87 protein-coding genes and 4 tRNA genes are annotated in these 81,264 nt (G+C 69.6%); 14 read left to right on the top strand and 77 right to left on the bottom strand.

Annotated elements, in window-relative coordinates:
* Positions 1–125: 125 nt before the first annotated feature.
* The 35 genes from rplQ to ACFC02_RS12580 form a co-directional block, all read right to left on the bottom strand.
* Positions 126–611, bottom strand: a complete 486-nt coding sequence (gene rplQ, locus ACFC02_RS12750; RefSeq protein ID WP_376355784.1) for a 50S ribosomal protein L17 — start codon at positions 609–611, stop codon at positions 126–128.
* Between the two features lie 161 nt (positions 612–772).
* Positions 773–1,795: a DNA-directed RNA polymerase subunit alpha gene (locus tag ACFC02_RS12745; protein ID WP_003966937.1), complete on the bottom strand. Its 1,023-nt coding sequence runs from the start codon at positions 1,793–1,795 to the stop codon at positions 773–775.
* Positions 1,796–1,935: 140 nt separating this feature from the next.
* Positions 1,936–2,340, bottom strand: a complete 405-nt coding sequence (rpsK, locus tag ACFC02_RS12740) for a 30S ribosomal protein S11 (protein ID WP_003956432.1) — start codon at positions 2,338–2,340, stop codon at positions 1,936–1,938.
* 65 nt (positions 2,341–2,405) lie between these two features.
* Positions 2,406–2,786 (bottom strand): 30S ribosomal protein S13, encoded by a 381-nt coding sequence (gene rpsM / locus ACFC02_RS12735; RefSeq protein WP_189703407.1) that lies wholly within the window; start codon positions 2,784–2,786, stop codon positions 2,406–2,408.
* A 201-nt stretch (positions 2,787–2,987) separates the two neighbouring features.
* Positions 2,988–3,101, bottom strand: a complete 114-nt coding sequence (gene rpmJ / locus ACFC02_RS12730) for a 50S ribosomal protein L36 (protein WP_003998809.1) — start codon at positions 3,099–3,101, stop codon at positions 2,988–2,990.
* Between the two features lie 70 nt (positions 3,102–3,171).
* Positions 3,172–3,393, bottom strand: coding sequence for a translation initiation factor IF-1 (infA, locus tag ACFC02_RS12725; protein WP_003948620.1), 222 nt, complete (start codon positions 3,391–3,393; stop codon positions 3,172–3,174).
* A 278-nt stretch (positions 3,394–3,671) separates the two neighbouring features.
* The gene (gene map / locus ACFC02_RS12720; protein ID WP_376355781.1) at positions 3,672–4,508 is read right to left on the bottom strand and encodes a type I methionyl aminopeptidase; all 837 of its coding nucleotides are present in this window, start codon (positions 4,506–4,508) and stop codon (positions 3,672–3,674) included.
* A gap of 118 nt (positions 4,509–4,626) precedes the next feature.
* The gene (locus ACFC02_RS12715; RefSeq protein WP_376355779.1) at positions 4,627–5,289 is read right to left on the bottom strand and encodes an adenylate kinase; all 663 of its coding nucleotides are present in this window, start codon (positions 5,287–5,289) and stop codon (positions 4,627–4,629) included.
* Positions 5,289–6,602, bottom strand: a complete 1,314-nt coding sequence (gene secY, locus ACFC02_RS12710) for a preprotein translocase subunit SecY (protein WP_376355777.1) — start codon at positions 6,600–6,602, stop codon at positions 5,289–5,291. The genes ACFC02_RS12715 and secY overlap by 1 nt, the downstream gene beginning before the upstream one ends.
* 242 nt (positions 6,603–6,844) lie before the next feature.
* Positions 6,845–7,300: a 50S ribosomal protein L15 gene (gene rplO, locus ACFC02_RS12705; protein ID WP_030174562.1), complete on the bottom strand. Its 456-nt coding sequence runs from the start codon at positions 7,298–7,300 to the stop codon at positions 6,845–6,847.
* A 2-nt stretch (positions 7,301–7,302) separates the two neighbouring features.
* The gene (gene rpmD, locus ACFC02_RS12700) at positions 7,303–7,485 is read right to left on the bottom strand and encodes a 50S ribosomal protein L30 (protein WP_009190145.1); all 183 of its coding nucleotides are present in this window, start codon (positions 7,483–7,485) and stop codon (positions 7,303–7,305) included.
* A gap of 2 nt (positions 7,486–7,487) precedes the next feature.
* Complete coding sequence (gene rpsE / locus ACFC02_RS12695) at positions 7,488–8,093, bottom strand: 30S ribosomal protein S5 (RefSeq protein WP_007494753.1); 606 nt, start codon at positions 8,091–8,093, stop codon at positions 7,488–7,490.
* 40 nt (positions 8,094–8,133) lie between these two features.
* Entirely contained in the window at positions 8,134–8,517 is a 384-nt protein-coding gene (gene rplR / locus ACFC02_RS12690) for a 50S ribosomal protein L18 (RefSeq protein WP_360972012.1), read from the bottom strand.
* A 3-nt stretch (positions 8,518–8,520) separates the two neighbouring features.
* Positions 8,521–9,060, bottom strand: a complete 540-nt coding sequence (rplF, locus tag ACFC02_RS12685) for a 50S ribosomal protein L6 (RefSeq protein WP_030930490.1) — start codon at positions 9,058–9,060, stop codon at positions 8,521–8,523.
* Between the two features lie 24 nt (positions 9,061–9,084).
* Positions 9,085–9,483: a 30S ribosomal protein S8 gene (gene rpsH, locus ACFC02_RS12680; RefSeq protein ID WP_026252022.1), complete on the bottom strand. Its 399-nt coding sequence runs from the start codon at positions 9,481–9,483 to the stop codon at positions 9,085–9,087.
* 213 nt (positions 9,484–9,696) lie between these two features.
* The gene (locus ACFC02_RS12675; protein WP_003948630.1) at positions 9,697–9,882 is read right to left on the bottom strand and encodes a type Z 30S ribosomal protein S14; all 186 of its coding nucleotides are present in this window, start codon (positions 9,880–9,882) and stop codon (positions 9,697–9,699) included.
* A 5-nt stretch (positions 9,883–9,887) separates the two neighbouring features.
* Complete coding sequence (rplE, locus tag ACFC02_RS12670; RefSeq protein ID WP_018564813.1) at positions 9,888–10,445, bottom strand: 50S ribosomal protein L5; 558 nt, start codon at positions 10,443–10,445, stop codon at positions 9,888–9,890.
* Positions 10,445–10,768 (bottom strand): 50S ribosomal protein L24, encoded by a 324-nt coding sequence (gene rplX, locus ACFC02_RS12665; protein ID WP_310764877.1) that lies wholly within the window; start codon positions 10,766–10,768, stop codon positions 10,445–10,447. Before rplX ends, rplE begins: the two co-directional genes overlap by 1 nt.
* A gap of 2 nt (positions 10,769–10,770) precedes the next feature.
* The gene (gene rplN / locus ACFC02_RS12660) at positions 10,771–11,139 is read right to left on the bottom strand and encodes a 50S ribosomal protein L14 (protein WP_003998823.1); all 369 of its coding nucleotides are present in this window, start codon (positions 11,137–11,139) and stop codon (positions 10,771–10,773) included.
* 131 nt (positions 11,140–11,270) lie between these two features.
* Positions 11,271–11,558 carry a 30S ribosomal protein S17 gene (gene rpsQ / locus ACFC02_RS12655; RefSeq protein ID WP_037858420.1) on the bottom strand — a complete coding sequence of 96 codons (288 nt, stop codon included), beginning with the start codon at positions 11,556–11,558 and terminating at the stop codon, positions 11,271–11,273.
* A complete protein-coding gene (rpmC, locus tag ACFC02_RS12650) occupies positions 11,555–11,779 on the bottom strand; it encodes a 50S ribosomal protein L29 (RefSeq protein ID WP_018564811.1) in 225 nt (74 codons plus the stop codon). The genes rpsQ and rpmC overlap by 4 nt, the downstream gene beginning before the upstream one ends.
* A complete protein-coding gene (gene rplP / locus ACFC02_RS12645) occupies positions 11,779–12,198 on the bottom strand; it encodes a 50S ribosomal protein L16 (RefSeq protein ID WP_004927269.1) in 420 nt (139 codons plus the stop codon). Before rplP ends, rpmC begins: the two co-directional genes overlap by 1 nt.
* A 5-nt stretch (positions 12,199–12,203) precedes the next feature.
* The gene (gene rpsC / locus ACFC02_RS12640) at positions 12,204–13,034 is read right to left on the bottom strand and encodes a 30S ribosomal protein S3 (protein ID WP_028420771.1); all 831 of its coding nucleotides are present in this window, start codon (positions 13,032–13,034) and stop codon (positions 12,204–12,206) included.
* Positions 13,034–13,381: a 50S ribosomal protein L22 gene (gene rplV, locus ACFC02_RS12635; protein WP_019329637.1), complete on the bottom strand. Its 348-nt coding sequence runs from the start codon at positions 13,379–13,381 to the stop codon at positions 13,034–13,036. The genes rpsC and rplV overlap by 1 nt, the downstream gene beginning before the upstream one ends.
* A 44-nt stretch (positions 13,382–13,425) precedes the next feature.
* Positions 13,426–13,707, bottom strand: coding sequence for a 30S ribosomal protein S19 (gene rpsS, locus ACFC02_RS12630; protein WP_003948639.1), 282 nt, complete (start codon positions 13,705–13,707; stop codon positions 13,426–13,428).
* A 12-nt stretch (positions 13,708–13,719) separates the two neighbouring features.
* Entirely contained in the window at positions 13,720–14,556 is an 837-nt protein-coding gene (rplB, locus tag ACFC02_RS12625) for a 50S ribosomal protein L2 (protein ID WP_018564806.1), read from the bottom strand.
* A gap of 40 nt (positions 14,557–14,596) precedes the next feature.
* Positions 14,597–15,016: a 50S ribosomal protein L23 gene (rplW, locus tag ACFC02_RS12620; RefSeq protein WP_086726225.1), complete on the bottom strand. Its 420-nt coding sequence runs from the start codon at positions 15,014–15,016 to the stop codon at positions 14,597–14,599.
* Positions 15,016–15,675: a 50S ribosomal protein L4 gene (rplD, locus tag ACFC02_RS12615; protein ID WP_360972007.1), complete on the bottom strand. Its 660-nt coding sequence runs from the start codon at positions 15,673–15,675 to the stop codon at positions 15,016–15,018. Before rplD ends, rplW begins: the two co-directional genes overlap by 1 nt.
* Positions 15,676–15,683: 8 nt before the next feature.
* Positions 15,684–16,328 (bottom strand): 50S ribosomal protein L3, encoded by a 645-nt coding sequence (gene rplC, locus ACFC02_RS12610; protein WP_360972005.1) that lies wholly within the window; start codon positions 16,326–16,328, stop codon positions 15,684–15,686.
* Between the two features lie 18 nt (positions 16,329–16,346).
* Positions 16,347–16,655 (bottom strand): 30S ribosomal protein S10, encoded by a 309-nt coding sequence (rpsJ, locus tag ACFC02_RS12605; protein WP_003948644.1) that lies wholly within the window; start codon positions 16,653–16,655, stop codon positions 16,347–16,349.
* Positions 16,656–17,121: 466 nt separating this feature from the next.
* Complete coding sequence (locus tag ACFC02_RS12600; protein WP_376355765.1) at positions 17,122–18,069, bottom strand: hypothetical protein; 948 nt, start codon at positions 18,067–18,069, stop codon at positions 17,122–17,124.
* Positions 18,066–19,895, bottom strand: coding sequence for an alpha/beta hydrolase (locus ACFC02_RS12595; RefSeq protein WP_376355763.1), 1,830 nt, complete (start codon positions 19,893–19,895; stop codon positions 18,066–18,068). The genes ACFC02_RS12600 and ACFC02_RS12595 overlap by 4 nt, the downstream gene beginning before the upstream one ends.
* Before the next feature lie 9 nt (positions 19,896–19,904).
* A complete protein-coding gene (locus tag ACFC02_RS12590; RefSeq protein ID WP_376355761.1) occupies positions 19,905–20,339 on the bottom strand; it encodes a hypothetical protein in 435 nt (144 codons plus the stop codon).
* Positions 20,340–20,585: 246 nt separating this feature from the next.
* A complete protein-coding gene (locus ACFC02_RS12585; RefSeq protein ID WP_376355759.1) occupies positions 20,586–21,143 on the bottom strand; it encodes a MarR family winged helix-turn-helix transcriptional regulator in 558 nt (185 codons plus the stop codon).
* Between the two features lie 138 nt (positions 21,144–21,281).
* A complete protein-coding gene (locus ACFC02_RS12580) occupies positions 21,282–21,434 on the bottom strand; it encodes a hypothetical protein (RefSeq protein ID WP_376355757.1) in 153 nt (50 codons plus the stop codon).
* A 3-nt stretch (positions 21,435–21,437) separates the two neighbouring features.
* On the opposite strand from ACFC02_RS12580, the gene ACFC02_RS12575 reads away from it, so the two are divergent.
* Positions 21,438–22,967: an MFS transporter gene (locus ACFC02_RS12575; RefSeq protein WP_376355755.1), complete on the top strand. Its 1,530-nt coding sequence runs from the start codon at positions 21,438–21,440 to the stop codon at positions 22,965–22,967.
* 123 nt (positions 22,968–23,090) lie between these two features.
* On the opposite strand, the gene gdhA is transcribed toward ACFC02_RS12575, so the two are convergent.
* From gdhA to ACFC02_RS12560, 3 genes are all read right to left on the bottom strand, one after another.
* Positions 23,091–24,449, bottom strand: coding sequence for an NADP-specific glutamate dehydrogenase (gene gdhA, locus ACFC02_RS12570; RefSeq protein WP_376355753.1), 1,359 nt, complete (start codon positions 24,447–24,449; stop codon positions 23,091–23,093).
* 255 nt (positions 24,450–24,704) lie between these two features.
* Positions 24,705–24,914, bottom strand: coding sequence for a DUF397 domain-containing protein (locus ACFC02_RS12565; protein ID WP_376355751.1), 210 nt, complete (start codon positions 24,912–24,914; stop codon positions 24,705–24,707).
* Positions 24,911–25,798 (bottom strand): helix-turn-helix domain-containing protein, encoded by an 888-nt coding sequence (locus ACFC02_RS12560; RefSeq protein ID WP_376355749.1) that lies wholly within the window; start codon positions 25,796–25,798, stop codon positions 24,911–24,913. The genes ACFC02_RS12565 and ACFC02_RS12560 overlap by 4 nt, the downstream gene beginning before the upstream one ends.
* Positions 25,799–25,944: 146 nt before the next feature.
* Between ACFC02_RS12560 and ACFC02_RS12555 the strand changes: the two genes are divergently transcribed.
* The 3 genes from ACFC02_RS12555 (at position 25,945) to ACFC02_RS12545 (ending at position 28,505) form a co-directional block, all read left to right on the top strand.
* On the top strand, positions 25,945–26,433 hold the full coding sequence (locus tag ACFC02_RS12555; RefSeq protein WP_376355786.1) for an ATP-binding protein: 489 nt from the start codon (positions 25,945–25,947) through the stop codon (positions 26,431–26,433).
* A 214-nt stretch (positions 26,434–26,647) separates the two neighbouring features.
* A complete protein-coding gene (locus ACFC02_RS12550; RefSeq protein WP_376355747.1) occupies positions 26,648–27,604 on the top strand; it encodes a helix-turn-helix domain-containing protein in 957 nt (318 codons plus the stop codon).
* Positions 27,605–27,620: 16 nt separating this feature from the next.
* Positions 27,621–28,505: a hypothetical protein gene (locus tag ACFC02_RS12545; RefSeq protein WP_376355745.1), complete on the top strand. Its 885-nt coding sequence runs from the start codon at positions 27,621–27,623 to the stop codon at positions 28,503–28,505.
* A gap of 47 nt (positions 28,506–28,552) precedes the next feature.
* On the opposite strand, the gene ACFC02_RS12540 is transcribed toward ACFC02_RS12545, so the two are convergent.
* A complete protein-coding gene (locus ACFC02_RS12540) occupies positions 28,553–29,104 on the bottom strand; it encodes a hypothetical protein (RefSeq protein WP_376355743.1) in 552 nt (183 codons plus the stop codon).
* Between the two features lie 757 nt (positions 29,105–29,861).
* Between ACFC02_RS12540 and drmC the strand changes: the two genes are divergently transcribed.
* The 3 genes from drmC to ACFC02_RS12525 all read left to right on the top strand — a co-directional run bounded on the left by drmC (position 29,862) and on the right by ACFC02_RS12525 (position 33,427).
* On the top strand, positions 29,862–30,569 hold the full coding sequence (gene drmC / locus ACFC02_RS12535; protein ID WP_376355741.1) for a DISARM system phospholipase D-like protein DrmC: 708 nt from the start codon (positions 29,862–29,864) through the stop codon (positions 30,567–30,569).
* A 339-nt stretch (positions 30,570–30,908) separates the two neighbouring features.
* Entirely contained in the window at positions 30,909–31,877 is a 969-nt protein-coding gene (locus ACFC02_RS12530) for a LysR substrate-binding domain-containing protein (RefSeq protein ID WP_376355739.1), read from the top strand.
* Between the two features lie 176 nt (positions 31,878–32,053).
* Positions 32,054–33,427 (top strand): alpha-lytic protease prodomain-containing protein, encoded by a 1,374-nt coding sequence (locus ACFC02_RS12525; RefSeq protein WP_376355737.1) that lies wholly within the window; start codon positions 32,054–32,056, stop codon positions 33,425–33,427.
* Between the two features lie 125 nt (positions 33,428–33,552).
* Here ACFC02_RS12525 and ACFC02_RS12520 read toward each other — a convergent pair whose 3' ends face one another.
* The 17 genes from ACFC02_RS12520 to ACFC02_RS12440 form a co-directional block, all read right to left on the bottom strand.
* Positions 33,553–34,059, bottom strand: a complete 507-nt coding sequence (locus tag ACFC02_RS12520; protein WP_376355735.1) for a hypothetical protein — start codon at positions 34,057–34,059, stop codon at positions 33,553–33,555.
* Between the two features lie 161 nt (positions 34,060–34,220).
* Entirely contained in the window at positions 34,221–36,041 is a 1,821-nt protein-coding gene (locus ACFC02_RS12515) for an alpha/beta hydrolase (RefSeq protein ID WP_376355733.1), read from the bottom strand.
* 352 nt (positions 36,042–36,393) lie between these two features.
* Positions 36,394–37,587 carry an elongation factor Tu gene (tuf, locus tag ACFC02_RS12510; protein ID WP_360971977.1) on the bottom strand — a complete coding sequence of 398 codons (1,194 nt, stop codon included), beginning with the start codon at positions 37,585–37,587 and terminating at the stop codon, positions 36,394–36,396.
* A 165-nt stretch (positions 37,588–37,752) separates the two neighbouring features.
* A complete protein-coding gene (fusA, locus tag ACFC02_RS12505) occupies positions 37,753–39,879 on the bottom strand; it encodes an elongation factor G (RefSeq protein ID WP_376355730.1) in 2,127 nt (708 codons plus the stop codon).
* A 39-nt stretch (positions 39,880–39,918) separates the two neighbouring features.
* Positions 39,919–40,389, bottom strand: a complete 471-nt coding sequence (gene rpsG, locus ACFC02_RS12500; RefSeq protein ID WP_003992340.1) for a 30S ribosomal protein S7 — start codon at positions 40,387–40,389, stop codon at positions 39,919–39,921.
* Between the two features lie 2 nt (positions 40,390–40,391).
* A complete protein-coding gene (gene rpsL, locus ACFC02_RS12495; protein ID WP_003948652.1) occupies positions 40,392–40,763 on the bottom strand; it encodes a 30S ribosomal protein S12 in 372 nt (123 codons plus the stop codon).
* 617 nt (positions 40,764–41,380) lie between these two features.
* Positions 41,381–45,280, bottom strand: coding sequence for a DNA-directed RNA polymerase subunit beta' (locus tag ACFC02_RS12490; protein WP_376355727.1), 3,900 nt, complete (start codon positions 45,278–45,280; stop codon positions 41,381–41,383).
* 102 nt (positions 45,281–45,382) lie between these two features.
* Entirely contained in the window at positions 45,383–48,868 is a 3,486-nt protein-coding gene (rpoB, locus tag ACFC02_RS12485; RefSeq protein ID WP_376355725.1) for a DNA-directed RNA polymerase subunit beta, read from the bottom strand.
* Between the two features lie 608 nt (positions 48,869–49,476).
* Complete coding sequence (gene rplL / locus ACFC02_RS12480; RefSeq protein ID WP_376355723.1) at positions 49,477–49,863, bottom strand: 50S ribosomal protein L7/L12; 387 nt, start codon at positions 49,861–49,863, stop codon at positions 49,477–49,479.
* A 116-nt stretch (positions 49,864–49,979) separates the two neighbouring features.
* Positions 49,980–50,510 carry a 50S ribosomal protein L10 gene (gene rplJ / locus ACFC02_RS12475; RefSeq protein WP_360971967.1) on the bottom strand — a complete coding sequence of 177 codons (531 nt, stop codon included), beginning with the start codon at positions 50,508–50,510 and terminating at the stop codon, positions 49,980–49,982.
* A gap of 298 nt (positions 50,511–50,808) precedes the next feature.
* Positions 50,809–51,741: a DUF1396 domain-containing protein gene (locus ACFC02_RS12470; protein ID WP_376355720.1), complete on the bottom strand. Its 933-nt coding sequence runs from the start codon at positions 51,739–51,741 to the stop codon at positions 50,809–50,811.
* A gap of 109 nt (positions 51,742–51,850) precedes the next feature.
* The gene (locus ACFC02_RS12465) at positions 51,851–52,780 is read right to left on the bottom strand and encodes a hypothetical protein (protein ID WP_376355718.1); all 930 of its coding nucleotides are present in this window, start codon (positions 52,778–52,780) and stop codon (positions 51,851–51,853) included.
* A gap of 200 nt (positions 52,781–52,980) precedes the next feature.
* Positions 52,981–53,706 carry a 50S ribosomal protein L1 gene (gene rplA, locus ACFC02_RS12460; protein ID WP_376355716.1) on the bottom strand — a complete coding sequence of 242 codons (726 nt, stop codon included), beginning with the start codon at positions 53,704–53,706 and terminating at the stop codon, positions 52,981–52,983.
* A gap of 88 nt (positions 53,707–53,794) precedes the next feature.
* A complete protein-coding gene (rplK, locus tag ACFC02_RS12455) occupies positions 53,795–54,229 on the bottom strand; it encodes a 50S ribosomal protein L11 (RefSeq protein WP_055515278.1) in 435 nt (144 codons plus the stop codon).
* Between the two features lie 168 nt (positions 54,230–54,397).
* Positions 54,398–55,285 (bottom strand): transcription termination/antitermination protein NusG, encoded by an 888-nt coding sequence (gene nusG / locus ACFC02_RS12450; RefSeq protein WP_376355714.1) that lies wholly within the window; start codon positions 55,283–55,285, stop codon positions 54,398–54,400.
* An 81-nt stretch (positions 55,286–55,366) separates the two neighbouring features.
* A complete protein-coding gene (gene secE / locus ACFC02_RS12445) occupies positions 55,367–55,654 on the bottom strand; it encodes a preprotein translocase subunit SecE (protein WP_360971957.1) in 288 nt (95 codons plus the stop codon).
* 107 nt (positions 55,655–55,761) lie between these two features.
* Positions 55,762–55,834: transfer RNA gene (locus ACFC02_RS12440), tRNA-Trp, on the bottom strand.
* Between the two features lie 273 nt (positions 55,835–56,107).
* Between ACFC02_RS12440 and ACFC02_RS12435 the strand changes: the two genes are divergently transcribed.
* Complete coding sequence (locus ACFC02_RS12435) at positions 56,108–57,334, top strand: pyridoxal phosphate-dependent aminotransferase (protein ID WP_376355711.1); 1,227 nt, start codon at positions 56,108–56,110, stop codon at positions 57,332–57,334.
* Positions 57,335–57,463: 129 nt separating this feature from the next.
* A complete protein-coding gene (locus ACFC02_RS12430; RefSeq protein WP_376355709.1) occupies positions 57,464–58,495 on the top strand; it encodes an adenosine deaminase in 1,032 nt (343 codons plus the stop codon).
* A gap of 112 nt (positions 58,496–58,607) precedes the next feature.
* Here ACFC02_RS12430 and ACFC02_RS12425 read toward each other — a convergent pair whose 3' ends face one another.
* From ACFC02_RS12425 to ACFC02_RS12395, 7 genes are all read right to left on the bottom strand, one after another.
* On the bottom strand, positions 58,608–59,351 hold the full coding sequence (locus ACFC02_RS12425; protein WP_376355707.1) for a DsbA family protein: 744 nt from the start codon (positions 59,349–59,351) through the stop codon (positions 58,608–58,610).
* Positions 59,352–59,481: 130 nt separating this feature from the next.
* Positions 59,482–60,537 (bottom strand): UDP-N-acetylmuramate dehydrogenase, encoded by a 1,056-nt coding sequence (locus ACFC02_RS12420; protein WP_376355705.1) that lies wholly within the window; start codon positions 60,535–60,537, stop codon positions 59,482–59,484.
* A gap of 52 nt (positions 60,538–60,589) precedes the next feature.
* A complete protein-coding gene (locus ACFC02_RS12415) occupies positions 60,590–61,018 on the bottom strand; it encodes a MaoC family dehydratase (protein ID WP_376355703.1) in 429 nt (142 codons plus the stop codon).
* Between the two features lie 7 nt (positions 61,019–61,025).
* The gene (locus ACFC02_RS12410; RefSeq protein WP_376355701.1) at positions 61,026–61,478 is read right to left on the bottom strand and encodes a MaoC family dehydratase N-terminal domain-containing protein; all 453 of its coding nucleotides are present in this window, start codon (positions 61,476–61,478) and stop codon (positions 61,026–61,028) included.
* 195 nt (positions 61,479–61,673) lie between these two features.
* Entirely contained in the window at positions 61,674–61,838 is a 165-nt protein-coding gene (rpmG, locus tag ACFC02_RS12405) for a 50S ribosomal protein L33 (RefSeq protein WP_003948671.1), read from the bottom strand.
* Positions 61,839–61,928: 90 nt separating this feature from the next.
* Positions 61,929–62,001 (bottom strand) — tRNA-Met (locus tag ACFC02_RS12400).
* A 46-nt stretch (positions 62,002–62,047) separates the two neighbouring features.
* A tRNA-Thr gene (locus ACFC02_RS12395) sits at positions 62,048–62,120 on the bottom strand.
* Between the two features lie 235 nt (positions 62,121–62,355).
* On the opposite strand from ACFC02_RS12395, the gene ACFC02_RS12390 reads away from it, so the two are divergent.
* Positions 62,356–63,735: an amidohydrolase family protein gene (locus tag ACFC02_RS12390; RefSeq protein WP_376355699.1), complete on the top strand. Its 1,380-nt coding sequence runs from the start codon at positions 62,356–62,358 to the stop codon at positions 63,733–63,735.
* A 345-nt stretch (positions 63,736–64,080) separates the two neighbouring features.
* On the top strand, positions 64,081–64,737 hold the full coding sequence (locus tag ACFC02_RS12385; RefSeq protein ID WP_376355697.1) for an SDR family oxidoreductase: 657 nt from the start codon (positions 64,081–64,083) through the stop codon (positions 64,735–64,737).
* A 7-nt stretch (positions 64,738–64,744) separates the two neighbouring features.
* Here ACFC02_RS12385 and ACFC02_RS12380 read toward each other — a convergent pair whose 3' ends face one another.
* Both ACFC02_RS12380 and ACFC02_RS12375 read right to left on the bottom strand, forming a co-directional pair.
* Complete coding sequence (locus ACFC02_RS12380; RefSeq protein ID WP_360971939.1) at positions 64,745–64,957, bottom strand: hypothetical protein; 213 nt, start codon at positions 64,955–64,957, stop codon at positions 64,745–64,747.
* Positions 64,958–65,142: 185 nt separating this feature from the next.
* A tRNA-Tyr gene (locus tag ACFC02_RS12375) sits at positions 65,143–65,224 on the bottom strand.
* A gap of 237 nt (positions 65,225–65,461) precedes the next feature.
* Between ACFC02_RS12375 and ACFC02_RS12370 the strand changes: the two genes are divergently transcribed.
* Positions 65,462–65,950, top strand: coding sequence for a YajQ family cyclic di-GMP-binding protein (locus ACFC02_RS12370; RefSeq protein WP_360971937.1), 489 nt, complete (start codon positions 65,462–65,464; stop codon positions 65,948–65,950).
* Positions 65,951–66,118: 168 nt separating this feature from the next.
* Here ACFC02_RS12370 and ACFC02_RS12365 read toward each other — a convergent pair whose 3' ends face one another.
* The 12 genes from ACFC02_RS12365 to ACFC02_RS12310 form a co-directional block, all read right to left on the bottom strand.
* Positions 66,119–66,511 carry a YccF domain-containing protein gene (locus ACFC02_RS12365; protein WP_376355694.1) on the bottom strand — a complete coding sequence of 131 codons (393 nt, stop codon included), beginning with the start codon at positions 66,509–66,511 and terminating at the stop codon, positions 66,119–66,121.
* Positions 66,508–67,371, bottom strand: a complete 864-nt coding sequence (gene htpX, locus ACFC02_RS12360) for a zinc metalloprotease HtpX (RefSeq protein ID WP_376355692.1) — start codon at positions 67,369–67,371, stop codon at positions 66,508–66,510. The genes ACFC02_RS12365 and htpX overlap by 4 nt, the downstream gene beginning before the upstream one ends.
* 164 nt (positions 67,372–67,535) lie before the next feature.
* Positions 67,536–69,059 (bottom strand): NADH-quinone oxidoreductase subunit N, encoded by a 1,524-nt coding sequence (locus ACFC02_RS12355; RefSeq protein WP_376355690.1) that lies wholly within the window; start codon positions 69,057–69,059, stop codon positions 67,536–67,538.
* Positions 69,056–70,630: a NuoM family protein gene (locus ACFC02_RS12350; RefSeq protein ID WP_376355688.1), complete on the bottom strand. Its 1,575-nt coding sequence runs from the start codon at positions 70,628–70,630 to the stop codon at positions 69,056–69,058. The genes ACFC02_RS12355 and ACFC02_RS12350 overlap by 4 nt, the downstream gene beginning before the upstream one ends.
* Before the next feature lie 6 nt (positions 70,631–70,636).
* On the bottom strand, positions 70,637–72,631 hold the full coding sequence (locus ACFC02_RS12345; protein WP_376355686.1) for an NADH-quinone oxidoreductase subunit L: 1,995 nt from the start codon (positions 72,629–72,631) through the stop codon (positions 70,637–70,639).
* Positions 72,628–73,056: an NADH-quinone oxidoreductase subunit NuoK gene (gene nuoK / locus ACFC02_RS12340; RefSeq protein ID WP_376355684.1), complete on the bottom strand. Its 429-nt coding sequence runs from the start codon at positions 73,054–73,056 to the stop codon at positions 72,628–72,630. The genes ACFC02_RS12345 and nuoK overlap by 4 nt, the downstream gene beginning before the upstream one ends.
* Entirely contained in the window at positions 73,056–73,658 is a 603-nt protein-coding gene (locus tag ACFC02_RS12335) for an NADH-quinone oxidoreductase subunit J (RefSeq protein ID WP_376355682.1), read from the bottom strand. Before ACFC02_RS12335 ends, nuoK begins: the two co-directional genes overlap by 1 nt.
* Complete coding sequence (locus ACFC02_RS12330; RefSeq protein WP_376355680.1) at positions 73,655–74,266, bottom strand: 4Fe-4S binding protein; 612 nt, start codon at positions 74,264–74,266, stop codon at positions 73,655–73,657. The genes ACFC02_RS12335 and ACFC02_RS12330 overlap by 4 nt, the downstream gene beginning before the upstream one ends.
* A gap of 110 nt (positions 74,267–74,376) precedes the next feature.
* Positions 74,377–75,345 carry an NADH-quinone oxidoreductase subunit H gene (locus ACFC02_RS12325; RefSeq protein ID WP_376355678.1) on the bottom strand — a complete coding sequence of 323 codons (969 nt, stop codon included), beginning with the start codon at positions 75,343–75,345 and terminating at the stop codon, positions 74,377–74,379.
* Entirely contained in the window at positions 75,342–76,871 is a 1,530-nt protein-coding gene (locus ACFC02_RS12320) for an NADH-quinone oxidoreductase subunit C (RefSeq protein WP_376355676.1), read from the bottom strand. The genes ACFC02_RS12325 and ACFC02_RS12320 overlap by 4 nt, the downstream gene beginning before the upstream one ends.
* Positions 76,868–77,518 (bottom strand): NADH-quinone oxidoreductase subunit B, encoded by a 651-nt coding sequence (locus ACFC02_RS12315; protein ID WP_376355674.1) that lies wholly within the window; start codon positions 77,516–77,518, stop codon positions 76,868–76,870. The genes ACFC02_RS12320 and ACFC02_RS12315 overlap by 4 nt, the downstream gene beginning before the upstream one ends.
* Complete coding sequence (locus ACFC02_RS12310; RefSeq protein WP_360971913.1) at positions 77,509–77,928, bottom strand: NADH-quinone oxidoreductase subunit A; 420 nt, start codon at positions 77,926–77,928, stop codon at positions 77,509–77,511. The genes ACFC02_RS12315 and ACFC02_RS12310 overlap by 10 nt, the downstream gene beginning before the upstream one ends.
* A gap of 204 nt (positions 77,929–78,132) precedes the next feature.
* On the opposite strand from ACFC02_RS12310, the gene ACFC02_RS12305 reads away from it, so the two are divergent.
* Both ACFC02_RS12305 and ACFC02_RS12300 read left to right on the top strand, forming a co-directional pair.
* Entirely contained in the window at positions 78,133–79,404 is a 1,272-nt protein-coding gene (locus tag ACFC02_RS12305; RefSeq protein WP_376355672.1) for a sensor histidine kinase, read from the top strand.
* A gap of 234 nt (positions 79,405–79,638) precedes the next feature.
* Positions 79,639–81,006, top strand: coding sequence for a sensor histidine kinase (locus ACFC02_RS12300; protein ID WP_376355671.1), 1,368 nt, complete (start codon positions 79,639–79,641; stop codon positions 81,004–81,006).
* The last annotated feature ends 258 nt before the right edge of the window (positions 81,007–81,264 follow it).

Genomic DNA, 81,264 nt, shown 5'->3' with positions numbered 1-81,264 from the left:
GCCGGCCGCGGGTGGTGTCCCCACACCCCCCGCACCAACCCCCCCCCCCCCCCCGCGCCCCCAACCCCGCCGCCCGCGCCCCCCCCGGGGGGGGGGCCCCCCCGCTTCAGGCGTCAGCCGGAGCCTCAGGCGTCCTTGGACTCCTCGGCCGGAGCCTCGGTGGCCTCGGTCTGCTCGACCTTGGCCTCCTCGGCCTCCTTGACCGCGCGCTTGGTGGCGGCCTCGGCCTCGCCGGTGGCCTGCTGCTGCACCGTCAGCGCCTCGACCAGCTCGATGACGGCCATGGGCGCGTTGTCGCCACGGCGGTTGCCGATCTTGGTGATGCGGGTGTAACCACCGGGACGGTTCTCGTACCGCGGGCCGATCTCGGTGAAGAGCGTGTGGACGACGCTCTTGTCCGTGATGACCTGGAGCACCTGACGGCGGTTGTGAAGGTCGCCCTTCTTCGCCTTGGTGACCAGACGCTCGGCGTACGGACGCAGGCGGCGGGCCTTCGCCTCGGTGGTGGTGATACGGCCGTGCTCGAAGAGGCTCTTCGCGAGGTTCGCGAGGAGCAGCTTCTCGTGCGCGGCGCTGCCGCCCAGACGGGCACCCTTGGTGGGCCTCGGCATGATGTTTCTCCTAGGTGTCTGCCCCGGCCGTATCAGGTACCGGGGTCAGTATCCGAGCAGGCGGTCGCCTGTCGGAGACCCCGCGCCCCGAAGGGGCGCGGGGAACTGCGCGACCAGCCACAGCGGGCCGGCAGTCAGAACGGACCGGTGGGCCCGAGCTCTCAGTACTGCTCGGTCTCCACGAAGCCCGCGTCCGCGTCGTCGTCCGCGCCGAAGGCGTCCGCGGCGGCGGTCGGGTCGAATCCGGGCGGGCTGTCCTTGAGGGCCAGGCCCATACCGGCCAGCTTCGCCTTGACCTCGTCGATCGACTTCGCACCGAAGTTGCGGATGTCGAGCAGATCGGCCTCGGAACGAGCGACCAGCTCACCCACGGAGTGGATGCCCTCGCGCTTGAGGCAGTTGTACGACCGAACGGTGAGCTCCAGCTCCTCGATCGGCAGCGCCAGGTCGGCGGCCAGGGCGGCGTCCGTCGGGGACGGGCCCATGTCGATGCCCTCGGCGTCGATGTTCAGCTCGCGGGCGAGACCGAACAGCTCGACCAGGGTCTTGCCGGCGGAGGCCATGGCGTCACGCGGACGCATCGCCTGCTTGGTCTCGACGTCGACGATCAGCTTGTCGAAGTCGGTGCGCTGCTCGACACGGGTGGCCTCGACCTTGTACGTGACCTTGAGAACCGGCGAGTAGATGGAGTCGACCGGGATACGGCCGATCTCCTGGCCCACCTGCTTGTTCTGCACGGCGGAGACGTAGCCGCGACCGCGCTCGACGGTCAGCTCCATCTCCAGCTTGCCCTTGCCGTTGAGCGTGGCGAGGACGAGGTCGGGGTTGTGGACCTCGACACCGGCCGGGGGCGCGATGTCGGCGGCGGTGACCAGACCCGGGCCCTGCTTGCGCAGGTACATCACGACCGGCTCGTCGTGCTCCGAGGAGACGACCAGCTGCTTGATGTTGAGGATCAGGTCGGTGACGTCCTCCTTGACGCCCGGCACGGTGGTGAACTCGTGCAGGACACCGTCGATGCGGATGCTGGTGACAGCAGCGCCGGGGATCGACGACAGGAGAGTGCGGCGGAGGGAGTTGCCGAGGGTGTAGCCGAAGCCCGGCTCCAGCGGCTCGATCACGAACCGGGAGCGGAACTCGTCGACGACCTCTTCGGTCAACGAGGGTCGCTGAGCGATCAGCATCTGTGGATCAGATCCTTCTTTCGTGGACGCCCGCTATTTGACGTCCGACGGGACCGCACCCGACGGGATGCGGTACTGCAAGGGTACGGGCGGCACGACCCGAAAGAGCCGTACCGCCCGACAAGCCTTGTGAAGCGAGGTCAGACGCGACGACGCTTCGGCGGCCGGCAGCCGTTGTGCGGGGTCGGGGTGACGTCCTGGATGGAGCCGACCTCGAGACCGGTCGCCTGGAGCGAACGGATGGCGGTCTCACGACCGGAACCCGGGCCCTTCACGAACACGTCGACCTTGCGCATGCCGTGCTCCTGGGCGCGGCGGGCAGCCGACTCGGCGGCCATCTGCGCGGCGAACGGCGTGGACTTGCGGGAGCCCTTGAAGCCGACGTGGCCGGCGGAGGCCCAGGAGATCACGTTGCCGGACGGGTCCGTGATCGAGACGATCGTGTTGTTGAACGTGCTCTTGATGTGCGCGTGGCCGTGAGCGACGTTCTTCTTTTCCTTGCGGCGCACCTTCTTGGCAGCGCCCTGACGTCCCTTGGGGGGCATGTCTTCTCCTACGGGAGGTGGTCGGTCCTACAGCGAAGACCGCTGGACGGCGAGTCCGCTGCGGACTACTTCTTGCCCGGCTTCTTCTTGCCGGCGATGGCGCGACGCGGGCCCTTGCGGGTACGGGCGTTCGTGCTGGTGCGCTGACCGCGGACGGGCAGACCGCGGCGGTGCCGCAGACCCTGGTAGCAGCCGATCTCGACCTTGCGGCGGATGTCGGCCTGGATCTCGCGACGGAGGTCACCCTCGGTCTTGATGTTGTTGTCGACGTACTCGCGGATCGCGACGAGCTGCTCCTCGGAGAGGTCGCGAACGCGGGTGTTCGGGTCGATGCCGGTGGCAGCCAGCGTCTGCTGGGAGAGGGTCCGGCCGATGCCGAACACGTAGGTCAGGGCGACCTCCACGCGCTTTTCGCGCGGGATGTCAACACCGGAAACGCGTGCCATTCAATGGCTCCAGTTGATCTTCGGAGGTCTTCCGCAGGACCGGTCCCCAGCCGCCGTACGAGGTACGAACTGGGTCCCCGGCCTCCGAACCGGGGGTGTCGAGCGGACGGACTCGCCGCTCGGGACCTGCGTATGAACATATTCAGCTCGCGTCGCGCGAATCTCTGCGAATCAGGTGCAGAGGGTGCGGTCGGTCGTGCGTCAGCCCTGGCGCTGCTTGTGGCGCGGGTTCTCGCAGATGACCATGACCCGGCCGTGACGGCGGATCACCCTGCACTTGTCGCAGATCTTCTTGACGCTCGGCTTGACCTTCATGGGATGTGAGGTTCTCCGGGTCAGTTGCCGGCGGACCCGCGGCCTGACGGCCACGGGACGTGGGCAAGATCTACTTGTACCGGTAGACGATCCGGCCACGCGTCAGGTCGTACGGAGACAGCTCCACCACGACCCGGTCGTCAGGGAGGATGCGGATGTAGTGCATGCGCATCTTGCCGCTGATGTGTGCCAGGACCTGGTGGCCGTTCTGGAGCTCGACCTTGAACATGGCGTTCGGCAGAGACTCGACGACAGTGCCCTCGATCTCGATGGCACCTTGCTTCTTGGCCACGCTTCGCCCTTCGAATCGACTACCTTGATCGACTCTCACTGCTTCCCTTGCGGGCGCATGCGGACATGCGGGTGCACGAGAGCCGACGAGTCAGTCTACGTCAGCGCACCTGGAAACACGAATCGGGAGAGTCTGCCCCGCTCGGGAGATCTTTACGCAGGCCGGCCCGCGGTCGCCGGACCGGCACGGCCGGGGGCCGCGGAAAGCGGCGCGGGAGCGGGCGGAAGGAGAAGAGAAGGAGAGACGGGCCGGCGCCCCTCGGCGCCAGGCCACCGCCGTCAGGCGAGCGGGTCCGGCGCCGCCGTGATCCCGTACTCCGCCAGCTTCGCCTTGCCACCGTCGGGAGCCGTCAGGACCAGCGGACCCTGCTCGGTGAGGGCGACCGAGTGCTCCCAGTGCGAGGACCACGTGCCGTCCGTCGTGATGACGGTCCACTCGTCCTCCAGCACCCGGGTCTTCGGGGTGCCGAGGGAGACCATGGGCTCGATGGCCAGGCACAGGCCGGGGACCAGCTTGAGGCCCTTGCCGCGGCGGCGGTCGACGTAGTTCAGCAGGTGCGGGTCCATGTGCATCTCGGTGCCGATGCCGTGGCCGCCGTAGTCCTCGATGATGCCGTAGCGGCCGCCGCCCGGCTTGGGCTGGCGGCGGATGTAGGTCTCGACGGCACGGGAGATGTCCACGAGGCGGTTGCCCTGCTTCATCGCCGCGATGCCGGCCCACATCGACTCCTCGGTCACCCGGGACAGCTCGACCAGTTCCGGGGCGTGCCCGGAACCGACGAACGCCGTGTAGGCCGCGTCGCCGTGCCAGCCGTCGACGATCGCGCCGCAGTCGATGGAGATGACGTCGCCGTCCTTGAGGACGACCTCGTCGGAGGGGATGCCGTGGACCACGACCTCGTTGACCGAGGTGCAGATCGTGGCCGGGAAGCCGCCGTAGCCGAGGAAGTTCGGTTTGGCGTCGTGCTCGGCGAGCACCTTGCGGGCCACCTGGTCCAGGTCCTTGGTGCTCGCGCCCGGCACGGCCGCCTCCCGGGTGGCCGCGTGGATCGCGGCGACGACCAGCCCCGCCGCACGCATTGTGGCGATCTGCTCGGGGGTCTTGATCTGCACCATGGGGACGGGGCCTTTCTGGGACCGGGGGCCGACTACTTCAACCATACGGGCGCCGGTGCGCCCACAGCGCAGCCGCGGCCCCTGCCAGGAGGGACCGCGGCTGCGACCGGCGTGGAGACTACTGGGTGACGTCCTCACGCTTCAGCGCCTGAAGGGCGCGACGCGTGATCTCGTCGACCGGGCCGAGCGACGAGATCGTCACGACCAGGCCCTGCTTGCGGTAGTAGTCGATGATCGGCTCGGTCTGCGTGTGGTAGACCTCCAGCCGCTTGCGGACGGTGTCCTCGTGGTCGTCGTCCCGCTGGTACAGCTCGCCGCCGCAGACGTCGCAGACGCCTTCCCGCTTCGGCTTGCTGTACGACACGTGGAAGACGTGGCTGGAGTCGTTGCGGCAGATGCGCCGGCCGGCGATCCGCTTGACGACCTCGTCCTCGGGGACCTCCAGGTCGAGCACCGCGTCGAGCTTGATGCTCTCGGCCTCAAGGGTCTCGTCCAGCGCCTGGGCCTGCGACACGTTGCGCGGGAAGCCGTCCAGCAGGAAGCCGTTCCCGGCGTCCGGCTGCTCCATGCGGTCCTTGGCCATGGCGATGGTGACCTCGTCGGGGACGAGGTTGCCGGCGTCCATGAAGGACTTCGCGAGCTTGCCCAGCTCCGTCTGCCTGCTGATGTTGGCGCGGAACAGGTCGCCCGTGGAGATGTGCGGGATCGACAGCTTCTCGGCCAGGCGCGTGGCCTGCGTACCCTTGCCTGCGCCAGGCGGCCCGACGAGGACGATTCGCATCAGCGGAGGAACCCTTCGTAATTGCGCTGCTGGAGCTGGCTCTCGATCTGCTTCACCGTCTCCAGACCGACACCCACGATGATCAGGATGCTGGTACCGCCGAACGGGAAGTTCTGGCTTGCCCCGAAGCCGACCAACGCCACTGTCGGTACGAGAGCGATCAGACCCAGGTACAGCGAACCCGGCCAGGTGATCCGGTTGAGCACGTACGAAAGGTACTCAGCGGTCGGCCGGCCAGCCCGGATGCCCGGGATGAAGCCACCATACTTCTTCATGTTGTCAGCGACTTCTTCGGGGTTGAAGGAGATCGCCACGTAGAAGAACGCGAAGAACACGATGAGCAAGAAGTACGCGGTGATGTAGATCGGGTGGTCGCCCTTGGTCAGGTTCTGCTGGACCCAGTTCTTCCAGCCCGAGTTGCCGCCGGAGAACTGAGCCACCAGCGCCGGGATGTAGAGCAGCGACGAGGCGAAGATGACGGGGATCACACCCGCCTGGTTCACCTTGAGCGGGATGTACGTCGACGTACCGCCGTAGGAACGGCGGCCGATCATGCGCTTCGCGTACTGCACCGGGATGCGGCGCTGGGCCTGCTCGACGAAGACGACCAGGCCGACCATGATCAGGCCGACCAGCAGCACGGTGCCGAACTCGATCCAGCCGCCGGCCAGCTTGCCCGACTTCTTGATGGACCACAGCGCGGACGGGAACGTCGCGGCGATCGAGATGAACATCAGGATCGACATGCCGTTGCCGATGCCGCGGTCGGTGACCAGCTCGCCGAGCCACATCACGAGCACCGTACCGGCGGTCATGCAGACCACCATGACGACGGTGTTGAAGATCGCCTGGTCGGGGACGATGTTCGAGGCCGCCGTACACCCGGAGAACAGGGCGCCGCTGCGGGCGGTGGCCACCAGGCCGGTGCCCTGCAGGATGGCGAGCGCCACCGTCAGGTAACGGGTGTACTGGGTGATCTTCGCCGTGCCGGACTGGCCCTCCTTCTTGAGGGCCTCCAGACGCGGGATGACCACGGTCAGCAGCTGCAGGATGATGCTCGCCGTGATGTACGGCAGGATCCCGAGGGCGAAGATCGTGATCTGCAGCAGCGCGCCGCCGCTGAACATGTTGACCAGTCCGAAGAGGCCCTGGCTGCCGGAGGCCTCGGTCACGCACGTCTGTACGGCCTTGTAGTTGACACCCGGGATCGGGATGTGGGTACCGACGCGGTACACCACGATGATGCCGAGTGTGAAGAGCAGCTTCTTGCGCAGGTCGGGCGTCCTGAACGCCCGGGCGAAGCCGGTGAGCACGGTGCCTCCTGCGACCCCCGCGCACGTGCGTCAGGGTGACGGTTGTGAGGTTCCAACTGAGAACGACGAATGGACAACGGACGACTGCCGCCCCGAGTGCCCATGATGCGGCATCCGGTGGAAGCGGACAGTGCAGGCCACCTTACCGGCGACACCGCCCCCCTAGGAACGACCAACCGGGGATACCCCATTTGTGGGTATCCCCGGTCGGGACGTTCAGGTCATCGAGACGTCCGAGAGTTTCAGACCAGCTCGGTGACGCTACCGCCGGCGGCGGTGATCTTCTCCTTGGCGGAGCCGGAGACGGCGTCGACCGTCACCTGCAGCGCCACGGAGACCTCGCCCTGGCCGAGGACCTTGACGAGGCTGTTCTTGCGAACGGCACCCTTGGCCACCAGGTCCTCGACCGTGACCTCGCCACCCTGCGGGTAGAGCGCGGCCAGCTTGTCGAGGTTGACGACCTGGTACTCCGTCTTGAACGGGTTCTTGAAGCCCTTCAGCTTCGGGAGGCGCATGTGCAGCGGCATCTGGCCGCCCTCGAAGCGCTCCGGAACCTGGTAGCGGGCCTTGGTGCCCTTGGTACCACGACCGGCCGTCTTACCCTTCGACGCCTCACCACGACCCACACGGGTCTTGGCGGTCTTGGCGCCCGGGGCGGGACGGAGGTTGTGGATCTTGAGCGGGTTCTGCTCCGCCATGATCAGTCGACCTCCTCGACCGTCACGAGGTGGCGGACGGTGTGCACCATGCCGCGGAACTCGGGGCGGTCCTCCTTGACGACCACGTCACCCAGGCGCTTGAGGCCCAGGGAACGCAGGGTGTCACGGTGGTTCTGCTTGCTGCCGATGTAGGACTTCGTCTGCGTGATCTTGAGCTGCGCCATGATTACGCACCCGCCCCGGCACGCGCACGCAGGAGAGCCGCCGGAGCGACGTCCTCCAGGGGCAGACCACGGCGGGCCGCGACCTCCTCCGGACGCTGCAGGCCCTTGAGGGCCGCCACAGTGGCGTGCACGATGTTGATCGCGTTGTCGGAGCCGAGCGACTTCGACAGGATGTCGTGGATACCGGCGCACTCGAGCACGGCACGCACCGGACCACCGGCGATAACACCGGTACCCGGGGACGCGGGCTTGAGCAGCACGACGCCGGCAGCCTTCTCACCCTGGATCGGGTGCGGGATGGTGCCCTGGATGCGGGGGACCTTGAAGAAGTGCTTCTTGGCCTCCTCAACACCCTTGGCGATGGCGGCCGGCACCTCCTTGGCCTTGCCGTATCCGACACCCACGGTGCCGTCACCGTCGCCCACCACGACCAGCGCGGTGAAGCTGAAGCGACGACCACCCTTCACAACCTTGGCGACGCGGTTGATCGCGACGACGCGCTCAACGTACGCGGTCTTCTCGGCGGCAGCTGCGCCGCCGTCACGGCCCTTCCGGTCCCGCCGCTCGCCGCCACCGGCACCGCCACCGCGGCGCTGGGGTCCAGCCATTGGAATTACCTCTCTCTGTTTCCGCTAGCTCGGAACCGGCTCAGAACTTCAGGCCGGCTTCGCGGGCGGCGTCCGCCAGGGCGGCGATGCGCCCGGCGTACTGGTTGCCACCACGGTCGAACACGACAGCCTCGACACCGGCGGCCTTGGCGCGCTCGGCGACCAGGGCGCCGACCTGCTTGGCCTGCGCGGACTTGTCGCCCTCGCCGCCGCGGATCGACGTGTCCAGAGTGGACGCCGATGCCACGGTGTGGCCCTTGAGGTCGTCGATCACCTGCGCCACGATGTGGCGGTTGGAGCGGGTCACGACCAGACGGGGACGCTCCGCCGTACCGGAAAGGTTCTTGCGGATCCGGATGTGACGGCGCTTGATCGCGGCGCGCTTGTAGGCGTCGCCCTTGAGGATCTTCTGCCCGTATGCCATGGCTTACTTACCCGCCTTTCCGACCTTGCGGCGGATGACTTCGCCCTCGTACTTGACGCCCTTGGCCTTGTACGGGTCGGGCTTGCGCAGCTTGCGGATGTTGGCCGCAACCTCGCCGACCTTCTGCTTGTCGATGCCCTCGACCGAGAAGCGGGTGGGGGCCTCCACCTTGAAGGTGATGCCCTCGGGTGCCTCGACGGTGATCGGGTGGCTGTAGCCGAGCGCGAACTCGAGGTTCGAACCCTTGGCCGTCACGCGGTAACCGACACCGCTGATCTCGAGCTTCTTCACGTAACCCTGGGTCACGCCGGTGATCATGTTCGCCACCAGCGTGCGGGACAGGCCGTGCAGGGCCTTGCTCTGACGCTCGTCGTTGGGGCGGGTGACGTTCAGGACGCCGTCCTCACCCTTGGCGATCTCGATCGGCGCCACGACGGTGTGGGTCAGCGAGCCCTTGGGGCCCTTGACCGAGACCGTCTGGCCGTCGATGGTGACGTCCACGCCGGCGGGAACCGTGATGGGGAGCTTGCCAATACGCGACATAGCTGTTTCCTCCGTTCCCTTCCGCTACCAGACGTAGGCGAGGACTTCCCCGCCTACGCCCTTCTTGCCGGCCTGCTTGTCGGTGAGGAGCCCGTGCGACGTGGAGATGATCGCCACGCCGAGGCCGCCGAGCACCTTCGGCAGGTTGGTGGACTTCGCGTAGACCCGGAGACCGGGCTTCGAGATCCGCTTGATGCCCGCGATGGAGCGCTCACGGTTCGGGCCGTACTTCAGCTCGAGGACGAGGTTCTTGCCGACCTCGGCGTCCTCGGTCTTCCAGCCGGTGATGAAGCCCTCCTGCTGGAGGATCTCCGCGATGTGCGACTTGATCTTCGATGCCGGCATCGTCACGGAGTCGTGGTATGCCGAGTTCGCGTTCCGCAGACGCGTAAGCATGTCTGCGATCGGATCAGTCATGGTCATGAATTGGCCTTCGGCCTCTCTCGCCGGGGTTTCCTGGTGCGCCATCCCTCTCCCCGATCCGAGACGGGACGGGTGCGGCGCGGTGGACCTACGGCGTAGTAAGTCGTTTAGGGCGCGGCAGGCGCCCAACCCCACAAGCCTAAGCCATGGGGGGTGGGCATCCTGCCGACCCCAGTTGCTTACCGAGAGTCCTGATTCAACCCAAGTGGGTTGTTACCAGGAGCTCTTGGTCACGCCCGGCAGCTCGCCACGGTGAGCCATCTCACGAAGGCACACGCGGCACAGGCCGAACTTGCGGTACACGGAGTGCGGGCGGCCGCAGCGCTGGCAGCGGGTGTAGCCACGCACACCGAACTTGGGCTTGCGAGCAGCCTTCGCGATGAGAGCCTTCTTCGCCATCTCGCTCACGCCTCCTTGAACGGGAAGCCGAGGTGACGGAGAAGGGCGCGGCCCTCTTCGTCGTTGGTCGCCGTGGTGACCACGGTGATGTCCATACCCCGGACACGGTCGATCTTGTCCTGGTCGATCTCGTGGAACATGACCTGCTCCGTGAGACCGAAGGTGTAGTTGCCACGGCCGTCGAACTGCTTGGGGGACAGACCACGGAAGTCGCGGATGCGCGGCAGCGCGAGCGACAGGGTGCGGTCCAGGAACTCCCACATGCGGTCGCCACGGAGCGTGACGTGGGCACCGATCGGCTGGCCCTCACGCAGCTTGAACTGCGCGATGGACTTGCGGGCCTTGGTGACCGCGGGCTTCTGGCCGGTGATCGTGGTGAGGTCGCGGATGGCGCCCTCGATCAGCTTGGAGTCGCGGGCGGCGTCGCCCACACCCATGTTGACCACGATCTTGACGAGGCCCGGGATCTGCATGACGTTCTCGTACTTGAACTCGTCACGCAGCTTGGGGGCGATCTCGCCGCGGTACTTCTGCTTCAGACGCGGGGCAGTGGTGGTAGCCATCAGATGTCCTCACCCGTCCGCTTGGCAACGCGGATCTTGTTGCCCTCGTCGTCGAAGCGGTAACCGACGCGCGTGACGACCTTGTTGCCGTCCTTCTCCACGACCAGCTGGACGTTGGAGACGTGGATCGGGGCCTCGGTGGTCACGATGCCGCCGGCCTGGGAACCGCTGGCGGTCGGGCCGGCCTTGGTGTGCTTCTTGACCCGGTTGACACCCTCGACCAGGACGCGGTCCTCGCGGGGGTAGGCCGCGATGACCTTGCCCTGCTTGCCCTTGTCCTTACCGGTGATGACCTGGACCAGGTCGCCCTTCTTGATCTTCATGCTCACAGCACCTCCGGCGCGAGGGAGATGATCTTCATGAACTTCTTCTCGCGCAGCTCACGGCCCACGGGGCCGAAGATACGGGTGCCGCGAGGGTCGCCGTCGTTCTTCAGAATGACGGCGGCGTTCTCGTCGAAGCGGATGTACGAGCCGTCCGGACGGCGGCGCTCCTTGACGGTGCGAACGATGACCGCCTTGACGACGTCACCCTTCTTCACGTTGCCACCGGGGATCGCGTCCTTGACGGTGGCGACGATGACGTCACCGATGCCCGCGTAGCGGCGACCGGAGCCACCGAGCACACGGATGCAAAGGATTTCCTTCGCACCAGTGTTGTCGGCGACACGCAGCCGCGACTCCTGCTGGATCACGTCTATCTCCTGTTTGTCTGCCGGTTCCCCGGGGGCCGCTCAGCGAGCGGACCCCCGGAGCCTGGCGGAACTGTCCTGCGAGGGGTGCCCCGCAGGAACTTACTTTTTGGGAATTCCCTTGCGGGAATTACCTACTTGGCCTTCTCGAGGATCTCGACGACGCGCCAGCGCTTCGTCGCGGACAGCGGCCGGGTCTCCATGAGGAGGACGCGGTCGCCGACACCCGCGGCGTTCTGCTCGTCGTGCGCCTTGAGCTTGTTCGTACGGCGGATGACCTTGCCGTACAGCGCGTGCTTGACGCGGTCCTCGACGGCGACGACGACGGTCTTGTCCATCTTGTCGCTGACGACGAGACCCTCACGGGTCTTGCGGAAGCCGCGCGCCTCGGAGTTCTGCTCAGTCACGTTGTTCTCGCTCATGCGTTCTCCACCGTTTCGATGCCCAGCTCACGCTCGCGCATCAGGGTGTAGATCCGCGCGATGTCCTTGCGGACCGCCTTCAGACGGCCGTGGTTTTCGAGCTGGCCCGTCGCCGCCTGGAAACGGAGGTTGAACAGCTCTTCCTTGGCCTCGCGGAGCTTGCCCAGAAGCTCCTCGTTGCCCAGCTCGCGCAGCTCGGACGCCTTGGTACCGGCCGACATCACGCTTCACCTGCCTCGCGCTTGACGATCCGGCACTTCATCGGCAGCTTGTGGGCCGCACGAGTCAGCGCCTCACGGGCGATCTTCTCGTTGGGGTACGACAGCTCGAACATCACCCGACCGGGGTGAACGTTCGCGATCCACCACTCCGGAGAACCCTTACCGGAACCCATGCGGGTCTCGGCGGGCTTCTTCGTGAGCGGGCGGTCCGGGTAGATGTTGATCCAGACCTTGCCGCCACGCTTGATGTGGCGGGTCATCGCGATACGGGCCGCCTCGATCTGGCGGTTGGTCACGTACGCCGGCGTGAGGGCCTGGATGCCGTACTCGCCGAACGCGACCGTCGTACCGCCCTTGGCCTGACCACGGCGCTTCGGGTGGTGCTGCTTGCGGTGCTTGACCCTACGGGGGATCAGCATGTCGGTCAGGCCTCCGTTCCGGTGCTCTCAGCCGGAGCGGCAGCGGCCGGGGCCTCGGCCTTGGGGGCCTCGGCGGCCGGAGCCTGCTGCTGCTGCGGCTTGCGACCGCGCCGCTCGCCACCGCGGCCACCACGGGCCGGGCGGTCGGCACCACCGCGGGCCGGGCGGTTACCCGCACGGGCCGCAGCGTTCTCGGCGCGGACCTCGGCGATGTTCTTCACGTCGCCCTTGTAGATCCAGACCTTCACACCGATGCGGCCGAAGGTCGTCTTGGCCTCGAAGAAGCCGTAGTCCACGTTCGCGCGGAGCGTGTGCAGGGGCACACGGCCCTCGCGGTAGAACTCCGAGCGGGACATCTCGGCGCCACCGAGGCGGCCACCGCACTGGATCTTGATGCCCTTGGCGCCGGCCTTCATCGCCGACTGCATGCTCTTGCGCATGGCACGGCGGAAGGAGACGCGGGAGGAGAGCTGCTCGGCGACGGCCTGGGCAACCAGCTGAGCGTCGGTCTCGGGGTTCTTGACCTCGAGGATGTTCAGCTGGACCTGCTTGCCGGTGAGCTTCTCGAGGTCGCCGCGGATGCGGTCGGCCTCGGCGCCGCGGCGGCCGATGACGATGCCCGGACGAGCGGTGTGGATGTCCACACGCACGCGGTCACGGGTGCGCTCGATCTCGACCTTGGAGATGCCGGCGCGCTCCATGCCGGACGTCATCATCCGACGGATGGCGACGTCTTCCTTGACGTAGTCCTTGTACAGCTTGTCGGCGTACCAACGCGACTTGAAGTCGGTCGTGACACCGAGCCGGAACCCGTGCGGGTTTACCTTCTGGCCCATTACCGGGTTCCTTCCTTGCTGCTGACGACCACGGTGATGTGGCTGGTCCGCTTGCGGATCCGGTAGGCGCGGCCCTGGGCGCGCGGACGGAACCGCTTCAGGGTCGGGCCCTCGTCGACGTAGGCCTCGGAGATGTAGAGGCTGTCGGCGTCGGTGTGGTCGTAGTTGTGCGCGGCGTTGGCGATGGCGCTGTCCAGCACCTTGCCGACCGGCACGCTCGCGGCCTGCGGGGCGAAACGCAGGACCGCCTGAGCCTCCGTGGCGTCCATGCCACGGATGAGGTCCACCACGCGGCGGGCCTTCATGGGCGTGACGCGGATGTACCGCGCCTGGGCCCTGGCTTCCATGGTTGTCCCTTCAGTGTTTGTCATGGTCTTTCACACCCCGCTGACTAGCGGCGCTTCGACTTCCGGTCGTCCTTGACGTGACCCCGGAAGGTGCGCGTCGGCGAGAACTCGCCGAGCTTGTGGCCGACCATGGACTCGGTGACAAACACCGGGATGTGGGTCTTGCCGTTGTGCACCGCGATCGTGTGGCCCAGCATCGCCGGGACGATCATCGAGCGGCGGGACCAGGTCTTGATGACGTTCTTGGTGCCGGCTTCGTTCTGTACGTCCACCTTCTTGATCAGGTGGTCGTCGACGAAAGGCCCCTTCTTCAAGCTACGAGGCATCTCAACCCGTCCTTAGCGCTTCTTGTTCGTCTTGCGGCGGCGGACGATGTACTTGTTGCTCGCCTTCTTGGGAGAACGAGTACGACCTTCCTTCTGACCCCAGGGGCTGACCGGGTGGCGACCACCCGAGGTCTTGCCCTCACCACCACCGTGGGGGTGGTCAACCGGGTTCATCGCCACACCGCGAACGGTCGGGCGGACGCCCAGCCAGCGCTTGCGGCCGGCCTTGCCCCAGTTGATGTTGCTCTGCTCGGCGTTGCCGACCTCGCCGACCGTGGCGCGGCAGCGCTGGTCGACCAGGCGGATCTCACCGGACGGCATGCGGAGGTGGGCCATCGTGCCCTCCTTCGCGAGCAGCTGCACGGAGGCACCGGCGGAGCGGGCGAACTTGGCACCGCCACCGGGACGGAGCTCGATCGCGTGGATCGTGGTACCGACCGGGATGTTGCGGAGGGCCAGGTTGTTGCCCGGCTTGATGTCGGCCCCGGGACCGTTCTCGACGCGGTCGCCCTGCTGCAGGTTGCGCGGCGCGAGGATGTAGCGCTTCTCGCCGTCCGCGTAGTGCAGCAGCGCGATGCGCGCGGTGCGGTTGGGGTCGTACTCGATGTGCGCGACCTTCGCCGGCACGCCGTCCTTGTCGTGACGACGGAAGTCGATCACGCGGTAGGCGCGCTTGTGTCCGCCACCCTGGTGGCGAACGGTCACACGACCGGAATTGTTACGGCCGCCCTTGCTGTGCAGGGGGCGGACCAGCGACTTCTCCGGCGTGGACCGCGTGACCTCGACGAAGTCGGCGACGCTGGCGCCACGACGGCCAGGAGTCGTCGGCTTGTACTTGCGGATACCCATTTCTCAGTCCTCGTCCGATATCGGACGATCCGGACCGCCGTCAGGCGGTCGGACCGCCGAAGATGTCGATACGGTCGCCCTCGGCGAGGGTCACGATCGCGCGCTTGGTGGCGGCACGCTGGCCGAAACCGGTGCGGGTCCGCTTGCGCTTGCCCTGGCGGTTGATCGTGTTGACCCCGGTGACCTTGACCTCGAAGACCGCCTGGACGGCCTCCTTGATCTGCGTCTTGTTGGCACGCGGGTCGACGATGAACGTGTACTTGTTCTCGTCGAGGAGCGCGTAGCTCTTCTCGGAGACGACCGGCTTGACCAGGACGTCACGGGGGTCCGTGTACGACTTGCTCAGCGGGGTCTCGACGGTGTTCTTGCCCTCGGCGGCGTGGCGGCGCGCCTTGGCGACGCGCGCGGCCTTGGCGGCCTTGGCGGCCTTCGAGGCGATGGAGGGGTGACGCGTAGCCATCAGGCCTCGCTCCCTTCGGTGTCGTTGGCCTTGTTCGGGCCGGCGACGAAGGACTCGAAAGCGGCCTTGGTGAAGACCACGTCGTCCGAGACGAGAACGTCGTACGTGTTCAGCTGGCCCGGCTCCAGGATGTGGACCTGGGGCAGGTTGCGGGCGGACAGCCACGCGGCCTCGTCGGCGCGGTCGACGACCAGGAGCAGGTTCTTGCGCTCCGAGATCTTGCCGAACAGCGTCCGAGCGGCCTTGGTGGAGGCGGTCGCACCCTCGACCACGCCGGAGACGACGTGGATGCGGTTGTGGCGGGCCCGGTCGGTGAGGGCGTGGCGCAGGGCCGCGGCCTTCATCTTCTTCGGGGTCCGCTGCGAGTAGTCGCGCGGCACGGGACCGTGCACGACGCCACCACCGGCGAACTGCGGCGCGCGGGTCGAACCCTGACGGGCGCGACCGGTGCCCTTCTGGCGGTACGGCTTCTTGCCACCGCCGCGGACCTCGCCACGGGTCTTGACCTTGTGCGTGCCCTGACGGGCAGCGGCCAGCTGCGCGACGACGACCTGGTGGATCAGCGGGACGCTGACCTTCTCAACGCCGAAGATCTCCGCGGGGAGCTCGACGGTACCGGCCTTCTCGCCCGCCGGCGAAAGGATGTCAACAGTGCTCATCGGTTACCTCAGGCCCCCTTGGCCGCGGTGCGGACCAGGACGAGGCCGCCGTTCGGACCGGGAACCGCGCCCTTGATGAGCAGCAGACCCTTCTCCGCGTCAACGGCGTGGACGGTCAGGTTCTGGGTGGTGACCCGCTCGTTGCCCATGCGACCCGCCATGCGGAGGCCCTTGAACACGCGGCCCGGGGTGGCGCAGCCACCGATGGAACCGGGCGAGCGGTGCTTGCGCTGGGTGCCGTGTCCGGCGCCGAGGCCCTTGAAGTTGTGACGCTTCATGACACCGGCGAAGCCCTTGCCCTTGCTCTTGCCGGTCACGTCGACCTTGACACCGGACTCGAACACCTCAGCGGTGATCTCCTGGCCCAGGGTGTACTCGGCGGCGTCCGCAGTGCGGATCTCGACAAGGTGGCGGCGGGGGGTGACGTCGGCCTTGGCGAAGTGGCCCTTGAGGGGCTTGTTCACCTTGCGCGGGTCGATCTCGCCGAAGGCGATCTGGACCGACTCGTAGCCGTCGACATCGTTCGTACGGACCTGGGTGACGACGTTGGGGCCGGCCTTGACGACGGTGACCGGAACAACACGGTTGTTCTCGTCCCACACCTGCGTCATGCCGAGCTTCTCGCCCAGGATGCCCTTGATCTGCTTAGCCATCTCTCAGATCACCGGGCCTCAGAGCTTGATCTCGATGTCGACACCGGCCGGGAGGTCGAGTCGCATCAGAGAGTCAACGGTCTTGGGAGTCGGGTCGAGGATGTCGATCAGGCGCTTGTGCGTGCGCATCTCGAAGTGCTCGCGCGAGTCCTTGTACTTGTGCGGCGACTTGATGACGCAGTACACGTTCTTCTCAGTGGGCAGCGGCACCGGGCCCGCGACCGACGCACCAGTGCGGGTCACCGTCTCGACGATCTTCTTCGCCGAGGAGTCGATGACCTCGTGGTCGTAGGCCTTGAGCCGGATGCGGATCTTCTGTCCCGCCATGGCTACTTCGTAGTCCTGTCTCTTCTTACGCTCTGGAACCCGGTGGTTCCCTTGGTTTCCCTCGGTCTTCGCCGACCCACGCGGTCGGGCGTGTCGCCCTCCCGCTGACACAGATGTCCCTTGTTCGAACATCCCTGCGGGAATGCGCACGGCCCTGCCGGAACCGCGGACCGGAGATCGAAGACCCACCGGGTGCCTGGCCGGTGCCGCGCCCACGCTTCCCGGAAGATTCCCGTACGTCCGCCCCAGCGCTGCCGTGAGGCAGTTAGGGCGACGAGTACTGTGGGACTCGCTTCCAGTCCTCCCGGCGGGAGGCGCGCAGCATCAACACTCGACCGAGCAACTCGGACAGTCTGCCATACGGGATGGCAGCCTGGCCAATCGAGCCCAAGAGATTACCCCGGGGATCACCTAGGTCAAACCGTGGCGTGCGTCCGCCCGCCGCCGCCCGCCGGACGGACGGCGGTCACGCCGTCCTGGAGGCCGGACGCACCGCAGGAGTGGACACCGCCACGCGCAGGGTCCCGTCGGTCGAGGGAGCGAGCCGGGCCACGGTCCGGTCCGCCGCGTTCCGGGCCAGGAGCGCAGGGGCGCCGGTCGCGGTCGGCAGGGCCCGGACCGTCCAGCCCGTCCCCTCCAGATGGGCCTGCGCCCGTCCCAGAGCCCGCGCCATCGCGTCGTCCGTGAGCGGCTCGGTCGACCACGCGTGGTGGGCGTACGTGTCCCCGCCGTCCTGGTAGGTGCCGATCCCCTCCCCCTCACGCGTGGGCGCGTGCCTGACCCCGAGCACGTCGTAGAGACGGCTGGAGTGGTCGAGGGCGCGGCGCTCGGCCTGCTCGTCGGAGGTGGTATGCCGGAAGGAGGCCGGGTCAGCGGTGCCGGCACTGTCCGCGGCATAACAAGGGGACGTCACGCTGATGGCTGCCAGGCCCTCGCCCTTGGCCCTGTCGACGACCCCCGTGAGCGCGGTCATCCAGAAGTCGTCGGGCACGGTGCGCATGCTGACGGACGGGAAGGGGTCGGACCAGTCACCGTCCGAGTTCTGGAACTTGTAGCCTTTCTTCACCCAGGCGTCCCGGGCCTGACGCACCAGCTTCTTCGCCTCGGTGCCGGGCACACCGGTCAGCTGGTACGAGAGCCTGACCTGCTGGCGCTCGCCGGAGCTGTGGTCGTCGGCGAGGCAGGGACCGACAGGATTCAGTCCGGTGTTCTTGAGGGTCGGCTTGGGTGACATGCCCTCCACGACTTGGTGGATGATTTCTTCGGCACGCTTCATCGCCTGCTGCTCGTCCATGGTGACCTGCTTCGATCCTGTGCTCTCGCCGCCACTTCCCGTCTGCCCCGATCCGCACGCCGCCAGCACGATGGACGCGACAGACATGGCGAGGACCGACATCGCCCGTGACAGCCTCATGAGGTTCCTCCAGCCACGATCTTCGCCATGTTGTTCAGGGAGTCGCCCTCCCAGTACTGCGAGTGCGCAGGCATCAGACCGTCCGTTCCCGGCAGCTTGCCACTGGCGACGTGGAAGGTGTGACCGCCGAACTCATCGGATGTTGGATCATTTCCGTACATGACTGAGTGATCATTGAAAAGGCGCCAGTACGACATCGGGTTCAGGGGGGCCAGCGTCCCGGCCGGCGGTGGGGCGAGGTTCACCAGATCGTTCTTGGCTGTGGCAGCCCACACATGGTCGGCCCCGATATGAAGATCCTTGGCGTGATCGACGCCCGCGCCGGGGCTGCCCACCAGGATCGCCTTGTCCACGGGCAGGTCAGGATGGTCCCGCATGGTCTCACCAGCCACCAGGGTTCCGTAGCTGTGGCCCAGGACCGTGGAGTTCACCGATCCGTGGTGGACGGCGTCGACCCCGGACAGGAAGTTGCTCAGCGGTTCCCTGGCGGCGTCAGCGTACTTGGCGTCGGTCGCATCGCCGAGCAGGCTCTGTGGAGCGTCGTAGCCGAGCCACATGATCGACGCCGTCTTGCGGGTGGGGTCGGCGAGGCTCGCCCGGTCCTGGAGCACCTCGGCGCGGCCGATGTCACCGTCGATGCTGCTCAGCTTGGTGCCTGTGCCGGGGACGTAGGTCACTACGTTGTCGGCGGTGTCCGGGTTGCCGATGGAAACGACGACGCGACCGTTGTTCTTGTCGTCGAAACCCAGCAGGTAGGGGCGCTTGCTGTCGTCGGCGTACGTGTCGAAGCGCGTCTCGATGGCCTCCATGCCGTCGAGCGGGCCCCGAGCGTTCTTCCGTGCCGCCTCCCAGTCCTTCCACTCCTGCGTCTCGACGTTGAGGCCCTTCGGCATGGCCCCGGTGTACGGGTCGATGTAGGGCCCGAGTCGCTCGGGCTCCGGATGCTTCTTCAGCCAGGCGTCGTAATCCAGTTGGGCCTTTGCCCGGGCCTCGCTGAGCACCACGCGGTTGGCCCCGTCCCGCACGTCGGCGGGAAGGCCGTCCATCGCCCCGATCGAGTCCGGATGGACGGACGCGTAGTCGGCCCGCTGTTCGTCGGTGAGCCCTTTCCACCACGCCGCGTTCTCCTTGGGCGTGCCGTGAGCAGGGGGATGCGGGAGCGACTTCAGGTAGTCGTCGGCGCCGCTGAGGACTCCGCTGGTGTCCTTCTTGACGTCCACCCAGTCGTCGGCGGAGACGGTCAGGTCGTCGTCGGCCTTCAGTGCCCGCACCTTGGGTGCCCACTTCGCGTCGGCGTCGGCGGCATCCTGAAGGGCCGTGGCGATACGGTCGGCGATCTCCTGGGCGCGGCCGAAATTGGGGTTGGGGTCGAAGTGGGCGGCCTGCCGATTGACGGCAGCCACCGTCGGGTCCGTCGCCCCGGAGGCGGAACCGCCCTCGGCAAGGTCTCGGCCGTCGGTCCGCGCACCACCCGCCGGATAAGTGACCGAGCCGTCGGAGCCGACCGTGAACTTCTGCGACTCCGCGTCCTCGAGTGCCGCTTGGAGTTTCTTCCTGGCCGCCGCCATCTCGTAGGCGAAGGCGTCCAGGGCGGTGGCGGCGAGGCCGCATTCCACCTGGATGTAGTGGAAGTTCTGGGAGAGCGCTTCGAGTTGCTCGACGGCCGCGGTCGCGGCCTCGCCCTTCAGGGACTGCCTCATGCCCCGGATGATCTCGTCGTCCACCTTGCGCTGGGCCGAGGCAGCCCCGTCGCCCGTACGGCGGTAGCCGTCGGCCGCGTCGGAGAACTCGGACGGCTCGATCGCCCTGAGTGTTGCCAGATCCATGGCCGAGGGTCACTTCCCCTGGCCGCCGACGGGCGCCGTGTCGGCGTAGGCGGCCTTCATGTTGCCGATCTCGGCCTTGATCGCCTCTTCGGTCTTCAGTTCGTCGTTGCCGGCTTTCACCAGTACGTCCGCGAGCTGCTCGCAGCGCTTGCTCACCTTCTTGACGTACTTCTCCCAGGAGTCGTACAGGTCCTTCTGAGCCTGTGCGGTGAGGCAGCCGGACGTCCCGCCCAGACCGTCCTGTCCCTCCGCGAGCTGTCCGAGGGACTTGCCGATGCCTTCTCCCAGCGAGCCGACCCCGTGCCCGGCCCGCGCCCATGCGGGCCGGTCCGAGACCAGCGTGCCGGAACCACCCGGGTCACTCGGCACACTGTTCAGTTCCGTCCGGGACGACCGCTGGTGAGCCGCCGAGTCCTTGGCACGCTCCCATTCGCTCCACGCCATGCGTGGCCCCTCCCCGTTTCCCTGCGGCCACTTCCGGGATACAGCCGGCCATGGCGTTCGCGTGCGCCCCGGCCGCTCCCGGTGATCGGAATCACGGTAGCGCGACCGGCTGACGGCCGTGGCCGGTACGGCGGGCCCCGGCCGCCGGCCTCCCCGGGGCTCGCTCGATGAGGGGCGAGGCCCGAAGCTCCGACGGGCGTTTTCCGGACGGGCACCCCGTGGCGGTACGGCCACGGAGCGGTGTACTCAGTCGGCGTGCCCCGGGGCGGCGGCGGAACGCTCGCCCGCCCGCTCCCCCGCGTCCGTACCGCCCACCTGCCCCCCACACGCCAACCGCCCCATGAGGGCCGTCGTGTCCGCGTCCGTCCGGGCCAGGTGCAGGGTGATCAGGGCCTCGGTCAGGGCCTCGACCGACTGCTCGTCGAGCGGGGCGAGGAAGTCGTGTTCGACGCGTTCGCGGACCTGCTCGGCCGCCTCCAGGGACTCCTGCCCGGCCCGGGTGAGGGTGACGACGTTGCGGCGGCGGTCCTGGTCGCTGCGGCGGCGCTCGACGTAGCCCTTGCCCTCCAGGGCGTCGATGATGCCGACCATCGTCGTGCGGTCGATACCGAGGAGCGCGGCGATCTCCAGCTGGGACGGCTGCTCCCGGGCGGCGGCGATCACTCCCATGACGCCCAGCTCCCGCGGGATGAGGCGGAAGGGGGCGAGTGCCTGGCCCAGCTCGGTCGCGAGGGTGGCGTAGGCGTGCTTCAGCAGATATCCGAGCGGCCGGGCCGGGACATCAGGGGGAGGCACGTCGTTCATGCGGGCAGTGTACAGTGGACTGACCATCAGGATCACTGACGATCTTTCAAGGTGACGATGGCGTGGGGGCGTGCAGCCCCGCGGGGGCGTGGAACAGCTCCCCGGGGCGGGGGAAACGGGGCCTGAGGACCGGACCTTCTACGGGTACCGGCGTTCGCGCAGCGCCGCGACGGACGCGGTGCCCGGCACGGCGAGTGCGGCGACCGCGCCGCCGTGCCCTGCCCGGCCACCGGCCTCCACACGACCGCACACCACCACACGCCTGACCACAGCCAAGGAAGCGACGCCCACGCAATGAGCGACTCCCCTCCGACCGACGTGATACGGACGGCCCCGGCCGCCACCGAGCACATCCCCGCAGACGCCCCGGACCCCCGCCGCTGGTGGGGCCTGGTCATCATCGCCCTGGCCCAGTTGATGGTGGTCCTCGACGCGACCATCGTGAACATCGCGCTGCCGTCCGCGCAGAAGGCCCTCGGCATGTCCGACGGCAACCGGCAGTGGGTCATCACCGCCTACACCCTCGCCTTCGGCGGCCTGCTCCTGCTCGGCGGACGCATCGCCGACCTGGTCGGCCGCAAGCGCACCTTCATCATCGGCCTGGCCGGCTTCGCCGTCGCCTCCGCGATCGGCGGCGCGGCCCAGAGCCCCGGCATGCTCTTCGGCGCCCGCGCCCTCCAGGGCGTCTTCGGCGCCGTACTCGCGCCCTCCGCGCTCTCCCTGATGACGACGACGTTCACCGACCCCAGGGAGCGCGGGAAGGCGTTCGGCATCTACGGCGCGATCGCCGGTGCGGGCGCCGCGATCGGCCTGCTGCTGGGCGGCATCCTCACCTCGTACGCGAACTGGCGCTGGTGCCTGTACGTGAACATCCCGATCGCCGCCGTCGCGGTGATCGGCGCCGTCATCCTGCTGCACGACCGCCCGGGCCACAGCGGGTCCAAGCTGGACATCCCCGGCGTGATCCTCGGCTGCGGCGGCCTGGTCGCCGTCGTCTACGGCTTCTCCGAGGCCGAGCCGCGCGGCTGGGGCGACAGCCTGGTGGTGAGCCTGCTGGCCGGAGGTGTGGTGCTGCTGGTGGCGTTCGTCTTCTGGCAGATGAAGGCCAAGCACCCGCTGCTGCCGCTGCGCGTCGTCGCCGACCGCAACCGTGCGGGCAGCTTCCTGACCATGGGTCTGGCCACCATCGGCATGTTCGGCCTGTTCCTGTTCATGACCTACTACTTCCAGGGCATCCTCGGGTACACCCCGGTCAGGAGCGGTCTGGCATTCCTGCCGATGTCCGCGATGATCATCCTCGGCTCCACGCAGATCTCCGCCCGGCTGCTGCCCCGCACGCCTCCGCGCCTGCTGATGGTGCCCGGCATGCTGCTCGCCGCCTCCGGCCTGCTGGTGCTCACCCAGCTCGGCGTCGACTCCGCGTACGCCACCCACGTCCTGCCCGCCGAGCTGCTGCTCGGACTGGGCATGGGCCTGACCTTCATGCCCGTCTTCTCCACCGCGACGCAGGGGGTCAGGCCGCAGGACGCCGGTGTGACGTCCGCGATGGTCAACACCTCGCAGCAGGTGGGCGGTTCGCTGGGCACGGCGCTGCTCAACACCATCGCCACCTCGGCGACCACCACGTACATCGGCAGCCACCTCACCGACCCCTCGCGCAAGGCGCAGGTGCTGCGCGAGGGCATCGTCCACGGTTACACGCAGGCCATCTGGTGGGGTGTGGCCGCGATGCTGCTCGCCGCGGTGGTCTCCGGCGTCCTCGTGGTCGCCCGCCCGGCCGGCCACGGGCGGGGCGGCGCCCCGGCGGGTGCGGCCGCGCACTGAGTCCGGTCACGGCTGACGCGCACACGCCCCGCTCCGGAAGGTACGTCTTCCGGAGCGGGGCGCGGGCGTACCCGGGGGTGACCCCGTGGCAGGTCGTTCAGATGACGCTCAGGGCGGCTTCCGTCAGATGACGCCCTGGGCGAGCATGGAGTCGGCGACCCGCTCGAACCCGGCGATGTTCGCGCCGGTCACGTAGTCGCCGGGTGCGCCGTAGCGCTCCGCCGTCTCGTGGCAGGTGGTGTGGATGTCGCTCATGATGCGCGCCAGTTCCTCCTCGACCCGGGCCGGCGACCACGCCGTACGGGCGTGGTTCTGCGCCATCTCCAGGGCGCTGACCGCGACCCCGCCCGCGTTGGCGGCCTTGCCGGGCCCGAAGGCGACACCGGCGCGCTGGAGCAGGTGCACGGCCTCGGGCGTGGCCGGCATGTTGGCGCCCTCGGACACGGCCTTCACCCCGTTGCGGACGAGCGTGGCGGCGTCGTTCTCGTCCAGCTCGTTCTGGGTGGCGGACGGCAGCGCGACGTCGGCCGGCACCTCCCACACCCGGCCGCCGGGCACGAACCGCGCGGAGGCCCCCCGGCGCTCGGCGTACTCGCTGATCCGCCCGCGCTCGACCTCCTTGATCTGCTTGAGCAGATCAAGGTCGATCCCCTTCTCGTCGACGACGTACCCGCTGGAGTCCGAGCAGGTCAGCGGGTTCGCGCCGAGGGCGAGCAGCTTCTCGACGGTGTAGATGGCGACGTTCCCGGAGCCGGAGACGACGGCCGCCTGCCCCTCCAGGTCCTCACCGCGCTCGCGCAGCATGGCCTCCGCGAAGAGCACGTTCCCGTACCCGGTGGCCTCGGGCCGGATCGCCGACCCGCCCCAGGTCGGGCCCTTGCCGGTGAGCACCCCGGCCTCCCACCGGTTGGTGATGCGCCGGTACTGGCCGAAGAGGTAGCCGATCTCCCGGCCGCCGACGCCGATGTCCCCGGCGGGCACGTCGGTGTGCTCACCGATGTGCCGGTACAGCTCCGTCATGAACGACTGGCAGAAGCGCATGACCTCCGCATCGCTGCGGCCGTGCGGGTCGAAGTCGCTGCCGCCCTTGCCGCCGCCGATGCCGAGCCCGGTCAGCGCGTTCTTGAAGATCTGCTCGAAGCCGAGGAACTTGATGATGCCGAGGTTGACGGAGGGGTGGAAGCGCAGGCCACCCTTGTACGGGCCGAGCGCGCTGTTGAACTCCACCCGGAAGCCCCGGTTGACGTGCACCCGCCCCTGGTCGTCCTGCCACGGCACCCGGAAGATCACCTGACGCTCCGGCTCGCACAGCCGCTCGACCAGCCCGGGCTCGGCGTACTCCGGGCGCGCCGCCAGCACCGGTGCCAGGGTGTCCAGCACCTCGTGCACGGCCTGGTGGAACTCCGGCTGGGCCGGGTTGCGCCGCTCGATCTCACTGCGGAGGGTGTCGAGCTGGGTCTGGCTGTCCGGTCGGGTCGTCACGGGTGTCCCCTTCTGGCACGGCTGTCACCGGTACGAGACCGGTGGTGAGCATCGATGAGCTTGCTGAGCGCTCGGCGCCGTTGCCGCGCGCAGGACGCTCCAGTGTCACCCCTGGGTGAATGTACTGACCAGTGATCGAACGCCGGTCGTCCACTACTTGAGACACGTGCTCCGGGAACGCGCATCGTTCCCGGGCGGTCCGCCGACGCGCCCCGCTCCCGGTGACTACCGAATGCGGCGCGTGCCGTTGGGAGGTCAGCCTTCCGCGGCGTACGTCACGAAGTCCGTCCACGCACCGGACGTGAGCGCCAGCCGAGGGCCCTCGACGTGCTTGGAGTCACGGACGTGCACGGTACCGGGGGTGAGGGCGAGCTCGACGCAGGAGTTGCCGTCGTTGCCGCCGCTGTAGCTGCTCTTGAACCACGCCAGCTCGGAGGCGTCCCCGGCAGCGGCCTTGCGGATCATGTGTCTCTCCCCAGCAGTTGCTCGATCAGGGCCAGCGACTCCCCTGGTGAGAGCGCCTGAGCCCGGATGGTGCCATACCGCAGCTCAAGGATGCGCAGGTGTTTGGGCTCCGAGGTCGGCCGGCCGTTGAACGCGCCGTCGGAGCGGCCTACCGCCGTACCGTCGGGGAACTTCAGCAACTCGATCCGCCCGTCCAGGCCGGAGTGGGTGTCGCAGCTCAACGGCATCACCTGAAGCACGACGTTGTGCAGCCGCCCCACCTCCAGCAGGCGTTCGAGCTGGTGACGCCAGGCCATTGTGCCCCCGATGGGACGCCGCAGGACCCCTTCTTCCAGGACGAAACTGATAGCAGGAGCCGGGTCCCGTCCGAAGACCGTCTGCCGGGCCAGGCGGGCGGCCACCATGCGTTCCACGTCGTCGGGGGAGTACGGCGGCTGCGCCGCTCCGATCACAGCTCGAGCGTGCTCCGGAGTCTGTAGCAGTCCAGGAATGATGTGGCACTCGTACAAAGCGATCTCGACCGCCCTGGCCTCCATCTTCCCCAGTTCCCGAACCTTCTTCGGGTACCGGACCCTCTTCACGTCCTCCCACATCGCCAAGATGAGCCCACCGGCGTCCAACACCTGGTCAGCCAGGACGAGATAGTCCCGCCGAGGGATCCTCTTGCCGCCCTCGACCTTGTAGACCAGATCCTCCCCGTACCCCACCGCCTTCCCGAACTCCGCGGCCCGCAGCCCCGCCGCCTCGCGCCGCAGCTTCAACTGCCGCCCCACCGTGGCGATGACGGCGACACCCCACTCGTCGTCCGGGTCCACCTCCCAGCCCGGCTCGTCCGCCTCGCCCGTCTCAGCCCTGGCCCGTACCGCCTCGCCGTCCACCGACATACCGCGCCCCTCCGTAGTCCCGCGTCGTACCGCGACGCCCTACCCGGAGCAACGACGCCGACAGCCCGGACAGCACCGGACAAAGAGCCGACAGTCACGGTACGCAGCCGCTCGATCACCCCTCACGGTAAGCGCATCCGGCCACGCTGAGTGATGTGAAACAGGAAATCGCCGCAACCGAGACCCCGGCCGAACCGGCCGACCAGTTCCCCGACTTCACCGTGCTGCTGTCCTCCACCCGGCGCGGAGCCCGCCTGGCCCGGCTGCTCACGGAGGCTCAGCTAAGCCGCTGGGGACTGCCCACGGAGACCGCGAGCCACATCGTGGCCGAGCTGGCGGCCAACGCCGCGACGCACGGCCGCGTCCCCGGACGTGACTTCCGGCTGACGCTCTACGTGATCGGCGGCACGCTCCGTATCGAGGTCACCGACACACGCGGTGACCACCTCCCCGCCCTGCGACAACCCGCCGCTGACGCCGAGTCGGGGCGCGGCCTGCTCCTCGTGGACGCGCTCGCGGACCGCTGGGGCGTCGCCGAGGACCGGTTCCCGCGCAAGACGGTGTGGGCCGAACTGCGCTGCTCACCGCCGGAGCCCGCACCCACGGGTTCCGGCACCGAAGGCCGTAACCACTGAGAGAACTGCGGGGAGAAAGAACCCCACCAAGCCCCACCCCTCCCGCCCGTGGTCCGCACTCACTCGGGCGGGTGAACATCACCGGCTCGGCTGGATTTCGGGTCCCTCGACTGCCCTACTCTCAGCCCCAACAACCGCACACATGCATCGGCCCCCGGCCGGGACTCGCAATCCCGATCGAGGGCCTGGCCACCGAGGAAGTGAGCCCTTCCCGATGGGTACCGAGAACCCTAGCGTGCCCCCGCACGCCCAGTCAGCCGTTGCCGCCGACGAACCCCCCTCCCGGGCGAATCCGCGTACACGCACCCGCCCCGGCAGGCACACCTACGGCGTCACCCACGACAACACCCGCCACACCACCCGCTTCACGGTGATCGGCAACGACCTCGCCCAGCACCCCGAGCTGTCCCTGGTCGCCATCGCGCTGGCGGTGCACATCCAGTCGCTGCCGGCCCACGCCCCCGTGGACATCAAGACCCTCGCCGACCGCTTCCCCGAGGGCCGCACCCGCATCGCCGCCGGCCTGCGCGAACTGGAGGCCCACGGCTACCTGCGCCGCGTCCGCGAACACACCCCCACCGGCCGCATCGTCACCCGCACCATCAGCTGCAACCAGCCACGGGCAGCGGCCACACTCCGCACCCACGCACCGGTACCCGCGCCCACCCCGGCCGCCGCCCCCGACGACCGGACGGCGCCCTGCCCCGAGGAAGCCCCGGCGGAGCACCCCGAGCCCCGCGAGTCCCGCAAGAAACGGCATCCGCTCCCGCCGGTCCCGCAGCCGGCCTACTCCCACCCCGTGCTGCTCCAGCAGGCCACCGAGCTCCTCGCCACCCTGCACCGCGAGGACCCCCGCCTGTTCCTCTCGGCCTGCGACACCGCGCACCTCGCCCCCGGCGTGGCGGCCTGGTTGCAGTACGAGGTGCCGCCCGGCACCGTACGCCGGACCCTGACCAGCGACCTGCCGTCCGGGAGCCTGCGCCGCCCGGCGGCCCTGCTGGCCCACCGCCTCACCGCCCAGCTCCCATCCCCGCCCCCGGTGCGCGCCCCGGCCACCCCACCACTCGCCCGGCACCGCCTGCGCAACTGCGACGGCTGCGACCGCGGCTTCCGCGCACCCGAATCCGAAAACCGCTGCCGCGACTGCCGAACAGCCGCGTCCACACCCTGAACCGAACAGGAACCACATGGTCACCTCGTCCCACGAGGCGATGCACCGCATCTTCCAGGACTATCCGGGCCTCTTCTCCCGCGTCTCCGAAGCACTGCGTATCCCTTTTCCCCAGGCCACGGCGGTCGGCGTGCTACCCAACGACGTCACCGAGACCAAGCCCGTCGACCGCCGCATCGACACCCTGCTGAGAATCGAGACGGAGGACCACGGGCCCTTCGTCCTCGCGATCGAGGCGCAGAAGAAGAAGGACCCGGAGAAACCGGCCAGCTGGGGTTACTACCTCGCCTACCTGCGCAACAAATACCGTCTGCCGCCCCTGCTGCTTGTGGTCTGCCAGGACCGCGCAACCGCCGAATGGGCGACCCGGCCCGAGCCGATCGGATTCTGCTCGTGGCCGTCACTGACCGTCCGGCCCATCGTCGCCGGACCACACAACATGCCCGTGATCACCGACCCGGACGAGGCTCGCGCCGACCTGGCGCTTACCGCCCTGGCCGCCATCACACACGCGGCGGGACCCTACATCGGTGCCATACTGGAAGCCTTGTCCACAGCGCTCCGGGACGTGCCCGAAGACGTCGCAGACCCCATCATCGAATTCACCGCGCAAGGGCTGGGAAATCGCCCGGCCAAGCACCTCTGGAGGAATCTGGTGGCCGTGGACCTCTCCTTCTACAAGTCCTACATCTCCGAAGAAATCCGCGACGAAGGGCGCGAGCAGGGCCGGGCACAAGGCCGGGCCGAAGACATCCTGCTCGTCCTCGAGCAGCGCGGCATCGACGTCTCCGAAGAAGCGCACAGCCGTGTGACGGGCTGCGACGACCCTGACATCCTGCGGACCTGGCTGCTGCGCGCCGTGACCGCGGCCACCGTCGACGAGGTGTTCGGCGCCGAGTAGCGGCCTGCCCGCCCGCCCGGTGCGCCGGGCGGGCGGGCAGCGGTCCGTCACTCCGGCCGGGTGACGAACCCGAGTACCCGCCGCATCCTCAGACCCGTCCCGTGCGGCTCCAGATCACCCGTCACCGCCACCTCCAGCCCGCGCCGCCACGCGTGCGTGGCCTTGTCCACGTCCTCCGGACGCAGATCCACCCGGACGCTCCGCACGCGGGAGACGTCCTCGTGGAGCAGGGAACCGTAGATCGTGGCCTCCCGGTCGCCCTGCCCTCGCAGCCGGGTGACGACACCGTGCAGGACCGCCTCCGGTTCGCGGCCCAGCCGCTCCCGCAGGTCCTTCGCCCCCGCCTCCAGCACCTCCACGTGCCGGGGAGTGAGCTCCACCGGCGGCGAGGCCTGTTCCATCCGGACTTCGGGGGACCATGCGAACGCCAGGGAAAACCCGCGCCGTTCCTCACCCGCGATCTTCACCAGGGCCTCGCAGAGGTTGGCGGACAGGCCCGCCTCCGCATAGGGGGCGAAGTCGGCCAGCGAGTCATGCCGGAGGGTCTGCTCGGCGGCGGCGTAGGCGCAGGTCGCACCCGCGAACAAGGTGCGTGACACCCTGCGGGCGAACGGCTCCTGCCGCCGTGCGCCCGGCGCGTCCGCGAAGGCGTCGTCGTCGAACAGCGAGGGCTAGGACGGCCGGGGCGGGGGCGGCAGAGGCGTGTGCGCCGCGATGACGTAACTGCCCACCCGAGTCTGGTCCAGCCGTACCGCCGCCACGTGGTCCTTCACCGCCTGTGGCTTCTGACCGGGCTGCACCGGCTGCGGAGTCAGCGCGGAGGACGCCGCCGCCGTATGCAGCTCCTTCAGGCCGGTGAGCGCCGAGACGCACGTTCCGGCCCCGACCCCATGAGTGGCATCCTCCTGTACACGGCTGCCCCGGACAGTGAGGGAACGCTGGGTGGACTGGTCTCTCTCGGCCGGAGCGACCGGCTGGGCCCCGCCATCGCCCAGGCACTGGAAGAAGCAAGGCTGTGCAGCTCCGACCCCATGTGCGCTGAGCACGACGCACGTATCCACGCCCGGTTGCACGGCGCCGCCTGCCATGCGTGCTGTTCGCCGCGGAGACCTCCTGTGAACGCGGCAACCACTACCTGGACAGAGCTCTGCTGGTGGAAACACTGGCGGACGACCGCTGCGCGTTCCGGCAGTGAACAGGGGAAGTGACGGCCAGGACTCCGGTGGTCACACGAAGGCCGATGGGGCCCCCACTCGCCAAGCGGGGACCCCGGCGCAACGGGGCGTTCCGGCAGCCCGAGGCATCGGGGCGGCTCCTGACCCCTCTACCGCCCTCTTCCATGGCCTCCCCCACGCCTTGGCGCTGTTGTGCGACCGGTTGCCGGAGGAAGACATCGCAGAGTGGGAACAAGTGCTGGCACGAGCATCAGGTCCGCAAGACCCGCTGCTCAGCCGCTTCGCCGGGACACAGACCGCATCAGGTTTGCCCGACCGGCTGAGAGAGATCATTCAACTCTGGCGCACTGAATGCCCGGACCTGCCCGGCCGGGGGCTTGCTCTGGCCTTCGCCGCGGTTCGTGCGCTGCCACGGCCCGCTCGCGCGCTGCCGGTGGTCAGCGGCCCCCTCGGCCCGCTGGCTCCGGCCCGGCTGACTGCGGGAGTGGTGCTGGAAGTCATCCGTTCGGCGGCGTCCTCACTCCTGATCTCCAGCTTTGCGGCCCACGGCGCGGCCGACATCGTCGGTGAGATACGCGAGGCGGTCATCCGTGGGGTGCGGGTGGACCTGCTGCTGGAGGAGACCACCCACGCTGCGGCAGCGTTTGCCGCTCTGCCGACCGATGTACACGTGTGGCACCGAGCAACTGCGGGTGGTGTGCTCCACGCCAAGCTGGTCGCCGCCGACCGGCACACCGCCTTCGTGGGGAGCGCCAACCTGACCGACCGAGCCCTGACGGACAATATCGAACTGGGCCTTGTCATCCGGGATCCAGCCGTGACAGGACCATTGGTCGACCACTTCCGCTGGCTCATTGCCCCTGGGACGGGTTTGATGCGGCAAGCGTGAGTGCGTCTTCGCCGCCGGTGCCCCTGCTCAGCACTCGCACACGGGACAGGCTCGCGCCTGGCGGCTTCACGCGCCATCTGAGCCAGCGGCATGCATCACCGTCCCATTCCACAGCCTGCCGCCCTCCCGCACGCCCGGTCCGTCCCGCCCCACGCCCGTTTCCGGCACCGCGGCGAGGCGCCCGAGCCTCGTAGGGACCTGCCGCTGACGCGCGCAGAGATGGCACGCATCCCCTCCCACGCGGGCCGGAGCAGCGGCTCACCCATGTGCGCCGCCGGTGCTTCCAGTGGTCCGGACCAACCCCTTGCCCCTGTGCCGCCCGCGCAGCAAGCTCCCTCCATGGAGCTGGAGTTGCGGCATCTCAAGACGGTCCGGGCGATAGCCGAAGCGGGAAGTCTCACCAGGGCGGCAACGGTCCTGGGACTCGCTCAGCCCGCGCTGAGCGCCCAGCTCAGGCGCATCGAACGGGCCCTCGGTGGGGAGCTGTTCGAACGCGGGCGGCACGGCGTACGGGCCACCGCGCTGGGCGAGCTGGTACTGGAGCGCGCACGGATCGTGCTGCCCGCCGTGACCGAACTCCAGCAGGAGGCCGTCCGGTTCGCCCGTGCCCAAAGCGGCCGGGAGGCCGAGCGGCTGCGGCTGGGCGGCACCCACGGACCGTTGCTGGGCGCCCTGGTGGACCTGCTGGCCGCGACCGTGCCCGACGTCCACGTGTCGACGCAGGCCTCCTGGTCGGAGCGCGAACTCGCCGCCCTGCTCGCCGACGGCCGCCTCGACTACGCCGTCACCGGCGCCTGCGGCAACGCCGCGCCACCCGGCACCGAACACCTGACGTGGGAGGAGTTCGCCGTCGACCCGGTCTTCGTCATGCTCGCCGACGACCACCCCCTCGCCCGCACCATGGAGGTCGAACTGGCCAAACTGGCGGACGAGGAGTGGGCCTGCGTGCCCGGCGACGGGTGCTTCGCCGACTGCTTCACGGCGGCCTGCGCCCGCGCGGGGTTCGCACCCGGGCGGATGTACGAGACGGACATCGCCTCCTGTGTGCACCTGGTCCAGGTGGGCCGGGCGGTGGGCCTGTGCCGGGCCACCTTCCCGACCACCCCCGGCATCACCACCAGGCCGCTGGCCGGCACACCGCTGCAGTGGCGGCACCTGCTGGGCTGGCACCCGGCGACCCAGCGCGCCGACACCGCGGGCACCGTCCTGGCCCAGGCCCGCCGCGCGCACGCCGCCGTGGCCGCCCGCAGCGACAGCTACGCCGACTGGCTCGCCGGCGGCGGCAGACCGAGCGGGACGCTGCCGTGACCGGCACGCCGTACGCACGGCACCGCACAAGCACCGAGAAGGGCTCCCGGGCGCGCCCAAAGCCCGGACGGGCCCGTTCCATAACACCGGGCAAGGGGGTCAACCGACGTCTTACGCCGTCCGGCCGCCCCTCCCTACGGTTTCGGCACCCCCCACCGAGACCGAGGAGATCCCCCATGCTCCACAGACAGACGAGAGCCGCCTGCGCGGCGGCGGTGGCCACGGGCGCGCTGGTCCTGACCGGGCTCAGCGGACAGGCCGGCGCCGAGGCGGCCGCCCCCACCGCGCAGGCGAGGGCCTCGGCGCCGTCGGCCGCGCGGGCCCTGCACACCGCCGACGCCTCCGCCGCCGTCCTGCACGCCATGCAGCGCGACCTGGGCATCGACCGGCAGCAGGCGGAGCACCGGCTGGCGAACGAGGCCGAGGCCGGTGCCACCGCGGGCCGGCTGCGGGCCTCGCTCGGCGCCGACTTCGCGGGCGCCTGGGTGCACGGCGCGGACTCCGGCAGGCTGAGCGTGGCCACGACCGACGCCGCCGACACCGCGGCGATCAGGGCGCGGGGCGCCGAGCCCGTCGTCGTCCGCCACTCCCTCGCCGCGCTGGAAGCGGCCAAGACCCGCCTGGACCGGGCCGCCGCGCACCGGGACACCACCGACACACCCGTGTGGTACGTCGACGTACGCACGAACACGCTGGTCGTCCAGGCCGTACGGCCCGACGCGGCGCGCGGGCTGCTGTCGGCCGCCGGCGTGGACCGATCGCTCGCCAAGGTGGTGAAGTCGGCCGAACGGCCCCGTCCGCTGTACGACCTGCGGGGCGGCGACGCGTACTACATCAACGGCAACACCCGGTGTTCGATCGGCTTCCCGGTCACCCGTGGCACCCAGCAGGGCTTCGCCTCGGCCGGCCACTGCGGACAGGCCGGCTCCACCACCACCGGCGCCAACCAGGTGGCGCAGGGCACCTTCCAGGCCTCGATCTTCCCCGGCAACGACATGTCGTGGGTGGCCACTAACTCCAGTTGGACCGCGACCCCCTACGTCAACCAGAACGGCCAGAACCTCCAGGTCACCGGGTCCACCGTGGCGACGGTCGGCTCCTCGGTGTGCCGCTCGGGCTCGACGACCGGGTGGCACTGCGGCACCGTCCAGCAGCTGAACACGAGCGTGACGTACCAGGAGGGCACCGTCTCCGGTGTCACCCGCACGTCGGTGTGCGCCGAACCGGGTGACTCCGGCGGCTCCTTCATCTCCGGCAGCCAGGCGCAGGGGGTCACCTCGGGTGGGTCGGGCGACTGCACGAGTGGCGGGACGACCTACTTCCAACCGATCAACCCGATCCTGTCGAACTACGGCCTCACCCTGAAGACCACCGGCGACGACCCGGGCCCCGGCCCCGGCAACCCGGGCGGCACGTGGGCGGCCGGCACCGTCTACCAGCCCGGCGACACGGTCACCTACGGCGGCGCCACCTACCGCTGCCTCCAGGGCCACCAGGCCCAGCCCGGCTGGGAGCCCCCGAACGTCCCGGCCCTGTGGGCACGGGCCTGAGCCCGCCCCCGGCTCCCCTGCCCCACTGACAACCACGGCCACTGTCCGCCCGGGGGGCGGAAGCGGGCCCGAGGCCCCCACCCAGGGCGCCCCGGGCCCGCTCCCTCGTACGGGGCCCGGCACGATCAGGAGTGCTCGACCGTCTCGCCCTCAGGCACCTGGTAGCAGCCCGAGGTCACTTCGATACCGATGCTCGGGGTGACACGTTTGCTGTACGCCACGATCCAGACGCTCACCTTCCGGGAGTCGTTGTCAGCGACGAGGTTGAGGTTCTTGTTCGCGCTGGTGTCCCGGTACGACCGCTTGAGCACCCACCCGCCCGTACTCAGCTTCTTCTCCAGGTTCCTCATGGCTACGTCGTTGTCGGCGCCGGACTTCGGCTTGAAGTTCCACGGGTGGTAGACCTGGAAGTACCTACGGGGCTCCTTGCCCGGACAGGCCTTGACCCCCGGACCCGGCTGGGATGCACTTCCGGGAACGCCGACGAAGTCATAGATCTGGCTGGAGACGGCCTTCACCGAAGCAACTGCCTCATCGGTCGTGGCGGTGCCCGCGTCCGGAACGCCGGAGCCGGTTCCCTCCGACCCACCGGCGGCGGAGCTGGGGGCTGCTGCGGCGTTGTCATCCGTCATGTCACATCCACTGAGGAAAAAGCAGGCCAGTACGAAAGCGAGAGAGACGCCGCCCTGGCGACGCCGACGGGGACTGGAATACGGAGCGCGGAGCATGCAGGTCCTAGGGTGTCGTTCAGCAGGTCGGTGCCGATTCGATGTGCGTCTCTGCGATCGGGGTGTCAACGGGGGGCTGTGACGTCGCCGTACTCGCCGACCACGACCAGCGCCTGGTTCTTCAGGGCCGTCGTGTCTGCGTTCCAGTACTCGCTGTGGCCCTCCGATCCTTCGGTTCTTGTCGGGCCGCTGCCCTCGGTATGCGTGTTCATCTGGTGCGCGCCGAAGACGTCGTCGCTGGGGATGATGAACGTGCCACCGCCGAACTTCCACTGGCTGCCCCCGTGACCCCAGCGGCCGATGTCGGGGACGACGTCTCCGTCCGCTTCCTCGTTCCACACGTGGCCCGTGGGTACATCCATCTCGTCGGCCGAACCGACCTTGACTCCAGGGCTTCCCGCAAAGATCACGTCGTCTGCGCTGAGGTCGCCGGTCTGGGCCGCCGCCCCGACGAGGGTGGTGCCGTAGGAGTGACCGATGGCCGTGCGATGCGGATCTCCAGGGCCCGTGTGTGACACGTCGAGGCTGTCCATGAACTGCCGGTAAGCGGGCGCTCCGTCGTAAGCGTAATGTTCGAACGGGGCATCCTTGACGACGTCCTGCGGGGCGTCGTAACCGAGCCAGCTGATGGTCGACACGGACGCGTCCGGCGTGGCCTTCTGCGTCTGCCGCCACAACTGGGTCATCCGGTCGATGTCACCGCCGACCTTCCCGAGGTTCGAGGTCGTACCCGGTACGTACACCGCCTGATGCTGAGCAGTGTCCGGGTTACCGGTGGCCACGACGGCCCGGCCGTTGCCCTCGGGGCTGAAGCCGAGCAGGTACGCCTCGGGCAGTCCGCCTTCACCGGTCTGGTCGAACCGGGTTCGGATGGCATACATGCCTTCGAGCGACGAGTCCAGGTGCCGGTACTCGTCGCCGTACTTCTTGTCCCACTCCGTCCATTCGTCGGTGTGCACCTTCGACGCATACCCGCCCGCGCTGATCCACGTCCACTCGTTGACAGGTGGCTTCGGCATGGCATCGATCCGAAGCTGGTAATCGGCTTGCGTCTCGTCGAGCACCGTCCGATTCGCCCCGTCCCGCACCTTCGCCGGCAGCCCGTCCATCGAACCGATCGAGTCGGGGTGGACGGCCAGGTAGTCGGCGCGTTGGTCGTCGGTGAGGGCATGCCACCAGGCCGCGTTCTCTTTGGGGGTGCCGTGGCTGGGCGGGTGTGGGAGGGATTTCAGGTAGTCGCCGGCGCCCTTGAGTACGCCCTCGGTGTCCCTCCCGGCGTCCGCCCAGTCGTGCGCGGACACGGTGAGGTCGTCGTCGGCCTCCAGCGCGCGCAGCTTCGGCGCCCACTTCTCGTCGGCCTCGGTGGCCTCCCGGAGGGCGGTGGCGATGCGGTCGGCGATGTCCTGGGCGCGCCGGTAGTCGGGGTTCGGGTCGAAGGTGCCCGCCTGGCGGTTGATGGCAGCCACCGTGGCGTCCGTCGTGCCGACGGCCGAGCCGCCCTCGGGCGGCGCACCGTCGGTCTTGTCGCCGCCCGCCGGATAGGTCACCGAGCCGTCGGAGCCCACCGTGAAATCGGCCGCCCGCGCGTCCTCCAGCGCCGACACCAGCTTTTTCCTGGCCGTGTCCATCTCGTATGCGAAGGCGTCGAGCGCCGTGGCGACGAGCCCACACTCGACCTGGATGTAGTGGAAGTTCTGGGACAGCGCCTGGAGCTGCCCCTCCGCCGCGGTTGCGGCTTCGCCCTTCAGTGACTGCCGCATGCCCCGGGTGATCTGGTCGTCGATACGCTCCCTGGCTGACGAAGCCATGTCACTCGTGTTGCGGTATCCGTCGGCTGCGTCGGCGTACTCGGCCGGCTTGAGTGCCTTGAGCGTGGCGAGATCCATGACCGCGGGTCACTTCCCCCGGCCGCCGACGGCGGGCGTGTCCGCGTAGGCCGCCTTCAACCCGGCGATGTCGGCCGTGACCGCCTCGGCCTTGACCTGCTCCCATTCACTCCACGCCATGCGTGGCCCCCTCCCCGTGACTCTTCTCGTCGCCACCGTCGGAGCGTCGTGCCCACTTGCGGTGGTGATCGAGTACACCGTAGCGGGACCCGGTAGGGCGTCCACCACCCCCGATCGGATGGAGCCCCGCCGCCCCGGAGGAACGGACAAGCAAAAGGGCCCGTACGACCGAAGTCGTACGGGCCCTTCTGGTGCTCAGCTCACGTCAGTGCGCTGGTGCCACGGACCTGGGTCACTTGTTGATCTTGGTGACCTGGCCGGCGCCCACGGTGCGGCCACCCTCACGGATGGCGAACTTCAGGCCCTCTTCCATGGCGACGGGCTGGATGAGCTCCACCGTCATCTCGGTGTTGTCACCCGGCATGACCATCTCGGTGCCCTCGGGGAGGGTCACCACGCCGGTCACGTCCGTCGTACGGAAGTAGAACTGCGGGCGGTAGTTGTTGAAGAACGGCGTGTGGCGGCCGCCCTCGTCCTTGGACAGGATGTACGCCTGCGCCTCGAACTCGGTGTGCGGGGTGACCGAACCCGGCTTGATGATGACCTGGCCGCGCTCGACGTCCTCGCGCTTGATGCCACGGAGGAGCAGACCGACGTTCTCACCGGCCTGGCCCTCGTCGAGCAGCTTGCGGAACATCTCGATGCCGGTGACCGTGGTGGTGGTCTTCTCGGTCTTGATGCCGATGATGTCGACGGTCTCGTTGACCTTCAGGACACCACGCTCGATACGGCCGGTGACGACCGTACCGCGACCGGTGATCGTGAAGACGTCCTCGATCGGCATGAGGAACGGCTTGTCGACGTCGCGCTCCGGCTCCGGGATCGCGCTGTCGACGGCGGCCATGAGCTCCAGGACCGACTCGCCCCACTTGGCGTCGCCCTCGAGCGCCTTGAGCGCCGAGACCTTGACGACCGGAACCTCGTCGCCCGGGAACTCGTACTCGGAGAGGAGCTCACGCACCTCGAGCTCGACGAGCTCCAGGATCTCCTCGTCGTCCACCATGTCGGCCTTGTTCAGGGCGACGACGATGTACGGAACGCCGACCTGGCGGGCCAGGAGCACGTGCTCCTTGGTCTGCGGCATCGGGCCGTCGGTGGCGGCGACCACGAGGATCGCGCCGTCCATCTGCGCGGCACCGGTGATCATGTTCTTGATGTAGTCCGCGTGACCCGGGCAGTCGACGTGGGCGTAGTGACGCGCCTCCGTCTGGTACTCGACGTGCGCGATGGAGATGGTGATACCGCGCTGACGCTCCTCAGGAGCCTTGTCGATCTGGTCGAAGGCCGAGGCCTCGTTCAGGTCCGGGTACTTGTCGTGCAGCACCTTGGTAATGGCGGCCGTGAGGGTCGTCTTACCGTGGTCGATGTGACCGATGGTGCCGATGTTGACGTGCGGCTTAGTCCGCTCGAACTTCGCCTTCGCCACTGGGTTCCTCCTGTGGAGTGGTTCTGTACGCCTTACTTCATCGGCGCCAGGTGATCTTTGCTGGATGGCCCGGATCCCGGGGGCATTCCTCCCGCTTCGCTGCGGAAGAGGCGGAATGCCCCACGAGGCTCCGGAGTCAAGCCTACGGGCTGGAACTCTGGAGAGTTACTCGCCCTTGGCCTTCGCGATGATCTCCTCGGCGACGTTCCGGGGAACCTCGGCGTAGGAGTCGAACTGCATCGAGTAGCTCGCGCGACCCGACGTCTTGCTGCGGAGGTCTCCGACGTAGCCGAACATCTCCGAGAGGGGCACGAGGCCCTTCACGACACGGGCACCGGCCCGCTCCTCCATGGCCTGGATCTGGCCACGGCGGGAGTTGATGTCGCCGATGACCTCACCCATGTAGTCCTCGGGCGTGGTGACCTCGACGGCCATCATCGGCTCGAGCAGCACGGGGCTGGCCTTGCGCGCGGCCTCCTTGAAGGCCTGCGAACCGGCGATCTTGAACGCCAGCTCGGAGGAGTCGACCTCGTGGTAGCCACCGTCGATGAGGATGACGCGCACGCCCGTCATCTCGTAGCCCGCGAGGATGCCGAACTGCATGGCTTCCTGCGCACCGGCGTCGACCGAGGGGATGTACTCCTTCGGGATGCGGCCACCGGTGACCTTGTTGACGAACTCGTACGAGGTGTCGCCGCCCTCGATGGGCTCGATCGCGATCTGCACCTTGGCGAACTGACCGGTACCACCGGTCTGCTTCTTGTGGGTGTAGTCCACGCGCTCGACGGCCTTGCGGATCGTCTCGCGGTAGGCGACCTGCGGCTTGCCGACGTTGGCCTCGACCTTGAACTCGCGCTTCATGCGGTCGACGAGGACCTCGAGGTGAAGCTCGCCCATACCGCCGATGACGGTCTGGCCGGTCTCCTCGTTGGTGTGCACCTGGAAGGAGGGGTCCTCCTCCGCGAGACGCTGGATGGCGACACCCAGCTTCTCCTGGTCACCCTTGGACTTGGGCTCGATCGCGACCTCGATGACCGGCGCCGGGAAGTCCATGGACTCCAGGATGACCGGGTTCTTCTCGTCCGCGAGCGTCTCACCGGTGGTGGTCTGCTTCAGGCCCATGACGGCGACGATGTCGCCGGCGCCCACCGACTCGATCTCCTCACGCTTGTTGGCGTGCATGCGGTAGATCTTGCCGATGCGCTCCTTGCGGCCCTTGACGGAGTTCAGCACGGCGGTGCCGGACTCCAGACGGCCGGAGTACACGCGGACGAAGGTGAGCTTGCCGAGGTGCGGGTCGCTCATGATCTTGAACGCCAGCGCGGCCAGCGGCTCGTCCTCCGACGGCTTGCGCTTGACGACGACCTCGGGGTCCTTGACGTCGTGGCCCTCGATGGCCTCGACGTCGAGCGGGGTCGGCAGGTAGCGCACGACCGCGTCGAGCAGGGGCTGGACGCCCTTGTTCTTGAACGCGGTGCCGCAGAAGACCGGGGTGACCGTGGTCTCGCTGGACTTGCCGGACGCGATGGTGATGCGACGGATCGCGGCGTACAGCTGCTCCTCGGTGGGCTCCTGGCCCTCCAGGTACAGCTCCATCAGCTCTTCGTCGTTCTCGGCGACGGCCTCGACCAGCTTGCCGCGCCACTCGGCGGCGGCCTCGGTGTGCGTGTCCGGGATGTCGACGACGTCGTACATCTCGCCCTTGGCCGCCTCGGCGGACCACACGAGCGCCTTCATGCGGACCAGGTCCACGACGCCCTTGAAGTCGGCCTCGGCACCGATCGGCAGCTGCATGACCAGCGGCTGCGCACCCAGGCGGTCGCTGATCATGTCGACGCAGCGGTGGAACTCGGCACCGGTGCGGTCCAGCTTGTTCACGAAGCAGATGCGCGGCACGCCGTAACGGTCGGCCTGACGCCACACCGTCTCGGACTGCGGCTCGACACCGGCGACACCGTCGAACACCGTCACGGCACCGTCGAGCACACGCAGGGAGCGCTCCACCTCGACGGTGAAGTCGACGTGACCCGGGGTGTCGATGATGTTGATGGTGTAGTCGTTGTCCTCGAGCGGCCAGTGGCAGGTGGTCGCAGCAGACGTGATCGTGATGCCACGCTCCTGCTCCTGCTCCATCCAGTCCATGGTGGCAGCGCCGTCGTGGACCTCACCGATCTTGTACGAAACGCCGGTGTAGAACAGGATCCGCTCGGTGGTGGTCGTCTTGCCCGCGTCGATGTGGGCCATGATCCCGATGTTGCGGACCTTGGCCAGGTCAAGTGAAGTGGTAGCCATAAGGCTTCAGTCTTCTCTCGGTCTCGATGTGGGTAGCGACTACCAGCGGTAGTGCGCGAAGGCCTTGTTGGACTCGGCCATCTTGTGCGTGTCCTCGCGCTTCTTCACAGCGGCACCGAGGCCGTTGGAGGCGTCGAGGAGCTCGTTGAGCAGACGCTCGGTCATGGTCTTCTCGCGACGGGCGCGGGAGTAACCGACCAGCCAGCGCAGCGCGAGCGTGTTGGCGCGACCGGGCTTGACCTCGATCGGGACCTGGTACGTCGCACCACCGACACGGCGGGACTTGACCTCGAGGGTCGGCTTGATGTTCTCCAGCGCGCGCTTCAGCGTGATGATCGGGTCGTTGCCCGTCTTCTCACGCAGACCCTCCATGGCGCCGTAGACGATGCGCTCGGCGGTGGAGCGCTTGCCGTTGAGCAGCACCTTGTTGATCAGCGACGTGACCAGAGGAGAACCGTAGACCGGGTCGATGATGACCGGGCGCTTCGGGGCGGGGCCCTTACGAGGCATTCTTACTTCTCCTTCTTGGCGCCGTAACGGCTGCGGGCCTGCTTGCGGTTCTTGACACCCTGGGTGTCGAGCGAACCGCGGATGATCTTGTAGCGAACACCCGGCAGGTCCTTCACACGGCCGCCGCGCACGAGCACGATGGAGTGCTCCTGCAGGTTGTGTCCCTCACCCGGAATGTAAGCGGTGACCTCGATGCCGCTGGTCAGACGCACACGCGCGACCTTACGCAGGGCCGAGTTCGGCTTCTTCGGGGTGGTCGTGAACACACGCGTGCAGACGCCACGGCGCTGGGGCGAACCCTCGAGTGCCGGCGTCTTGTTCTTCTCGACCTTGTCCTGCCGGCCCTTACGGACCAGCTGCTGGATCGTAGGCACTACTTCTCCGGTTTCTGTGTGCCGATGGGTACAGCTAACCTGGAACGTCGCCGACCCACGCGGTCGGGTGTGTCGAATCCGGCGGATCTCCGCCGCGAGGCGGAAACAAGCGCAGATTGCGGTGGCCTATGACGGCTCCCTGGCGGTTGAAGGCACGCACGAGAGCCAGGGCACACCCCAGGCACAAGGTCTGAGCGTACCTATCGCATTCGCTGCGGTCAAAACAAATGGGCGGGACGGCCACCCGCGCCCGTTCCGTACCACTTTCAGCCACTTCCCGCATGCGGTGCGTCACGGGCCCGGCGCGCCGTTCCCCGCCGCGCCGGGGCGGGCGGCACCGGAGCCGCCGGCGTCGGCAGCCGGCCCCGGCAGCCGGGGGCCCGCTGCTGGTCCGCTGCTGGTCCGGCAGGACCTTCACGGCCTTCAGCACGTCCGCGGCGCCCCGGCCGGATGGCTGGAAGCCGCAGCGGCCTGCGCGGGGCGGCGCGGTCCGACAGGCGCCATAGCGGCCCGCACCAGACCCTCGCAGAGCATCCCTCGGCTCCCACCGCCCCCACACGCGCCGAAGGGCGGCCACCCCGTCGGGGTGACCGCCCTTCGGTCATGCGATCGCTCGCTTACTGGTTGTACGGACCGTAGTCGTAGTCCTCCAGCGGAACGGCCTGGCCGGAGCCCGTGCCGAACGGCGAGTAGTCGATGTCGTCGTAGCCGACGGCCGAGTACATCGCGGCCTTGGCCTCCTCGGTCGGCTCGACCCGGATGTTGCGGTAGCGGGACAGACCCGTACCGGCCGGGATGAGCTTACCGATGATGACGTTCTCCTTGAGGCCGATGAGGCTGTCGGACTTGGCGTTGATCGCCGCGTCCGTCAGGACTCGGGTCGTCTCCTGGAAGGAGGCGGCCGACAGCCAGGATTCCGTCGCCAGCGAGGCCTTGGTGATACCCATGAGCTGCGGACGACCGGAGGCCGGGTGACCGCCCTCCTGGACCACACGACGGTTCTCGTGCTCGAACTTCGAGCGCTCGACCAGCTCGCCGGGCAGCAGCTCGGCGTCGCCGGACTCGATGATCGTCACGCGGCGGAGCATCTGCCGGATGATGATCTCGATGTGCTTGTCGTGGATCGACACACCCTGCGAGTTGTAGACCTTCTGGACCTCGCCGACCAGGTGGACCTGGACGGCACGCTGACCCAGAATGCGCAGCACGTCGTGCGGGTTGGTGGCACCCACGGTGAGCTTCTGGCCCACCTCGACGTGGTCGCCCTCGCCGACCAGCAGACGGGCGCGCTTCGAGATCGGGTACGCCGTCTCGTCGCTGCCGTCGTCCGGCGTGACGACGATCTTCTTGGTCTTCTCGGTCTCCTCGATCCGGATGCGGCCGGAGGCCTCGGAGATCGGGGCGACACCCTTCGGGGTACGGGCCTCGAAGAGCTCGACGACACGGGGCAGACCCTGGGTGATGTCGTCACCGGCCACACCACCGGTGTGGAAGGTACGCATCGTCAGCTGGGTACCGGGCTCACCGATGGACTGGGCGGCGATGATGCCGACCGCCTCACCGATGTCGACCAGCTTGCCGGTGGCGAGCGAACGGCCGTAGCACATCGCGCAGGTGCCGACGGCGGACTCGCAGGTCAGGACCGAGCGGGTCTTGACCTCCTCGACGCCGTGCTTGACCAGCTCGTCGATGAGCACGTCACCGAGGTCGGTACCGGCCGGGGCCAGCACCTTGCCGTCGACGACGATGTCCTCGGCGAGGCAGCGCGCGTACACGGACGTCTCGACGTCCTCGGCCTTGCGCAGCACGCCGTCGGCGCCGCGCTCCGCGATGTGCAGCTTGAGGCCGCGCTCGGTGCCGCAGTCCTCCTCGCGGATGATGACGTCCTGCGAGACGTCCACCAGACGACGGGTGAGGTAACCCGAGTCGGCGGTACGCAGGGCGGTGTCCGCCAGACCCTTACGGGCACCGTGCGTGGAGATGAAGTACTCCAGCACGGACAGGCCCTCACGGAACGACGCCTTGATCGGACGCGGGATCGTCTCGTTCTTCGCGTTCGACACCAGACCACGCATACCGGCGATCTGACGCATCTGCATCATGTTGCCTCGTGCACCCGAGTTCACCATCATGAAGATCGGGTTGGTCTTCGGGAAGTTGTCGTTCATCGCCTCGGCGACCTCGTTGGTCGCCTGGGTCCAGATCTGGATGAGCTCCTGCGTGCGCTCTTCCTTGGTGATCAGACCGCGCTCGTACTGCTTCTGGACCTTCTCGTCCTTGGCCTCGTAGCCGGCGACGATCTCCTTCTTCGCGTCGGGGACGACGACGTCGGAGATGGCGACGGTGACGCCGGAGCGGGTGGCCCAGAAGAAGCCGGACGCCTTCAGGTTGTCGAGCGTCGCCGCCACGATGACCTTCGGGTACCGCTCGGCGAGGTCGTTGACGATCTCGGAGAGCTGCTTCTTGCCGACCTCGTAGTCGACGAACGGGTAGTCCTCGGGCAGCAGCTCGTTGAAGAGCGCGCGGCCCAGCGTCGTCTGGAGGCGGAAGGTGTCACCCTGCTGCCACTCCGGCTCGCCCTCCTCGCGCGCCGGCGGGGTCCAGCCGCGCGGCGGGATGGTGCCCACCGGGAAGCGGATGTCCACCTTCGACTGCAGCGACAGCTCGCCGGCGTCGAACGCCATGATCGCCTCGGCCGCGGAGCCGAAGGACCGGCCCTCGCCCTTGACGTTGCGCATCTCGCCGTCGGTGGTGAGGAAGAACAGACCGAGGACCATGTCCTGGGTCGGCATCGTCACCGGACGGCCGTCGGCGGGCTTGAGGATGTTGTTCGAGGACAGCATCAGGATGCGGGCCTCGGCCTGCGCCTCCGCGGACAGCGGCAGGTGCACGGCCATCTGGTCACCGTCGAAGTCCGCGTTGAACGCGGTGCACACGAGCGGGTGGATCTGGATGGCCTTGCCCTCGACCAGCTGCGGCTCGAAGGCCTGGATGCCGAGGCGGTGCAGCGTGGGCGCACGGTTCAGCAGCACCGGGTGCTCGGCGATGACCTCTTCGAGGACGTCGTACACGACCGTGCGGCCGCGCTCGACCATGCGCTTGGCGCTCTTGATGTTCTGCGCGTGGTTCAGGTCGACCAGGCGCTTCATCACGAACGGCTTGAACAGCTCCAGCGCCATGGCCTTCGGCAGACCGCACTGGTGCAGCTTGAGCTGCGGGCCGACGACGATGACGGAACGCGCCGAGTAGTCGACTCGCTTGCCGAGCAGGTTCTGACGGAAGCGGCCCTGCTTGCCCTTGAGCATGTCGGACAGCGACTTCAGCGGACGGTTGCCGGGGCCCGTGACCGGGCGGCCGCGGCGGCCGTTGTCGAAGAGCGCGTCGACGGCCTCCTGGAGCATGCGCTTCTCGTTGTTCACGATGATCTCGGGCGCGCCGAGGTCGAGAAGCCGCTTCAGGCGGTTGTTGCGGTTGATGACACGGCGGTACAGGTCGTTCAGGTCGGAGGTCGCGAAGCGGCCACCGTCCAGCTGCACCATCGGACGCAGGTCCGGCGGGATGACCGGGACGCAGTCCAGGACCATGCCCTTGGGGCTGTTGGAGGTCTGCAGGAACGCGGAGACGACCTTCAGCCGCTTCAGGGCGCGGGTCTTCTTCTGGCCCTTGCCGGTGCGGATGATCTCGCGGAGCTTCTCGGCCTCCTCGTCGAGGTCGAAGGACTCCAGGCGCTTCTGCAGCGCCGCGGCACCCATCGAACCGTCGAAGTAGGTGCCGAAGCGGTCGCGCAGCTCGCGGTAGAGCAGCTCGTCGCCCTCCAGGTCCTGGACCTTGAGGTTCTTGAACCGGGTCCACACCTCGTCGAGACGGTCGATCTCGCGCTGCGCGCGGTCGCGCAGCTGCTTCATCTCACGCTCGGCACCCTCGCGCACCTTGCGGCGCACGTCGGCCTTGGCGCCCTCGGCCTCCAGCTCGGCCAGGTCGGTCTCGAGCTTCTTGGCGCGGGCCTCCAGGTCGGCGTCGCGGCGGTTCTCGACCTGCTGGCGCTCGACGGAGACGTGGGCCTCCAGCGAGGGCAGGTCGCGGGTGCGGCGCTCCTCGTCGACGTACGTGATCATGTACGCCGCGAAGTAGATGACCTTCTCCAGGTCCTTCGGGGCGAGGTCGAGCAGGTAGCCCAGGCGCGACGGGACGCCCTTGAAGTACCAGATGTGGGTGACGGGGGCGGCCAGCTCGATGTGGCCCATCCGCTCACGGCGCACCTTGGCACGCGTGACCTCGACGCCACAGCGCTCGCAGATGATGCCCTTGAAGCGGACGCGCTTGTACTTGCCGCAGTAGCACTCCCAGTCCCGGGTGGGGCCGAAGATCTTCTCGCAGAAGAGCCCGTCCTTTTCCGGCTTGAGGGTGCGGTAGTTGATGGTCTCGGGCTTCTTGACCTCGCCGTGGCTCCACTGACGGATGTCGTCAGCGGTGGCCAGACCGATCCGGAGCTCATCGAAGAAGTTGACGTCGAGCACTATGCGTCAATCCCTCTCAGGGTTGTAAGTCTGTGGTCTGAAACGGGGGCCTGGGGGTCGGCAGGGGCCTCACTCATCGGCGAGGCCCCTGCCGGACTCCCGTCAGACCTCTTCGACGCTGCTCGGCTCGCGCCGGGACAGGTCGATGCCGAGCTCCTCCGCGGCGCGGAAGACATCCTCGTCGGTGTCACGCATCTCGATGGACATGCCGTCCGAGGACAGCACCTCCACGTTGAGGCACAGGGACTGCATCTCCTTGATGAGCACCTTGAAGGACTCGGGGATGCCGGGCTCAGGGATGTTCTCGCCCTTGACGATGGCCTCGTAGACCTTCACGCGGCCGGTGACGTCGTCGGACTTGATGGTCAGCAGCTCCTGGAGGGCGTACGCGGCGCCGTAAGCCTCCAGCGCCCACACCTCCATCTCACCGAAGCGCTGGCCACCGAACTGGGCCTTACCACCCAGCGGCTGCTGGGTGATCATCGAGTACGGACCGGTCGAGCGGGCGTGCAGCTTGTCGTCGACCAGGTGGTGCAGCTTCAGGATGTACATGTAGCCGACCGAGATCGGGTCCGGGAACGGCTCACCGCTGCGGCCGTCGAACAGCCGCGCCTTGCCGGTCGGGAGCACCATGCGCTCGCCGTCCCGGTTCGGGATGGTGTGCTGCAGCAGACCCGCCAGCTCGTCCTCGCGGGCACCGTCGAAGACGGGGGTCGCGACGTTGGTGCCGGGGTCGACCTGGTCGGCGCCGATCACCTGGAGGCGCTGCGCCCACTCCTCCGCGAGGCCGGAGACGTCCCAGCCGCGGCTGGCGAGCCAGCCGAGGTGGATCTCCAGGACCTGTCCCGGGTTCATTCGGGACGGGACACCCAGCGGGTTGAGGATGATGTCGACCGGGGTGCCGTCCTCCAGGAACGGCATGTCCTCGATCGGGTTGATCTTGGAGATGACGCCCTTGTTGCCGTGGCGGCCGGCGAGCTTGTCACCGTCGGTGATCTTGCGCTTCTGCGCGACGTACACGCGCACCAGCTGGTTCACACCGGGGGGAAGCTCGTCGCCCTCCTCGCGGTCGAAGACGCGCACACCGATGACCTTGCCGGTCTCGCCGTGCGGCACCTTCAGCGAGGTGTCGCGGACCTCACGGGCCTTCTCGCCGAAGATCGCGCGCAGCAGGCGCTCCTCGGGGGTCAGCTCGGTCTCGCCCTTGGGCGTGACCTTGCCGACCAGGATGTCGCCGGCGATGACCTCGGCGCCGATGCGGATGATGCCGCGCTCGTCGAGGTCGGCGAGGACCTCCTCGGAGACGTTCGGGATGTCCCGGGTGATCTCCTCGGGGCCGAGCTTGGTGTCACGGGCGTCGACCTCGTGCTCCTCGATGTGGATCGAGGAGAGGACGTCGTCCTGCACGAGGCGCTGCGACAGGATGATCGCGTCCTCGTAGTTGTGACCCTCCCACGGCATGAACGCGACCAGCAGGTTCTTGCCGAGCGCCATCTCGCCGTTCTCGGTGGCCGGACCGTCGGCGAGGACCTGGCCCTCGATGACGCGGTCACCCTCGTTGACGATGACCTTCTGGTTGACCGAGGTGCCCTGGTTGGAGCGGGCGAACTTGTGCAGGCGGTACGTGATGTACGTGCCGTCGTCGTTGGCGGTGGTGATGTAGTCGGCGGAGACCTCCTGGACCACACCCGCCTTCTCGGCCTTGACCACGTCGCCGGCGTCGACCGCGGAGCGGTACTCCATGCCGGTGCCGACGAGCGGGGCCTCGCTCTTGATGAGCGGAACGGCCTGGCGCATCATGTTCGCGCCCATGAGGGCACGGTTGGCGTCGTCGTGCTCCAGGAACGGGATCATGGCGGTCGCGACCGACACCATCTGGCGCGGCGAGACGTCCATGTAGTCGACGTCCTCGGGGCTGACGTAGTCGACCTCGCCGCCGCGGCGGCGCACCAGGACGCGCGCCTCGGCGAACCGCAGGTCGTCGCCGAGCGTGGCGTTGGCCTGCGCGATGACGAAGCGGTCCTCCTCGTCGGCGGTCAGGTAGTCGACCTCGTCGGTGACCTGGCCGTCGACGACCTTGCGGTACGGGGTCTCGACGAAACCGAACGCGTTGACCCGGCCGTAGGAGGCGAGCGAGCCGATCAGACCGATGTTCGGGCCTTCGGGCGTCTCGATCGGGCACATGCGGCCGTAGTGCGACGGGTGCACGTCACGGACCTCGAAGCCGGCCCGCTCACGGGAGAGACCACCGGGGCCGAGCGCCGACAGGCGGCGCTTGTGGGTGAGCCCCGACAGCGGGTTGTTCTGGTCCATGAACTGCGACAGCTGGCTGGTGCCGAAGAACTCCTTGATGGAGGCGACGACCGGCCGGATGTTGATCAGGGTCTGCGGCGTGATCGCCTCGACGTCCTGGGTCGTCATGCGCTCGCGCACGACGCGCTCCATACGGGCGAGACCCGTACGGACCTGGTTCTGGATCAGCTCGCCGACGCTGCGCAGACGGCGGTTGCCGAAGTGGTCGATGTCGTCGGTCTCGACGACGATCGTGCCGCCGTTGTCCCCGGCGGTCTCGGTCTCACCGGCGTGCAGCTTCACCAGGTACTTGATCGTCGAGATGATGTCCTCGACGGTCAGGATGCCCGCGTCCAGCGGAGCGTCCGCACCCAGCTTCTTGTTGACCTTGTAGCGGCCGACCTTGGCGAGGTCGTAGCGCTTGGGGTTGAAGTAGAGGTTCTCGAGCAGCGTCTGCGCGGCCTCGCGCGTGGGGGGCTCGCCCGGACGCAGCTTGCGGTAGATGTCGAGGAGCGCGTCGTCCTGGCCCTGGGTGTGGTCCTTCTCCAGGGTGGCGCGCATCGACTCGTACTCGCCGAACTCCTCGAGGATCTGCTCGTTGGTCCAGCCGAGCGCCTTCAGCAGTACGGTGACCGACTGCTTGCGCTTGCGGTCGATGCGGACACCGACCATGTCGCGCTTGTCGATCTCCATCTCCAGCCAGGCACCCCGGGACGGGATGATCTTGGCGGAGAAGATGTCCTTGTCGGACGTCTTGTCGATGCTCGAGTCGAAGTAGACGCCGGGCGAGCGGACCAGCTGCGAGACGACGACACGCTCGGTGCCGTTGATGACGAAGGTGCCCTTGTTCGTCATGAGCGGGAAGTCGCCCATGAAGACCGTCTGGGACTTGATCTCGCCGGTCTCGTTGTTGGTGAACTCGGCCGTGACGAAGAGCGGGGCGGCGTACGTGAAGTCGCGCTCCTTGCACTCGTCGATGCTGTTCTTCGGGGGCTCGAAGCGGTGGTCGCGGAACGTCAGCGACATCGACCCGGAGAAGTCCTCGATCGGGGAGATCTCCTCGAAGATCTCCTCCAGACCGGACTTGGTGGGGACGTCCTGACCGGACTCCAGAGCCGCCTCGACGCGAGCCTTCCACGCGTCGTTGCCGAGCAGCCAGTCGAAGCTCTCGGTTTGCAGCGCGAGAAGGTTCGGAACCTCGAGGGGCTCCTTGATCTTTGCAAAGGAGATGCGCAGCGGGGCGGTGCTGGCAGCATTGTTCGTATTCGCGGTCGAGGCATTGCGCGAGGCGGCCAAGAGGGGGTCCTTCCGAGGGCTCGGACTCACTACGCGCGTACCGGCCCCTCTTCCGCGCACCGGGACAGACGGTTCTGAAATGACCAAGAGGCCAGGTCAGGTGCGGTCCGGTCGTCGATGCTCGGGCGAGGGCATGCCCCTGGTGACGGGCAGGGGACAGCTAACAGGCAGCGCAAAGGGTCAGTGTAGCCACTTGGCCCACTGATGTCCAGTGCCGGTTTTCCGGAACCCTCGTCGTCGTCACCGCCTACGGCCTGCCACCCTCAACGCACGTTGATACTGCCCTCTTCGCCGTCGATCCATGCCTCGGATTCGGATCGTTGTGACGACGCGTCCTGAGAATTGCGCGCTGCGTGCGGTTCGTCAAGGCCCCCTATACCCGAACCGGATGCTGCCATCGTCACTCGCGGCCAGTCTCCGGGGGCCTCTCGAGGCCGAACGAAGATCACCATACCCCTCCCCGTCACGGGTGCAAGGCCGCCACAGCCACCCCCCGGGAACGCCGAAGAGCGACCACCCGGATGGATGATCGCTCTTCGGTGCGTTCGCGTTACAGCCCTGTCAGGCCGCGTTCAGCGCGCAGGAGAGTCCGCAGGGGACTCGTCGGGTCACTTGACCTCGACGGAGGCGCCGGCGCCCTCGAGGGACTCCTTGGCCTTGTCCGCGGCCTCCTTGTTGACCTTCTCCAGGACGGGCTTCGGCGCACCGTCGACCAGGTCCTTGGCCTCCTTCAGGCCGAGGGAGGTCAGCTCGCGCACGACCTTGATGACCTGGATCTTCTTGTCGCCGGCACCGGTGAGGATGACGTCGAACTCGTCCTTCTCCTCGACGGCCTCGGCGGCGCCACCAGCGGCACCACCGGCGACGACGACCGGCGCGGCGGCGGCGGCGGTGACGTCGAACTTCTCCTCGAAGGCCTTCACGAACTCGGAGAGCTCGATGAGGGTCATCTCCTCGAACTGGGCGAGGAGGTCTTCCTGGGTGAGCTTCGCCATGATGGGCGATCCTTCCACTGATTCGGCAGGTGCCGGATGTACTGGGTGTGGCGGGCGTACGTCGGCCCGCTGCGACCCGTGCCGCCTAGACGGCCAGGGTCAGAAAGCGAGCCGAGTTACTCGGCACCGCCCTGCTCGTCCCGCTTGGCACGAAGAGCGTCCACGGTGCGGACGAGCTTCGAGGGAAGCGCCTGGAAGAGCGAAGCAGCCTGGGACTGCTTGCCCTTGAAGGCACCCGCCAGCTTGGAGAGCAGAACCTCGCGGGACTCGAGGTCCGCAAGCTTCTTGATCTCGTCGGCGGACAGCGCCTTGCCGTCAAGGACACCGCCCTTGATGACGAGATTCGGGTTGTCCTTGGCGAAGTCACGGAGACCCTTCGCCGACTCCACCGGGTCACCGGTGACGAAGGCGACAGCCGTCGGACCGTTGAACAGGTCGTCCAGCGTGGTGATCCCGGCCTCGTTGGCCGCAATCTTGGTCAGCGTGTTCTTCACCACGGCGTACTGGGCGTTCTCACCGAGCGAACGGCGCAGCGTCTTGAGCTGCGCCACGGTGAGACCGCGGTACTCGGTCAGCACGGCAGCGCTGGAGTTGCGGAACTGCTCCGTCAACTCCGCCACTGCGGCAGCCTTGTCGGGCCTCGCCATAGAGCCTCGGCCTCCTTCCGGGTGATTCTGACCGCGCGGACCCGAAGGAGGACTGGGGAAAACGAAACGCCCCGGCGCAGGCGCTCGGGGCGGACTCGACCGGCCGCACGCATACCTCGGGCATGCGCACTCCGGGAGTACTTCCACAGTCACCTGCGCGGGTCGTCCGCAGTTTCAGCGGATCCTTCGGCCACCGCGCCCTCATGAGAGCGCACGGCAACGACCAGCGGTCTTTGGCTTCCGTAGGAGAGTACGGGAACGGGCCGCCGCGGAGCAAATCCGCCCCGGCGGCGCACGCTCAGCCCTGGCCGCCGCCCTTCATCATCTCGGCCAGGTCGGCGACCTGGCCGGCCGGCGGCGCGGTGACCTTCACGGGCTTGTTCGTGTCCAGGAAGGTGATGGTCATGTCCAGCGGGCCCTTGGTGGCGTCGCCGCGCATGCGGAACTGCTTGGTGTGGTCCTGGCCGTCGATCCAGGCGTCCATGGTGACCTTGTCGACGCCCATCTGCTTGTACTGCGCGAGGCTCTTCTCCCGGGTCTTGGCGGCCTCCGGGCTCTCGCCCTTCTGGGGCTTGCCGAGATCGGAGAGGGCGACGGTGCCCGCGTAGTGCGTGGTGGCGACGCCGTCCACGGACTCGGAGCCGACCTTGTGCAGGTCCTTGGCCCCGGTGAGGAAGGTGGACTCGGTCGCCGGATTCTGGTCGGCCTGGGCGGCGCCGCTGCCCAGCTGGTCCATCTGCTTGCCCGCACCCGTCGAGGACAGGTCGAACTTCAGCCAGCTCTTGCCGCCCATCTCCTTGGCCGCCTCGGCGCCGCCGTTGAGGTACATGACCTTGTCGACGAGACGGATCTCCACGGAGCCGGCGGAGGCCTGGTCGGGCAGCGTCATCTTCATGTCCATGGCCACCGTGGGCTTCATCTGCATCTGCGCCTCCGCCTTGACGCGGCCCTGCTCGGGGACCTGGCCGGTCATGCGGTAGTGCAGGGAGGTGATCGCCTGCGAGTTCTCGGCCGCCTTGGCGACGGCCGCCGCGGGCGTGAGCCGGGGCGACTCGGCGGCGGACCCGCCCTTCCCCGTGTCCTTCGCGCCGTCCTTCGAGTCCCCTCCCGAACAGCCCACCGCGCCCGCGGCGAGGAGCAGTGCGGCCACGGAGGCCGTCAGGGCCCTGCGGCCCGTGAGGGCGCGCGCGGGCGTGCGGGGCGCGGCGGGCGTACGTACAGAGGTGTCCATGGTTCCCCCCAGGGAGCAGACGGTTCTCACACAGCTGGGACGTGAGCCTATCCGAGCCGTGTTCTGGTCGTCTTGGGTGTTTCTTGACCCGGATCGGGCGTTTCCTGACTCAGGACCTGCCGGCGCCGGCGCCCTGGGACGCCATCAGCTCCTTGAAGTCCGCCGTGTCGCTCTTCGGCGGCGCGGCGACCGAGACCTTCACCCCGTAGTCGCGGTAGGTGGCGGTGCTGGTCATGGCGCCGTTCGTCGTGTCGGCCGTCTCGACCTTCTTGACCAGCAGGTTCTGGTCGTTGACCCAGAGGTCGACGGTGTCCGTGGTGATGCCGGACCTGCTCAGCTGCCGCTTCATGTCGGCGAGCTGGGCGGCGGTGAGGCTGTGGCTGCTGCGGGCGGCGATGTCCGCCACGTTCACGGTGCCGTGGTAGTGCGTGGTGTGCTCGCCCGCGATCCGCTCCTCGCCGGCCTTCCTCACGTCGCCGGAGGCCAGGAGCAGTTTCACGGACTGGTTCGGCGTGTTGTTCTGCATCTGGTCCTTGAGGTACGCGCCGGAGCCGCCGCCGAGCTTGGCGAGGTCCTCGTAGCCGTACCGCAGCCAGTGCTTGCCACCGCTCGCCTGCTCGGCGAACTTCTCGCCCATCCGGGCGTAGTAGGCGTCGGGCAGGTAGCGGGCCTGCATCGACGTGGTCCCCGTGGCGCGCATCGTGTCGGCCACGGTGCCGCCGGTGTAGGTGAGCGTGAGCGCACCGGACAGGCCGTGGGCCCAGGTGAGGGTGCCGCTCCCCTTCATCGACATCAGCGTGCCCATGCTGACCGTCATGTCGACACGGGCGGAGTCCGCCTTGTCGGTGGAGGCGGCGGCGGTGCGCAGGGCCGTCAGCGGGCTGACGTGCGTGACGCCGCCCTGTCCTGCCCGCGAGGCCGCCTTCCCGTCCTTGCCCGAAGCCCCCGAGCCGCTTCCCGAGCCGCAGGCGGCCACACCCGCCAGCGCGGCCGTCACCGCGATCGCGAGCGTCGTACGGCGCACGGTCGTGCTCTTCATTCGTCCCCACCCCTATGCGGTTGCTGTGCCCGGCACGCTAGCGCAGGCCACCGACAGCCGTCCGGACGGGCGGACGGTTCGGGCCGCGCGGACCGGACCGGTCACCGGGCCCGGACCAGTGCGGGGGCCCGGTGAAAGGGACGAGCCCCGCACCTTTGAAGGTTGCGGGGCTCGTCGCCGACCTGTGCGAGCCGAAGGGCTCAGACCGCGGCCGGGTCCTCCTCGACGAGGAGGTTGCGGGTGCGGTTCGGGTCCAGCTGGATGCCGGGGCCCATCGTGGTGCTGAGGGCGGCCTTCTTGATGTAGCGGCCCTTGGCGGCGGACGGCTTCAGACGGAGGATCTCCTCCAGCGCGGCGCCGTAGTTCTCCACCAGCTTGTCGTCCTCGAAGGACGTCTTGCCGATGATGAAGTGCAGGTTCGAGTGCTTGTCGACGCGGAACTCGATCTTGCCGCCCTTGATCTCGGTCACAGCCTTGGCGGTGTCCGGGGTCACGGTGCCGGTCTTCGGGTTCGGCATCAGACCACGCGGGCCGAGGACGCGGCCGAGGCGGCCGACCTTGCCCATGAGGTCCGGGGTGGCGACGACGGCGTCGAAGTCCAGACGGCCCTTCGCCACCTCGTCGATCAGCTCGTCGGCGCCGACGATGTCGGCGCCCGCGGCACGCGCGGCCTCGGCACGGTCACCGGTCGCGAAGACCAGGACCCGGGCGGTCTTGCCGGTGCCGTGCGGGAGGTTCACGGTGCCACGGACCATCTGGTCGGCCTTGCGCGGGTCGACACCCAGGCGGAAGGCGACCTCGACGGTGCCGTCGAACTTGGTCGTGGAGGTCTCCTTGGCGAGACGGACGGCCTCGAGCGGGGCGTACAGCTTCTCCCGGTCGACCTTGGCGTCCGCAGCGCGGAGAGCCTTGCTGCGCTTGCTCACAACTGCTCCTGTGGGTTCTGAAAGGAGTCGTGGTACGGGCCGAGCAGGCCCTGCCACGGTTCTACGAGGATGTGACGGAGGCTGGGGTTCAGCCCTCGACCGTGATGCCCATGGAGCGGGCGGTGCCGGCGATGATCTTCGACGCGGCGTCCAGGTCGTTGGCGTTGAGGTCGGGCAGCTTGGTCTGGGCGATCTCGCGGACCTGCGCCTCAGTGATCTTGGCGACCTTGGTCTTGTGCGGCTCGCCGGAGCCCTTCTCCACGCCCGCGGCCTTGAGGATCATCTTGGCGGCCGGCGGGGTCTTGGTGATGAAGGTGAAGGAGCGGTCCTCGTAGACCGTGATCTCCACCGGGATGACCCAGCCGCGCTGCGACTCGGTCGCGGCGTTGTAGGCCTTGCAGAACTCCATGATGTTGACGCCGTGCTGGCCCAGCGCCGGGCCGACCGGCGGGGCCGGGTTCGCCGCACCGGCGTTGATCTGGAGCTTGATGAGCCCCGTGACCTTCTTCTTCTTGGGAGGCATAGCTCTCCGGGTCCTTTCGGTTCGGGTCCTGCCCGCGCTCGGGGACCACCCGGACGCAGGCATACCGCACAACGATAACGGGTATAGATGCGCGGCTGAAAACCGAGCAGGTCAGGCGGTCGCCGAGCGCTCGCCTGACCTGCACGGAAGCAGTTCGCCCAGAAAGAACTAGTTCTTCTGGATCTGGTCGAAGCTCAGCTCGACCGGGGTCTCGCGACCGAAGATCTCGACCAGACCCTTGACCTTCTTCGAGTCCGGGTTGATCTCGTTGATCGTCGCCTGGAGCGTCGCGAAGGGGCCGTCGGTGACGGTGACCGAGTCGCCGACCTCGAAGTCCAGCACCTGGACCTCGACCTTGCGCTGCGGGGCCGGCTTGCCCTCGGCCTCGGCGGCCTCGCGGGCGGCCTTCTCCTCGGCCTCCGGGGCGAGCATCTTCACGATCTCGTCCAGGGACAGCGGGTAGGGGTCGTAGGCGTTGCCGACGAAGCCGGTGACGCCCGGGGTGTTGCGGACGACGCCCCAGGACTCGTTCGTCAGGTCCATGCGGACGAGCACGTAACCGGGCAGCTTGTTCTGCCGGACGGTCTTGCGCTCGCCGTTCTTGATCTGGACGATCTCTTCCTCGGGGACCTCGGCCTGGTAGATGAAGTCCTCGACGTTCAGCGAGACGGCGCGCTGCTCCAGGTTGGCCTTCACGCGCTTCTCGTAGCCCGCGTAGGTGTGGATCACGTACCACTCGCCGGGGAGCGTGCGCAGTTCTTCGCGCAGCTTGGTGACCGGGTCGACGTCGGGCTCTTCCTCGACGGGCTCGGTCCCGGCTGCCTCGACGTCCTCACCCTCGGCGGCCTCGTCCTCGGACTCCTCCGACTCCTCGGAGTCTTCGGCGGCCTCGCCGTCCTCGTCCTCGACGTGGACGGCGGCCTCCTCGGCCGGCTCGCCCGCGGCGGCGTCGGCAGCCTCGGCCTCGTCCGCCTCGTCCGCACCCTCGACGATGTCGAGCTCGTCATCCACGGACTCGGTCGGCTCGATGGCGTCGTTCAGGTTCGGGTCAGACACGGTGGCTGCTTCTTCCTGGATACATAGGGGTGGAACATGCGAAAAGGGGCGCCGGTAACCACGGCGCCCTTCGCTCTTGGCTCAGCCGAAGACGTACTTGGCCGCGTGGTTGAGCCCATAGTCAATCACGGTCACCAGGCCGATCATCACGGCCACGAAGACAATCACCACGGTGGTGTACGTCGTCAGCTGGTTGCGTGAGGGCCAGACGACCTTGCGGAGCTCGGCGACGATCTGCCGGTAGAAGAGGGCAAGGCGCTTCAGCGGGCCCTTCTTGGCACGCTTGCCGCCCTTGCGCGGCTTCTTCTGGGACTCCGCCACCTCGTCCTGGGCATCAGGCGTGTCGATGGAGCCCACGGCGTCCGTCATGCGTCCTCACCTGATTCCGGGTCGTGGCCGTGCCGCGCCCGGTCGAGCCGCACGGCGGTGCATTGCTGTACGTACATGCGCACACATCCTGGCGAAGGTGTGTGTAGCAGGGCCGGAGGGACTTGAACCCCCAACCGCTGGTTTTGGAGACCAGTGCTCTACCAATTGAGCTACGACCCTTTGTGTGTCCCCCAACGTACCGCATCCGCCCGTAGGCCCGGTGTGCACCAGGTGCGGCGGCGGCTTGCTGAAGGCCAACGAGGTGAGAGTGTACGTGCTCCGGCGCCGGTCGTCGAACGGAAAGTGCTCCTGGGCGCCCGTCGGAGCGAATCCCGCCGGAAGATCACCTGGCCGGGGACCGGATCCGTACGGATGTCCAGCGGGTGCGCCGTCCCTGCTCACTCCGTGAAACCCGTGTGCCCGCCTTCTGCGGGGTCTGGAACGATGGGCGGTATGAGCGCTGCAACCCCTCCGACCGAGCGCCGGGTCTCCGCGCGTATCGGCGCGATCTCCGAGTCCGCCACCCTCGCCGTGGACGCCAAGGCCAAGGCCCTCAAGGCCGCCGGGCGTCCGGTGATCGGCTTCGGCGCCGGTGAGCCCGACTTCCCGACCCCGGACTACATCGTCGAGGCCGCCGTCGAGGCCTGCAAGAACCCGAAGTACCACCGGTACACGCCGGCCGGCGGTCTGCCCGAGCTGAAGGCCGCGATCGCCGCGAAGACGCTGCGCGACTCCGGCTGGGAGCCGGACGTCTCGCAGATCCTGGTCACCAACGGCGGCAAGCAGGCCATCTACGAGGCCTTCGCCGCGATCCTCGACCCGGGCGACGAGGTCATCGTGCCGGCGCCGTACTGGACGACGTACCCGGAGTCGATCCGGCTGGCCGGCGGTGTCCCCGTCGAGGTCGTCGCCGACGAGACCACCGGCTACCGCGTCACGGTCGAGCAGCTGGAGGCCGCCCGCACCGAGAAGACCAAGGTCGTCCTCTTCGTCTCGCCGTCCAACCCGACCGGCGCGGTGTACTCCGAGGCCGAGACCGAGGCGATCGGCCGCTGGGCAGTGGAGCACGGCCTGTGGGTGCTCACCGACGAGATCTACGAGCACCTGGTCTACGGCGACGCCGTCTCCGTCTCCCTGCCGGCGCTCCTGCCCGAGCTGCGCGACAAGTGCGTCGTCGTCAACGGTGTGGCGAAGACGTACGCCATGACCGGCTGGCGCGTGGGCTGGGTCATCGGCCCCAAGGACGTGGTCAAGGCCGCGACGAACCTCCAGTCGCACGCCACGTCCAACGTGTCGAACGTCGCGCAGGTGGCCGCCCTCGCCGCGGTCTCCGGCGGCCTGGAGGCCGTGGCGACGATGCGCGAGGCCTTCGACCGGCGCCGCAGGACCATCGTGCGGATGCTCAACGAGATCGACGGCGTGCTCTGCCCGGAGCCGGAGGGCGCGTTCTACGCCTACCCCTCGGTGAAGGCGCTGCTCGGCAAGGAGATCCGCGGCAGGCGCTCGCAGAACTCCGTCGAGCTGGCCGCGCTCATCCTGGAGGAGGCCGAGGTCGCGGTCGTACCCGGCGAGGCCTTCGGCACCCCCGGCTACCTGCGGCTGTCCTACGCCCTCGGTGACGAGGACCTGGTGGAGGGCGTGAGCCGGATGCAGAAGCTGCTGGCGGAGGCGCGGGACTGACGTCCGCTTCCGCGACGGGACGGCCGGCTCCGGTTCTCCGGGGCCGGCCGTCCCGTTCGTCTGTGCGAGCAAGCCCACGAACGGGGAAACGGCTTCCGGTTCCCGGGACGGGTGCGGCAGGATCGTCCAATGGAGCGTGTACGTGATGTCTCTCAGCTGCCGAAGGCCCATCTGCACCTGCACTTCACCGGCTCGATGCGGCCGGCCACCCTGCTGGAACTGGCCGACAAGTACGGCGTACGGCTGCCCGACGCGCTGACGGACGCCCTGTTCAGCGGGGAGCCGCCGAGGCTGCGGGCGACGGACGAGCGGGGCTGGTTCCGCTTCCAGCGGCTGTACGACGCGGCGCGTTCCTGCCTGCGTGAGCCCGAGGACATCCAGCGGCTGGTGCGCGAGGCCGCCGAGGAGGACGTCAGGGACGGCTCGGGCTGGCTGGAGATCCAGGTCGACCCGACCTCGTACGCCCCGCGGCTGGGCGGACTGATCCCGGCGCTGGAGATCATCCTGGACGCGGTGGACGCGGCCTCGCGCGAGACGGGCCTGGGGATGCGGGTCCTGGTGGCGGCCAACCGCATGAAGCACCCCCTGGACGCCCGCACACTGGCCCGGCTGGCCGTGCGCTACCGCGACCGGGGCGTGGTCGGCTTCGGCCTGTCCAACGACGAGCGCCGGGGCATGGCGCGGGACTTCGACCGGGCGTTCGCGATCGCGCGGGAGGGCGGCCTGTTCGCGGCCCCGCACGGCGGCGAGCTGGCGGGCCCGTCCTCCGTCCGTGACTGCCTGGACGACCTGCACGCCCACCGGGTGGGCCACGGGGTGCGGGCGGCCGACGACCCGCGGCTGCTGCGGCGCCTCGCCGAGCGGGGGGTGACCTGCGAGGTCTGCCCGGCCTCCAACGTGGCGCTCGGGGTGTACGAGAAGGCGGGCGACGTCCCGCTGCGGACGCTGTACGACGCCGGTGTCCCGATGGCCCTCGGCGCCGACGACCCGCTGCTCTTCGGGTCCCGCCTGGCCGCCCAGTACGACATCGCCCGCCGCCACCACGCCTTCACCGACGCCGAACTGGCCGAACTGGCCCGCCAGTCCATTCGCGGCTCGGCCGCTCCGGAGGACGTCCGGGCCAAGCTGCTGTCGGGGGTGGACGACTGGCTGGCCACCTGAGGCGGGCTGCGGGCGCGGTGGGCGCGGTGGGCGCGGTGGGGAAGAGCGGCGGGAGACGGGTCAGGACGACGAGTCGGGATTGCGAGTCGGGACTGCGAGTCGGGACTGCGAGTCAGGACTGCGACAGGGCGCCGATCACCATGGGCAGCGATGACTTGTCGAAGAGTGCGCCGCTCATCGACTGGGGGACCGTCTTGCCGTTGACCTTGACGGTGGGCGTGCCGGTCGCCCCGGAGGTGTCGAAGGCACGCTCGGAGGCGGTCACGAAGCCGCGGTAGGTCATCCCCTTGACCGCCGCGTCGAACTTCTGGCCGCGCAGGCCCTTCACGCGGGAGGCCATGTCCAGCAGGAACGCGTCGGTGTAGCCGTCGACGCTCTCCTCGGGCTGGTGGGCGAAGAGGAGGTCGTGGAACTCGGCGAACCTCCCCGCGTCCAGGGCGGCCCGCAGGGCGTTCGCGGCCTTCTTGGAGCCCTGGCCGCCCCGGCCGTCGAGGAAGGAGGCGAGGGTGTACTCCGCCCGGACCTCGCCGGAGCGGACCATGTCGCGCAGGGCCTCGCCGCCGCCCTCGGTCTCGAACTTCTTGCAGACGGGGCAGCGCATGTCCTCGTAGACGTGGACGACGGTCTTCGCCTGCGGGGACCCGATGCGGACGGTGGTGCCGTCGGGCGCGAGCGACTCGGTGACCGCCGCCGTCCCGGTGGCCGCGGCGCCGGGCTTCCCGTCGCCGCCGTTCCCGCCGGCGCCCTCGGCGTCGTCGGCCCCCTTGTCGCACCCCGTGGCGAGCGCGCCCACCAGTACGGCCGTGACCGCGATCGCGATGCCCCGGCTGCCTCGCAGGCCTCGTACGCCCCGCATGGTTCTTCCCCTCTCCCTGTCGGACGGGAACCGACCCTATGCGATCTCTGTGCGGGCCTTGGCCATCGCAACCGTGCAGCAGGGGGTGGGAGGGGCCGGCTGAGCCGGTGCGGCTGCCGGGCCCGTGCTGCTAGAGGCTCACGCCCACCGTCACCGGCTCGTTCACCAGCGTGATGCCGAAGGCCTCGCGGACTCCGTCCACCACCTCGCGGGCCAGGGCCAGCAGGTCCTCCGTGGTCGCGCCGCCGCGGTTGGTGAGGGCGAGCGTGTGCTTGCCGGAGATGCGGGCCGGACCGGTGCCGTAGCCCTTGGTGAAGCCGGACTTGTCGATCAGCCAGGCCGCGGAGGTCTTGGTGCGGCCCTCCCCCGCCGGGTAGGCGGGCGGTTCGGCGCCGTCGCCCAGCCGCTCCCGCACCCGCGCGCGGAACGCGTCGAACTCGGCGTCCGTGAGGATCGGGTTGGTGAAGAAGGACCCGGCCGACCAGGTGTCGTGGTCCTCGGGGTCCAGCACCATGCCCTTCCCGGCGCGCAGCTTGAGCACGGTGTCGCGGGCGGTGGCCAGCGGTACGCGGTCACCGGCGGACACGCCCAGGGCGCGGGCCGTCTCCGCGTACCTGAGGGGCGCCGACAGCCCGCCCGCGTCCTCCAGTGCGAAGCGGACCCGCAGGACGACGTACCGGCCGGGGTGGTTCTTGAAGCGGCTGTGCCGGTAGGAGAAGGCGCACTCGTCGTTGGTCAGGGTCACCGTCTCACCGGCCGTGCGGTCGTAGGCGACGACCTCGGTGATGGTGGCGGAGACCTCCTGGCCGTACGCCCCGACGTTCTGGATGGGGGTGGCGCCCGCGGAGCCCGGGATGCCGGAGAGGCACTCGATGCCCGCGAGTCCGGCCTCGACGGTGCGGGCGACGGCGTCGCTCCACACCTCGCCGGCGGCCAGCTCCAGCGTCGTGCCGGCGAGGTCGAAGCCGCGCGTGGCGATGTGCAGGGCGGTGCCGTCGAAGCCCTTGTCACCGATGACCAGGTTGGAGCCGCCGCCGATGACCAGCAGCGGTGTGCCGGCGGCGTCGGCCTCGCGGACGGCGTCGATCACCCCCGCGTCGGTGGTCGCGGTGATCAGCCGGGTCGCGGGACCGCCCAGCCGGAAGGTGGTCAGCGGGGCGAGGGGCGCGTCGTGGAGTTCCTGCACGCGCCCAAGACTACGGGGCCCCACCGACAGCGCCGCCCCGCGACCGCGGGCGTCAGGCCAGTCGTACGACCGCCTGGGACCTGCCGAGGACCTTCTGGCCGCCGCACGTCGCGGTCAGGTCGATCCGCACGGTGCGGTCGTCGAGTTTGGCGCCGACCTTGCCGACGACCTCGATCAGGGCGCCCTTGTCGTCGTTCGGGACGACGACGGGCTTGGTGAAGCGGACGCCGTACGACACGACGGCACCGGGGTCGCCGACCCAGTCGGTGACGACGCGGACCGCTTCGGCCATGGTGAACATGCCGTGCGCGATGACGTCCGGCAGTCCGACCTCCTTGGCGAACTTCTCGTTCCAGTGGATCGGGTTGAAGTCCCCGGAGGCACCCGCGTACTGGACCAGGGTGGTGCGGGTCACGGGGAAGGCGCGGCCCGGCAGTTCGGTGCCGGTCTCGACGTCGTCGTAGGAGATCTTCGCCGTCATCGGTTCCTCACGCCTCCTCGGCCGCACGGGCCACCAGCTTCATCCAGGCGGTCACCACGTGCTCGCCCGTCGCGTCGTGCACCTCGCCGCGGATGTCCAGGATGTCGCTTCCGGCCATGGTCTTGACCGCCTCGATGGTCGAGGTGACGGTCAGGCGGTCGCCGGCGCGCACGGGCCGCGTGTAGGCGAACTTCTGGTCGCCGTGCACCACGCGGGTGTAGTCGAGGCCGAGCCGCGGGTCCTGGACGACCTCGCCGGCGGCCTGGTAGGTGATCACGAACACGAAGGTCGGGGGGGCGATCACGTCGGGGTGGCCGAGCGCCCGGGCGGCCTCCGGGTCCGTGTACGCCGGGTTGGCGTCGCCCACCGCCCGAGCGAACTCACGGATCTTCTCCCGGCCCACCTCGTAGGGGGCGGTGGGCGGATAGGAACGGCCCACGAAGGACGGGTCGAGCGCCATGGGCTCGGTACCTCCTGGTGTCAGCTGCGGTCGTGCGGATGGAACCGGTGAGACAAGGGGAGCCGGCGGAACAGCGGGAGCCGGTGGAACAGGGAAAACCGGTGGAACAGGGAAAACTGGTGAACCGGGGCAAGCCGGTGAAACAACGTGAGGCCGCCCCCATGGTGCGGGGGCGGCCTCACGTATGAGCCTGATTTATCGCGTTTCGCGGTGCGCGGTGTGCGCGTTGCAACGCGGGCAGTGCTTCTTCATCTCAAGACGATCCGGGTTGTTACGCCGGTTCTTCTTGGTGATGTAGTTCCGCTCCTTGCACTCCACGCAGGCCAGCGTGATCTTCGGGCGGACGTCGGTGGCAGCCACGTGAGTGCTCCTAAGACGAACGGATGGACTAATTCAACGCAAGAAAGAGTAGCCGATCGAAGGACCGACCCCGCAATCGGCTACTGTCAGTAGCGGTGACCGGACTTGAACCGGTGACACAGCGATTATGAGCCGCTTGCTCTACCGACTGAGCTACACCGCTTTGATGAGATCAGCTCCCGTCTCGCGACGGGAACCTCTCACACCAGAGCCCCAAAACGGAATCGAACCGTTGACCTTCTCCTTACCATGGAGACGCTCTGCCGACTGAGCTATTGGGGCGAGCGATGAAGACATTACACGGTCCGCCGCCGTTCGCCCAAATCCGTTCCGCGGGCGCCGCCGCCGCGCCCCGCGACCTCTCGGCGGTGCGGCCACACCGGTACGACTATTGCGCTCCTCCCGCTTCCCGGCGGGCCGTCACCCTAGGCTCGACGCACTCTGCGTGATCTTGCGCGCACCCGTGCCCGCACCGCGCGTCCCCTGTCCCCCGTTCACCTGTCGTACCTGGAGTGCGATGCCCCCCGGTCAGCCGCAGCCGCCCCATTCGTCCTCCTCGCCGGGACCCTCCGGACAGCCGGACCCGGACACCCTGTTGCTGTGCGGGGCGCGGCTCACCGACGGCCGGACCGTGGACGTACGGCTGTCCGGCGGACGCATCGAGGCGGTGGGCACGGCCGGCAGCCTCGGCCCGGCCGCCGGCCCGTCCCACCCCGCCGGGCCCGCCCGTGCAGGTGGGGCGCGGGAAGGGGAAGACGACGCGGACGGCCGGCGCGGCGGCGGAACGCGGGACGGCCGGGTACGAGAAGGCAGGGCCGGGGAGGGCGGGGCGCGGGTCGACCTCAGCGGGTACCTGCTCCTGCCGGCCCCGGCCGAGCCCCACGCCCACGCGGACACGGCTCTGACCGCCGACGCCGACGGACCGGTCTCCTACGACCCCGAGGACGTCCAGCGCCGGGCCACCGAGGCGGCGCTGCTCCAGCTCGGGCACGGGGCGACGGCCCTGCGCGCGCACGTGCGCGTGGGCGACGTGCAGGGCCTGGGCGCCCTGACGGCGGTGCTGCGGGCCCGGCGGGCGCTGCGCGGGCTCGCCGAGCTGACGACGGTGGCGGTGCCGCGCGTGCTGACGGGCATGGCCGGCGCGGACGGCCTGGCGGTGCTGCGGGACGCGGTGAAGATGGGCGCGTGCGTCGTCGGCGGCTGTCCGGACGTGGACCCCGATCCGACCGGGTACGTGGAGGCCGTCCTGGAGGTGGCCTCCGAGCACGGCTGCCCCGTCGACCTGCACACCGACGGCACCGACCCGGCCCGCCTCGCCCGGATCGCGGTGATGGCGGGCGGGCTGCGCCCCGGGGTGACGCTGAGTCCCTGCGGCGGCCTGGCCCGGCTGCCCGCCGAGGCGGCGGCCCGCACCGCGGACCAACTGGCCGCGGCGGGCGTGACGGTGGTGTGCCTGCCGCAGGGTGGCTGCGCGGGCGCCGAGGGCCCCGGGACGGCTCCGGTACGGCTGCTGCGGGCGGCCGGGGTGCGGGTGGCCGCGGGCAGCGGTGCCCTGCGGGACGTGTCGAACCCGGTCGGCCGCGGGGACCCGCTGGAGGCGGCCTATCTGCTGGCCTCCCGGTACGGACTGCGCCCCGAGGAGGCCTACGAGATGGTGAGCGCCTCGGCCCGCGCGGTGCTCGGCCTGCCCGAGGTACGGGTGGAGGCCGGTTTCCCGGCGGAACTCCTCGCGGTGCGCGGCGACCGGCTCGCGGGGGCGCTGTCGCTGGCGTACAGCCGCATCGTGGTGCACCGGGGGCGCGTGGTGGCGCGTACCAGCGCGGTACGGGAGTTCTGCGACTCGGCGGCGTCGGTGGAGCTGGGGCTGCCGCGGCAGGGGCGGGGGGAGCTGTCGTGAGGGGCGGGGGCCCCGGGGGCCGGGAGGGGGCCGCGGGCGTGCGTGGGAGGCGCCTTCGCAGCCGGGCCGAGGGGTGACGTGCGCGCCGAGACGTAGCCATGCGCGCGCTGGGGTGGGGTTCATCTGCGCGCTGAGGTGGTGCGCTGGGGTGGGGTTCATGCACGTACTGAGGTGGGGTTCCTTCGTGCGCCGGAGGAGGTGTCACGCACGCACCGGGGCGGGGGTCGCGGGGGGCCGGGACGGAGGCCGCGAGCGTGCCGGGGCGGGGGCATCCGTGCGCCGCGCGGGGCCGGCGGGGCCGAAGTCGTGCGGCGGATGCGGCCGTCCGGGCGTACGGTCGGAGACATGCGCATTGTCATCGCTGGTGGTCATGGTCAGATCGCGCTGCGGCTGGAGCGGATTCTCGCCGCGCGCGGGGACGAGGTGGCGGGTATCGTCCGCCGCGCCGAGCAGGCCGACGACCTGCGGGCAGCCGGCGCCGAACCCGTCGTGCTGGACCTGGAGTCGGCCTCGGCCGAGGAGGTTGCGGAGCGGTTGAGGGGAGCGGACGCCGCGGTGTTCGCGGCGGGCGCGGGTCCGGGCAGCGGCGCGGCCCGCAAGGACACGGTGGACAAGGGTGCGGCGGTACTGTTCGCCGACGCGGCGGTGCGGGCAGGCGTACGGCGTCATGTGGTCGTGTCCTCGATGGGTGCGGACGCGCGCCACGAGGGTGACGAGGTCTTCGACGTCTACCTGCGTGCCAAGGGCGAGGCCGACGACCACGTCCGCGCCCAGGACGGCCTCGACTGGACGATCCTGCGCCCCGGTTCGCTGACGGACGAGCCCGGCACGGGCCAGGTTCGGCTGGAGGCGCACACCGGTCGGGGGTCGGTGTCACGCGACGACGTCGCCACCGTCCTGGCCGAGCTGGTCGACACGCCGGCCACGGCCGGACTGACCCTGGAACTGGTCGGCGGGTCGACACCGGTGTCGGTCGCGGTGAAGTCGGTCGCGGGCAACTGAGTGCCGCTCAGAACAGACTGAGCTGGCCGGGGAACTCGGGGACGGTGTACCCGTCCAAGGACGGTTGTGCCGCCCCGAGTTGCACGGGGCGGCGCGAGCCGGGACAGGACGTCAGCTCCCCGGTGTCACGTGCTCCGGGCGGGTCGTGCCGCGCGATGCGCCCGGCGACGACAGCGATCTCACGACGGCACACGGGGCAGGCTCTACGGCGCGAGGACATGGGCCCAGTGTGCACCGGGGCACCGACAGCGACCGGTCAGCCGAGAGGCGGACGCCCCCGCGGCGGGCAGGGTGAGTCACGTCACCCGGAGGCAGTACGGGAGCGCGCCCCGCGCCACGGGCCTCCAACGAAGAGACCCCCTCCCACCTGCCGTGAAGGCAAGTCGGAGGGGGTCTTCCCCAGTGTGGCGGCGCCAGGATTCGAACCTGGGAAGGCTGAGCCGGCAGATTTACAGTCTGCTCCCTTTGGCCGCTCGGGCACACCGCCGGGGTTTGCTGCGGTTCGAACTGCCTTTCGGCGGTGCTCTCCGGCAACGACGTAAACAATACCCGATGCACAGGGGTGCTTCGCCACCCGATTGATCGGCGTCGCGGGGGCGGGAGGTGACTAGGCTGGGGCGGATGCGGACCCGGACCCCACGGCCGGGCCCGGCGGTGTCCCCCACACCCGCCGGCACGCAGCGAAACGCACTCCGACACACCCCGATACAAGGAGCCACAGGACATGGCCGACTCCAGTTTCGACATCGTCTCGAAGGTCGAGCGGCAGGAGGTCGACAACGCCCTCAACCAGGCCGCCAAGGAGATCTCGCAGCGCTACGACTTCAAGGGCGTGGGCGCTTCGATCTCGTGGTCCGGAGAGAAGATCCTCATGGAGGCCGACTCCGAGGAGCGGGTGAAGGCGGTCCTCGACGTCTTCCAGTCCAAGCTGATCAAGCGCGGCATCTCGCTGAAGGCCCTGGACGCGGGCGAGCCGCAGCTGTCCGGCAAGGAGTACAAGCTCTTCGCGTCCATCGAGGAGGGCATCTCCCAGGAGAACGCGAAGAAGGTGGCCAAGCTCATCCGTGACGAGGGCCCCAAGGGCGTCAAGGCCCAGGTCCAGGGCGATGAGCTGCGGGTCAGCTCCAAGAGCCGGGACGACCTGCAGGCCGTGATCGCGCTGCTCAAGGGCCAGGACTTCGACTTCGCACTGCAGTTCGTCAACTACCGGTAGGCCCGGCGGACGAGCCGACGGAGCGGAAGCGAGGGTGGGCACCGGGAGCGGCGCCCGCCCTTCGCTCGTGTCGTACGCCTGTTCGCCGTGTCACAGGGAAGGACGCCGCGTCCGCTCGTTGCGGTTTGCGCCGGCCGCCCGGGTCCGCAGGCCGTGACGCTCGTCGTCTCAGCGTGTCGCGAAGGGCTCGTCCGTGCGGACGATCTCGCGGCCCAGCGGGAGCAGCGAGACCGGGATGAGCTTGAAGTTGGCGATGCCGAACGGGACGCCGATGATCGTGACGCAGAGCATGACGCCCGTCACGATGTGGGCGAGCGCCAGCCACCAGCCGGCCAGGACGAGCCACAGCACGTTGCCGATGCAGGACGGGGCGCCCGCGTCGCGGCGCTCGACCGTGGTGTACCCGAAGGGCCACAGGGCGTAGACGCCGATGCGGAACGCCGCTATGCCGAACGGGATGCCGATCACGGTGATGCACAGGAGCACGCCGGCGAAGAGATACCCGAGGAACAGCCAGAAGCCGCTCAGGACCAGCCAGATGACGTTCAGGATTGTCTTCACTGTTGGCGACCTGCCATCTGCTCGAGTCGGGCGATGCGCTCCGCCATGGGCGGGTGTGTCGAGAACATCTTCGACAGTCCCTGGCCCGGACGGAAGGGGTTCGCGATCATCATGTGGCTCGCGGTCTCGAGCCGGGGCTCCGGGGGCAGCGGGAGCTGCTGGGTGCCCGCCTCCAGCTTGCGCAGGGCGCCGGCGAGGGCGAGCGGGTCGCCGGTGAGGCGGGCGCCGGACGCGTCGGCCTCGTACTCGCGGGAGCGGCTGATGGCGAGCTGGATGAGGCTGGCCGCGAGCGGGCCGAGGATCATGATCAGGAGCATGCCGAAGATGCCGGGGCCCTCGTCGTCGTCGGAGCGGCCGACCGGGATCAGCCAGGCGAAGTTGACCAGGAACATGATCACGGAGGCGAGGGCTCCGGCGACGGAGGAGATCAGGATGTCGCGGTTGTAGACGTGGCTCAGCTCGTGGCCGATGACCCCGCGCAGTTCACGCTCGTCCAGGATGCGCAGGATGCCTTCCGTGCAGCACACGGCGGCGTTGCGCGGGTTGCGGCCGGTCGCGAAGGCGTTGGGCGCCTCCGTCGGGGAGATGTACAGGCGGGGCATCGGCTGCCGGGCCTGGGTGGAGAGGTCGCGGACCATGCGGTACAGGGCCGGGGCCTCGAACTCGCTGACCGGGCGCGCACGCATGGCGCGCAGGGCCATCTTGTCGCTGTTCCAGTACGCGTACGCGTTGGTGCCGATGGCGATGAGGACCGCGACGACGAGGCCGGTGCGGCCGAAGAAACTGCCGATGACGATGATGAGTGCGGACAGTCCCCCGAGGAGTACTGCGGTCCTGAGCCCGTTGTGCCGGCGGTGCACGGTACGCCCTCCAAGTGGTGCGGCAGGGGAACCCTTCGCTTGCTTCTGTTCGGTCCACCGGTGTCGTGGTGTCACATCCAGTGGACCCTTCCGTACTGGTCAACGCCAGGCGAACGCCCTGGGTTCCCCGGCGCGTGCGGACAGGGGCGGGCCGTCCGGGTGACTCAGAACAGACCGCCGCTCGCGAACCGCAGCACCAGCTGGGGCGCCCCGGACAGGGCGATGCCGATGAGGCCGGTCAGGGTGATCGCGGCGGTGAGGGGCGCCGGGGCGCGGTGGCGTGCGGTCGCGCCTTCGGGGGCGCGGAACAGCAGGGCCGCCCACTGGAGGTAGTAGTACAGGGCGATGACGACGTTGACGGCCATGACGACGGCGAGCCAGCCGAGTCCGGCGTCGACGGCCGCGGCGAAGACCGTGACCTTCGCGAAGAGTCCGATGATCCCCGGCGGCAGCCCGGCGAGGCACAGCAGGAAGAAGGCCAGGAGCAGGGCAGTCACCGGGTTGGTGGCGTACAGGCCGCGATAGTCGGTGAGGCGGTTGCGGGTCCGGGTGCGGCCCACGAGCGCGGCCACGGCGAACGCGCCGAGGTTCACGGCGGCGTACATGAGGGCGTACGCGACGGTGGACCCGATCGCCTTCTGCGCGTCCTTGGCGTGACCGGCCGCGGCGATCGGCACCAGGAGGTAGCCCGCCTGGCCGACGGAGGACCAGGCGAGCAGGCGTACCGCGCCGTACGCGCGCGTGGCCTGCTGGCGCAGGGCGCCGACGTTGCCGACGGTCATGGTGAGCGCGGCCAGCACGGCGAGGGCCGGGCCCCAGACGTCGGCGTAGGAGGGGAACGCGACGACGGCGGCGAGGATCAGGCCGGTGAAGCCGACGGCCTTGCCGACGACGGACAGGTAGGCGGCGATCGGCAGCGGGGCGCCCACGTAGGTGTCGGGGACCCAGAAGTGGAACGGGGCGGCGGCCAGTTTGAAGGCGAAGCCGATCAGGGTGAGGACGACGCCGGTCTGGGCGAGGGTGTGGAACTGCGCGTCGACGTGCGGGAGGCGGTCGGCCACCTGGGTGAGGTAGAGGGTGCCGGTGGTGGCGTAGACGAAGCTGACGCCGAGGAGGCTGACGGCGGTGGCGGTGACCGACGACAGGAAGAACTTCAGGGCCGCGTCGGAGGACTTCCGGTCGCCGTGCCTGAGGCCGACGAGCGCGAAGGCGGGCAGGGAGGCGACCTCCAGGGCGACGATCAGGGTGGCCAGGTCGCGGGAGGCGGGCAGGAGGGCGGCTCCGGCGGCGGAGGACAGCAGCAGGAACCAGTACTCCCCTTCGGGGAGCCCTCCGCGCGCGTCCTCGAGCGCGGTGACGGACAGCAGTGCCGCGAGCAGCGCTCCGCCCAGCACGAGGAACTGGATGACGAGTGCGAAGTGGTCGGCGGTGTAGCTGCAGACACCGGCGCCTCCCGGCCGGCAGAAGGTGCTGCGGTCGCCGTCCAGGAGGGGCAGCAGGAGCAGCGCGGAGGCGGCGAGGCCCGTGACCGACACCCAGCCGAGGACGGGTTTGCGCGCGGCGGGCACGAAGAGGTCTGCGACGAGCACGACGAGGGCGGTCACCGCGGTGAGGGTGGGGGGCGCGATGGCGAGCCAGTCGACGGACTGGACGGCGGAGGCGGCCAGCGGCTGGACCAGGGCGCTCATCGGGTGCCTCCTGCGAGGAGCTGCTGCACGGCCGGGTCGGTGAGGCCGAGCAGGGCTTTCGGCCAGAGCCCGGCGAGGACGGTGAGGGCGACGAGCGGCGTCCAGGCCGCGAACTCGAACCCGTGTACGTCGGCGAGCTTCGGGGTCTCCTGTGGCAGGGCCCCCATGCACACGCGGCGCACCACGACGAGCATGTACGCGGCCGTCAGCAGGGTGCCGAACGCGCCGATCGCCATGAAGGTGAGGAAGGCGGGGCGGCTCAGTCCGGCGGCGGGGTCGAAGGAGCCGAACAGGGCGAGCATCTCGCCCCAGAACCCGGCCAGGCCCGGCAGGCCGAGCGAGGCGACCGCGCCGAAGGCGATCAGTCCGCCCAGGCGCGGTGCCCTGCCGTAGAGGGCGGCTCCGGCGCTCTCGGCGAGGGTGTCGAGGTCGGTGGTGCCGGTGCGGTCCTTGATGCCGCCGACCAGGAAGAACAGCAGGCCGGTGATGAGCCCGTGGGCGATGTTGGCGAACAGCGCGCCGTTCACGCCGGTCGGGGTCATCGTGGCGATGCCGAGCAGGACGAAGCCCATGTGGCCGACGGAGGAGTAGGCGATGAGGCGTTTCAGGTCGCCCTTCGCGCCCTGCTTGGCCAGGGCCAGGCAGGCCAGGGACCCGTAGATGATCCCGGCGACGGCGAACGCGGCGAGGTAGGGCGCGAAGGTGTGGAAGCCGTGCGGTGCGACCGGCAGCAGGATCCGGACGAACCCGTACGTACCCATCTTCAGCAGGACGCCCGCCAGCAGGACCGAGCCCGCGGTCGGGGCGGCGGTGTGGGCGTCCGGGAGCCAGCTGTGCAGCGGCCACATCGGGGTCTTGACCGCGAGTCCGAGCCCGATCGCCAATACGGCGATGACCTGCACGGACGCGGTCAGTGACCGGCCGTTGTCAGTGGCGAGTGCCACCATGTCGAACGTGCCCGCCTTGATCCCGATCAGGAGCAGGCCGAGCAGCATGACGACGGAACCGAGGAGGGTGTAGAGGATGAACCGCCAGGCGGCGGCCCGGCGGCCCTCGCCGCCCCAGCGGGCGATGAGGAAGTACATCGGGACGAGCACCGTCTCGAAGGCGAGGAAGAAGAGCACGAGGTCGAGCACGGCGAAGGTCGCGAGCGTGCCGGACTCGAGCAGGAGCAGCAGCGCGACGAAGGCCTTGGGGGCCGGGCCCGCGGGCGGCTTGAAGTAGCTGTGGAGCGCGCAGAGGAAGGTCAGCAGCGCGGTCAGGACCAGCAGGGGGAGGGAGATGCCGTCGATGCCGAGGTGGATGCGCACGTGGAGTGCGGGGATCCAGCTGATGTCGGTCGTGGCCTGCATCTTCGACGGGTGGGCGTGGTCGAAGCCGAGCGCGAGGACGATCGCGGCGGCCAGGACGACGCCGGTGACGGTCACGCCGTGCCGGAGCACGGCCTGCTCGGGTGACTTCCCCTTCAGCCCCGGCGGGGCGGGCAGGAGGGCGGCGAGCGCTCCCAGGAGCGGGCCGGCGACGACGAACGCCAGAAGAAACTGCATCACGGACTCGCTGATACCGATCACGCCTGCTCACGCTCCCGTGGCGACGAGGACGACGGCGACCGCCAGGACGACGGTGCCGGCGAGCAGCGCGCTCACATAGGTCTGCACATTGCCGGTCTGGGCACGTCGTACGACGGCCCCGAGCAGCCGCGGTGCGGCCCCGGCACCGCGTACGTAGGTCTCGACGACCTCGCGGTCGAGGAACCGGACGAGGCTCGCCCCGGCCGCCACCGGGCGGACGAACAGGGTCCGGTACACGGCGTCCAGGTGGAAGCCGGTGGCCGCGTGGCGGTGCAGCGGGCCGAGGAGCAGCCGGGCGGGGTCGGCCGGGTCGGCGGCGTAGGCGATGTCGCCGTACGCGGGCCGGTGGGTGGCGATGGCCTCCGCCTCGACGAGTCCGGCGTCGGCCTCGGGGTGGGCAGCTACGGCACCGAGCGGGGTGCGGGCGAGGAGGGCGGTGGTGTGCCGCCACGCGCCGTATACGACGACGACTCCGACCAGTGCCAGGCCGGTGCCGAGGACGGAGGTGGTCAGGGTCGGGGCCAGGGAGGCGTCGGCGAACCAGTCGGGCAGCACGCGGAAGGCGAGGCCGCCGAAGGCGAGGGAGGGCACGGCGAGCACCCAGAGCACGGCGTTCATGGCCAGGGGCTGCCTGCCGTGGCCGGGGGCCCCGGCGCCGCGTCCGCGGAAGGCCAGCAGCCACAGCCGCATGGCGTAAGCGCCGGTCAGCAGGGCGGTGAGGAGGCCGGCGACGAGGACGATCCAGCCGGCCGCGCCGGGCGCGTGGTCGGTGTGGCCGGTGGCGACGTGCTCGGCGGCGGCGAGGACGGACTCCTTGGAGAAGAAGCCGCTGAAGGGCGGGATCGCGGCGAGCGCGAGGAGCGCCACGGTCATCGTCCAGAAGGCGTCCGGGACGCGGTCGCGCAGGTCGCCCATGCGGGACATGGCGGCCAGCGAGTTGGTGCCGGCGGCGTGGATGACCGCGCCGGCGGCGAGGAACAGCAGCGCCTTGAAGGCGCCGTGGGACAGGAGGTGGAAGACGGCGGCTCCGGGGGCGCCGACGGCGAGGGCGCCGGTCATGTAGCCGAGCTGGCCGATCGTCGAGTAGGCGAGGACGCGTTTGATGTCGTCCTGGGCGAGCGCGGCGAGCGCCGAACCGGCCATGGTGACGGCGGCCATGACGGCGAGCACGGTCATCGCGGCCGTGGAGGCCTGGAAGACGGGGAGGAGACGGGCGACGAAGTAGACACCGGCGGCGACCATCGTCGCGGCGTGGATCAGCGCGGAGACGGGTGTCGGGCCGGCCATCGCGTCGGGGAGCCAGGTGTGCAGCGGGAACTGCGCCGACTTGCCCGCCACGCCCGCCAGGAGCAGCAGGGCGATCAGGGTCGGGTGGTGCAGGCCGCCGCTGGTGACGGCGTCGAGGATGCGGGTGATCCGGAAGGAGCCGGTGTCACCGGCGAGCGCGAACAGTCCGATGAGGAAGGGGACGTCACCCAGCTTCGTCACCAGGAAGGCCTTGAGGGAGGCGGCGCGTGCCTCGGGCGTCTCCCAGTAGTGGCCGACCAGGAAGTAGGAGCAGATACCCATGACCTCCCAGCCGACCAGCAGCACGATCAGGTCGCCGGAGTAGACGACGAGCAGCATCGCGGAGGTGAACAGGGAGACGAGCGCGGCGTAAGAGGGGTAGCGCGGGTCGTCGCGCAGGTAGCCCGTGGAGTAGATCTGCACGCAGGTGGCGACGGTGGCGACCAGGACGGCGACGAGCGCGGCGTAGCCGTCGATGTGCAGGGCGAGTTCTACGGGGACCGAGCCGGTGGGCGTCAGTTCGGTGGCGGCGTCGACGGCCCGGCCGCCGCCTTGGTCGGCCGCGACCAGCGCCGCGAGGACGAGGGAGGCGAGGGTCGGCAGGACCGCGAGCGGGCGGACGAAGCCTGGGGCGGTGCGCCCGAGTAGCAGTCCGGCCACGGCGGCCAGGAACGGGAGGAGGGGGACGAGGACGGCGAGGGTGGTCGTGGTCACGCGGTGGCCTCGGTCTTCCCGGCGGCCGGCGCGGTCGCGGCGTCGCCGTCGGTGCCGTCGTCGTCGGTGCCGTCGCCTGTGCCGTCGCCGTCGGTGCCGTCGTCGGGGCCCTCGGCGGAGTCGCGGAGCCGGTCGATGTCCGAGCTGCCGCGGTTGCGGTACACGGCGAGGACGATCGCCAGGCCGATGCCGATCTCGGCGGCGGCGATGGCGATGGTGAACAGGGTGAGTGCCTGCCCGGAGTGCAGGGTCTCGGCGGCGGCCTTGCTGAGCCAGACGTCGAAGGCGACCAGGTCGAGGTTGACGGCGTTGAGCATCAGCTCGACCGACATCAGGACCAGGATCGCGTTGCGGCGGGCGAGGACGCCGTAGAGGCCGGTGCAGAAGAGAAGGGCGGAGAGTACGGCCGGGTAGACGAGGTGCATCAGCGGGTGCCCTCCTTCGCGGCCCGTTCGTCCCGCGCCCGCGGGGGCAGGGAGGCGGTCGCGTGCGCCTTCGCCCTGCGGGAGAGGACGATCGCGCCGACCAGGGCGGCCAGGAGCAGCACGGAGAGGGCCTCGAAGGGCAGGACCCAGTTCTGGAAGAGGCTCTGGCCGGTGGCCTTCGTCGTACCGGCGGCGGCGCCGTCCAGGTCGATCCAGGTGGTGCGGAAGGCGTCGACGACCACCCAGACCAGGGCGGCCGCGGCGGCGACGGCCACGGCGAGGGCCGCCGGGCGGTTGCCGGAGTCGGCGTCCGGGGAGCGGCCGATGGGGGCCTTGGTGAGCATCAGCCCGAACAGCAGGAGGACCACGACGGAACCGACGTAGATGAGGACCTGCACCCAGGCGATGAACTCGGCGGTGAGCAGGAGGTACTCGACGGCGAGGCCGCCGAGGGTCACCACCAGCCACAGGGCGGCGTGCACGAGTTGCCGGGTGGTGACGGTGACGAGTGCGGCGCCGAAGGTGGCGAGGCCGACGAGGAGGAAGGCGACCTCGACCCCGGTCGGGGAGAGGAAACCCTGGGGAGCGGTGGCGGGGGTCACGACTCTCCTTCCCGCGGCTCGGCGGACGGCTGGACGGGGGGCTCGGCGGGCGGCTGCTCGAAGGGCCGGGCATCGGAGGGCCGGGCGGGCGGCTCGGCTGACTCGGCCCGCGCGGCCTCCTGCTGGGCGGCCTCGGCCTCCTGCTGGGCGGCCAGCTTGTCGGCGCTCTTGCGTGCGGCGGCGACCTCCTTCGGCTCCTCCGCGCCGGGGTCCAGGGCAGGCGGGGCCGGAACGGTCCACATCCACTCGCGGAGCTTGTCGCGTTCGTGGGTGAGGTCGCGGATGTCGGTCTCGGCGTACTCGAACTCCGGGGACCAGAACAACGCGTCGAAAGGACAGACCTCGATGCAGATGCCGCAGTACATGCACAGGGAGAAGTCGATGGCGAAGCGGTCGAGGACGTTGCGGCTGCGTTCGCGGCCGCCCGGGGCCGCCGCCGGCACCGTCTCCTTGTGGGAGTCGATGTAGATACACCAGTCCGGGCACTCGCGGGCGCAGAGCATGCAGACGGTGCAGTTCTCCTCGAACAGGCCGATCACACCGCGGGTGCGGGGCGGGAGGTCGGGCTGGGTGTCCGGGTACTGCTCGGTGACGGTCTTCCTCGTCATCGTGCGCAGGGTGACGGCCAGGCCCTTGGCGAGGCCGGAGCCGGGGATCGATGGACGGGGCCGCCCGGAGGGCGTCGTTGAGGGGCGGTGGTCGGGCGACGGGCGGGACACTAGGAGATCACCACCTTGACGATGCCGGTGAGGGCGATCTGGGCGAGGGAGAGGGGGACGAGGAGCGTCCAGGAGAGTTTCTGGAGCTGGTCCTCGCGCAGCCGGGGGTAGGTGACGCGCAGCCAGATGACGGCGAAGGCGAGGACGGCCGCCTTCAGCAGGGTCCACACCCAGCCGAGGCCGTCGGCGCCCCAGGGGCCGTGCCAGCCGCCCAGGAAGAGGACGGTGGTCAGGCCGCACAGGACGACGATCCCGGCGTACTCGGCGAGCAGGAACAGGGCGAACCGCAGCCCCGTGTACTCGGTGTACGCGCCGAAGATGATCTCCGAGTCGGCGACGGGCATGTCGAACGGCGGGCGTTGCAGTTCGGCGAGTCCGGCCACGAAGAAGACGACCGCGCCGACGATCTGCCAGGGCAGCCACCACCAGTGGAAGGCGTCGAGGATGCCCGGCAGGGAGACCGTGCCGGCCGCCATCGCGACGGAGGCGGCGGCGAGCAGCATCGGAAGTTCGTAGGCGAGGAGCTGGGCGGCGGTGCGCAGGCCGCCGAGGAGGGAGAACTTGTTGGCGGAGGCCCACCCGGCCATGAGCGAGCCGAGCACGCCGACGCCCATCACGGCCAGCGCGAAGAAGACGCCCGCGTCCAGGACCTGGCCGACCGCGCCCTCGCCGGGGCCGATCGGGATGGCGAGCAGCACCAGGAGGTACGGGAGGAGGGCGACGGCGGGGGCGAGCTGGAAGATACGGCGGTCCGCGCCCGCCGGGACGACGTCCTCCTTCTGCGCGAACTTCACGCCGTCCGCGACGAGCTGGGCCCAGCCGTGGAAGCCGCCCGCGTACATGGGACCGAGCCGGCCCTGCATGTGGGCCATCACCTTGTGCTCGGTCTGGCCGACGATCAGCGGGAGGACGAGGAAGACCACGAAGACGACCAGGAGTCGCAGGGCGACGTCGAGCACGCCGTTCACCGCGGGTCTCCTTCCGGGTCGTCGGGGGCGGGCGGGTCGGTGGGTTCTGTGCGCCCTGTCGGCTCCGGGGGTTCCGCAGGCGTCGCGGCCTCCGTGGGCTCCGCGGCCTCCGTGGGCTTTGCCGGTTCTGTGGGCTCCGCCGGGGCGGTGGGCTGCCGCGGCTCCGCGGGCGCGACGGGCGCCGTGGGCACCGTGGTGGCGTCCGGGAAGGCCTCCGGCTCGTGGAAGGCCGGGCGGGCGTGGTGCCAGGGCGCGTCGGAGCTGCGCGGGACCGTGGGCTGCTTCGGCTCCCCGGAGGTGCGGGGCGGTGCCGACTGCGCCGCCCGTTGCGAGGCGGATCCGCCGCTCGCGCTGCGCGAACGGCGAGGGGCGGCCGGTGCCTCCGAGGCCGCCGGTGTCTCCGGGGCCACCGGTGTCTCCGGGGCCACCGGTGTCTCCGGGGCCGCCGGTGCCTCCGGGGCGCTCGGGGTGTCCGAGGCCGCCGATGTCTCCGATGCGCTCGGAGTGGCCGAGGCGCTCGGGGTGTCCGAGGGCGCCGATGTCTCCGAGGCGCTCGGAGTGGCCGGGGTCTCGCTGGGTGCCGTCTGACTCGCGGAGCCCTGGCTCGCGCTCCGCATCCGGCGCGGCGGCCTGGCGGCCGCTCCCCCGGCCGTCCCGGCCCCTGACCTGGGAACTGCCGGGGCTGCCGGAGCTGCCGGGGTGCTCGCCGCTTCCGGTGCTCCGGCCCTCGCCGTACCCGGCGAACCCGCCGTACCCGGTGTGCCCGCCGTGCCCTTCGAACCCGGTGTGCTCACCGCCCCCGCCGTACCCGGCGAACCCGCCGTGTCGCCGCTCTGGCTCGCCGAGCCTCCCGCGGCCGTGCGCGTGCGCCGTACCGGACGGTCGCCGGCCGCGCGGGCCGGGCGGTCGGCCGTCGGTCGGCCCGCGCCCCTGGCCGGGCGGGCCGGGGCGGCCGGGAGGCTGCCCTTCAGGGGGCCCCACTCGTTGGGGTCGGGGACGCCCGGCGGCAGCATCTGACGCCGCTTGGGGCCGCCGTGCTCCGATTCGCCCGGCTCCTTCGCCCCCGGCCAGGCCTTGGCCACCCGGGCGGCCAGGACGAAGTCCTTGCGCAGGGGGTGGCCTTCGAAGGTGTCCGGGAGCAGGAGGTGGTCGAGCGCCGGGTGGTCCCGGAAGTCGATGCCGAACATCTCGTGCGTCTCGCGTTCGTGCCAGGCGGCGCCCGCGTAGACCTCCACGGCGGTCGGCAGGACCGGCGCCTCGTGCGGGACCGTCGTGCGCACGAGCAGCCGCCGCAGCGGGTTCAGCGCGACGACGTGCGCCGCGACCCGCAAGCCCGTGCCCGGCTCGTCGACCGCGCTCAGCCAGTCGAAGTAGGTGCAGCCCAGTTCGTCGCGGGCGGTCAGCAGCGCGGGGATCCAGGAGCCCGGCGGTACGTCGACCGTCAGGACCTCGTAGGACTCCTCCGCCGTGGCCTCGGGGCCGAACAGTTCCCCGGCGGGCGCGGGCAGCCAGCCGGCGCCGCTCATCGCCCGTCCCCTTCGACGGCGTCCCGCGCCGCGGAGCCTCCCGCCGCGGACCGGTCCCCGGCCGTCGGCGGTTTCACCAGCCCGCTCTGCAGGGCCGCCACCGACGGACGGGCCGTACCGCTCCCGTACCGCTCCCCCAGCGACTCCCGGGCGATCTTCTCCTGGAGCTTGAGGATGCCCTGGAGCAACGCCTCGGGGCGCGGCGGGCAGCCGGGGACGTAGACGTCCACGGGGATGATCTGGTCGACGCCCTTGGTGACGGAGTACGAGTCCCAGTAGGGGCCGCCGCAGTTGGAGCAGGCCCCGAAGGAGATGACGTACTTCGGCTCGGGCATCTGCTCGTACAGGCGTTTGACGGCCGGGGCCATCTTGTCCGTGACCGTGCCGGAGACGACCATCAGGTCGGCCTGGCGCGGTCCGGGCGCGAACGGGATCACGCCGAGGCGGATGAAGTCGTGCCGCGCCATCGACGCGGCGATGAACTCGATCGCGCAGCAGGCGAGGCCGAAGTTGAAGACCCACAGCGAGTAGCGGCGGCCCCAGTTCAGGACGACCTTCATCGGCTCGGGGGCCAGGCGGGACAGGGCGCCGAGCCGCTTGGGCTCCGGGAGCGCGACGGGCTCGGGCACCGCGGGGTTCACGTCCATGCCAGGACGCCCTTCTTGTAGGCGTACAGCAGGCCGACGGCCAGGAAGCCGAGGAAGACGAACATCTCCACCAGCGTCGCCGCGCCGTAGCCGGGGGCGGCGAAGACCGTCGCCCAGGGGAACAGGAAGATCGAGTCGACGGCGAAGATCACGTACAGGAAGGCGTAGACGTAGTAGCGGACCTGGGTGTGCGCCCAGCCCTCGCCGACGGGGTCGACGCCGCACTCGTAGGTCAGGAGTTTCTCGGGCGTGGGGACCACCGGGCGCAGCAGCCGGCCGGCGCCGAAGGCGACGGCGACGAACAGCACGCCCACGACGGCGAGCAGTCCGACGACCGAGTAGGAGTGGAAGTAGTCCGCCGCGACGACGACGGCCTGCCCCCGCGCCGTCTCCCGCAACGTCTCCGTCACCGTCCGTCCCTCGCTCCCCGACCTGGTCGGCCGCCTCGTGCCCGTGCCGCCTGTCCGACGATCTGTACGAACGGGAGTCTAGGCCCTGATAAAGAGCGGGTAAGCAGCCCGTCGCACCGTGAGACGCGGGGTGGGGTTTTCCCCCGCCCACCAGGGCGGCCGACCTCATGGCGCCTTCGGCCGCCGCACGGCACGCTAGCTCGTATGACCGCACCTACCTCCTCTGCCGGTCCGGCCGCGTCCGGCGCCGGGGACCCGGACCGCGACCGGCTGCCGCCGGCCCGCTTCGCCTTCGACCTGCCCACCTGGAAGGAGATCACGCATCTCCTGGTGAACCTGCCCGTGTCGCTGGTCGGCTTCGTGTACGTCGTGTCCGTGCTGGCCACCGGCACCGCGCTGACCGTCACCGTGGTCGGTCTTCCGCTGCTGGCGGCGGGCCTGATGGGGGCGCGCGTGCTGGGCAGGCTGGAGCGGAAGCGGGCGCGGGCGCTGCTCGGGGTGCGCGTCGACGAGCCGAGCCCGCTGCCACTGGCCCGCACGCAGGGGTGGCTCGGCCGGTGCTGGCTGATGCTGAAGGATCCGGTGGGCTGGCGGACGGCCCTGTACGAGTTCATCCGGCTGCCCTGGGGAGTGCTCACCTTCGGCGTCACGCTGACCTCGCTGTTCGTGCTGTGGCCGGTGCTGCCGTTCATCGCGCGGGGCCTGACCAACGTGGACCGGGCGCTGGTGCGCGGGCTGCTGTCGCCCTCCGACGAGCTGGAGCGGCGGATCGCGGAGCTGGAGTCCGACCGGGGTGTCGTGGTGGACACGGCCGCCGCCGACCTGCGGCGCATCGAACGGGACCTGCACGACGGGGCGCAGGCCCGCCTGGTCAACCTGGCGATGGGTCTGGGCCTGGCCAAGGAGAAGCTGCTGGAGGACCCGGACGCGGCTGCCGAGATGGTGGCGGAGGCGCACGGCGAGGTGAAACTCGCGTTGCAGGAGCTGCGCGACCTGGCCCGGGGCATCCACCCGGCCGTCCTGACCGACCGGGGCCTGGACGCGGCGCTGTCGTCGGTCGCCTCGCGCTGCACGGTGCCCGTGAAGGTGACGGCCGATCTGCCGTCGCGTCCGGCGGAGGCCATCGAGGGCATCGCCTATTTCACGGTGTCCGAGCTGCTGCAGAACGTCAGCAAGCACAGCCGGGCGCGGTCCGCCTCGGTCGACGTGTGGCGTTCCGGCGACCGGCTGCTGATCCAGGTGCGCGACGACGGCCGCGGCGGTGCCTCGCTGGACGGCGGCACGGGCATGCGGGGGCTGGCGGAGCGGCTGAGCGCCGTGGACGGCCTGTTCGTCGTCGACTCCCCGCAGGGCGGCCCGACGACGGTCACCGCGGAACTCCCCTGGCGGGACCGCACGGCCGGCTCCGCCGCGGGCACGGCCCCCCGCGCCGGGAGGGCCGAGAGGTCCAGGAGATCCGGCAGCTCCAAGAGGTGAGGCCCGGCATCTCTTAGAGCTTCCGGCAGCTCTAAGAGCTGAGGACCGGCAGCTCCAAGAGGTGAGGTCCGGCAGCTCCGAGAGGTAGGGAAAACCCCCGCACCGAGACGCCGACGCGCTCCATGGCCCGGCCCGCCCGCTGTCCAGCACTCTGGAGGCACGGCGGGACGACCGCGGGAAGCAGCACGAACACCCGGACGAACAGCAGCACACGAGGGGAACGGGACGACGCCCATGGCCACCGAGTACGGATCGCAGTACGGACAGGAGTACGCGCCCTACGGCGGGGCCGGGTTCCACGACGGTGACGGCGAGGGGCGGCGGCACCGGCTGCCCGCCGGACTCCGGGCGCCGTTCGAGGCGCGCAGCTGGCGGGAGTTCGGGTACGTGCTGCTGAGCCTGCCGATCAGCATCCTGCTCTTCACGTACGCCGTCACGATGGTGTCGCTGGGCGCGGGCCTGCTGGTGACGTTCCTCGGCATCCCGGTGCTTGCGGGGGCGCTGGCGGGCTGCCGGGGCTTCGGTGCGCTGGAGCGCGTGCGGGCGCGCGGGCTGCTCGGCCTGGAGGTGGGCGAGCCGGAGCCGCTGCGGATGAAGGGCCACGGCCCGCTGGCCTGGACCGGGGCCGTACTGAAGAGCGGTGCCTCCTGGCGGGCGCTGCTCTACGCCCTGCTGCACTTCCCGTGGGCGGTGTTCTCCTTCGTGGTGGCGACCGTGTTCTGGCCGCTGGGCTGGTCGCTGCTGACGTACCCCCTGTGGTTCTGGGTCTTGCCGATGTGGGCCGGTCAGGGCGGCATCCAGCTGTACGGCGACGAGCACCACCGGATCTACCTGGACAACCCGTTCGAGATCACGATGACCGCCCTGGTGGGGCTGCTGATCACGCTGGCCACACCGTGGATCGTCCGGGCACTGACCATGGTGGACCGGGTGCTCGTGTACGGGCTGCTCGGCCCGTCGCGGCTGTCGGCGCGCGTGGTGGAGCTGGAGTCCGACCGGGGTGTCGTGGTCGACACGGCCGCGGCCGACCTGCGGCGCATCGAACGGGACCTGCACGACGGGGCGCAGGCCCGCCTGGTGGCGCTCGCGATGGATCTGGGGCTGGCGAAGGAGAAGCTGGCCGAGGACCCGCGGTCGGCGGCGCGGATGGTGGACGAGGCGCACGGCGAGGTGAAGACGGCGCTCCAGGAGCTGCGCGACCTGGCCCGCGGCATCCACCCGGCCGTCCTGACCGACCGGGGCCTGGACGCGGCGCTGTCGTCGGTCGCCTCGCGCTGCACGGTGCCGGTGCGGGTGGAGGTGGACCTGGCGGAGCGCCCGGCGGCGGCGATCGAGGGGATCGCGTACTTCACGGTGTCCGAGCTGCTGCAGAACATCAGCAAGCACAGCCGGGCCCGGTCCGCCTCGGTCGACGTGTGGCGCTCCGACGACCGGCTGCTGCTCCAGGTCATGGACGACGGGGTGGGCGGCGCCGAGGTGTCCGCGGGGTCGGGCCTGGCCGGGCTGGCCGAACGGCTGGACGCGGTGGACGGGATCCTCGTCGTCGACTCGCCGGCCGGCGGCCCCACCCGGGTGACGGCGGAGCTGCCCTGGCGGCGCTGAGCGCGCAAGGCAGCGCGACCGGACCCACGACCGGAACCACGGACGGAATCACTACCGGACCCACGACCGGACACGCGGCGAACGCCCCACGGGAAGCACGCGGCCGACGCGCGGACCGGGGCACGCGGCCGACGCGCGGACCGGGGCCCACGCACCGGAGCAACGCACCGAAGCACGCAGCTCAAGCACAGCGCAAGCACACACGGAAGCATGCGGCGGCGGCCTGCCGTCCGGGCCCCCGAGGGCCACGGGCGGCAG

The organism is Streptomyces sp. NPDC056160 (assembly GCF_042268205.1).
Lineage (GTDB): Bacteria > Actinomycetota > Actinomycetes > Streptomycetales > Streptomycetaceae > Streptomyces.
The sequence above is the reverse complement of the archived record's forward strand: the minus strand, read 5'-3'. Positions and strand labels throughout refer to the sequence as shown.

What these genes read in the sequence shown, in the direction of transcription:
- rplQ (WP_376355784.1), bottom strand. Translation starts at nt 611, where the DNA reads ATGCCGAGGCCCACCAAGGGTGCCCGTCTGGGCGGCAGCGCCGCGCAC.
- ACFC02_RS12745 (WP_003966937.1), bottom strand. Translation starts at nt 1,795, where the DNA reads ATGCTGATCGCTCAGCGACCCTCGTTGACCGAAGAGGTCGTCGACGAG.
- rpsK (WP_003956432.1), bottom strand. Translation starts at nt 2,340, where the DNA reads ATGCCCCCCAAGGGACGTCAGGGCGCTGCCAAGAAGGTGCGCCGCAAG.
- rpsM (WP_189703407.1), bottom strand. Translation starts at nt 2,786, where the DNA reads ATGGCACGCGTTTCCGGTGTTGACATCCCGCGCGAAAAGCGCGTGGAG.
- rpmJ (WP_003998809.1), bottom strand. Translation starts at nt 3,101, where the DNA reads ATGAAGGTCAAGCCGAGCGTCAAGAAGATCTGCGACAAGTGCAGGGTG.
- map (WP_376355781.1), bottom strand. Translation starts at nt 4,508, where the DNA reads ATGGTGCAGATCAAGACCCCCGAGCAGATCGCCACAATGCGTGCGGCG.
- ACFC02_RS12715 (WP_376355779.1), bottom strand. Translation starts at nt 5,289, where the DNA reads ATGCGAATCGTCCTCGTCGGGCCGCCTGGCGCAGGCAAGGGTACGCAG.
- rplO (WP_030174562.1), bottom strand. Translation starts at nt 7,300, where the DNA reads ATGGCGGAGCAGAACCCGCTCAAGATCCACAACCTCCGTCCCGCCCCG.
- rpmD (WP_009190145.1), bottom strand. Translation starts at nt 7,485, where the DNA reads ATGGCGCAGCTCAAGATCACGCAGACGAAGTCCTACATCGGCAGCAAG.
- rpsE (WP_007494753.1), bottom strand. Translation starts at nt 8,093, where the DNA reads ATGGCTGGACCCCAGCGCCGCGGTGGCGGTGCCGGTGGCGGCGAGCGG.
- rplR (WP_360972012.1), bottom strand. Translation starts at nt 8,517, where the DNA reads ATGGCATACGGGCAGAAGATCCTCAAGGGCGACGCCTACAAGCGCGCC.
- rplF (WP_030930490.1), bottom strand. Translation starts at nt 9,060, where the DNA reads ATGTCGCGTATTGGCAAGCTCCCCATCACGGTTCCCGCCGGCGTGGAC.
- rpsH (WP_026252022.1), bottom strand. Translation starts at nt 9,483, where the DNA reads ATGACCATGACTGATCCGATCGCAGACATGCTTACGCGTCTGCGGAAC.
- ACFC02_RS12675 (WP_003948630.1), bottom strand. Translation starts at nt 9,882, where the DNA reads ATGGCGAAGAAGGCTCTCATCGCGAAGGCTGCTCGCAAGCCCAAGTTC.
- rplE (WP_018564813.1), bottom strand. Translation starts at nt 10,445, where the DNA reads ATGGCTACCACCACTGCCCCGCGTCTGAAGCAGAAGTACCGCGGCGAG.
- rplX (WP_310764877.1), bottom strand. Translation starts at nt 10,768, where the DNA reads ATGAAGATCAAGAAGGGCGACCTGGTCCAGGTCATCACCGGTAAGGAC.
- rpsQ (WP_037858420.1), bottom strand. Translation starts at nt 11,558, where the DNA reads ATGAGCGAGAACAACGTGACTGAGCAGAACTCCGAGGCGCGCGGCTTC.
- rpmC (WP_018564811.1), bottom strand. Translation starts at nt 11,779, where the DNA reads ATGTCGGCCGGTACCAAGGCGTCCGAGCTGCGCGAGCTGGGCAACGAG.
- rplP (WP_004927269.1), bottom strand. Translation starts at nt 12,198, where the DNA reads ATGCTGATCCCCCGTAGGGTCAAGCACCGCAAGCAGCACCACCCGAAG.
- rpsC (WP_028420771.1), bottom strand. Translation starts at nt 13,034, where the DNA reads ATGGGCCAGAAGGTAAACCCGCACGGGTTCCGGCTCGGTGTCACGACC.
- rplV (WP_019329637.1), bottom strand. Translation starts at nt 13,381, where the DNA reads ATGGAAGCCAGGGCCCAGGCGCGGTACATCCGCGTCACGCCCATGAAG.
- rpsS (WP_003948639.1), bottom strand. Translation starts at nt 13,707, where the DNA reads ATGCCTCGTAGCTTGAAGAAGGGGCCTTTCGTCGACGACCACCTGATC.
- rplB (WP_018564806.1), bottom strand. Translation starts at nt 14,556, where the DNA reads ATGGGTATCCGCAAGTACAAGCCGACGACTCCTGGCCGTCGTGGCGCC.
- rplW (WP_086726225.1), bottom strand. Translation starts at nt 15,016, where the DNA reads ATGGCTACGCGTCACCCCTCCATCGCCTCGAAGGCCGCCAAGGCCGCC.
- rplD (WP_360972007.1), bottom strand. Translation starts at nt 15,675, where the DNA reads ATGAGCACTGTTGACATCCTTTCGCCGGCGGGCGAGAAGGCCGGTACC.
- rplC (WP_360972005.1), bottom strand. Translation starts at nt 16,328, where the DNA reads ATGGCTAAGCAGATCAAGGGCATCCTGGGCGAGAAGCTCGGCATGACG.
- rpsJ (WP_003948644.1), bottom strand. Translation starts at nt 16,655, where the DNA reads ATGGCGGGACAGAAGATCCGCATCCGGCTCAAGGCCTACGACCACGAG.
- ACFC02_RS12600 (WP_376355765.1), bottom strand. Translation starts at nt 18,069, where the DNA reads ATGAGGCTGTCACGGGCGATGTCGGTCCTCGCCATGTCTGTCGCGTCC.
- ACFC02_RS12595 (WP_376355763.1), bottom strand. Translation starts at nt 19,895, where the DNA reads ATGGATCTGGCAACACTCAGGGCGATCGAGCCGTCCGAGTTCTCCGAC.
- ACFC02_RS12590 (WP_376355761.1), bottom strand. Translation starts at nt 20,339, where the DNA reads ATGGCGTGGAGCGAATGGGAGCGTGCCAAGGACTCGGCGGCTCACCAG.
- ACFC02_RS12585 (WP_376355759.1), bottom strand. Translation starts at nt 21,143, where the DNA reads ATGAACGACGTGCCTCCCCCTGATGTCCCGGCCCGGCCGCTCGGATAT.
- ACFC02_RS12575 (WP_376355755.1), top strand. Translation starts at nt 21,438, where the DNA reads ATGAGCGACTCCCCTCCGACCGACGTGATACGGACGGCCCCGGCCGCC.
- ACFC02_RS12565 (WP_376355751.1), bottom strand. Translation starts at nt 24,914, where the DNA reads ATGATCCGCAAGGCCGCTGCCGGGGACGCCTCCGAGCTGGCGTGGTTC.
- ACFC02_RS12560 (WP_376355749.1), bottom strand. Translation starts at nt 25,798, where the DNA reads ATGTCGGTGGACGGCGAGGCGGTACGGGCCAGGGCTGAGACGGGCGAG.
- ACFC02_RS12550 (WP_376355747.1), top strand. Translation starts at nt 26,648, where the DNA reads ATGGGTACCGAGAACCCTAGCGTGCCCCCGCACGCCCAGTCAGCCGTT.
- ACFC02_RS12545 (WP_376355745.1), top strand. Translation starts at nt 27,621, where the DNA reads ATGGTCACCTCGTCCCACGAGGCGATGCACCGCATCTTCCAGGACTAT.
- ACFC02_RS12530 (WP_376355739.1), top strand. Translation starts at nt 30,909, where the DNA reads ATGGAGCTGGAGTTGCGGCATCTCAAGACGGTCCGGGCGATAGCCGAA.
- ACFC02_RS12525 (WP_376355737.1), top strand. Translation starts at nt 32,054, where the DNA reads ATGCTCCACAGACAGACGAGAGCCGCCTGCGCGGCGGCGGTGGCCACG.
- ACFC02_RS12520 (WP_376355735.1), bottom strand. Translation starts at nt 34,059, where the DNA reads ATGACGGATGACAACGCCGCAGCAGCCCCCAGCTCCGCCGCCGGTGGG.
- ACFC02_RS12515 (WP_376355733.1), bottom strand. Translation starts at nt 36,041, where the DNA reads ATGGATCTCGCCACGCTCAAGGCACTCAAGCCGGCCGAGTACGCCGAC.
- fusA (WP_376355730.1), bottom strand. Translation starts at nt 39,879, where the DNA reads ATGGCTACCACTTCACTTGACCTGGCCAAGGTCCGCAACATCGGGATC.
- rpsG (WP_003992340.1), bottom strand. Translation starts at nt 40,389, where the DNA reads ATGCCTCGTAAGGGCCCCGCCCCGAAGCGCCCGGTCATCATCGACCCG.
- rplL (WP_376355723.1), bottom strand. Translation starts at nt 49,863, where the DNA reads ATGGCGAAGCTCACCCAGGAAGACCTCCTCGCCCAGTTCGAGGAGATG.
- rplJ (WP_360971967.1), bottom strand. Translation starts at nt 50,510, where the DNA reads ATGGCGAGGCCCGACAAGGCTGCCGCAGTGGCGGAGTTGACGGAGCAG.
- ACFC02_RS12470 (WP_376355720.1), bottom strand. Translation starts at nt 51,741, where the DNA reads ATGGACACCTCTGTACGTACGCCCGCCGCGCCCCGCACGCCCGCGCGC.
- ACFC02_RS12465 (WP_376355718.1), bottom strand. Translation starts at nt 52,780, where the DNA reads ATGAAGAGCACGACCGTGCGCCGTACGACGCTCGCGATCGCGGTGACG.
- rplK (WP_055515278.1), bottom strand. Translation starts at nt 54,229, where the DNA reads ATGCCTCCCAAGAAGAAGAAGGTCACGGGGCTCATCAAGCTCCAGATC.
- secE (WP_360971957.1), bottom strand. Translation starts at nt 55,654, where the DNA reads ATGACGGACGCCGTGGGCTCCATCGACACGCCTGATGCCCAGGACGAG.
- ACFC02_RS12435 (WP_376355711.1), top strand. Translation starts at nt 56,108, where the DNA reads ATGAGCGCTGCAACCCCTCCGACCGAGCGCCGGGTCTCCGCGCGTATC.
- ACFC02_RS12430 (WP_376355709.1), top strand. Translation starts at nt 57,464, where the DNA reads ATGGAGCGTGTACGTGATGTCTCTCAGCTGCCGAAGGCCCATCTGCAC.
- ACFC02_RS12425 (WP_376355707.1), bottom strand. Translation starts at nt 59,351, where the DNA reads ATGCGGGGCGTACGAGGCCTGCGAGGCAGCCGGGGCATCGCGATCGCG.
- ACFC02_RS12415 (WP_376355703.1), bottom strand. Translation starts at nt 61,018, where the DNA reads ATGACGGCGAAGATCTCCTACGACGACGTCGAGACCGGCACCGAACTG.
- ACFC02_RS12410 (WP_376355701.1), bottom strand. Translation starts at nt 61,478, where the DNA reads ATGGCGCTCGACCCGTCCTTCGTGGGCCGTTCCTATCCGCCCACCGCC.
- ACFC02_RS12390 (WP_376355699.1), top strand. Translation starts at nt 62,356, where the DNA reads ATGCCCCCCGGTCAGCCGCAGCCGCCCCATTCGTCCTCCTCGCCGGGA.
- ACFC02_RS12385 (WP_376355697.1), top strand. Translation starts at nt 64,081, where the DNA reads ATGCGCATTGTCATCGCTGGTGGTCATGGTCAGATCGCGCTGCGGCTG.
- ACFC02_RS12380 (WP_360971939.1), bottom strand. Translation starts at nt 64,957, where the DNA reads ATGTCCTCGCGCCGTAGAGCCTGCCCCGTGTGCCGTCGTGAGATCGCT.
- ACFC02_RS12370 (WP_360971937.1), top strand. Translation starts at nt 65,462, where the DNA reads ATGGCCGACTCCAGTTTCGACATCGTCTCGAAGGTCGAGCGGCAGGAG.
- ACFC02_RS12355 (WP_376355690.1), bottom strand. Translation starts at nt 69,059, where the DNA reads ATGAGCGCCCTGGTCCAGCCGCTGGCCGCCTCCGCCGTCCAGTCCGTC.
- nuoK (WP_376355684.1), bottom strand. Translation starts at nt 73,056, where the DNA reads ATGCACCTCGTCTACCCGGCCGTACTCTCCGCCCTTCTCTTCTGCACC.
- ACFC02_RS12330 (WP_376355680.1), bottom strand. Translation starts at nt 74,266, where the DNA reads ATGACGAGGAAGACCGTCACCGAGCAGTACCCGGACACCCAGCCCGAC.
- ACFC02_RS12320 (WP_376355676.1), bottom strand. Translation starts at nt 76,871, where the DNA reads ATGAGCGGCGCCGGCTGGCTGCCCGCGCCCGCCGGGGAACTGTTCGGC.
- ACFC02_RS12315 (WP_376355674.1), bottom strand. Translation starts at nt 77,518, where the DNA reads ATGGACGTGAACCCCGCGGTGCCCGAGCCCGTCGCGCTCCCGGAGCCC.
- ACFC02_RS12305 (WP_376355672.1), top strand. Translation starts at nt 78,133, where the DNA reads ATGACCGCACCTACCTCCTCTGCCGGTCCGGCCGCGTCCGGCGCCGGG.
- ACFC02_RS12300 (WP_376355671.1), top strand. Translation starts at nt 79,639, where the DNA reads ATGGCCACCGAGTACGGATCGCAGTACGGACAGGAGTACGCGCCCTAC.